Origin of the sequence: Pseudomonas sp., assembly GCF_049300855.1 — a bacterium.
GTDB lineage: Bacteria > Pseudomonadota > Gammaproteobacteria > Pseudomonadales > Pseudomonadaceae > Aquipseudomonas.
On sequence record NZ_JBAQKH010000007.1, the window covers coordinates 1 to 95,362 of the forward strand.

The 95,362-nt window shown below is 59.0% G+C and carries 65 protein-coding genes and 1 pseudogene; 37 read left to right on the top strand and 29 right to left on the bottom strand.

All coding sequences use genetic code 11. The features are described 5' to 3' along the window. Positions 1–326: 326 nt before the first annotated feature. On the bottom strand, positions 327–2,597 hold the full coding sequence (clpA, locus tag WA225_RS01745; protein ID WP_016987404.1) for an ATP-dependent Clp protease ATP-binding subunit ClpA: 2,271 nt from the start codon (positions 2,595–2,597) through the stop codon (positions 327–329). A 30-nt stretch (positions 2,598–2,627) separates the two neighbouring features. Then, positions 2,628–3,011 carry an ATP-dependent Clp protease adapter ClpS gene (gene clpS / locus WA225_RS01750; protein WP_016987405.1) on the bottom strand — a complete coding sequence of 128 codons (384 nt, stop codon included), beginning with the start codon at positions 3,009–3,011 and terminating at the stop codon, positions 2,628–2,630. Positions 3,012–3,235: 224 nt separating this feature from the next. Here clpS and WA225_RS01755 point away from each other — a divergent pair, with 224 nt between their 5' ends. Then, on the top strand, positions 3,236–3,517 hold the full coding sequence (locus WA225_RS01755) for a cold shock domain-containing protein (protein WP_422606637.1): 282 nt from the start codon (positions 3,236–3,238) through the stop codon (positions 3,515–3,517). Positions 3,518–3,593: 76 nt separating this feature from the next. On the opposite strand, the gene icd is transcribed toward WA225_RS01755, so the two are convergent. Continuing rightward, positions 3,594–4,850 (bottom strand): NADP-dependent isocitrate dehydrogenase, encoded by a 1,257-nt coding sequence (gene icd / locus WA225_RS01760; protein ID WP_042559856.1) that lies wholly within the window; start codon positions 4,848–4,850, stop codon positions 3,594–3,596. Between the two features lie 480 nt (positions 4,851–5,330). Here icd and WA225_RS01765 point away from each other — a divergent pair, with 480 nt between their 5' ends. The 23 genes and pseudogenes from WA225_RS01765 to nuoN all read left to right on the top strand — a co-directional run bounded on the left by WA225_RS01765 (position 5,331) and on the right by nuoN (position 31,553). Next, entirely contained in the window at positions 5,331–7,556 is a 2,226-nt protein-coding gene (locus WA225_RS01765) for an NADP-dependent isocitrate dehydrogenase (protein WP_422606638.1), read from the top strand. Between the two features lie 71 nt (positions 7,557–7,627). Then, positions 7,628–7,717, top strand: a pseudogene (locus WA225_RS01770) (metal ABC transporter ATP-binding protein); the annotation flags it as partial. A 38-nt stretch (positions 7,718–7,755) separates the two neighbouring features. Further along, positions 7,756–8,202, top strand: a complete 447-nt coding sequence (locus WA225_RS01775) for an NUDIX hydrolase (RefSeq protein WP_422606639.1) — start codon at positions 7,756–7,758, stop codon at positions 8,200–8,202. A 59-nt stretch (positions 8,203–8,261) separates the two neighbouring features. Then, the gene (gene mnmA, locus WA225_RS01780) at positions 8,262–9,386 is read left to right on the top strand and encodes a tRNA 2-thiouridine(34) synthase MnmA (protein ID WP_422606640.1); all 1,125 of its coding nucleotides are present in this window, start codon (positions 8,262–8,264) and stop codon (positions 9,384–9,386) included. Beyond that, positions 9,383–10,006, top strand: coding sequence for a high frequency lysogenization protein HflD (hflD, locus tag WA225_RS01785; protein WP_016987411.1), 624 nt, complete (start codon positions 9,383–9,385; stop codon positions 10,004–10,006). Before mnmA ends, hflD begins: the two co-directional genes overlap by 4 nt. Before the next feature lie 126 nt (positions 10,007–10,132). Continuing rightward, entirely contained in the window at positions 10,133–11,503 is a 1,371-nt protein-coding gene (purB, locus tag WA225_RS01790; RefSeq protein WP_422606641.1) for an adenylosuccinate lyase, read from the top strand. Between the two features lie 86 nt (positions 11,504–11,589). Next, a complete protein-coding gene (locus WA225_RS01795) occupies positions 11,590–12,759 on the top strand; it encodes a cupin domain-containing protein (protein WP_320337598.1) in 1,170 nt (389 codons plus the stop codon). Beyond that, positions 12,752–13,177 carry a GNAT family N-acetyltransferase gene (locus tag WA225_RS01800; protein WP_034155132.1) on the top strand — a complete coding sequence of 142 codons (426 nt, stop codon included), beginning with the start codon at positions 12,752–12,754 and terminating at the stop codon, positions 13,175–13,177. The genes WA225_RS01795 and WA225_RS01800 overlap by 8 nt, the downstream gene beginning before the upstream one ends. A gap of 233 nt (positions 13,178–13,410) precedes the next feature. Then, on the top strand, positions 13,411–14,172 hold the full coding sequence (locus WA225_RS01805; RefSeq protein ID WP_422606642.1) for a secretin N-terminal domain-containing protein: 762 nt from the start codon (positions 13,411–13,413) through the stop codon (positions 14,170–14,172). A gap of 474 nt (positions 14,173–14,646) precedes the next feature. Further along, positions 14,647–15,972, top strand: a complete 1,326-nt coding sequence (gene aceA / locus WA225_RS01810) for an isocitrate lyase (protein ID WP_007920195.1) — start codon at positions 14,647–14,649, stop codon at positions 15,970–15,972. Positions 15,973–16,617: 645 nt separating this feature from the next. Next, on the top strand, positions 16,618–17,031 hold the full coding sequence (locus WA225_RS01815) for an NADH-quinone oxidoreductase subunit A (RefSeq protein WP_003223812.1): 414 nt from the start codon (positions 16,618–16,620) through the stop codon (positions 17,029–17,031). Positions 17,032–17,041: 10 nt separating this feature from the next. Further along, entirely contained in the window at positions 17,042–17,716 is a 675-nt protein-coding gene (locus WA225_RS01820; RefSeq protein ID WP_007920192.1) for a NuoB/complex I 20 kDa subunit family protein, read from the top strand. Between the two features lie 73 nt (positions 17,717–17,789). Further along, complete coding sequence (gene nuoC / locus WA225_RS01825) at positions 17,790–19,574, top strand: NADH-quinone oxidoreductase subunit C/D (protein ID WP_007920189.1); 1,785 nt, start codon at positions 17,790–17,792, stop codon at positions 19,572–19,574. A 2-nt stretch (positions 19,575–19,576) separates the two neighbouring features. Next, positions 19,577–20,074: an NADH-quinone oxidoreductase subunit NuoE gene (gene nuoE, locus WA225_RS01830; protein ID WP_007920186.1), complete on the top strand. Its 498-nt coding sequence runs from the start codon at positions 19,577–19,579 to the stop codon at positions 20,072–20,074. Continuing rightward, on the top strand, positions 20,071–21,426 hold the full coding sequence (gene nuoF / locus WA225_RS01835; RefSeq protein WP_422606643.1) for an NADH-quinone oxidoreductase subunit NuoF: 1,356 nt from the start codon (positions 20,071–20,073) through the stop codon (positions 21,424–21,426). The genes nuoE and nuoF overlap by 4 nt, the downstream gene beginning before the upstream one ends. 133 nt (positions 21,427–21,559) lie before the next feature. Then, positions 21,560–24,274: an NADH-quinone oxidoreductase subunit NuoG gene (gene nuoG, locus WA225_RS01840; protein ID WP_422606644.1), complete on the top strand. Its 2,715-nt coding sequence runs from the start codon at positions 21,560–21,562 to the stop codon at positions 24,272–24,274. After that, on the top strand, positions 24,271–25,278 hold the full coding sequence (gene nuoH / locus WA225_RS01845) for an NADH-quinone oxidoreductase subunit NuoH (RefSeq protein WP_007920179.1): 1,008 nt from the start codon (positions 24,271–24,273) through the stop codon (positions 25,276–25,278). The genes nuoG and nuoH overlap by 4 nt, the downstream gene beginning before the upstream one ends. A gap of 11 nt (positions 25,279–25,289) precedes the next feature. Further along, the gene (gene nuoI, locus WA225_RS01850) at positions 25,290–25,838 is read left to right on the top strand and encodes an NADH-quinone oxidoreductase subunit NuoI (RefSeq protein WP_016987418.1); all 549 of its coding nucleotides are present in this window, start codon (positions 25,290–25,292) and stop codon (positions 25,836–25,838) included. A gap of 9 nt (positions 25,839–25,847) precedes the next feature. Then, a complete protein-coding gene (gene nuoJ, locus WA225_RS01855) occupies positions 25,848–26,348 on the top strand; it encodes an NADH-quinone oxidoreductase subunit J (protein WP_007920176.1) in 501 nt (166 codons plus the stop codon). A gap of 3 nt (positions 26,349–26,351) precedes the next feature. Further along, positions 26,352–26,660: an NADH-quinone oxidoreductase subunit NuoK gene (gene nuoK / locus WA225_RS01860; RefSeq protein WP_003223790.1), complete on the top strand. Its 309-nt coding sequence runs from the start codon at positions 26,352–26,354 to the stop codon at positions 26,658–26,660. Then, a complete protein-coding gene (gene nuoL, locus WA225_RS01865; protein WP_007920175.1) occupies positions 26,657–28,510 on the top strand; it encodes an NADH-quinone oxidoreductase subunit L in 1,854 nt (617 codons plus the stop codon). Before nuoK ends, nuoL begins: the two co-directional genes overlap by 4 nt. Before the next feature lie 39 nt (positions 28,511–28,549). Then, positions 28,550–30,082, top strand: a complete 1,533-nt coding sequence (gene nuoM / locus WA225_RS01870) for an NADH-quinone oxidoreductase subunit M (RefSeq protein WP_422606645.1) — start codon at positions 28,550–28,552, stop codon at positions 30,080–30,082. 7 nt (positions 30,083–30,089) lie between these two features. Next, positions 30,090–31,553 carry an NADH-quinone oxidoreductase subunit NuoN gene (gene nuoN / locus WA225_RS01875; protein ID WP_422606646.1) on the top strand — a complete coding sequence of 488 codons (1,464 nt, stop codon included), beginning with the start codon at positions 30,090–30,092 and terminating at the stop codon, positions 31,551–31,553. Positions 31,554–31,654: 101 nt separating this feature from the next. On the opposite strand, the gene WA225_RS01880 is transcribed toward nuoN, so the two are convergent. Beyond that, a complete protein-coding gene (locus tag WA225_RS01880) occupies positions 31,655–35,818 on the bottom strand; it encodes an MSCRAMM family protein (RefSeq protein ID WP_422606647.1) in 4,164 nt (1,387 codons plus the stop codon). Positions 35,819–36,320: 502 nt separating this feature from the next. On the opposite strand from WA225_RS01880, the gene WA225_RS01885 reads away from it, so the two are divergent. The 7 genes from WA225_RS01885 to WA225_RS01915 all read left to right on the top strand — a co-directional run bounded on the left by WA225_RS01885 (position 36,321) and on the right by WA225_RS01915 (position 55,132). After that, positions 36,321–39,935 carry a Tc toxin subunit A gene (locus tag WA225_RS01885; RefSeq protein WP_422606648.1) on the top strand — a complete coding sequence of 1,205 codons (3,615 nt, stop codon included), beginning with the start codon at positions 36,321–36,323 and terminating at the stop codon, positions 39,933–39,935. 9 nt (positions 39,936–39,944) lie between these two features. Further along, the gene (locus WA225_RS01890; RefSeq protein ID WP_422606649.1) at positions 39,945–44,192 is read left to right on the top strand and encodes a neuraminidase-like domain-containing protein; all 4,248 of its coding nucleotides are present in this window, start codon (positions 39,945–39,947) and stop codon (positions 44,190–44,192) included. Further along, positions 44,075–44,776 carry a hypothetical protein gene (locus WA225_RS01895; RefSeq protein ID WP_422606671.1) on the top strand — a complete coding sequence of 234 codons (702 nt, stop codon included), beginning with the start codon at positions 44,075–44,077 and terminating at the stop codon, positions 44,774–44,776. Before WA225_RS01890 ends, WA225_RS01895 begins: the two co-directional genes overlap by 118 nt. Further along, positions 44,773–49,392: a SpvB/TcaC N-terminal domain-containing protein gene (locus tag WA225_RS01900; RefSeq protein WP_422606650.1), complete on the top strand. Its 4,620-nt coding sequence runs from the start codon at positions 44,773–44,775 to the stop codon at positions 49,390–49,392. The genes WA225_RS01895 and WA225_RS01900 overlap by 4 nt, the downstream gene beginning before the upstream one ends. After that, a complete protein-coding gene (locus WA225_RS01905; protein WP_422606651.1) occupies positions 49,389–52,220 on the top strand; it encodes an RHS repeat domain-containing protein in 2,832 nt (943 codons plus the stop codon). Before WA225_RS01900 ends, WA225_RS01905 begins: the two co-directional genes overlap by 4 nt. Positions 52,221–52,439: 219 nt before the next feature. Next, positions 52,440–53,765, top strand: coding sequence for an OprD family porin (locus WA225_RS01910; RefSeq protein ID WP_422606652.1), 1,326 nt, complete (start codon positions 52,440–52,442; stop codon positions 53,763–53,765). A gap of 179 nt (positions 53,766–53,944) precedes the next feature. Further along, positions 53,945–55,132 (top strand): acyltransferase family protein, encoded by a 1,188-nt coding sequence (locus WA225_RS01915; RefSeq protein WP_422606653.1) that lies wholly within the window; start codon positions 53,945–53,947, stop codon positions 55,130–55,132. Between the two features lie 156 nt (positions 55,133–55,288). Here WA225_RS01915 and WA225_RS01920 read toward each other — a convergent pair whose 3' ends face one another. The 8 genes from WA225_RS01920 to WA225_RS01955 all read right to left on the bottom strand — a co-directional run bounded on the left by WA225_RS01920 (position 55,289) and on the right by WA225_RS01955 (position 63,567). Continuing rightward, positions 55,289–55,810, bottom strand: coding sequence for a hypothetical protein (locus tag WA225_RS01920; protein WP_127928949.1), 522 nt, complete (start codon positions 55,808–55,810; stop codon positions 55,289–55,291). Continuing rightward, positions 55,768–56,058 carry a DUF1778 domain-containing protein gene (locus WA225_RS01925; protein ID WP_127928950.1) on the bottom strand — a complete coding sequence of 97 codons (291 nt, stop codon included), beginning with the start codon at positions 56,056–56,058 and terminating at the stop codon, positions 55,768–55,770. The genes WA225_RS01920 and WA225_RS01925 overlap by 43 nt, the downstream gene beginning before the upstream one ends. A 289-nt stretch (positions 56,059–56,347) precedes the next feature. After that, positions 56,348–56,728 carry a DUF6124 family protein gene (locus tag WA225_RS01930; protein WP_175553845.1) on the bottom strand — a complete coding sequence of 127 codons (381 nt, stop codon included), beginning with the start codon at positions 56,726–56,728 and terminating at the stop codon, positions 56,348–56,350. 349 nt (positions 56,729–57,077) lie between these two features. Then, positions 57,078–57,410, bottom strand: a complete 333-nt coding sequence (locus WA225_RS01935; protein ID WP_422606654.1) for a DUF2790 domain-containing protein — start codon at positions 57,408–57,410, stop codon at positions 57,078–57,080. An 80-nt stretch (positions 57,411–57,490) separates the two neighbouring features. Further along, the gene (locus WA225_RS01940; protein WP_422606655.1) at positions 57,491–57,694 is read right to left on the bottom strand and encodes a co-regulatory protein PtrA N-terminal domain-containing protein; all 204 of its coding nucleotides are present in this window, start codon (positions 57,692–57,694) and stop codon (positions 57,491–57,493) included. Between the two features lie 224 nt (positions 57,695–57,918). Next, entirely contained in the window at positions 57,919–61,068 is a 3,150-nt protein-coding gene (locus WA225_RS01945) for a CusA/CzcA family heavy metal efflux RND transporter (protein WP_422606656.1), read from the bottom strand. A 14-nt stretch (positions 61,069–61,082) separates the two neighbouring features. Beyond that, positions 61,083–62,270 carry an efflux RND transporter periplasmic adaptor subunit gene (locus WA225_RS01950; protein ID WP_422606657.1) on the bottom strand — a complete coding sequence of 396 codons (1,188 nt, stop codon included), beginning with the start codon at positions 62,268–62,270 and terminating at the stop codon, positions 61,083–61,085. A gap of 49 nt (positions 62,271–62,319) precedes the next feature. After that, a complete protein-coding gene (locus WA225_RS01955) occupies positions 62,320–63,567 on the bottom strand; it encodes a TolC family protein (protein WP_422606672.1) in 1,248 nt (415 codons plus the stop codon). Between the two features lie 534 nt (positions 63,568–64,101). Between WA225_RS01955 and WA225_RS01960 the strand changes: the two genes are divergently transcribed. Both WA225_RS01960 and WA225_RS01965 read left to right on the top strand, forming a co-directional pair. After that, a complete protein-coding gene (locus tag WA225_RS01960; RefSeq protein ID WP_095048087.1) occupies positions 64,102–64,776 on the top strand; it encodes a heavy metal response regulator transcription factor in 675 nt (224 codons plus the stop codon). Continuing rightward, entirely contained in the window at positions 64,773–66,206 is a 1,434-nt protein-coding gene (locus tag WA225_RS01965) for a heavy metal sensor histidine kinase (protein ID WP_422606658.1), read from the top strand. Before WA225_RS01960 ends, WA225_RS01965 begins: the two co-directional genes overlap by 4 nt. Positions 66,207–66,599: 393 nt before the next feature. On the opposite strand, the gene WA225_RS01970 is transcribed toward WA225_RS01965, so the two are convergent. The 6 genes from WA225_RS01970 to WA225_RS01995 are packed head-to-tail and all read right to left on the bottom strand — an operon-like array spanning position 66,600 to position 72,549. Next, positions 66,600–68,342 (bottom strand): ABC transporter substrate-binding protein, encoded by a 1,743-nt coding sequence (locus tag WA225_RS01970; RefSeq protein WP_129392184.1) that lies wholly within the window; start codon positions 68,340–68,342, stop codon positions 66,600–66,602. Between the two features lie 47 nt (positions 68,343–68,389). Further along, positions 68,390–68,662 (bottom strand): DUF2160 domain-containing protein, encoded by a 273-nt coding sequence (locus WA225_RS01975; RefSeq protein ID WP_103305295.1) that lies wholly within the window; start codon positions 68,660–68,662, stop codon positions 68,390–68,392. A gap of 10 nt (positions 68,663–68,672) precedes the next feature. Beyond that, a complete protein-coding gene (locus WA225_RS01980) occupies positions 68,673–69,473 on the bottom strand; it encodes a carbohydrate ABC transporter permease (RefSeq protein WP_102357788.1) in 801 nt (266 codons plus the stop codon). A gap of 9 nt (positions 69,474–69,482) precedes the next feature. Further along, positions 69,483–70,349, bottom strand: coding sequence for a carbohydrate ABC transporter permease (locus tag WA225_RS01985; RefSeq protein WP_007961995.1), 867 nt, complete (start codon positions 70,347–70,349; stop codon positions 69,483–69,485). Then, a complete protein-coding gene (locus tag WA225_RS01990; RefSeq protein ID WP_064389296.1) occupies positions 70,346–71,455 on the bottom strand; it encodes an ABC transporter ATP-binding protein in 1,110 nt (369 codons plus the stop codon). The genes WA225_RS01985 and WA225_RS01990 overlap by 4 nt, the downstream gene beginning before the upstream one ends. After that, positions 71,455–72,549: an ABC transporter ATP-binding protein gene (locus WA225_RS01995; protein ID WP_422606659.1), complete on the bottom strand. Its 1,095-nt coding sequence runs from the start codon at positions 72,547–72,549 to the stop codon at positions 71,455–71,457. The genes WA225_RS01990 and WA225_RS01995 overlap by 1 nt, the downstream gene beginning before the upstream one ends. A gap of 372 nt (positions 72,550–72,921) precedes the next feature. Here WA225_RS01995 and WA225_RS02000 point away from each other — a divergent pair, with 372 nt between their 5' ends. Next, positions 72,922–74,760, top strand: a complete 1,839-nt coding sequence (locus tag WA225_RS02000; protein WP_422606660.1) for a sigma-54-dependent Fis family transcriptional regulator — start codon at positions 72,922–72,924, stop codon at positions 74,758–74,760. 175 nt (positions 74,761–74,935) lie between these two features. Here WA225_RS02000 and WA225_RS02005 read toward each other — a convergent pair whose 3' ends face one another. The 3 genes from WA225_RS02005 to WA225_RS02015 form a co-directional block, all read right to left on the bottom strand. Further along, on the bottom strand, positions 74,936–76,153 hold the full coding sequence (locus tag WA225_RS02005; RefSeq protein ID WP_422606661.1) for an MFS transporter: 1,218 nt from the start codon (positions 76,151–76,153) through the stop codon (positions 74,936–74,938). Between the two features lie 469 nt (positions 76,154–76,622). Next, on the bottom strand, positions 76,623–78,005 hold the full coding sequence (gene cysS / locus WA225_RS02010; RefSeq protein ID WP_008082133.1) for a cysteine--tRNA ligase: 1,383 nt from the start codon (positions 78,003–78,005) through the stop codon (positions 76,623–76,625). Between the two features lie 22 nt (positions 78,006–78,027). Then, positions 78,028–79,725 (bottom strand): glutamine--tRNA ligase/YqeY domain fusion protein, encoded by a 1,698-nt coding sequence (locus WA225_RS02015; RefSeq protein WP_422606662.1) that lies wholly within the window; start codon positions 79,723–79,725, stop codon positions 78,028–78,030. A gap of 249 nt (positions 79,726–79,974) precedes the next feature. Between WA225_RS02015 and WA225_RS02020 the strand changes: the two genes are divergently transcribed. Both WA225_RS02020 and lpxH read left to right on the top strand, forming a co-directional pair. Next, positions 79,975–80,481, top strand: a complete 507-nt coding sequence (locus WA225_RS02020; RefSeq protein ID WP_422606663.1) for a peptidylprolyl isomerase — start codon at positions 79,975–79,977, stop codon at positions 80,479–80,481. After that, positions 80,478–81,224, top strand: a complete 747-nt coding sequence (gene lpxH / locus WA225_RS02025; RefSeq protein WP_422606664.1) for a UDP-2,3-diacylglucosamine diphosphatase — start codon at positions 80,478–80,480, stop codon at positions 81,222–81,224. The genes WA225_RS02020 and lpxH overlap by 4 nt, the downstream gene beginning before the upstream one ends. Positions 81,225–81,529: 305 nt before the next feature. Here the strand turns inward: lpxH and WA225_RS02030 are convergent, their stop codons facing one another. From WA225_RS02030 to WA225_RS02065, 8 genes are all read right to left on the bottom strand, one after another. Beyond that, a complete protein-coding gene (locus WA225_RS02030; RefSeq protein ID WP_422606665.1) occupies positions 81,530–83,059 on the bottom strand; it encodes a DHA2 family efflux MFS transporter permease subunit in 1,530 nt (509 codons plus the stop codon). 141 nt (positions 83,060–83,200) lie between these two features. Then, positions 83,201–84,403: an efflux RND transporter periplasmic adaptor subunit gene (locus tag WA225_RS02035; RefSeq protein WP_008082123.1), complete on the bottom strand. Its 1,203-nt coding sequence runs from the start codon at positions 84,401–84,403 to the stop codon at positions 83,201–83,203. A 15-nt stretch (positions 84,404–84,418) separates the two neighbouring features. Beyond that, a complete protein-coding gene (locus WA225_RS02040) occupies positions 84,419–85,888 on the bottom strand; it encodes an efflux transporter outer membrane subunit (RefSeq protein WP_422606666.1) in 1,470 nt (489 codons plus the stop codon). Continuing rightward, complete coding sequence (locus WA225_RS02045) at positions 85,878–86,360, bottom strand: MarR family winged helix-turn-helix transcriptional regulator (protein ID WP_422606667.1); 483 nt, start codon at positions 86,358–86,360, stop codon at positions 85,878–85,880. The genes WA225_RS02040 and WA225_RS02045 overlap by 11 nt, the downstream gene beginning before the upstream one ends. 254 nt (positions 86,361–86,614) lie before the next feature. Beyond that, entirely contained in the window at positions 86,615–87,934 is a 1,320-nt protein-coding gene (locus WA225_RS02050; RefSeq protein WP_422606668.1) for a hypothetical protein, read from the bottom strand. A 118-nt stretch (positions 87,935–88,052) separates the two neighbouring features. Further along, the gene (locus WA225_RS02055) at positions 88,053–91,727 is read right to left on the bottom strand and encodes a translocation/assembly module TamB domain-containing protein (protein WP_422606669.1); all 3,675 of its coding nucleotides are present in this window, start codon (positions 91,725–91,727) and stop codon (positions 88,053–88,055) included. Beyond that, positions 91,724–93,451: an autotransporter assembly complex protein TamA gene (locus WA225_RS02060; protein WP_422606670.1), complete on the bottom strand. Its 1,728-nt coding sequence runs from the start codon at positions 93,449–93,451 to the stop codon at positions 91,724–91,726. The genes WA225_RS02055 and WA225_RS02060 overlap by 4 nt, the downstream gene beginning before the upstream one ends. A gap of 66 nt (positions 93,452–93,517) precedes the next feature. Next, complete coding sequence (locus tag WA225_RS02065) at positions 93,518–94,168, bottom strand: GNAT family N-acetyltransferase (RefSeq protein WP_141129139.1); 651 nt, start codon at positions 94,166–94,168, stop codon at positions 93,518–93,520. A 321-nt stretch (positions 94,169–94,489) separates the two neighbouring features. On the opposite strand from WA225_RS02065, the gene xthA reads away from it, so the two are divergent. Next, positions 94,490–95,302 (top strand): exodeoxyribonuclease III, encoded by an 813-nt coding sequence (xthA, locus tag WA225_RS02070; RefSeq protein WP_122607816.1) that lies wholly within the window; start codon positions 94,490–94,492, stop codon positions 95,300–95,302. Positions 95,303–95,362: the final 60 nt, after the last annotated feature.

A 95,362-nucleotide genomic window follows, 5' to 3' on the forward strand; every position in this document is an offset into this window, starting at 1 on the left:
ACATCGGAAGGCTTCGTTGCGGGATTGATCCGGGCGTGGGAGCGCAGCGACCGTTTGGCGCAGCCAAACACAGCGAGAGGAGGTGCAGCGCAGCAAACCGTAGGCGCTGCGCCCGGATCGATCCCGCAGCGAAGGGACCCCGAGCCCCAGCGAGCGGGCCGCACGTAGGAGCAAGCGTTTTTGGTTACTTTTTAGGCGTTTGTAAAAAGTGACCCGCCGTAAGGGCGGAACCCCAAGCAGCCGTTACCGCAACAACGGATATACACCCAAAAACCCCAGACAACAAAAAGGCGCCCGAAGGCGCCTTCCCAATCAACATCAAACCGTCAGGCCATCTCAGCCGTAGTCTCGAAGTCAAACGTCAACTCACCATCCTTGATGTCGATGTGCACCACACCGCCATGCTCGGCCAGCTCGCCAAACAGAATCTCCTCCGCCAACGGACGCTTGATCTTGTCCTGGATCAGACGTGCCATCGGACGCGCGCCCATCGCCGAGTCATAACCACCGGCCGCCAGCCAACTACGCGCGGCATCAGTGACCTCAAGCAGCACACGCTTGTCTTCCAGCTGCGCCTGAAGCTCGGTAAGGAACTTGTCCACCACACTTTTGATGACCTCATGACTGAGGCGACCAAACTGGATAATGGTGTCCAGACGGTTACGGAACTCCGGCGTGAAGCTCTTCTTGATCACTTCCATCGCATCAGACGAGTGGTCCTGATGGGTGAAACCGATCGAAGCACGCGCCGCTGTTTCGGCACCAGCGTTGGTGGTCATGATCACAATCACGTTGCGGAAATCCGCCTTGCGCCCGTTGTTGTCGGTCAGCGTACCGTGGTCCATCACCTGCAACAGCAGGTTGAAGACTTCCGGATGCGCCTTCTCGATTTCATCGAGGAGCAATACGCAGTGCGGCTGTTTGGTGATCGCTTCGGTCAACAGACCGCCCTGATCGAAACCGACATAGCCCGGAGGCGCACCGATCAGACGCGATACGGTATGACGCTCCATGTACTCGGACATGTCGAAGCGAACCAGCTCGATCCCCAACGCCTTGGCCAGTTGCCGCGCAGCCTCGGTTTTACCAACACCGGTCGGGCCTGCGAACAGGAACGAACCGACTGGCTTGTCAGGCGACTTGAGCCCGGCACGGGACAACTTGATCGCGGTCGACAGCGAATCGATCGCCGCGTCCTGACCAAACACCGTCAGCTTCAGGTCACGCTCAAGGTTACGCAGCAGTTCCTTGTCGGAGCTGGTGACGTGCTTCGGCGGAATCCGCGCGATTTTCGCGACGATGTCTTCGACCTGTGGCACTTCAATGCGCTTAACACGTTTTTCGACCGGTTGCAGACGCTGGTAGGCGCCCGCCTCGTCGATCACGTCGATGGCCTTGTCCGGCATGTGCCGGTCATTGATGTAGCGCGAGGCCAGTTCAGCAGCGGCGCGTAACGACTCATCGCTGTATTCGATGTTGTGGTGCTGCTCGAAACGCCCTTTCAGGCCGCGCAGGATGCCGATGGTGTCTTCCACCGACGGTTCGACGACATCGACCTTCTGGAAGCGACGCGCCAGGGCACGGTCCTTCTCGAAGATGCCGCGGAATTCCTGGAACGTGGTCGAACCGATGCAGCGAATGTCGCCAGACGACAGCAGCGGTTTGAGCAGATTCGAAGCGTCCATGACCCCGCCCGACGCAGCACCGGCACCAATGATGGTGTGGATCTCGTCGATGAACAGGATCGCCTGCGGACGTTTTTTCAGTTCATTGAGCAGCGCCTTGAAGCGCTTCTCGAAATCACCGCGATACTTGGTGCCCGCGAGCAGAGCACCGAGGTCAAGCGAGTAAACAACGCTGTTGGCCAGCAGGTCCGGCACCTGGTTGTCGACAATGCGCTTGGCCAGACCTTCGGCAATCGCGGTTTTACCCACGCCTGCTTCACCGACCAGCAGCGGATTGTTTTTGCGCCGACGCGCCAGAATCTGCGCGACACGCTCGACTTCCGATTCGCGGCCGACCAGCGGATCTATTCGACCCTGACGCGCGAGTTCGTTGAGGTTGCTGGCATAAGCATCCAGAGGATTGCCTGAAGAAGAAGACTCACCGCCCTCGTCGTCCTGCATATCTTGTTCACCTTCAGAGTGATCGCCATGCCCCGGCACTTTGGAAATGCCGTGAGCGATGTAGTTGACGACATCGATGCGCGCAACGCTCTGCTGTTTCAGCAGGAACACTGCCTGACTCTCTTGCTCACTGAAGATGGCAACCAGCACGTTGGCGCCGGTTACTTCGCGTTTGCCCGAGCTCTGTACGTGGAAAACAGCACGTTGCAGTACACGCTGGAAGCCCAGGGTTGGCTGGGTTTCACGATCTTCGTCATGAACTGGGATCAATGGCGTGGTGGAGTCGATGAACTCCTGCAGGTCATGCTTGAGTTTGTCGAGGTTTGCGCCGCAGGCGCGCAAAACGGTGGCGGCAGCCTCATTGTCCAATAGGGCCAGCAAAAGGTGTTCGACGGTCATGAATTCATGACGTTTCGAACGAGCCTCCTTGAAGGCTAGATTGAGGGTGACTTCGAGCTCGCGGTTTAACATAGCTTCACCTCATACCCAAGTGGTCGGCGATTAACCGTCCTTCTCGATTTCACAGAGTAGCGGATGCTGGCTTTCCCTGGCGTACTGGTTGACCTGCATGGCCTTTGTCTCGGCGATGTCGCGGGTAAACACTCCACATACTGCCCGTCCTTCTGTGTGGACGGCCAGCATGACCTTGGTCGCCAGCTCGCGATTCAGGTTAAAAAACACCTCGAGCACTTCGACGACGAAATCCATCGGTGTGTAGTCATCATTAAACAAAACCACCTTGTACATCGGCGGCGCCTGTAACGCAGGCTTTGCTTCCTGAACAGCAACGCCTGCCGAATCGTCGTCGTGCTCCTCTGGAAGATCCTTTTGGAGAAGCGGGCGATCCTGATTGAATGTTAGTCGAATCTGGCTGATTGCATGCATGGAAAGAAAGGTTCGTCAGTTGTGCAAATACAGTGGTGGGGGCGGTTGTCCACGTTTTCAACTCCGACTGCCCGGTCACCTTGACTATCGGGAAAACGGTGTTACAACCAATAGAGCCCACAGTGGGTAAAAAAGATCCGCGGAGTCAATTCTTTTAACGGATTAGATTGCGGATGAATTGGATGATACTCCAGCGATGGAGTCTGTTGCAGAGGGATTTGAGCATGGCTGTCGGCAAGGTGAAATGGTTCAACAATGCCAAGGGATTCGGCTTTATCAATACCGACGCCCGTGAAGGCCGCGATGAGGATGGCAAAGAGATTGATTTCTTTGCGCACTACTCCGCCATTGAGATGGAAGGGTACAAAACCCTGAAAGCGGGTCAGGCAGTGAAATTCGAGATCGTGCAAGGCCCCAAAGGCCTTCACGCAGTGAATATCTGCTCGGCAGACGTGGCCAAAGAAGCGCTCCCGGCTGCCACTCACGAAGAAAAAGTGACCAACTGACGCCACTGAATTTTCAGCCATAAAAAAACCGCCTGACTCAACTCATCGAGTCAGGCGGTTTTTATGTGCCCGCGATTTACATATGCGAAATCAGCGCATCGCCGAAGCCCGAAGACGAAACCAGTTTGGCCCCGTCCATCAGACGTTCGAAGTCATAGGTCACAGTCTTGGCCGAAATAGCGCCGTTGGTGCCCTTGATGATCAGATCCGCGGCTTCAGTCCAGCCCATGTGACGCAGCATCATCTCGGCAGAGAGAATCAGCGAGCCCGGGTTGACCTGATCCTTGCCGGCATACTTCGGCGCGGTACCGTGGGTCGCTTCGAACATCGCCACGGTGTCGGACAGGTTGGCGCCCGGCGCGATGCCGATACCGCCCACTTCTGCCGCCAGGGCATCGGAGAGATAGTCGCCGTTGAGGTTCAGGGTCGCGATCACATCGTATTCGGCCGGGCGCAGCAGGATCTGCTGGAGCATGGCGTCGGCGATGGCGTCTTTGACCACAACATTCTTGCCGGTTTTCGGGTTTTTGAACTGCATCCACGGGCCGCCGTCGAGCAGGGTCGCGCCGAATTCTTCGGCGGCCACTTCATAGGCCCACTCTTTGAAGGCACCTTCGGTGAACTTCATGATGTTGCCTTTGTGCACGATGGTCAGCGAATCGCGGTCGTTATCCACTACATATTGCAGGGCCTTGCGTGCCAGACGCTTGGTGCCTTCCAGCGAAACCGGCTTGACGCCGATGCCGCAGTTTTCGTCGAAACGGATCTTGGTGACGCCCATTTCTTCTTTAAGGAATTTGATGACCTTGGTGGCTTCCGGCGAACCGGCCTTCCACTCGATACCGGCATAGATGTCTTCGGAGTTCTCGCGGAAGATGGTCATGTCGACGTCGCCGGGCTTTTTCACCGGGCTTGGCACGCCTTCGAACCAGCGCACCGGGCGCAGGCAGACGTACAGATCGAGTTGCTGACGCAGGGCCACGTTCAGCGAACGGATCCCGCCACCGACTGGCGTGGTCAGCGGGCCTTTGATGGAAACCACGTAATCCTTGACTGCATCGAGGGTTTCCTGAGGCAGCCAGGTGTCCTGATCGTAAACCTGGGTGGCTTTTTCCCCGGCGTAGACTTCCATCCAGGAAATCTTGCGCTTACCGCCGTATGCCTTTTGAACTGCAGCATCGACAACCTTGATCATCACCGGACTGATGTCGACACCAATGCCGTCACCTTCGATGAAGGGGATGATCGGGTTATCAGGAACATTGAGAGAATGGTCTGCATTGACGGAGATTTTGTCGCCGACGGCTGGAACCTGAATCTTCTTGTAACCCATGCTGAACTCCATTGTTTGGATTGAACATCTGGCTTGGTTCGAGCGTAACCCAGTTAAATCAACACGCAAACCCTCAGTTCCCGGCATTCGCACAACTCGTTTCGTACAAGCCTGAAAGCAAAGGGAAAAGCGCCAAACTCAAGCATTCGCGACGACTCTACGCGCCACCCTGCCCTGCGACCTTTAGACCAATGGACGAGAATCGTTGCATATGAACCATCGGCAGATTGCCAGCTACCTATGTATAATGCCGCCCGCTGACCACAGGGTCACGACGGTTGGCCTCTCTAGAACGAGACTTTCCGCCTTATAGCCGGACTGTTACCGCAGCCCGACTGCTTGACGCTCTACTGATGCACCCAACATCACCGCGAAGAATCTCGACATTCGGTTCATGGATGACTTTGAACGAACGCGCTTACCCGGCGCCCCTCGAGTTTCTGCGCACGCTTTAGCAAAGAAGAGAGAGTTAATCCGAATATGCCCACCCGCTCGAAGATCATCTATACCTTCACCGACGAAGCTCCAGCCCTCGCCACCTATTCCCTGCTGCCGATCATCGAGGCTTACACCGCCTCGGCCGATATCGCCGTGGAAACCCGCGATATCTCTCTTGCAGCGCGCATTCTGGCCAGCTTCCCCGAGCAACTGGGCGACAAAGCCGTAGCCGACCACCTCGCCGAACTGGGCGACCTGGCCGTTACGCCTGAAGCCAACATCATCAAGCTGCCGAACATCAGCGCTTCGGTGCCACAGCTGCAAGCCGCGATCAAAGAGCTGCAAGCTCAGGGTTACAACCTGCCGGACTACCCGGAAACCGTGACCAGCGACGCCGACAAAGACGCCAAGGCGCGTTACGACAAGGTCAAGGGCAGCGCCGTGAACCCGGTTCTGCGTGAAGGCAACTCTGACCGCCGCGCGCCGCTGTCGGTGAAGAACTACGCTCGCAAGCACCCGCACAAAATGGGCGCCTGGGCCAAAGACTCCAAGTCCCACGTCGCTCACATGAGCACCGGCGATTTCTACGGCAGCGAAAAGGCTGCCCTGATCGACGCCGCTGACGCCGTGAAGATCGAGCTGATCGCCAAGGACGGTACCGCTACCGTCCTGAAAGAAAAAACCACCGTTCAGGCCGGCGAGATCCTCGACTGCGCCGTGATGAGCAAAAACGCCCTGCGCGCATTCATCGCTGCTGAAATCGAAAGCGCCAAGGCTCAAGGCGTGCTGCTCTCGGTGCACCTGAAAGCAACCATGATGAAGGTCTCCGACCCGATCATGTTCGGCCAGATCGTTGCCGAGTTCTATAAAGACGCGCTGACCAAGCACGCTGCCGTGCTGGCCGAGATCGGCTTCAACCTGAACAACGGCATCGGCGATCTGTACGCACGCATCAAGGCCCTGCCGGCCGAGCAGCAAGCGCAGATCGAAGCCGACATGGCTGCGGTCTACGCTGCTCGTCCATCGCTGGCGATGGTCAACTCCGACAAAGGCATCACCAACCTGCACGTGCCGAGCGACGTGATCGTCGACGCCTCGATGCCAGCGATGATCCGTGACTCCGGCAAGATGTGGGGCACTGACGGTCAGCTGCACGACACCAAGGCAGTAATCCCGGATCGTTGCTACGCAACCATCTACCAGGCTGTGATCGAAGATTGCAAAGCCAATGGCGCTTTCGATCCGACCACCATGGGCAGCGTGCCAAACGTTGGCCTGATGGCGAAGAAAGCCGAAGAGTACGGCTCGCACGACAAGACCTTCCAGATCAAGGCTGACGGCGTGGTTCGCGTCACCGACAGCAAGGGTACCCTGCTGATGGAACAGGCTGTTGAAGCCGGCGACATCTTCCGCATGTGCCAGACCAAAGACGCGCCGATCCAGGACTGGGTCAAACTGGCCGTCAACCGCGCTCGTGCAAGCGCAACCCCAGCGATTTTCTGGCTGGACCCGATGCGCGCTCACGATGGCGTAGTGATCGAGAAAGTTCAGGCTTACCTGAAGGATCACGACACGGCCGGTCTGGACATCCAGATCATGGCGCCGGTCGACGCAATGAAATTCACCCTGCAGCGCACCCGCGAAGGCAAGGACACCATTTCGGTGACTGGCAACGTACTGCGCGACTACCTGACCGACCTGTTCCCGATCATGGAACTGGGCACCAGCGCCAAGATGCTGTCGATCGTGCCGCTGATGAACGGCGGTGGCCTGTTCGAAACCGGCGCCGGCGGTTCGGCACCCAAGCACGTGCAGCAACTGGTTGAAGAGAACTTCCTGCGCTGGGATTCGCTGGGCGAGTTCCTCGCACTGGCAGCGTCCCTTGAGCATCTGGGTGTGAACTACAACAACCCGAAAGCACTGGTGCTGTCGAAAACTCTGGATCAGGCAACTGGCCAGTTCCTCGACAATAACAAGTCGCCATCACGCAAAGTCGGCAATATCGACAACCGTGGCAGCCACTTCTACCTGGCGATGTACTGGGCTCAGGCCCTGGCCGCCCAGACTGAAGACGCTGCACTGCAAGCGCAGTTCGCGACGCTGGCCAAGACTCTGACCGAGAACGAGGCGACCATCGTTTCCGAGCTCAACGCCGTTCAGGGCAAGCCAGTCGACATCGGCGGTTACTACCACGCCAATGCCGAGCTGATCAGCAAGGCCATGCGCCCAAGCGCAACCCTCAACGCGGCGATTGCTGCGCTGGTTTAAGGTTGTAAAGGGAACATCACAAACCCCGGCCTTGTGCCGGGGTTTGTGTTTCCAGAGTTCACACTTCCCCTGTGGGAGCGAGCTTGCTCGCGAAGGCGGCGAGCCAGTCAATGAAAATGTTGAATGATAAACCGCATTCGCGAGCAAGCTCGCTCCCACAATGGGAATGGGTTTCAACCAATAGATTGAGGAAGGTTTTATGGAATGGCTCCCCCACATCACCGTCGCCACCATCGTCGAGGACAACGGTCGCTTCCTGATGGTCGAAGAGCACAAGGCCGGGCGTAACGTGCTCAACCAGCCCGCCGGCCATCTCGATCCGGACGAAACCCTGATCGACGCCGCCATCCGCGAAACCCTTGAAGAAACCGGTTGGGACGTCGAGCCCACCGGCGTCATCGGCATTTACCTCTACACCGCCCCAAGCAACGGCGTGACCTACCAGCGCGTATGCTTCAGCGCCAAAGCCGTCGAACACCACCCGGATTATCAGCTCGACGACGGCATCGTCGGCGCCAAGTGGCTGACCCGTGACGAATTAATGACTCAACGCGACAACTGGCGCAGTGAGCTGATCATCCGCTGCATCGACGATTATCTGGCCGGTCATCACTTCAGCCTCGAACTGATCCGCCCTTCTCTTTAGCCTTGAGGCCGCGAGCCTGCTAGAATCGCGTCCTTTTTCAAGACACTCATTGAATCCCTATGCGTGATCCAGCCCCTTCTGACACATCCAAGAAGCGCGTCATTGTCGGCATGTCCGGCGGCGTGGACTCTTCCGTTTCCGCTCTCCTGCTGATCGAGCAGGGTTATGAAGTGGAAGGCCTGTTCATGAAGAACTGGGAAGAAGACGACGGAACGGAATACTGCACCGCCATGGACGACCTGGCGGATGCCCAGGCTGTCTGCGACAAGATCGGCATCAAACTGCACACCGCCAACTTCGCTGCGGAATACTGGGACAACGTGTTCGAGCATTTCCTCGCCGAATACAAGGCCGGTCGCACGCCGAACCCGGACATCCTCTGCAACCGCGAGATCAAGTTCAAGGCGTTCCTCGACTACGCCATGATGCTCGGTGCCGACCTGATCGCCACCGGTCACTACGTGCGCCGCCGCGATATCGATGGCCGCACCGAACTGCTCAAAGGCCTCGATCCGAACAAGGATCAGAGCTACTTCCTGCACGCCGTTGGCGGTGAACAGATCGCCAAGACGCTGTTCCCGGTCGGCGAACTGGAAAAGCCGGAAGTGCGCGCAATTGCCGAGAAATACGAGCTGGCCACCGCCAAGAAGAAGGATTCCACCGGGATCTGCTTCATCGGCGAGCGTCGTTTCAGCGATTTCCTCAAGCAATACCTGCCGGCACAACCGGGCGAGATCAAAACCACCGAAGGCGAAGTCATCGGCCGTCACCACGGCTTGATGTACCACACCATCGGTCAGCGTCAGGGCCTTGGCATCGGTGGTTTGAAAGACGCCGGCGATGAGCCGTGGTACGTGCTGCGCAAGGATCTCGACACCAACGAGCTGATCGTCGGCCAGGGCAATAACCATCCGTGGTTGTTCTCCGGCGCCCTGCTCGCTTCGGAAATCTATTGGGTCAATCCGATCGACCTGAGCCAGCCGGTGCGCCTGACCGCGAAAGTGCGTTATCGCCAGAGCGATCAAGCCTGCACCCTGGAACAAACCGCCAGCGGCTACCGCGCGGTGTTCGACGAACCGCAACGCGCAGTGACGCCGGGCCAGTCCGTGGTGTTTTACGACGGGGAAATCTGCCTCGGTGGCGGCGTGATCGAAATCGCCGAGCCGTGGAGCGGCCAGGCATGAGCCCGACTCAGGAGCAACTGACGGCGCTCGGCGGTGTGTTTCTCGCGGCCGTTTTGGTCGACCGGATCGCCAAGACCGGCCAGACCAGTGAAGCCGGCCTGAGCTGCATGCTCGGCAGCCTGCTGGTGCGCGATCCGAAGGACACGCTGGATGTGTACGGCGGCGACGACATCAATCTGCGCGAAGGTTACCGCGCGCTGATTGGCGCCCTTGAACGCGACCCGAGCACCCTGCAACGCGAGCCGCTGCGTTATGCCCTGTCGATGCTCGGCCTGGAGCGTCAACTGGCCAAGCGCAACGACATGCTCGACATCATCGGCAAGCGCTTGCCGCAGATCCAGTCGCAGGTCGAGCATTTCGGCCCGGCCCACGAAAACGTGGTCGCGGCTTGCGGCGCGCTGTATCAGGACACCCTGAGCACGCTGCGCCAACGCATTCAGGTGCACGGCGACATGCGCAACCTGCAGCAACCGAGCAACGCCTCGAAGATCCGCGCCCTGCTGCTTGCCGGCATTCGCTCGGCGCGCCTGTGGCGGCAGCTCGGCGGCCATCGCTGGCAGTTGGTGATCAGCCGGCGCAAGCTGCTCAAAGAGCTGTATCCGTTGATGCGCAGCGAGTAAACGCTGCGCAATAAAAGCTTTGTAGTCTGTAACGCGTAATACGCCGGTCAGTTGGCAACGGACCGGCGGATTTTTTCATGTATGATACGCGCCCCATTTCGTTGCCCGACTGTCCGAGAACACCCCATGCAGCTTTCTTCGCTCACTGCGGTTTCCCCTGTTGACGGCCGCTACGCCGGCAAAACCCAGGCCCTGCGCCCGATTTTCAGCGAGTACGGCCTGATCCGTGCCCGTGTTCTGGTTGAAGTGCGCTGGCTCCAGCGCCTGGCCGCCCACGCTGGTGTCCCTGAAGTGCCAGCCTTCTCCGCCGAGGCCAACGCCGTTCTCAATGAACTGGCTGAAAACTTCTCGCTGGAGCACGCCGAGCGCGTCAAAGAGATCGAGCGCACCACCAACCACGACGTCAAAGCGATTGAATACCTGCTCAAAGAGCAGGCGGCCAAGCTGCCGGAACTGGCCAAGGTCAGCGAGTTCATCCACTTTGCCTGCACCAGCGAAGACATCAACAACCTGTCCCACGCTCTGATGCTGCGCGAAGGCCGTGACGACGTGATGCTGCCGCTGATGCGCCAGACCGCCGATGCCATCCGCGAACTGGCCATCCGCTTCGCTGACGTGCCGATGCTGTCGCGCACCCACGGTCAACCGGCTTCGCCAACCACTCTGGGTAAAGAGCTGGCGAACGTGGTTTACCGTCTCGAGCGTCAGATCGCTCAGGTCGCTGCCGTACCGCTGCTGGGCAAGATCAACGGCGCTGTCGGCAACTACAACGCGCACCTGTCGGCCTACCCGCAGATCGACTGGGAAGCCAACGCCCGCGCCTTCATCGAAGACGAGCTGGGCCTGGGCTTCAACCCGTACACCACGCAGATCGAACCGCACGACTACATCGCCGAACTGTTCGACGCGATCGCGCGCTTCAACACCATCCTGATCGACTTCGACCGTGACATCTGGGGCTACATTTCCCTGGGTTACTTCAAGCAGCGCACCATCGCTGGCGAAATCGGTTCGTCGACCATGCCGCACAAGGTCAACCCGATCGACTTCGAAAACTCCGAAGGCAATCTGGGCATCGCCAACGCGCTGTTCCAGCACCTGGCGAGCAAACTGCCAATTTCCCGCTGGCAGCGCGACCTGACCGACTCCACCGTACTGCGCAACCTCGGTGTCGGCTTCGCCCACAGCGTGATCGCTTACGAAGCCAGCCTCAAAGGCATCAGCAAGCTCGAGCTGAACGCTCAGAAGATCGCTGCCGACCTCGACGCTTGCTGGGAAGTATTGGCTGAGCCGATCCAGACCGTGATGCGCCGTTACAATATCGAGAACCCGTACGAGAAGTTGAAAGAACTGACCCGCGGCAAGGGCATCAGCCCTGAAGCGTTGCAGACTTTCATCGACGGTCTGGACATGCCTGCGCAAGCGAAAGCCGAGCTCAAGCAACTGACCCCGGCCAACTACATCGGCAACGCTGTAGCGCAAGCCAAACGCATCTGATCGACCGCTTGATCCGTTTGAGACGCCCGGCCGCGCCGGGCGTTTTTATTCCCGTCTGAAAAGTGCTTTTTTTCAATAGGTTACATATGAATTCCGATATTCCTCTTCAACTTCTAGGCGGCCTCACTGCACGCGAATTCCTGCGCGACTACTGGCAGAAAAAGCCACTGCTGATCCGTCAGGCGATTCCTGACTTCGAAAGCCCGATCGACGCCGACGAACTGGCCGGCCTGGCCCTGGAAGAAGAAGTCGAATCGCGCCTGGTCATCGAGCACGGCGAGCGCCCATGGGAACTGCGTCGCGGCCCGTTCGCTGAAGACGAATTCAGCAAATTGCCGGAAAAAGAGTGGACCCTGCTGGTGCAAGCGGTCGACCAGTTCGTCCCGGAAGTCAGCGAGCTGCTGGAAAACTTCCGCTTCCTGCCGAGCTGGCGCGTCGACGATGTGATGATCAGCTTCGCCGCCCCGGGTGGCAGCGTCGGTCCACACTTCGACAACTACGACGTGTTCCTGCTGCAAGGCCACGGCAAGCGCAACTGGAAAATCGGCCAGATGTGCGATTCCGAGAGCCCGCTGCTGCAACACGCGGACCTGCGCATCCTCGCCGAATTCCACGAGACCGAAGAATGGGTTCTGGAACCGGGCGATATGCTCTACCTGCCGCCGCGTCTGGCTCACTGCGGTGTCGCGGTCGACAACTGCATGACCTACTCGGTCGGCTTCCGTGCGCCGAGCGCTTCCGAAGTACTGACCCACTTCACCGACTTCCTCAGCCAGTTCCTGACTGACGAAGAGCGTTACACCGACGCCGACGCGCAACCGGCAGCCGATCCGCACCAGATTCAACACGATGCACTGGATCGCCTGAAAGCCCTGCTCGCCGAGCACATGAGCGACGAGCGTCTGCTGCTGACCTGGTTCGGCCAGTACATGACCGAACCGCGCTACCCGGAACTGGTGGCCGGCCCGGAAGAAATCGAAGAAGAAGACTTCCTCGCCGCCCTGCAGGATGGCGCCATCCTGATCCGCAACCCGAGCGCGCGTCTGGCCTGGTCGGAAGTCGATGACGACCTGCTGCTGTTCGCCAGCGGCCAGAGCCGTTATCTGCCGGGCAAGCTGCGCGAACTGCTGAAGCTGATCTGCGCCGCTGACGCCCTGCACACCGACAACCTCGGTGAGTGGCTGAACGACGAAGACGCTTGCAGCCTGCTGTGCCAACTGGTCAAGCAAGGGAGCCTGGGGTTCGCCGATGAATAAGATTCGCGTACGTGTCGCAGACTGGCAGAAGGACATCGCCGAGATCCGGCGCATTCGTGAAACGGTGTTCATCGCCGAACAATCGGTGCCACCTGAGCTGGAATGGGACGCGGACGACGCGACCGCCGTGCATTTTCTGGCGTTTGAAGGCGACTTTCCGATTGGCACTGCGCGCTTGCTGCCTGATGGGCACATCGGCCGGGTTTCGGTGCTGAAAGACTGGCGCGGGATGAAGGTGGGTGATGCGCTGATGCAAGCGGTGATTGCTGAAGCCGAAGAACGTGGCTTGAAGCAGCAAATGCTCAGCGCTCAGGTGCAGGCCACGGCGTTCTATGAGCGCTTGGGTTTCAGCCTGGTCAGCGAGGAATTCCTCGAAGCCGGGATTCCGCATGTCGACATGGTTCGGCATTCGGCCTGAGCTCTGCCCTGATCGTTCCCACGCTCTGCGTGGGAATGCCTCTCGGGACGCTCCGCGTCCCTTGCGGCATGTGACGCAGAGCGTCACTGGCTGCATTCCCACGCAGAGCGTGGGAACGATCACGCCCCGACATCACCCGATGCCGGGGCGTTTTGCTGTCTACGATTCAACTTGCCCCACCCAAGGCCGACAAACTGGCAATATCAAGCCTTTCGAAAGCGGAGATAACGGACATGTCCCTACGCACCCTGCTCACCACCCTGCTGCTCGGCTGCAGTTTTTCGGTGATGGCAGCCACAGAAATCGTGCCTCTCAATTACCGCACCAGCACCGACATGCTACCGATGGCGCAAGACTTCCTCGGCAAGGACGGTCAGGTCAGCGCCTATGGCAACCAATTGATCATCAAGGCCGAGCCGGACAAGATTCAGGAACTCAAGGCGCTGATCACCCAACTCGACACGGCGCCGAAACGCCTGCTGATTACCGTCGACACCAATGAAAACAATGGCCGTGGCGACGAAGGTTATTCGGTCAACGGCGCCCAACCGAACCAGACCCGCATCATCAGCCGCAGCACCGCCAGCCGTGACGGCGGCGTGCAGCAAGTGCAGGCCACCGATGGCATGCCGGCGCTGATTCAAGTCGGGCAGAGCGTGCCGATCACCAGCAGCCAGAGCAATTCCTACGGCGACTACAGCAGCCAGACCCAATATCGCAACGTCACTCAAGGGTTCTACGTCACCGCCAGCGTCACCGGTGAAATCGTTCACCTGGCGATCAGTACCAACCGTGACCGCATGAGCCAGGAACGTCCCGATGTAGTGAACGTGCAAAGTACCGACACAACTGTCAGCGGACGCTTGGGTGAGTGGATCACCCTCGCCGGCGTCAATCGTCAGACACAGGCCGACAAACAGGGCCTGACCCGCAGCTACTCGACTCAAGGCCGGGATGACATGACCTTGCGAGTGAAAGTCGACGCCCTGGACTAAAGCACCGAAAACTGACTGATTAGTCGTATTAGACGAAAGATGTAGTGCCTGAAAAAAAGCACTACAAAACGTTTGACGAGGCAAAAAAGCGAAGGCATGATGGCCTCGCTCCCGCTAATCAGAGGCCCTGGCAAGGGCCTTCGAAGCGATGTTCGCACCTACCCCGCGAACCGCTTCGTGTCTGTACCGCCCACAAGGTGTGTTTGACGAGGTTGCCGACTGGAACGAAGTTGTCCCGAGGGACGGAAGCGTATTTAGGTAACCCGGCATCACACTGTAGACCGTATAGAGGCCCACGACGCCCGCATGCGCCCACAGTCCGCCACTACCTGCTCACTTCCCCTCGAGCCCATCGTTCATCCCGTCGCCTACCCCGCCGAATCCGACTTGACCACCTAAGCTTCTGGTCAGCGAGCGCAGGAATTTTCCACCGCAGAACAACTTTTCATAAAAGACGCGACGAGGTTTATCTCCATGGCACTGACACGCGAACAGCAAATTGCAGCCCTCGAAAAAGACTGGGCTGAAAACCCGCGCTGGAAAGGCGTGACACGCACTTACTCCGCTGCTGACGTTGTCCGTCTGCGTGGCTCGGTTCAACCTGAGCACACCTTTGCAAAAATGGGCGCCGACAAGCTGTGGAACCTGGTGACCCAGGGTGCCAAGCCGTCCTTCCGTCCTGAGAAAGATTTCGTCAACTGCATGGGCGCCCTGACCGGCGGCCAGGCTGTTCAACAGGTCAAAGCCGGTATCCAGGCGATCTACCTGTCGGGCTGGCAAGTGGCTGCGGACAACAACTCCGCAGAATCCATGTACCCGGACCAGTCGCTGTACCCGGTGGACTCGGTGCCAACCGTGGTCAAGCGCATCAACAACTCGTTCCGTCGTGCTGACCAGATCCAGTGGAAAGCCGGCAAGAACCCGGGCGACGATGGCTACATCGACTACTTCGCGCCAATCGTGGCTGACGCTGAAGCCGGTTTCGGCGGCGTACTCAACGCCTACGAACTGATGAAGAGCATGATCGAAGCAGGCGCCGCCGGCGTTCACTTCGAAGACCAACTGGCTTCCGTGAAAAAATGCGGTCACATGGGCGGCAAAGTACTGGTTCCAACTCAGGAAGCCGTACAGAAGCTGACCGCTGCGCGTCTGGCTGCTGACGTTGCCGGTACCCCGACCATCATTCTGGCCCGTACCGACGCCAACGCCGCTGACCTGCTGACCTCCGATTGCGACCCGTACGACCAACCGTTCGTGACTGGCGAGCGCACTCAGGAAGGTTTCTACAAGGTCCGTGCCGGTCTGGATCAAGCCATCGCTCGTGGTCTGGCTTACGCGCCCTACGCCGACCTGATCTGGTGCGAAACCGCCAAGCCGGATCTGGACGAGGCTCGTCGCTTCGCCGAAGCGATCAAAAAGGAATACCCGGACCAACTGCTGTCGTACAACTGCTCGCCTTCCTTCAACTGGAAGAAAAACCTCGACGACGCGACCATCGCCAAGTTCCAGCGCGAACTGTCCGCCATGGGTTACAAGCACCAGTTCATCACCCTGGCCGGCATTCACAACATGTGGCACAGCATGTTCAACCTGGCGCACGACTACGCCCGCAACGACATGACTGCCTACGTGAAGCTGCAAGAGCAGGAATTCGCTGACGCCGCCAAGGGTTACACCTTCGTGGCTCACCAGCAGGAAGTGGGCACCGGCTACTTCGACGACATGACCACCGTGATCCAGGGTGGCTCGTCTTCGGTGACCGCGCTGACCGGTTCGACCGAAGAAGAACAGTTCCACTGATTCGGCTTCGCTGAGCAAACGGCCTCTGCGGATCGTATAGAAAGTTAACCGCAGAGCCGCAAAACTGACGCCCCGACTGGTTCGGGGCGTTTTTTTTGCCCGAGACAATCTCCCAGACGCCACAACCCCCCTGTGGGAGCGAGCTTGCTCGCGAAGGCGTCATGTCAGTCACTATCCCTGTCGAATGATGAACCGCATTCGCGAGCAAGCTCGCTCCCACAGGGTCGGGGGTGATCGCGAATCAAAACATTGATCCAGCGCGGTACAACCGTCAGAAAAATCCGCTAAAACGGGCGCCGTCGCTACTTGCAGTAACGCGCAAGTAAGACAACTTCCCAACTGACATCCCGTTAAACAGTTAAAAAACCCCTGCAAACGATATTAATTATCATTTAGCCACAACTATGTTCGTTACATTCCCTACAAAACATTATTTGCATAAACCCGCCTAATGCCCGCAACGCATGGGCTGCAGGGCATTGGAGATGCGCTATGTCCTTATTCCAATAAATAATTTCGCTATAGGAATTTTACTTGCAGGGTGTTTAGCCATAAAATCAGCGCGATTGATTGCTGCGACATATCGTCACTGCCTATTTCTTTATCAAGCTCAGAGACCTTTGCTCTCTGTTAAGGATTACCAGCATGCCCGAAGCGACAGGACTCATGGCCCACAACTGGGGCTTTGCCATTTTCCTTCTGGGTGTCGTCGGCCTGTGTGCCTTCATGCTTGGCGTCTCCAGCCTCCTTGGGTCAAAAGCCTGGGGTCGCAGCAAAAACGAACCGTTCGAGTCCGGCATGCTACCTACCGGTGGCGCCCGCTTGCGGCTCTCAGCCAAATTCTATCTGGTCGCGATGCTCTTCGTGATCTTCGATATCGAAGCCCTCTTTCTCTTTGCATGGTCTGTGTCCGTCCGCGAAAGCGGCTGGACCGGATTCGTCGAAGCTCTCGTTTTCATAGCAATTCTGTTGGCAGGTCTTGTCTACCTGTTCCGAGTGGGCGCCCTTGACTGGGCTCCGGAAGCTCGTCGCAAGCGGCAGGCGAAGCTGAAACAATGAGGCTTTGGCAATGCAATACAATCTCACCAGGATCGACCCCGATGCTCCTAACGAGCAGTATCCGATTGGCGAACGGGAAACCGTTTCCGATCCGTTAGAAGATCAAGTCCACAAAAACATTTTCATGGGCAAGCTGGAAGACGTGCTGAGTGGCGCGGTCAACTGGGGGCGTAAAAACTCCCTGTGGCCGTACAACTTCGGCCTGTCGTGCTGCTACGTGGAAATGACCACCGCCTTCACGGCGCCCCACGACATCGCGCGCTTTGGCGCCGAAGTGATCCGGGCATCGCCGCGTCAGGCCGACTTCATGGTTATCGCCGGTACCTGCTTCATCAAGATGGCGCCGATCATCCAGCGTCTCTACGAGCAGATGCTCGAGCCGAAGTGGGTTATCTCCATGGGTTCGTGCGCTAACTCCGGTGGCATGTACGACATCTACTCTGTGGTTCAAGGGGTGGACAAGTTCCTGCCCGTGGACGTCTACGTACCTGGCTGCCCTCCTCGTCCGGAAGCATTTCTGCAAGGCTTGATGCTGCTGCAGGAATCGATCGGCAAGGAGCGTCGTCCGCTTTCCTGGGTCGTTGGCGATCAAGGCGTTTATCGCGCCGACATGCCTTCGCAGAAAGAAGAGCGCCGCGAACAGCGAATCGCAGTCACCAACCTGCGCAGCCCTGACGAAGTCTGATCCAGATCTGTTCTGACAAAGAAACGAGAAGCTGGCTTCATTCTTTACGTTGACCGAAAGCGAAAAAATAACCATGACTACAGGCAGCGCTCTGTACATCCCGCCTTATAAGGCAGACGACCAGGATGTGGTCGTTGAATTGAACAACCGTTTTGGCGCCGAAGCGTTCACCGCTCAGTCGACCCGCACCGGCATGCCGGTACTGTGGGTCGCGCGCGCCAGGCTCGTTGAAGTCCTGACTTTCCTGCGCAACCTGCCCAAGCCCTACGTCATGCTCTATGACCTGCACGGCGTGGACGAGCGTCTGCGCACCAAGCGTCAAGGGCTGCCGAGCGACGCCGAGTTCACCGTGTTCTATCACCTCATGTCGCTGGAGCGTAATAGTGACGTGATGATCAAGGTCGCCTTGTCCGAGAGCGACCTCAGCTTGCCGACCGTCACCAGCATCTGGCCGAACGCCAACTGGTACGAGCGTGAAGTCTGGGACATGTTCGGTATCGACTTCAAAGGTCACCCGCACCTGTCGCGCATCATGATGCCGCCGACCTGGGAAGGTCACCCGCTGCGCAAGGACTTCCCGGCGCGCGCCACCGAGTTCGATCCGTACAGCCTCAACCTCGCCAAGCAACAGCTTGAGGAAGAAGCCGCGCGCTTCCGTCCTGAAGACTGGGGCATGAAGCGTTCCGGCCCGAACGAGGACTACATGTTCCTCAACCTCGGCCCGAACCACCCTTCGGCGCACGGCGCGTTCCGCATCATCCTGCAACTGGACGGTGAAGAGATCGTCGACTGCGTGCCGGACATCGGTTACCACCACCGTGGTGCCGAGAAGATGGCCGAGCGTCAGTCGTGGCACAGCTTCATCCCGTACACCGACCGTATCGACTACCTCGGCGGCGTGATGAACAACCTGCCGTACGTGCTCTCGGTCGAGAAGCTGGCCGGCATCAAGGTGCCCGAGAAGGTCGACGTCATCCGCATCATGATGGCCGAGTTCTTCCGGATCACCAGCCACCTGCTGTTCCTCGGGACTTACATCCAGGACGTCGGCGCCATGACTCCGGTGTTCTTCACCTTCACCGACCGCCAGAAGGCGTACACGGTGATTGAAGCCATTACCGGTTTCCGTCTGCACCCGGCCTGGTACCGCATCGGTGGCGTCGCCCACGACCTGCCACGCGGCTGGGAAAAACTGGTGAAAGACTTCGTTGAATGGCTGCCAAAACGCCTCGACGAATACACCAAGGCTGCCCTGCAGAACAGCATCCTCAAGGGCCGTACCATCGGCGTCGCCCAGTACAACACCAAAGAAGCCCTGGAATGGGGTGTCACCGGTGCTGGCCTGCGTTCGACCGGTTGCGACTTCGACCTGCGTAAAGCGCGTCCGTACTCCGGCTACGAGAACTTCGAGTTCGAAGTACCGCTGGCCGCCAACGGCGATGCCTACGACCGCTGCATGGTTCGCGTCGAGGAGATGCGCCAGAGCATCAAGATCATTGACCAGTGCATGCGCAACATGCCGGAAGGCCCGTACAAGGCGGATCACCCGCTGACCACGCCGCCGCCCAAAGAGCGCACGCTGCAGCACATCGAAACCTTGATCACGCATTTCCTGCAAGTTTCGTGGGGCCCGGTGATGCCGGCCAACGAATCCTTCCAGATGATCGAAGCGACCAAGGGCATCAACAGTTATTACCTGACGAGCGACGGCGGCACCATGAGCTACCGTACCCGGATCCGCACTCCAAGCTTCCCGCATCTGCAACAGATCCCTTCGGTGATCAAAGGCAGCATGGTCGCGGACATGATTGCGTACCTGGGTAGTATCGATTTCGTTATGGCCGACGTGGACCGCTAAGCATGAACAGCACGCTTATCCAGACAGACCGTTTCACCCTCAGTGAAACCGAGCGCTCGGCCATCGAGCACGAGCTGCATCACTACGAAGACCCGCGCGCGGCGTCGATCGAAGCCCTGAAGATCGTTCAGAAGGAACGCGGCTGGGTGCCGGATGGCGCCTTGTACGCGATCGGCGAGATCCTCGGCATCCCGGCCAGCGACGTTGAAGGTGTGGCGACGTTCTATAGCCAGATCTTCCGTCAGCCGGTTGGCCGTCACATCATTCGCGTCTGCGACAGCATGGTCTGCTACATCGGTGGCCACGAGTCGGTGGTCAGCGAAATCCAGAACAATCTGGGCATCGGCCTGGGTCAGACCACCACCGACGGTCGTTTCACCCTGCTGCCTGTCTGCTGCCTCGGCAACTGCGACAAGGCACCGGCGCTGATGATCGACGACGACACCTTTGGTGATGTGCAGCCTGCTGGCGTCGCCAAACTGCTCGAGGGCTACGTATGACCCTGACATCTTTCGGTCCTGCCAACCGCATCCAGCGTTCGGCCGAGACTCACCCGCTGACCTGGCGTCTGCGTGACGACGGCGAAGCCGTGTGGTTCGACGAGTACCAGGCCAAGAACGGTTACGCCGCGGCGCGCAAAGCCTTCGCCGACATGGATCAGGACGCCATCGTCCAGACCGTGAAAGACGCAGGCTTGAAAGGTCGCGGCGGTGCAGGCTTCCCCACGGGCGTGAAGTGGGGCCTGATGCCCAAAGACGAATCCATCAACATCCGCTACCTGCTGTGCAATGCGGATGAAATGGAGCCGAACACCTGGAAAGACCGCATGCTGATGGAGCAACTGCCCCATCTGCTGATCGAAGGCATGCTGATCAGTGCTCGCGCGCTGAAAACCTACCGTGGCTACATCTTCCTGCGTGGCGAATACACCACCGCCGCCAAGCACCTCAACCGTGCCGTGGAAGAAGCCAAGGCTGCTGGCCTGCTGGGTAAAAACATTCTGGGCAGCGGTTTTGATTTCGAGCTGTTCGTCCACACCGGCGCCGGGCGTTACATCTGCGGTGAAGAAACCGCACTGATCAACTCCCTCGAAGGCCGCCGCGCCAACCCGCGCTCCAAGCCGCCCTTCCCTGCCGCCGTTGGCGTGTGGGGCAAGCCGACCTGCGTGAACAACGTCGAAACCCTGTGCAACGTGCCGGCGATCATTGCCGACGGCGTTGACTGGTACAAATCGTTGGCCCGCGAAGGCAGCGAAGACATGGGCACCAAGCTCATGGGCTTCTCCGGAAAAGTGAAAAACCCGGGCCTGTGGGAGCTGCCATTCGGCGTCACCGGTCGCGAGTTGTTCGAAGACTACGCCGGCGGCATGCGCGACGGCTTCAAGCTCAAGGCCTGGCAGCCAGGTGGCGCCGGTACCGGTTTCCTCCTGCCTGAGCACCTCGACGCGCAAATGTACGCCGGCGGCATCGCCAAAGTGGGCACCCGTATGGGTACCGGCCTGGCCATGGCGGTGGATGACAGCGTCAACATGGTCTCCTTGCTGCGCAACATGGAGCAGTTCTTCGCTCGCGAGTCGTGCGGTTTCTGCACCCCGTGCCGCGATGGTCTGCCATGGAGCGTCAAGCTCTTGATGGCCATCGAAGAAGGCCGCGGTCAGCCGGGCGACATCGAGACCCTGCTGGGTCTGGTCAACTTCCTCGGCCCGGGCAAGACCTTCTGTGCTCACGCACCGGGTGCCGTGGAGCCGTTGGGCAGTGCCATCAAATACTTCCGTCCAGAGTTCGAAGCCGGTATCGCGCCAGTCAGCGCCGCCGTCCCGCCTCTGGCAAGGCCGATCGTAATCGGCGCGTAAACGCTTAAAAGGTGAAGGGCCCGGGCCCTTCGCCTCCTGCGATGACGCCTTTCGAGGCTGGTTTGATTCGCACGGATAACAAGATTCCATTAGCCACGCCCGCTGACACCGGGCCAACGAAGACCTTTGAACCATGGCCACTATCCACGTAGACGGCAAAGCGCTCGAAGTCGACGGGGCAGACAACCTGTTACAGGCATGTCTGTCGCTGGGCCTCGACATTCCATATTTCTGCTGGCACCCCGCGCTCGGTAGCGTCGGGGCTTGCCGCCAGTGCGCGGTCAAGCAGTACACCGACGAGAACGACACCCGTGGTCGCATCGTCATGTCCTGCATGACGCCTGCCACCGACAACACCTGGATCTCCATCGAAGATGAAGAATCCAAGGCGTTCCGCGCCAGTGTTGTCGAATGGCTGATGACCAACCACCCGCACGACTGCCCTGTGTGCGAAGAAGGCGGTCATTGCCACCTGCAAGACATGACAGTGATGACCGGCCACAACGAGCGCCGTTATCGCTTCACCAAACGCACGCACCAGAACCAGCAACTGGGCCCGTTCATTTCCCACGAAATGAACCGCTGCATCGCTTGCTACCGCTGCGTGCGTTTCTACAAGGATTACGCTGGCGGCACCGACCTCGGTGTATTCGGCGCCCACGACAATGTGTACTTCGGTCGCGTTGAAGATGGCGTGCTGGAAAGCGAGTTCTCCGGCAACCTCACCGAGGTCTGCCCGACCGGTGTGTTCACCGACAAGACGCACTCCGAGCGCTACAACCGCAAGTGGGACATGCAGTTCGCACCGAGCATCTGCCATGGCTGCTCGAGCGGTTGCAACATCTCCCCGGGCGAGCGTTACGGTGAGCTGCGTCGCATCGAAAACCGTTTCAACGGTTCGGTGAACCAGTACTTCCTGTGCGACCGTGGCCGTTTCGGTTACGGCTACGTCAACCGCACCGACCGCCCACGTCAGCCGCTGCTGGCCGACGGCACCAAGCTCGGTCTGGATGCTGCACTGGATAAAGCCGCTGACTTGCTGCGCGGTCGCAACATCGTCGGCATCGGTTCCCCGCGTGCCAGCCTCGAAAGCAACTATGCGTTGCGCGAACTGGTTGGCGCCGAGCACTTCTACTCGGGTATCGAAGCGTCCGAACTGGAGCGCATCCGTCTGGTCCTGCAAGTGCTGAAAGACAGCCCGCTGCCAGTGCCGAACATGCGCGACATCGAAGACCACGATGCGATTTTCGTCCTCGGTGAAGACCTGACCCAGACCGCTGCCCGCGTGGCGCTGTCGCTGCGTCAGTCGGTCAAAGGTAAAGCTGAAGACATGGCCGAAGCCATGCGCGTTCAGCCTTGGCTCGACGCGGCGGTGAAGAACATCGGTCAGCACGCGCTGAACCCGCTGTTCATTGCCAGCCTGGCAGAAACCAAGCTCGACGACGTCGCTGAAGAATGCGTACACGCCGCTCCTGACGATCTGGCGCGCATCGGTTTCGCCGTGGCTCACGCTCTGGATGCCAGCGCCCCGGCCGTTGAAGGTCTGGACACCGAAGCACTGCAACTGGCCAAGCGCATTGCCGACGCCCTGCTCGCTGCAAAACGTCCGCTGATCATCGCCGGTACTTCGCTGGGCTCCAAAGCCTTGATCGAAGCCGCCGCCAACATCGCCAAGGCCCTGAAGCTGCGTGAGAAAAACGGCTCGATCAGCCTGATCGTCCCGGAAGCCAACAGCCTAGGTCTGGCCATGCTCGGTGGCGAATCGGTGGATGCTGCGCTGCAAGCCGTCATCGACGGCAAGGCTGACGCGATCGTTGTGCTGGAAAACGATCTGTACACCCGCACTGCCAAAGAAAAAGTCGATGCTGCACTGAACGCTGCGCAAGTGGTGATCGTTGCTGACCATCAGAAGACTGCCACCACCGATCGCGCGCACCTGGTTCTGCCAGCCGCAAGCTTCGCTGAAGGCGACGGTACGCTGGTCAGCCAGGAAGGTCGCGCCCAGCGCTTCTTCCAGGTTTTCGACCCGCAATACATGGATGCGAGCATCCTGGTTCACGAAGGCTGGCGCTGGCTGCACGCCCTGCGCGCGACCCTGTTGAACCAGCCGATCGACTGGACGCAACTCGACCACGTGACGGCTGCCGTTGCTTCGAGCACCGAGCAACTGGCGCGCATCGTCGACGCTGCACCATCGGCGGCGTTCCGCATCAAGGGTCTGAAACTGGCGCGTGAGCCGCTGCGTTATTCCGGTCGCACTGCGATGCGCGCCGACATCAGCGTTCACGAACCGCGCACCCCGCAAGACAAAGACACCGCGTTTGCCTTCTCCATGGAAGGTTACTCGGGCTCTGCCGAACCGCGTCAGCAGGTGCCGTTCGCCTGGTCGCCGGGCTGGAACTCGCCACAAGCGTGGAACAAGTTCCAGGACGAAGTCGGTGGTCATATCCGCGCTGGCGACCCGGGCACCCGCCTGATCGAAAGCACTGGCGATTCGCTGAATTGGTTCGCTGCAGCACCGCGCGCATTCAACCCGGCGCCGGGTACCTGGCAAGCCGTGCCGTTCTTCCACCTGTTCGGCAGCGAAGAAAACTCTTCGAAAGCCGCCCCGGTGCAAGAGCGCATTCCGGCTCCGTACGTTGCTCTGGCCAAGTCGGAAGCGGATCGTCTGGGCGTCAACGATGGTGCCCTGCTGAGCCTGAACGTGGCCGGTCAGACCCTGCGTCTGCCGCTGCGCATCAATGAAGAACTGGGCGCAGGTCTGGTGGCATTGCCTGCGGGCATCGCCGGCATTCCACCGGCATTCGCCGGCGTATCCGTCGACGGTCTGCAGGAGGCAGCGCAATGACCTGGTTCACCCCTGAAGTGATCGATGTGATCCTCTCGGTCGTCAAAGCCATCGTGATTCTGCTGGCCGTGGTGGTCGCGGGCGCGTTGCTCAGCTTTGTCGAACGTCGCCTGCTGGGCTGGTGGCAGGACCGTTACGGTCCGAACCGCGTTGGCCCGTTCGGCATGTTCCAGATCGCCGCCGACATGCTGAAGATGTTCTTCAAGGAAGACTGGACCCCGCCGTTTGCCGACAAGGTGATCTTCACCCTGGCACCGGTGGTGGCCATGTCCGCCTTGCTGATCGCCTTTGCGATCATCCCGATCACCCCGACCTGGGGCGTCGCGGATCTGAACATCGGCCTGCTGTTCTTCTTCGCCATGGCCGGTCTGTCGGTCTACGCGGTGTTGTTCGCCGGCTGGTCGAGTAACAACAAGTTCGCCCTGCTCGGCAGCTTGCGTGCGTCGGCGCAGACCGTGTCCTACGAAGTGTTCATGGGCCTGGCGCTGATGGGCATCGTGGTCCAGGTCGGCTCGTTCAACATGCGCGACATCGTCGAGTACCAGGCGCAGAACCTGTGGTTCATCATTCCGCAGTTCTTCGGCTTCTGTACCTTCTTCATCGCTGGCGTCGCCGTGACTCACCGTCACCCGTTCGACCAGCCGGAAGCGGAACAGGAACTGGCCGACGGTTACCACATTGAATACGCCGGTATGAAATGGGGCATGTTCTTCGTCGGTGAATACATCGGCATCATCCTGATCTCGGCGCTGCTGGTCACCCTGTTCTTCGGTGGCTGGCACGGTCCGTTCGGCATCCTGCCGCAACTGGCCTTCGTCTGGTTCGCACTGAAGACCGCGTTCTTCATCATGCTGTTCATCCTGCTGCGCGCTTCCATTCCGCGTCCGCGTTATGACCAGGTGATGGATTTCAGCTGGAAATTCTGCCTGCCACTGACCCTGATCAATTTGCTGGTGACCGCTGCAGTCGTGTTGTGGAACACGCCTGCAGTCGCGGTTCAGTGAGGATTTGACCCATGTTCAAATATATTGGCGACATCGTTAAGGGTACCGGTACCCAGTTGCGCAGCCTGGTCATGGTCTTCGGCCATGGCTTTCGCAAGCGCGACACCCTGCAATACCCGGAAGAAGCGGTCTACCTGCCACCACGCTACCGTGGTCGCATCGTCCTGACCCGCGACCCCGATGGCGAAGAACGTTGCGTTGCCTGCAACCTGTGCGCCGTGGCTTGCCCGGTGGGTTGCATCTCGCTGCAGAAAGCTGAAACCGAAGACGGTCGCTGGTACCCGGACTTCTTCCGTATCAACTTCTCGCGCTGCATTTTCTGCGGTCTCTGCGAGGAAGCCTGTCCGACCACCGCAATCCAGCTGACACCGGATTTCGAGATGGCCGAGTTCAAACGTCAGGACTTGGTGTACGAGAAGGAAGATCTGTTGATCTCCGGCCCCGGCAAAAACCCTGATTACAACTTCTATCGTGTTGCAGGTATGGCAATCGCTGGCAAGCCGAAAGGCGCCGCGCAGAACGAAGCCGAACCGATCAACGTGAAGAGCTTGCTGCCTTAAGGAAGAACGATGGAATTCGCTTTCTATTTCGCATCGGGTATCGCTGTTGTGTCCACGCTTCGCGTAGTCACCAACACCAACCCTGTGCACGCCCTGCTCTACCTGATCATCTCGTTGATCGCCGTGGCCATGACCTTCTTCGCACTCGGCGCACCGTTCGCCGGCGTGCTGGAAGTGATCGCTTACGCCGGCGCCATCATGGTGCTGTTCGTGTTCGTGGTGATGATGCTGAACCTGGGCCCCGCCTCGGTTCAGCAAGAACGCGTCTGGCTCAAGCCCGGCATCTGGGCCGGCCCGGTGATTCTCGCCGCGCTGCTGCTGGCCGAACTGCTGTATGTGCTGTTCGCTCACCAGAGCGGTCAGGCCATCGGCCACACCACCGTAGACGCGAAAGCCGTGGGCATCAGCCTGTTCGGCCCGTACCTGCTGGTGGTCGAACTCGCCTCGATGCTGCTGCTCGCCGCAGCCGTCACGGCGTTCCATTTGGGCCGTAACGAGGCGAAGGAGTAAGACATGCCTGCTATCCCTCTCGAACATGGTCTGGCGGTTGCCGGCATCCTGTTCTGCCTTGGTCTGGTCGGCCTGATGGTCCGCCGCAACATTTTGTTCGTGTTGATGAGTCTGGAAGTGATGATGAACGCCTCTGCACTGGCGTTCATTGTTGCTGGCGCCCGTTGGGGCCAGCCGGATGGACAGATCATGTTCATCCTGGTGATCAGCTTGGCAGCCGCCGAGGCCAGTATTGGTCTGGCGATCCTGTTGCAACTGTATCGCCGCTTCCACACGCTCGATATCGACGCTGCCAGTGAGATGCGCGGATGAACCTGATCTTTCTGACTTTCGTATTCCCTCTGATCGGTTTCCTGCTGCTGTCGTTCTCCCGTGGACGCTGGTCGGAAAACCTCTCGGCGCTGATCGGCGTGGGTTCCATTGGCTTGTCGGCGATTGTCGCCGCCTACGTCATCTGGCAATTCAACGTCGCACCACCCGAAGGCGGTCACTACACCCTGGTGCTGTGGAAGTGGATGGCGGTCGAAGGCTTCAAGCCTGACTTCGCCCTCTACGTCGACGGCCTGTCGATCACCATGCTTGGCGTGGTCGTTGGCGTCGGTTTCCTGATCCACCTGTTCGCGTCCTGGTACATGCGCGGTGAAGCGGGTTACTCGCGCTTCTTCTCGTACACCAACCTGTTTATCGCCAGCATGCTGTTCCTGGTGCTCGGCGATAACCTGTTGTTCCTGTACTTCGGCTGGGAAGGCGTGGGTCTGTGCTCGTACCTGTTGATCGGTTTCTACTACAGCAACCGCAACAACGGTAACGCCGCACTCAAGGCCTTCATCGTGACCCGGATCGGCGACGTGTTCATGGCCATCGGCCTGTTCATCCTGTTCCAGCAAGTGGGCACGCTGAACATCCAGGAACTGCTGGTGCTGGCACCGCAGAAATTCCAGGTCGGCGACTTCTGGATCACCCTGGCAACCCTGATGCTGTTGGGTGGCGCAGTCGGTAAATCGGCACAACTGCCGCTGCAAACCTGGCTGGCGGACGCAATGGCCGGCCCGACGCCGGTTTCGGCACTGATCCACGCCGCGACCATGGTAACTGCCGGTGTTTACCTGATCGCCCGTACCCACGGTCTGTTCACCCTGGCGCCGGAGATCCTGCACCTGGTCGGCATCGTCGGCGGTGTAACGCTGGTGCTGGCCGGTTTCGCCGCTCTGGTTCAGACCGACATCAAACGTATCCTCGCCTACTCGACCATGAGCCAGATCGGCTACATGTTCCTGGCGCTGGGCGTTGGTGCATGGGATGGCGCGATTTTCCACCTGATGACCCACGCCTTCTTCAAGGCCCTGCTGTTCCTTGCTTCCGGTGCGGTGATCGTTGCCTGCCACCACGAGCAGAACATCTTCAAAATGGGCGGTCTGTGGAAGAAATTGCCACTGGCCTACGCCAGCTTCATCGTTGGTGGTGCTGCGCTGGCCGCTCTGCCACTGGTCACTGCCGGCTTCTACTCCAAGGACGAAATCCTTTGGGAAGCGTTCGCCAGCGGCAACCACGGTCTGCTTTACGCAGGTCTGGTCGGCGCGTTCATGACCTCGCTGTACACCTTCCGCCTGATCTTCATCACGTTCCACGGTGAAGCCAAGACCGAAGCCCACGCTGGTCACGGCATCTCGCACTGGTTGCCACTGTCGGTGCTGATCGTGCTGTCGACGTTCGTCGGCGCCATGATCGTGCCACCGCTGCACGGCGTACTGCCGGAAAGCGTTGGCCATGCCGGTGGCGAAGCCAAGCACAGTCTGGAAATCGCCTCGGGCGCCATCGCCCTGGCCGGTATCCTGCTGGCAGCGCTACTGTTCCTCGGCAAGCGTCGCTTCGTCACGGCAATCGCCAACAGCGGCATCGGCCGTTTCCTTTCGGCCTGGTGGTTCGCCGCCTGGGGCTTCGACTGGATCTACGACAAACTGTTCGTCAAGCCTTACCTTGCGATCAGCCACGTACTGCGCAAAGACCCGCTCGACCAGACCATCGGTCTGATCCCGCGTATGGCCAAGGGTGGTCACACTGCCCTGAGCCGCACCGAGACCGGTCAACTGCGTTGGTATGCGGCTTCCATGGCTGCTGGTGCCGTGCTGGTGATTGGCGCCATCGTGCTGGTAGCGGTCTGATATGAACCTTGCGAATTTGCGAAAGGAAACGAGCCCGTCATGATTCTGCCTTGGCTAATCCTGATCCCCTTCATCGGCGGCCTGCTGTGCTGGATGGGTGAGCGCTTCGGCGCTACCCTCCCGCGCTGGATTGCGCTGTTGACCATGACCCTGGAACTCGCCCTCGGCCTCTGGCTGTGGGCCCACGGTGACTATTCATTTGCCCCGGCGCCTGGCGCCGATCCGACCTGGGCGCTTGAGTTCAAGCACATCTGGATCGCGCGTTTCGGCATCAGCGTGCACCTGGCCCTCGACGGCCTGTCGCTGTTGATGATCCTGCTGACCGGTCTGCTGGGTATCCTCTCGGTACTCTGCTCGTGGAAAGAGATTCAACGTCACGTTGGCTTCTTCCACCTGAACCTGATGTGGATCCTGGGCGGCGTTGTCGGCGTGTTCCTCGCCCTCGACCTGTTCATGTTCTTCTTCTTCTGGGAAATGATGCTGGTGCCGATGTACTTCCTCATCGCGCTCTGGGGTCACAGTTCTTCGGACGGCAAGAAAACCCGGATCTACGCGGCGACCAAGTTCTTCATCTTCACTCAGGCTTCCGGTCTGATCATGCTGGTGGCGATCCTCGGTCTGGTGCTGGTCAACTTCAACAACACTGGCGTGATTACGTTCAACTACGCCGACCTGTTGAAAACCAAGATGTCGATGACCACCGAGTACATCCTGATGCTCGGCTTCTTCATCGCCTTCGCGGTCAAGCTGCCCGTCGTACCGTTCCACTCGTGGTTGCCTGATGCCCACGCCCAGGCGCCGACTGCCGGTTCCGTCGACCTCGCCGGTATCTTGCTGAAAACCGCTGCCTACGGTCTGCTGCGTTTCGCCCTGCCGCTGTTCCCGAACGCTTCGGCCGAGTTTGCGCCGATCGCCATGACCCTCGGTCTGGTCGGGATCTTCTACGGTGCGTTCCTCGCTTTCGCGCAAACCGACATCAAGCGTCTGATTGCCTTCTCGTCCGTTTCCCACATGGGTTTCGTGTTGATCGGCATCTACTCCGGCAGCCAACTGGCGCTGCAAGGTGCAGTGATCCAGATGCTCGCGCACGGTGTCTCGGCGGCGGCACTGTTTATCCTCAGCGGTCAGTTGTACGAGCGTCTGCACACTCGGGACATGCGTGAGATGGGCGGTCTGTGGTCGCGTATCGCATACCTGCCGGCGATCAGCCTGTTCTTTGCGGCTGCGTCCCTGGGTCTGCCGGGTACCGGTAACTTTGTCGGTGAGTTCCTGATCCTGATCGGTACATTCGCCAGCGCGCCATGGATCACTGCGATTGCCACTTCCGGTCTGGTGTTCGGTTCGGTCTACTCGCTGATCATGATCCACCGTGCCTACTTCGGTCCGTCGAAATCGGATTCGATCCTGCACGGTATGGACGCTCGCGAACTGATCATGGTGCTGGGCCTTGCGGTGCTGCTGATTTACCTCGGCGTCTACCCGCAACCGTTCCTCGACACCTCTGCCGCCACGATGCATGGCGTGCAGCAGTGGCTCGGCACCGCCTTCACTCAACTCGCTTCGGCCCGGTAAGAGCGCTATGGAATTCACGATTCAACACTTTATTGCGCTTGCGCCACTGTTGATCACCAGCCTCACCATTATCGTGGTGATGCTGGCAATCGCCTGGCGCCGCAACCACTCGCAGACCTTCCTGATCTCGGTCGCCGGTCTGAACCTGGCCTTGCTGTCGATCCTGCCAGCGCTGAAAGTCGCGCCTCTGGCCGTGACCCCATTGCTGCAGATCGACTCGTTTGCCTGCCTGTACATGGCGCTGATCCTGATCGCCACCCTCGCCTGCGTCACCCTCGCCCACGCCTATTTGGGTGATGGCGGTTCGGGCTACCCGGGCAACCGTGAAGAACTCTACCTGCTGATCCTGATGGCCGCCGCCGGTGGTCTGGTTCTGGTCAGCGCGCAGCACCTCGCCGGTTTGTTCATCGGTCTGGAACTGCTCTCGGTACCGGTTTACGGTCTGGTGGCTTACGCCTTCTTCAACAAGCGTTCGCTGGAAGCCGGCATCAAGTACATGGTGCTCTCGGCTGCCGGTTCCGCGTTCCTGTTGTTCGGTATGGCGCTGCTGTACGCCGACTCGGGTTCGCTGAGCTTCGTCGGTATCGGTCAGGCTCTGGCTGCGACTGGCCTGCCTAGCTCGCTGGCTCAGTTGGGTCTGGGCATGATGCTGATCGGTCTGGCGTTCAAGCTGTCGCTGGTACCGTTCCACCTGTGGACGCCGGACGTTTACGAAGGTGCTCCGGCACCGGTGGCTGCGTTCCTTGCGACCGCGTCGAAGGTTGCGGTGTTTGCGGTGATGGTGCGTCTGTTTCAGATCTCCCCTGCTGCCAGCAGTGGCGTGCTGAGCGATGTACTGACCGTCATCGCCATCGCCTCGATCCTGTTCGGTAACCTGCTGGCACTGACCCAGAGCAACCTCAAGCGTCTGCTCGGTTACTCGTCCATCGCGCACTTCGGCTACCTGCTGATCGCGCTGGTGGCGAGCAAGGGTCTGGCAGTGGAAGCCATCGGCGTGTACCTGGTGACTTATGTGATCACCAGCCTCGGCGCCTTCGGCGTGATTACCCTGATGTCCTCGCCGTACAACGGCCGTGATGCGGACGCCCTGTACGAATACCGCGGCCTGTTCTGGCGCCGTCCGTACCTGACCGCCGTACTGACCGTGATGATGCTGTCGCTGGCGGGTATCCCGCTGACCGCGGGCTTCATCGGCAAGTTCTACATCATCGCGACCGGTGTTGAATCGCACCAATGGTGGCTGGTCGGTTCGCTGGTGCTGGGCAGCGCCATCGGCGTCTTCTACTACCTGCGCGTGATGGTCACCCTGTACCTGATCGAGCCAAACCTGCGTCGCCACGACGCCCAACTGCACTGGGAACAGAAGGCAGGCGGCGTGATGCTGCTGGCCATCGCCCTGGTCGCGTTCTTCCTGGGCGTGTACCCGCAGCCATTGCTGACCCTGGTTCAGCAGGCGGGTCTGGCGGGCTGATTGCTTGGCTGGCTAGAAATGAAAACGGCACCTTCGGGTGCCGTTTTTTATTGCCGGATCAGCTCAGCCACCCGCCACATGACCCGCATACAGCGGTTTAATCAGGGCTTCACAATGCTGCCGTCATAGCGGTTAACAATGGTCAACGTTGGAATGTCGCCATCGTATTGAACATACAACCAACCCTTTTCATCTGTTTTACGCGGCGTGGGCTGCCCGTGGGGGAACAGGACCGTCACCGAAACATCAACTGCGGGCCGGTCCGTGAACGTTGACGCCGCCCGAATGCCATACCTGCCAAGGCCGCCCGACTGTGTGGGTCCGTACTTTTCAATAATTTTGACTTTGTTATGCCCTAGCGACATGGGTAACGCCAGAGACTGGAAGTCCAGCGCCTGCCCCTTCAACCACACGGCAAAGTCACCTGCCTGGGTGCTGTTGGCGCAATTCAACGTCCAGTTCAAGCCGTTTTCGCCCAGAGTTTGTGGGGTACTCGGGCTCACCGTGACGCCAAGGGCTGCCGCTTGCGGGCTCAACGCCAAAACCATTTCCGCGCCCAGTAAAGGACTGTGTCGCATGGGACGTACGCCAATCACATGCGTCGCCCCCAGGCACGGATAGGCCGGATCGCCGCCGAGAATCTGCGCGAACCCATCAAAATCGACCTCCAGCGCTTCGGCAAAGTCTCCCGCTTCCACGCGTCCCGGCAGTTGCCAGTCGGGCAGCACCGGGCTGGTCAGGTTCAAACCGAAGAAGCCACTGCTGTCCTCGTTAGCAAAAATGTACCAATGCACCGATCGCGCATCGTCTATCACCTGCGGCGCGCCCAACGCTGGAGAAAAGCCAAGTTCACCTTTTGCAACGCCCCACGGATTGTGCAAGGTCACCGTGGAGCCAATCAAAACACTGCCGCCGTTGACCCTGAGTTCCAGCTTATAGGCCTTGTCCCCTCCCCCTAACAGCACAAGGTCGCCGTCGGCCAGGTCAACCGGCTTATCGTCCAGATACAGCCCGGCTTGCTGCGCCCACGCGTCGCGCGACAACGCTGTCACCTCGTAGAGGTGCGTCATGGCAATACCGTCGTTGGCATCGGTGATATCGGCCATCACTTGATGTGTTTCGACCGTGGCCGGCGTGTAGAGATATCGAGCCCAACCATCCCGACCGGTCGACGTCGTTGCCAGCAACGTCTGCTCGGGTTGGAGGCGCCATTCAACCTCCACCCCTTCGACCAGCACCCCCGTCTCGCCGGACGCCACTTGAACACGTAACAATACGCTTTGCCCGGAGCCCACCACCGGGTTACCCAGTACCGGGCCGGCATCGTTGATACTGTAACGAAGATCGTAAACGGTAAAGCTGCGGGGTGATGTCCACTCGGAGTACTCACCGTCGAGTTCCTGCTGCGCTTCAACGGTGTAAGTTGCCGTCCCCCATGGCTCCTTCGGACTCCAGGTCCAGTTTGACATGCCGTCGATGATGTCAATCATGGATTCATCCGTATGGCGCAGATGTATCGTTCCTCCGGTTGTGCCTGTGCCTGTGATCCTGAAACTTTGCGAGGTACCGCTACCCTCTGTCGGAGTCCGAATGACAGGTGTTTTCGGAACTTCAGCCGCCCTGACCGTGAATAGATGTGGCGCGCTCCAGTTGGACTCCAATCCACTGTGCAGCTGTTTTACCTCGAGGCTGGTCAGACCGGGCACCAACGATGTAGCGACCACAAACTGCAGAATTCCGTCGGCGTCCGCATGCGCCTCATGAAGTGTTTCAGCTTCTTCCAGGCGCACGGTAATCAATGCATCGGGGTGGCCGGTGACCTTGATGGTCGGACGTGAAGAGGTGATCGTACCGGTCACCGGCAGGTTGAACCGAGGCGCATCCGGTTGATCCTCCAAGACCACAAAAAACCTGCACTCATCACTCGGATCTGAGTCGATACCGCTGACCGTCTGCACCACCTTGACCGTATTATCGCCGGCAGCCCAATCAGCTTTCGGTGTGAAGGTGCGAGCAGTCCCGTCGCCGGAGAAACCGCCCTCCACCGGTTGGTTTTTTTCGTCGAGCATCTGCAGGGTGACGGTACCGGACCAGACGCCGCTGATTGTCAGCGCTTCTCTTGCAGCAGCCGGGACAGGCGGCGGCGCGATACTCGGTGCAGTGGGTTTCGCTGTAACACTGACCCATGCGCTTGCATCGGAGTCCACACCGTCCACCGTCTGCACGACCTTGACCTTTGTGATGCCCGGCGCCCAGTCAGCCTTCGGTGTGAAAATACGGGTCGTCGCGGTGCCTGAGAAACCGCCCTCCACCGGTTGGTTTTTTTCGTCGAGCATCCGCAGGGTGACGGTACCGGACGCTATGCCGCTGACTTTCAGCGCCTCTCTGGGCGCAGAGGGGATTGGCGGCGGCTCGATGACCGGTTGGAACGGTTTGATGAAAAACTCAACAACCGCAGTCGCATCGGAGGTTTGCCCATTCAGCGACTGCAACGCTTTGAGATTTTTTCGGCCAGGTGCCCAGGTATACTCGAATTGCCATACGTTGCCGCTGTAAGTCATTGTGCCGTTCAGCACGTTTCCGGCAGCGTCTTGCACTGTTACGGTCGCCTCACCGACACGGCTTCCTTCCACCATGACATTGGCGAGGTGAGTAGTATCCGGCAGAGGCTTTGTAATCATCGGTTTGGGGGGGTTGAGGATAAAATCCTTGTCCATCGCCCAGTCCGAGTAGTACCCGCCCACCTGCTGTTTTGCAGTAATCGTGTACTTACCGACCGGCAAAGCTGTGTTGTGGGTTATCGCCCAGTCACCATGGGCCATGAGCGTTTTACCTGTTAGATAACCTCCATTCGAGATCCAGATCTCAAGCGTTGCACCGACGTACCCACCGGTACCCACAATAGTGGTTTTCATATCGGCTGAGACGTCGACGGAAGTGATGCTCGGTTTGGGGGGCTTGACGATAAAATCCTTGTCCATCGCCCACTCCGAGTAGTACCCGCCCACCTGCTGTTTTGCAGTAATCGTGTACTTACCGACCGGCAAAGCTGTGTTGTGGGTTATCGCCCAGTCACCATGGGCCATGAGCGTTTTACCTGTTAGATAAGCTCCATTCGAGATCCAGATCTCAAGCGTTGCACCGACGTACCCACCGGTACCCACAATGGTGGCTTTCATATCGGCTGATACGTCGACGGAAGTGATGATCGGTTGGGGCGGCTTTACAATAAAATCTTTAACGATCGCCCAATCCGAGTAGTACCCGCCCACCTGCTGTCTCGCAGTGATGGTGTACTCACCGGGGTGCATGGCGATGTTGTGGGCTAGCGCCCAGTCACCATTGGCGATGAGCGTTTTACCTGTTAGATAAGCTCCATTCGAGATCCAGATCTCAAGGGTTGCACCGGCAAACCCGCCTGACCCGCTGAAAGTCGGCTTTCCATCGTTTGAGACTTCAACGGAAGCGATGACTGGCTCGAACAAGACAGTAAAACTTACGGGGTTCGCCCAATCGGAGATATAACCTCTCAAGGTTTGTTGCGCGGTCATCCGGAAAGGATTGGCCATCCACAAAGGCTCTGTCAGCGTAGTCGTCCAGTAACCGTTATTGGGAACTTTCTCCACTGTAGCGAAAACTATGTCGCCAACATCTTGTTGATAGAGCTTGACCGTCGCGCCAGGAGCGCCCGTTCCCGTTAATGTCGGTCTGGGTGTCTTTACCAATTGCGGATTGTCAATCGTCGGCGCTACAAGGGAAAAGGGGATTTCAACTCTAACGGAAGCCGAGGAATCGCCAATTCCAGGCTGATCAAATATATATTTGAAAAACACAAATGCCGTGTTTCGATTACCGCCAACTGACCCCCCCCCTTTCTGCAGATCATGCCACTGCCCATCTTGTATGGCGTCATCATTGGTGAGTTCCCTCACGCCCCAGGCCTCTGCCGAGCCGAAATCAATAAAAACATTCCCCTTGGTTCGCCCATTATTACCCGCTCGGTATCGCTTCGCAGAACAAAAAAAGGTGGAGCCGCTAGGACTAAAGGAGTATTCAACATCCAGCGAGGCCGACCACGGCCCCGGACCTGAGTAACGCACTTGCAACACCGCCCTGGCAAATACGCCTTCCTCTCTCTGTTCAAGTTCAACGATCTGAAAATCTTCTGCTGAAACCTCAATGAAGCATTCTTTCTCGACGTTGTGGGTCCCATCATCCGACATCTCAGTGACACTGTTTTTCATCACACAATCATATTTATTCATTTCTTTTTCTCGACACTTTGTGAGTTCCAAACAACTGATGCGCTTGCATCGCTCAACCACCCAGATATAAAAAATACTCACGACGGAGTTGCAGATCACGTTTGCCCATCGCAATTCGGAGCTGATCCAAAAGAAAAATCTTTACTGAAAGTCAAAAGCTTTTTTGAAAAATATGCCTGCACGAAATATCGGCAACTTGCCCCTTGATTCGAACTAAAAAAACACTAAATCCTGCGACAGCTCCCGACAACTGTCATTTCTGACAGTCAGCTAGATTAATAAGACGTTACCCAAGGAAACTTCCAGTCTTCTCGACATAAGTCCTCTCGAGAAAAACCAACATCCGAGCATAAAAAAAATAAAATCAGATCAATTAGTTCTAAAAAACCACCTCCCACCTGTCAGGTCTGACAGGTTACGCCGCGCCCGAATATCGCTAGTTTGATCCTGCCGGGCATTGCCTTCATCGATGCCCCCTTTTTCCGGCTGGAGAACTTCCGTCATGGTCGATGACAACCACTCGCTGATGAACGCGCTTATCAAAACCGATCAAGTGTTAAAAAAACGGCGGGGAGACTTTTCGACGGCCATGCAAAAGATGGGCTTGAGCTCCGTCTTCGATATCGTCCGTCTGCCCAAGTCAGCATTCGCGCGACAGCTCGCCAGATTCAGTGACGCCAACGCTGAACTGGCCTACGACAATGCCATGGGTTACGCGGCGCTGATTGCGCGTTTGTACAGGGAACACAAGACCTCCTCCGGTGGTTTCCAGGCACTTGGCCAACGCAGCGGCGTGCGCGCACTCGTTCCTGCCGGGCCCTCCTTTCCCAATCTGTTCGAGGAAAACTGGGACGAGTTCTGCAAGGTCGGCGCCATAGCCGCCATCGATTCACCCGTGGCCTACCTCAGTGCGCTCAGGGTGTTTATTCAGCAACTGGAAGCCACCGGGAGCGCCGACATTGCCCCGCAACGCGTCTTGATCGACAAGCGCCGCCCGGACCTCAAAAGCCTGCTGATCACCCAGGAAAGCACTTTCACTCCCCGACCAATGCTGGAAATCGTCAACGACGTATTGGGCAGTAATCTGCGCAACTATCTGGAAAATATCCCGGCAGATAGAAACAAGCCCACTCACCAAGTGTTGACGGAACGGCGCTACCCTTTCCAATTGCCGTACAACTTCTATCACCATCAATGCCAACTGGGCCTGGCAGACAAAAAACCGCGACTGGGCGAGCTGAACTACCGCGCCAGCCTGCTGCTGCCAATCGAACAGAAAGCAACCAACCGTTACGGCGTCGTGCAGCAACCCACGCTGCAGGCACAACGGCTATTGTCCGGGCTGAGCCCACAGCAACAGGCGTTGCTGATCGAACCTTCGGTATTCAGCAATTTTTATCTGAACCGTAATGACTTGATTAATGGCTGGAGGAGCGCCGGGAACACTTTTCTTCACCCACACTCACTGTTGAGCGAATGTTTTCTATTGCCTGAGGGGCAGGAAGGTATCGGCGTCGCGGTTCCCCAGGCGAATGCACCTGTCACCGGGGCGACAGGGACCAATAAAGTATCGGTGACGTTTACCGAGCACGGTACCCCCACCCACAATGCGAGCGTGGAGCTGTCACTGGCCTCTGCCACACCTGGAAACATTACGGGCCGGTGGTTACTGAACAGTAAACATAACGCTGGCGCACGGATCATCACCTCCTTCATTCAGGCCAGCGGCGCACTCCCCGACCCCACGAATACCGGTCTCACCGCTCACTTCAATCTGCTTGTTTGCGACGGCGCTGCCCCTGCGAAGAGCCTCGCTCGCCAGCGCGTCACCGTTACCCTTGATGATTCATACAACCTCACCGCAGCGGAACAAGCGTTTTTCAAACAATCCTACGGAGTCGTCGTTACGGACAATTCGCCGTTGTGGCAGATAACCCGACTCACCGACTTCATGCAGCACACAGGCCTCAATGCTGAACAGGTCGAAATGCTCCTGTGTCGCCGCACGCATGCGGTGCGATTGTCCGCCAACTGCCCCAGCTCCAACCCGCAACATGCCGGCGTGCCGATCGCCGACGATGCAATGGTATTGCCGTTTCCCCACCCGAATCACTACGGTGCCTGCTACATCAATGGCACCGGAACGGGCGGCGATCTGTACGACGGCCAGCACCCACCCAGCCCCGAATCAATCATCCGCGATCAGTTCGATAACGCCATGGACCTGGAGCAAGGGACGCCGGGCAGTACGAAGCAGTGGCACCTGACCAAAACGTCACTCGATCGTCTCGACCGCCTGCAGCGGATGGTCCGATTGCAACGCTGGTGCCAGATTCCCTTTGCCCAACTGGACACCCTCATCCTGAGCGCCATGCGCGCCGAAGGCGAAAGCAATCTCGGGATGGAGCTCAATGAAAATACCCTGCGCGCATTGGGGGTTTATCGCCACCTGAACCAGCGCTACGGGATTGCGCCAGAGGAATTCGCGGCACTGATGCACAATCTCACACCCTATGCCAGTGGCAAGGATGAGCTGCCGTTGTTCGATCAGGTGTTCAACCGCGTGCAATTATTCGACACGCCGCTGATCCTCGACCAAACGGCAATCAGCTTGACCGCCACTGATGCCGCCACGCAGAAAACCCTGTTGCAATGGTGTGCCGGCCTTGGGCTGCAACCGACCGAAGACTCGCTGCTGTTGATTGCCAAACGGACCCAAACTCACGTAGGTGCACTCAAGCGCGACCTGGCCACCGTCTCGTCGCTCTACCGTCAGGCGCGGATTGCCCGACTTTTCAATTACACAGTCGATGAGCTGCTGACGCTGGCGTTACTGCTCGGCGGCCACAACTACCAAAGTCTACTGGCCAGCGGCCGTCTGAGCCCGGTGGCAGACAAGCCGACGCCGGACATCCTCGATGTGCTGATGCAGCTGGACTGGGCCGTCGAGTGGCTCAAGGACAGTCAACAGACGGTTGCCCAATTGCAACAACGGCTGGGGCCATACATTCCTGTGCTGGCAGAGGCGCCGGATGGCGGCCCGCAAGTTACAGCAGCCGCAGCCGCGCCGCCCTCCGATGACCTACTCAATCGTCTGGCCATTTTGCATGACGACACGATTAGAAACTGTGTGACGGCGCAGGAGGTCGCGTTACTGGGGTTGCCGTTGTACGACGATCTCCCTGCCTCTGCGGGAGCACTCGAGTGGTTTGCCTTGTTGATCGGACACAAGCTGCTTAATGCGTCAGGCCTGTTAATGGAACTTGATCGTCCACTGAGTCCGGCTGATGAACCGACCACTTGGCCGGTGGCTGAAATTGACAAACTGGTCGACCCGCTACGGCTGAAAGAACCGGTCAAAGTCATCTGTAAAGCGAAGCTGGTCGAACTCTTGCTCAAGGCGCAGGTGCGACAAACACAACTGCTCGAAAGTTTGTTCCAGGACACCGCCAAACTTGCGCCGGAGCGCTGTGTAGCGGTCCTCTCCTGGGCCAACACCTCGGTCTACAGCCTGCTGATCGACGCGCTGAAGCAGCCGCCCGCCAGCGATCTGATCGAGCAGTTTCTGAACGTATCCTGCCATGCCGAAATTGCCGTCCACCTGCGCTTGAGCGACAGCGCATTACGCCTGTTTCTGGTCAATCGAGAATGGCTGAGCGGTGACGAATACGAGATTACCAATAGCCAGCCCTCGCTCTCGGATCTGTACCTGTTCGAACGTTTCAGTCACTGGTTCCACAACCAGAGCCAATCGGAAGACAGCGTGTTGAGCTACTTCAGCATGGCCAATCCCGCCCCGGCCAAACTGAAAAACAAGGCGTTGCGCGACACAGTCAACGACGCAGCCAACGGGGCCTTGGCACGGTTGCTGGGATGGTCGGCAACGGAGGTCACCGCCCTGACCGACACCCTCCCTGCCAAACGTGCCACCTCCATGGTGCACGTGGACTGGGTTCGCCGTTGCCAAGCCAGTTGCGTGGCCAGCGGACTCTCCGCCAAAGCGCTATTGCAGGCCACCCAATTGCATGCCGCAAGTTCGCTGGACAACTGGAAAGCCGTCGGGGAAGCGGTCATGGCCGCCAGCCATGCCGCTGATTCAACACTGGCCAATGGTTAAGGAACGATCATGACAACTGCCTTCGACGCCCCACTGAATGAGTCATTGCGTGATGCGATGCTCGCGCTATATCTGCACGAAGCCGTGCCCAACGATCCGGACCTGATCGAGCTCGGCCTTGCCGGGCAGATCAAGACCGCCAATGACCTTTATGAGTACTGGTTGCTGGATGTGCTGGTCAGCCAGAATGTACCCACCAGCCCCGTGGCGTGTGCCATTGCCAGCCACCAGCAACTGATCAACGGCATCATGTTGAACATGGAGCCCGGTTACAGCGATCACAGCCTCACTGCCGGTCAGATGAAGACCTGGCGCGACGGCCTGAATCGTTACCCGATCTGGGCCGCTACCCAGCAACTGCACTACTTTCCGGACATTTATCTCGATCCGACCCTGCGGCTGACCAAGACCGACAGTTTCGAGCAACTGGAGAGCGACCTCAACCAGGCACAGATTCAGCCCGATACCGTGCAGGCTGCGGTGCTCGCTTATCTGGGGCGCTTCGAAGAAATCGCCAACCTCAAAGTCTGCAACGGTTATATCGACGGCGAAGACTTTGCCAACAGCACTTATTACTTCATCGGCAAATCCCCTGCCGAAAACACCTACTACTGGCGCGCCCTGGACATGCGTCAGCGCCCGGCGAAAGCGCCCGCAGCAACCCCAGGCGTCAACTCGATAAAATACGACAAGCCCCTGCCCAATGCCTGGACCGACTGGCAACGCGCCAATGTGCCGATCTCGGAAAAAGCCATCGAGCACACGATCCGGCCGTGCTGGTTCAATAATCGCTTGTTCGTGATCTGGGCCGAACTGGAACTTCAGGATCAGACTGCGATGGCCCCCGAGACCATCGAGGGCAAAGCCGCAAACACTGTCAACATTTACCCGCGCTTGCGCCTGTACGCCAGTTACCAGAAATACGATGACAGCTGGAGTACGCCTCGGGTCTACATCGAAAGCTACTGTAAAACGCTCGACAGCACGAAAACGCCGGATCAGCTGTTGCGAGAAACACAGACCATCGCTGTCTATGATCACTCAACCTCCCCCGAGTCGATGTTTATTGCGCTGTACTCTAACTATGTTCCGGACAAAGCGGACGATAGCGGCAATAAAGACAGTTACGATTTCTTAAGAACCCTGCGTATCGACAAGAACTTCAAAGTATCGGAACTCTTTCCACTTTCCGGCGCTGTCATTCAGGCAGTCAAAAAGCAGAAAGTACAGAATACTGCCGAAGACGGCGACGGCATGGCACATGTGCAATCAATCGGCCGGTTATTTGCCAAGCTTAACGCGGGTTGCTTCCAGTACTGGTTGCCCACCGGCACACCGCAGTTCGGTAGTGTAGAAATACCCAACACTTATCCAGAAACCCCACTGTCACTGTGGAACTTCGACAACTTACAGTCAAATATCAAGGACAGCAGAAAAGACCAGGAACTGGTCTACGACCGCGACCATGCCAATATCAAATTGATCGTTAAACAAGAGAGAGAATTTCCAGCGACGCTGCGCACAGAAATCGTTTTCGTTATAAAAAACGATCCCATTATAAATTTGACATTGGTTTACCTGGAGGGCGATCTCGGGGGCAGTTACGTTACGTTGTTGGAGGGCTCCACTATAAAGGCCAGCAACACCGCTTTGCTTGATGTGGAAAATGGGACATTCGCGATTACGGTGAAATCCAATAGCCACAGCCTGATTGCCAACCCGGGTGACGGCACTAAGTTTTCTGTAGAGCGCACCGCCAAGGGCGAAAGTTCATCATTGGAAGGCAAGGCTCTTCTGATCCAGAGTCTTGAACATCTATATTTGCGAAAGCATACAGTTGAGCTGAAGCGGATATCACCCGGCGCTGCAGCCATAAAATTTGATGGCTATGACTACTACCGAGGCCGAGTGGGTTATCAACAAGTGGTCATGCACCCACGAGACGTCATAAGCGAAGCATTGCCAGAAACGTGGGAGGACGTGCAAGCGATCTACAGCTCTTCGATTGTTAATAGTCTGTCGAAGGACTCGACACTTCAGGTGACTTTTTCGATTGACCAAAACACATTCCGGCCAGATGGCTGGGAAGTCGTTGCCTGGCCTGATGAACCAAAGGACGTCACGATTCCATTGATCTATGGCGTATTGGTTTACCACTCAACCTTGGCCACCTGGAGTTTAAAGGGGGGGGCTCTTAAAGCGCTGAGGCTGACCTGGGGGCAACTCCTGATTACAACACACCGGACCGCTCCACAAATCAACACCGAATTCGACAGTCAATCGCTCGGCACCGCCCAATTTATCGATTTCTCCGGCTCTGATATTGAGCAGACCGATAGTATTGATAAGAAGAGGAACGCCCCGCGTGCCCCCATTCGCATGAATACAGTGTTTGCCAGAACATTGATCAATCTTGCCGAGAACGGCATGGGACCGCTGCTAAGTTGGGAAACTCAGACGAGTCGGATAGAACCACCGTTTTCCAAGGATTTCGGCCCGGAGTCCATGGATTTCTCCGGCGCGTTTTATTTGTATTTCCTTGAGTTGTTCCTGTATTTGCCCTGGCTGGTAGCTCACCGTTTGAACGAAGAACAACAATACGACGAGGCCAGACACTGGCTGTCGTATGTCTTCGACCCTTCACGTCAAAGCAGCGATCCCGGTCATCCCGGTTACTGGCAAGCGGTGCCACTGGAAAACCCTGTCTGGCCCGGTCCGGCCGACCCCAGTCAGGCCATTCTGTACCCCGATGACCCGCACCAGATTGCTCTGAGTTTTCCGGTGCATTTTCAGAAGGCCCTGTACGGCCTGTATATCGATATCGAGAGTAATCAGGCGGACCAGGCCTATCGCGAACTGACTCCCGATGGGCTGGCAGACGCCAAGTTGCGTTACGTGCACATCATGGACTTGCTGGGGCCTCGCGCGGATGTCCGCCAGGTTGACGATTGGACGCCCATCCAGCTCGATGCATTGAGTTCGACCGCGAATGCCGCACTGCGTGAGTTCGAAGCACGACTGGTCAGCACTCAACACGAACAGCGCGAACAGCCGCCGCTGCGCATCGGCAAAGCGCCGGACTCGGAGGTCGCACCGTTGCTGTGCCTGCGGCCTTACAGCGCTGACTCATCGCTTTCGACTGTCGACAATCAGTACCTGCGCCGCCCCTTCAACCCCGAACTGATCCAGCGCTGGGAACGGACCGAAAGCCGGCTGTACAACTTGCGGCATCATCTGGACATGGCGGGCAATCCACTGAACCTGCCCTTGTTCGCCGCACCACTGGACCCGCGTGCCCTGCTCGCCGCTTGGGGGCAGGGATTGTCGGGGGCGGCCCTCAGCCGCCTGTTGAGCCCGCAGATTGCACATTACCGTTTCACCTTCATGTTCGCGCTGGCGCAGAACGCGGTCGACAGCGTGATCCAGTTCGGCGCGACGCTGTTGTCGTTGATCGAACGCAAAGAACAGGCGCAATACCTTGAGCTGCAACAGCAACAGGCGTGGAATCTGGCGAAGGTGGCAGTTGATATACAGATTCAGGCCACGAAAATTGATGAAAAAAACCAGGCGGCTCTGCAAGCCAGCCAGGCAATCATCGAGGCACGCGTCAGCTATTACGAGAAATTGTTGAACGAAGGTGTGAGCGCCCTGGAAATTGAGGCTGGAGGGAATAACTTCCTGGGCGGCGCGATTCAAGCCGCGGCGTACGCGGTTGAGACATATGCCGAGTCGGCAAAAGGCGCTCCTAACATTATCGGCTTTGCGGTAGGTGGCCAGCGTATCGAAGCGCCAGCTGCCAGTGTCGTGTCCATGCTGAAGGGAGCGTCGTCAGTGTTGTCCACCCGCGGCCAGCTCATGGACCGTATCGAACAATACCGCCGCCGCGCTCAGGAATGGACCCAGGCCCACGAGCAGGCAAAACTTGAAGCCGAACAAATCCAGGCGCAACTCGCCGTTTACGAAGAACAACACAAAGCCACTCGACTGCAACTGCGCCAGGCACAAACCGCACTCAACCAGGCCCGGGCCAGCCACGACTTCCTGCTCAGCAGCAACCGCTTCAGCCGCTCCCAGACCTACGACTGGCTCAACAGCAAATTCGCCGGCTTCTACCACAGCGCCTCAGCACCGCTCAATCGCTGTGCCAGGCGGCTGAAGCCTGCTGGCAGTACGAGATGGGCGACTTCACTCAGACCTTCATTCGCCCCGGCGCATGGAACGCCACCTACCGTGGCCTTGGCGCCGGTGAAGAGCTGAAGATGAACCTGCAGCGGATGCACGCCGAGTATTTGAAAAACAACAAGCGCGAGCTGGAGATCCGCAAAACCGTCTCGCTCAAGGACCTGAAGGACAAGGATAAAGACTCCAACATCAACCGAAGCTGGGACGTCATCAAGGAAGGATTGCAGACCACCGGCACCTGCGAATTCGAACTGACGCAACAGATGTTCGACGATGACTACAAAGATCAAAAACACTACCTGCGCCGGATCAAGACCATCACCGTGACCCTGCCCGTCAGCCTCGGCCCCTACCAGGACATCTGCGCCGTGCTGACGCAGAGCTACAGCAAGGTTGAAATGGCCGCCACCGTCGGCACCGCCAAAGAGAATCTGCGCGCCAGCCAACAGATCGCCCTCTCCCACGGCACCGACGACAATGGCCAGTTCCAGCTCAACTTCCAGGATGAACGCTACCTGCCATTCGAATACACCGGGGCGATTTCACGCTGGAGCCTGACCTTCCCCAACCACGAAGCCCAGGCGGCGATGCTCAAATCCCTCAACGACGTCATCGTCCATGTGAGCTACACGGCCAGACGCGAGGGAGGTTCACTATGAACGAGCAGTCGCAACAATCGACGATGCCAATCAACACCCCGGCCCTGCCGAAAATGGGCGGTGCCATTCAAAGCATCGGCAAGGGCTGGGGCGGCGTTGGCACCAAAGGCTCCGCGTCGCTGGATCTGCCCCTGCCGATTTCTCCCGGTCGCGGCTTTGCCCCTGCACAAGGGGTGAGTTACAGCAGCGACACCGGCAACAGCGCATTCGGGATCGGCTGGCGGACGACAGACAATGCCATCACCGTGCGCACCACCAAAGGCGTACCGACTTACGACGGCACTGATCAGGTGGTGGGACCCGGCGGCGATGTCTGGATGCCCGAACGCAACGACAGTGACGGTGAACTGATCTTTCGCACGGCCAGCACCTACAACGGCGAGCCACTGGCGCGTAGCTACAGGGTGGTACGCCACTGGCCGCGAATCGAAGGTGAATTCGCCCTGATCGAGCATTGGTCGACTGACGCTGACCGTGCAGGTTTCTGGCTGATCCACGGCGCGGAAGGCTCTCTGCATGTGTACGGCACCACGCCGGAATCACGTCGGGTCGACCCGCTGCATCCGCAACACGTCGGCGTCTGGCTGCTCGACGAAAGCCTCAACACGCGCGGTGAGCACATTGTTTACCAATACAAGGCCGAAACGGACCTGCCCGCAGCGCCGCAGTGGCACGACTACCGTGCCCAGCGCTATCTCAAACGCATTTGCTACGGCAACGCCAAGGCCTGCCCGCACTTGTTCGCGTGGGAGACCGACAGCTGGAAAAAAGAGCAATGGCACTTTCATCTGATTTTTGACTATGGCGAACGCAGTAGCGATCTGGAACAGCTACCGACATTCGCCGAACAACAGCCATGGGCCGAACGCGATGACCCGTTCTGGATCTACGCCTATGGTTTCGCGCTGGGCACCCGACGCCTGTGTCGACAAGTGCTGATGTTTCATCACTTCCCCCTGGAGTTGGGGGAAACGCCAGTCCTGGTGCAACGCCTGTTGCTGCAACACCGGCAAAGTCCGCTGGGATACAACCACCTGACGGCAGCCCATCTGCAGGCTTACGATGCCCTGGGGCAAATCGAAAGTCGCCCGCCGATGGAGTTCAGCTACAACGCGTTCGAACTGGACCCGACGCATCAAGGCTGGACGGCCTTCCCGGACATGCCCGGGCTCAATGACGGCCAGCGCTATCAAATGGTCGACTTGTACGGCGAAGGCATGCCCGGCGTGTTGTCTCGTTACGACCAGGCCTGGTATTACCGCGAGCCGTTACGCGACGGCGAAACCGGTGGCGACGCCGTGTGCTACAGCGACTGGAAACGCCTGGAGCACATTCCGGTAGCCGACAGCAACAAACCGGTTCACCAGTCGCTTACCGACCTGACCGGTGACGGCAAGCTGGACTGGGTGTTCGCCATGCCGGGGATGCGCGGTTTTTTCACCCTCGACCCGGATCGCAACTGGTCCGGCTTCGTCCCCTTCGATGCGTTCCCCAATGAGTTTCTCCACCCGCAGGCGCAACTGACCGATCTGGTGGGTGGCGGCCTGAGCGATCTGGCACTGATCGGCACCCGCAGCGTGCGCCTGTACGCCAACCGTCGTGCCGCCGGGTTTGCCGACGGCATCGACGTACCGCATCTGGAAAAAAACGCCGAAGGTGATGACGACGAACTGCCGACCCTGAGCCATACCCAGACCGAACTGGTGGCGTTCGCGGACGTGCTCGGCAGCGGCCAGCAGCAATGGGTGCGCATCCGTCACAATGAAGTCAAATGCTGGCCTCACCTGGGCCGCGGGCGCTTTGGCAGGGGCTTTGTCCTGTGCACCTTGCCGTTCGCTGAAAGCGAATTCAATGCCGCCCGGGTGTTGCTCACAGACCTCGACGGCTCGGGAGCCGCCGACCTGATTTACCTGGAGCCTGATTGCCTGCGGGTGTTCATGAACCGCTGCGGCACCGTTTACGCGCAGACCGACGTCAAGCTGCCCTGGCCTGAAGGCGTGCGATACGACCGCCTCTGTCAGGTCAGCAGCGCCGACCTGCAAGGACTGGGTTGCGCCAGCCTGATCATCAGCGTGCCGCACATGAAAGCACGCCACTGGCGCTACGATTTCGTCAAGGCCAAGCCTTACTTGCTCAACCGTACCAGCAACAATATGGGCGCCAGTACGGGTGTGACCTATCGAAGCTCGGCACAGGAATGGCTGGATGAAAAACAGGAGCAGCACGCCCAGGGCATCGACAATCCTGTTTCCCGCCTGCCGTTTGCCCTGCACCTGGTCAGCCAGCAAACGCAGCTCGATGAAATCACCGGCAACCGACTGACCCAGCGCTTCACCTACCGTGGTGGCTATTACGACCGTTTCGAGCGTGAGTTCCAGGGTTTTCGCCTGCTCAAACAGACGGACACCGAAGCCACGGCGGCCGAGCGCGCAAGCGTCGGTTTCAGCGCGCCGATCCGCAGCATGACCTGGTTCCATACGGGCGACGCCATTGACCCTTCCCGGGACGGTTATTACGGCGGCGATTCATCAGCGGTCGACCTCAAACCCACGCTGCTGCACAACTACCACTTCAACGATCGCGCCGCACAGCCCTTGACGATGGCTGACGAAGACAGCACCCGCGAAATCGCCCGCGCGCTGAGTGGCAGAATGCTGCGCTCGGAAATCTACGCCGCCGATGACGACCCGACCGTTGCCGTTCCCTACACCGTTCAAGAAAACCGCGCACTGGTGCGGGTGCTACGTCCCAAAGGCCAGCACCAGCCCTATGCGGTACTTCAGCCTGTGGATCTGGAGTCGATCAGCTACCAGTATGAGCCAGCCATTGCCGACGACCCGTTATGCCAGCACCACATCAACCTTGAGTGGGACGAATACGGTGCCTGCGTGCATGCATTCGACATTCATTACGCACGTCGCAAAACCGTCACCGATCCGCCGCCGTTCAGTGATGAGTATCAGCAGAACTGGTGGAAAGATGCCCACGATGACGCACAGCAGCAGTGGTACCTGACGCAAACCAAATCACAGTCTATTCACCTCCCGGATCCAGAGGCATGGCGCCTGGGCCTGCCCTGGCAAAATCGCGGCAATGCCCTGGTGCTGGAAAAAGCCGCGCTGACCCCGGCCATGATTGACCATGACCAGGTCTTGGCGCTGAGCCAGGATGAGGGCGAATGGGCCAGACAATCGGTGCTGTCGGGTTTGTCCCGGCAGTACTACATGGCCCCTGAAAGCGGGGAGCCCCTTGAGCCGGGCCAGGCAACCTTCGAAGGCTTGCCCGCCCATATCGAAACAGCGGAGCTGGACGCTACGGCCCTGAGCGCTTACGACAAACTCAAGGACGATCAGGGCAACATGCCCTTCAACCTGAAGGAGAAACTCGAATCGCCTGAAGTCGGCTACCACATCATGCCGCTGTTCCTGCCCGAGGTGACGCAAGCACCGCCTGCAGACCCGGACGACGCCAAAAACTACCTGTGGTCAGTGCATCGAGGCTTCCCCACCTACCATCCTCTGAACAATTTCTACGCCATGCAGAAGTACCGTGAGACCCGAAGCCACGGTGAAACCCTGATCACCTACGACGCCAACGGTTTTTTGGTCACCGCCGTGACCTTGCCGGACGGTTGTACCACCCGCGCCCTCGACATTGATTACCGAACCCTACTGCCCGCCGTGATCGAGGATGCCAATCGCAATATTCAGGAGGCCCGGTACAACGCGTTCGGCGAACCGCTGGTCACCAGCTTTCACGGTACTGAACTGGGCGAACCGGCAGGCTTCGATTCGCTGCAAACCTACGTCCCGCCGCAGGACCGCGACCCGGCCATCGCCATCGCCGATCCGAAAACGGCAATCGGCAATTTCGCCTGCGCCGGGTTCTGGGACACCTTCAGCTGGATGGGGCGCATCTCGCGTACCTCGCCTCCCCCTGCCGAATGGCTGGCATGGGCCACAGCCGAAGGTTTCATTCTCCCCAGCGGGCACCTTTGCCAACGCGCCAGGCAGCATGTGGCCGGTCTGCAAAACCCCGCGCCGAACGAAACTTTACTCCTGCAGCAAATCGACGCGGCACAACGCGAACCGGTGCATTCCGTTGTTTTACTGGCCGACCGTTATCCCGGTGATCCCGAGATGCAGGTGCGAGTCAGCATTGCCTGCCTGGACGGTTTTGGTCGCACGCTGCAAACCAAACAGGAAGTCGAGCCGGGCAAGGCCTGGCGGGTAGATGAACACGGTGAGTTGATCCTCGACCCTGAGGGCAAACCGCAAGAGGCCGAAGTACCGCGCCGCTGGCGGGTCAGCGAACCCGTGGAGTACAACAACAAAGGCGAAAAAGTGCGGATCTATCGGCCCTACTTCGCCGATCAACCGCGCTACGTCAACGACCGCTCGATGCGTCGGCATGCCTTTTTCGATCAGCAGTTTTACGACGCGGCGGGCCGGCCGACTGAAACGGTGCTGGCCAAGAAAATGCTCCAGGGCAACCCGCCGGAACCGAAGCCGTTGCGCCGGCAGATCTGGTACTGGATCTGGTGCAACGTGACGTTTGATGAAAACGACCTGTTTGAACCGCCCCCGGAACAGCGGCCAAGAAATTGGTGGACATGAATCCGCACATCCATGTCCATACGCCACAACTGACCGCCATCGACAGCCGTGGTTTGCCGGTACGCCAAATAGACTATTGGCGAGTGGATGAACGGCAGCCCGAGGCGCGCATCACGGCTCAGCAGCATGCGGTTGCCGGACGCTGGGTGGCGCAGCGCGACCCCCGTTTGTTCATCGACGTTGCTGCACCCGCCAACCTCATCACCCGCTACTCTTTGTCGGGCCAGGTGCTGAGCAACGTCAGTGTCGATGCAGGGTGGCGCGTCAGTTTGTTGGGCGAAGCGAACCAGCCTTTGCACAGTTGGGATGGACGGGGCAGCCAACACACCACCGAGTACGACCAACAACTAAGACCACAGGCCTTGTTCGAACAGGCCCGCGATGGTCGGGCGCTGTGCGCGCAGCGTTATGCCTATGGCGGCAGCGATCCGCTCTTCGCCGCACATAACCAATGCGGGCAACTGATTCGCCACGATGACCCGGCGGGCACTCAGGTATTTAGCGAGTTCGGATTGAGCGGTGGGACGTTGGAGCAGACCCGGCATTTTCTGCGTGCATTGGACGGCCCCGACTGGCCCGCACTTGAAAGCGAGCGCGACGCGTTGCGCGAAACCGGCGCCGGCGCCACGAGCCGTTCGGTTTTCAATGCCCTGAGCGAAACCATTGAGCAGAGCGACGCCAAAGGTCACCGTCAGTTCTTCGCGCAAAACCTCGGCGGTCAATTACGTGAGGTGCGCCTGCAACTGGCGAACGACACCGTGCCGCGATCCCTGGTCAGCGCCATCCAGTACAACGCCCACGGCCAGACCGAACAGGAAACCGCCGGCAACGGCGTCATCACCGCGCTGGACTTCGCCCCCGAAGACGGCCGCCTGACCCGCCTGCAAGCCCGACGCGGCAACGACGTCCTGCAAGACTTGCGCTATGCCTATGACGCGGTGGGCAATGTGCTCAGCATTGAAGACGCCGCGCTGCCGATCCGTTACTTCGCCAACCAGCGCATCGAGCCGATCAACCGCTATGGGTATGACAGCCTTTATCAACTGATCAGGGCAACCGGATGGGAGGCTGGCGGTGCCAGTCAAGGTCCAATGTTTTCACCGTTTGACGATCCCGCCGCGATCGCGCAATACACCCAGACCTACCGCTATGACCGCGGCGGCAACCTGCTGGAGCTGACCCACAACGGCGCGCAACAGCACGGCCATCGCCTGCTCGCCGCCGCCCAAAGCAACCGCTGTCTGCCCGTGTTGAATGGCGTGGCGCCGGACGAAGACGATTTTCGCAACGGCTTCGATGCCAACGGCAATCTGCTCGCCCTGCAACCGGGGCAGTCTTTGCATTGGGATCTGCGCAACCAGTTGCGCGAAGTTCAACCGGTCGAACGTGACGGCGCGACTGACGACAACGAGCGCTACGTTTACGGCGCCGACGGCATGCGCCTGCGCAAAGTCCGGCAGACGCAAACCAACGCCCGGACGCTGATCGCGCAAGGGCGTTATCTGCCCAATCTGCAAATTCGCACCCACAGCGGCACGGGCGAAACGTTGCAGGTCATCAGTGTTCAGGCCGCACGCAGCAGCGTGCAGGTGTTGCACTGGGAATCCGAACCGCCCAAAGGCCTCGACAATGATCAACCGCGTTACAGCCTCAAAGACCATTTGGGGTCCTGCACGCTGGAACTCGACAGCGCCGGTCAAGTAATCAGTCATGAGCGTTATCACCCATTTGGCACCACCGCGTGGTTTGCCGGGCGTGGAGAAATCGAGGCGAGTTATAAAACCCTGCGCTATTCGGGTAAAGAGCGCGATGCGACGGGGCTTTATTACTATGGGTTCAGGTATTACGTGGCGTGGTTGCAGCGCTGGTTGAATCCGGATCCGGCGGATGATGTTGATGGGCTTAATCTGTACAAGTTCGTGAAGAACAATCCATCCAGCGGATACGACGTCCTAGGGTTGTTACATCAAGGGGCGAACGACGAGAACGAAGAAAAGGCCACAAAAGGAGAATATGACTACGCCGTAAAGTATCGAGGAAATACCGAAGCTTTAGCTGCCGGCGAAATTGAATTCTCCAAAACCAATGATGCGGCTTGGAAATTAAGCGCAACATTAATCAAAGACACCATCAAGTATCTGGAATCAGCAAGTCCGGATGGACTTGATGCATTTTTGGGAGGCAGCCGTACCGCTAAACTGGATTCAGGACTGACAGTTGCTAAATCCATGCTGCGGAGCTACAAGGCCATTTACGCAGAAATACCCAGATACCAGAAGGGCGGGGATCTTCGCGATCAGATCGTGTATGTGGAAAGCAGAGCCGACGTATTACTTGAAGAAAACGCCTTTGTCATTCGAGAGGACACGTATCGACGCATTTTCGTAACGGAGCTATTCAGGTCAAACAACGTCATTGGCAGAGCCAGAATTCTGATTCACGAACTGTCTCATCTCGCTGCGGACACGGAAGATCCGTTCGGGTATCCCGAAAGTCATTTTCACTATGGCACTTCTGAGAGGAAAACTGCCTCACAACTCCAGGAGTTACCAATCCACATCTCTAAAATTCATACTGAGTTAAGGAAGCATAACCCTTCCCCTGGTGAGTCGGAGCACCATCTGGCATCGAATGCCGATACGCTGGCCCTGTTTTCGCTCTTGATGTTGAGAGATAAGGACATGGTCAAAGGCCTAGCACGGTCTGTGGATCCCCACATAGAGGGGGCTCGTAAATCGACATCAGGAAATAGATTAGTGAATTTTCTGGGTTCACTCATGCTTGGCAAAAATCGCTGGCCATCGCTGGCCAACCGACCCGCACACTGACTCCGGGCCTCTCTGCGCGCACCGCTGCAACCTGTGGGAGCCTGCTCGCCCCCAAAGAGCTTCCCGCACATGACGAAATTGTAATTCCCTCATCACCTTGGCGTTATCCGCAGCTTGCAACGATGTGACCCGGCGACCATGCCGGCGGGCCCTGCTCCGCCGAATAATAAAACCCACGCCGACGCACGTTCCCGTTCTGCCGAACCCTAGGAGTGTTTGATGGTTAACAATTCAAAAATATCGCTGGTCGCTTTAGCGGTAGTGGTCGGCTCAGGGCCGTCCGTGGTGTTTGCAGAAGACAAGCCCGAAGGCTTTGTCGAAGGCAGCAGCCTGATGGTGCTCAACCGCAACTTCTACTTCAATCGTGATCATCGCAACGGCCAGTCCAGCCCGACCGGCAACGGTTATTCCGAAGCCTGGGCGCACGCGGTGATCAGCAAGTTCGAATCCGGTTTCACTCAAGGCACCGTCGGGATCGGTGTCGATGCATTTGCGATGATCGGGCTGAAACTCGACACCGGAGACGGGCGCAACGGTGGGCGCAGTTCGTTTGATGTGTTGCCGGTCAACAGCGACGGCGAGGCGCGGGACGAATACACCAAGGTCGGCGGCGCCGCGAAAATTCGGGCGTTCGATACGGTGGTCAAGGTCGGTGATGTGTTCCCGGCCAACCCGGTGGTCGCGGCAGGTGATTCGCGTTTGCTGCCGGAAAGCTTTCGCGGGGTGACGGCGAGCAACACCAGCATCGAAGGTCTGTCGGTGCAGGGTGGTCGATTGCATGCAATGAGCCAACCGGTGTCGAGCGACATGCGCGAGAACTTCGCGACGTTCTACGCAGGCCCGGTCAACTCGCCGTGGATCGCTTACGGCGGTGGCGATTATGTGCTGAACAAAAACCTCAGTTTCAGTCTGTACTCCAGTCGTCTCAAGGATGCGTGGAATCAGTATTACGCCGGCACGGCCTGGACCTATCCACTGTCCGATGATCTGTCGCTGTTCGGTGGGCTGAACTATTACAAGGCCGTCGATGAAGGCAAACAACTGCTCGGCGAGTTCGACAACAACATCTGGAGTGGCCGCGTCGGCGTCAAACTTGGTGCCCACTCGGTCGCCCTCTCCCACCAGCGCAACAACGGCAATGACGACTTCGATTACCTGCGCCAGTCCGACTCGATCTTCCTCGACAACTCCATCCAGTACAGCGACTTCAACTCACCGAAAGAGCGTTCGTGGATGGTCCGTTATGACCTCGACATGAACAGCTATGGCGTACCCGGTTTGTCGTTCATGACCCGCTACGCGCGCGGCACTGATGCCGACTATTCCAACGCCAATGCGGTGTACATGCGCCGCGATGCCGAAGGCGATCCGCTGACCGACCAGAAGCGCTGGGAACGCGATATCGAAGTCAAATACGTGGTGCAAAGCGGTTCGATGAAAGACCTCTCGCTACGTCTGCGCCAGGCCACCACTCGCGCCACGGCGTTCGAGTCGGACCTGGATGAAGTTCGGGTGATTATCGAGTATCCGCTGGCCATTCTCTGACTGATTGGTCGATACCCATTCACCTTTAGAAGCTCCTTGCTCCTTTGGTAAGAGGTGAATCTTTTGGCGTCCTTCGGGGCGCCTTTTTTTGCGTTGGAAAAAGCCATCGTTGCCTTGACCGAACCGCAGGCCACCTGCCATCTTCGCCTGCGCGGACAAACAACAATAATGAGGGACCGATGAGTAGCGGTAAAAACCTGGAAATCGAGTACTTGCGCGGGGCTGCTGTCGGCCTGACCTTCTTCAGCCATGTCACCATGATGCTGCCGTTCCATGCCGATACGCTGCTGAGGATGTTCTCGATTTTCATGCCGTGGACCGGAGTGGACCTGTTCTTCTGCATTTCCGGTTTCGTGGTGAGCAAGGCTTATCTGGACTACTTCGACAAGCACCGCGCGCAGGGTCAGTTTGGTCTGGCCGCCGCGTGTTTCTGGTTACGGCGCGCCTACCGTTTATTGCCTACAGCCTGGCTGTGGATCCTCATACCGCTGTGTTTCTCTCTCGTTTTCAACCAGTCGAACGCTTTCGGTTCGTGGTTCGACAACCTGCGCAGCTTCACCGCTGTGGCGACCTTCAGCGCTAACCTGGCACATGGTTACGGCTCACTATTGGCTTCCAGCCCGCACTACTGGAGCCTGGCGCTTGAGGAGCAGTTCTACTTCGTCTTGCCGTTTTTTCTGTTGTTTATCACGGCGCCGCGCTGGCGGGTCATTGCCCTGTTCGCGCTGATTGCCTTGCAGTTCGGTCTGGACCGCAACCCGTTCGGCACTCCGGCCAGCACCATGCTCACCAACTTCCGCCTCGACGCCATGCTCTGGGGAATTCTCCTGTGCCTGTTCAGCCGTAGCCGCCTCTATCAGCAGATAGAACCGCTCGGATTGGCTCAGGGGCAATTAAAACCGCTGCTGTGCACGCTGTTTCTGCTCTACATGCTCGGCGCCGTGGCCATCCAACTGATTGCCCTGCCGATTGCCGTGGGCATGGTCGCGATCGTCGCGGTCGTGATTGTCTGGCTGGCGAGTTACCAGAAAGGCTACATCTATTGCCCGCTGTTCATGCGCGGTTTCATGCAGTGGCTCGGCTCACGGTCGTATGGCCTGTACGTGATCCACGTGTTTACCAATCACCTGAGCACCGAAATCTGGACGCGGGTGGCAGCGAGTCAGGGCGTGCCGCTGGATGGGCGTTTTACCCTTGAGTTGATCGTCACGTCGGTGGTTGTGCTGGTGATCTTGAGTGAACTCAATTACCGCTTTATCGAAACGCCGCTGCGTCTGCGCGGCGCAGAGATTGCCCGACGCAAACTGAACCATGAGTCCGCGTCAGTGCCGGCCGTTGTGGATGCGGCGCCGTTGCCAGCCAAATAGCGCTCAGGCAGAAACGCGGCCCCTGCACAGGGCCGCGCTCCTTTGGTAAGAGGTGAATCTTTTGGCGTCCTTCAGGGCGCCTTTTTTTGCTCTGCGGTCGCGACATAATCAACCCGCTATCGAGACAACCTAGCGGGTAGTTGATTAAACCAGGCTTTAGCGTAAAGGCAGCATCAGGGTTATAGGGGAAATATCGGGGCACGGAATGAACCCTGCGTACTTGATATAAAAGCTCGACAGCCGATCATTCAAGGGATGAACAATTATTGCGCTGGATCCGATCGACTGAGACGCGTTGAGAGCTCTTTCAATCGCATCTTGCAGTAAATCGATGGCGAAGCCCTGGCCCTGAGCTTCCCGTGTCACGCCCATACGCCCCAATAGAGTTACCGGATGGACACTGGGCGAATTGCGTTGACTGCTTTTCGGCATGACGCTGGCACGGGCGACTGATCCGCTGGAGAGCGTGTAATAGGCCATCACATTCGACGTACCTTTGAGGCAACTGACGTAAACAACAGCCTGCTTGGTGGATTGGGCTTTTCGCGCCTTCCTCAGCAGGTATTGGTCAATGGTCACCTCACCAGAATCGAAGGCATCGAGTTCGTGTCGGTCGTTCAGCTTCTCGGGGGCGGTCAACTCCAACGTTTTGGACGTGCGAGCAGTTGGTGCAGGCATTCGTTACCTCGAGCCGGATTGGCTTCAATAGCCTGTTCGAATGCGTCAAATGCGCCGTCGTCGAGAAGGAACAGTCGTTTATCCAGAATCACCTCTTCAGCTTTTTGGCAGGCAGCTTCCAGGATAAAACTTGTGCGATCACGACCAGACATGGCAGCCGCCAGATCGATCAGATTACGTTTCTTTTCGTCCGCTCTCATGTTGATTGGAACGGGTTTGGATTTTTCAACACTTTCAGTTGTGGACATTGTTCTGTTTCCCATCTGGGTAGGTGATGCTGGAACTGGAGCCTCCTTATGGCGTTAGCACATCAGATTTTGTTTATTTTTCATTTTCTGACTCCTTGAGTGGCCCGGAGAGGTTTAGGCCATGCTCTTAACGTGAGATCTAACGTTTGAGGTGCGAAACCATGAGAGCGGCTTCGGAGTCGATTCTATACCGACCGTGTAGCCAATGCATATACGCGTATAGCTTTCAGATACACGGTCGTTTTGTTTACCTATTACGAGAAAAAGATCCTCGCCAAAGGACCTTCGCCTACGTCGTGACCTCCACGTTATCCAGCGCTTTGTTCACCGCCAGCTCGCCAAGCATGACGACCTGCGCAATCCCCAACAGCGTCTTGCGGTGGGTGCCTTCCAGCATCGCCGCGAAGTCGCCGAGCATCACTGTGGCCGACGACAGCGATTCGCTGGCGTTGGCCAGTAATGATTCGGTGTCGGCTTTGGGATTGACCAGGAACATCTGGTTGGGGATGTATGGCGCGGACATGATGGCGGCTGAGGGTTTGAGGTAGAAATCGAGGGCGCGGTCGGCGGCTTCGTGGAGTTTTCTAGTCTCAATGGAAACGTAGGGGGATGTTGAGTTGGCGTCGGGGATGGCGTCTGTTTCGGGGGGATTAGGGGTTGGCTTTTTCATGGTGTATCTCCAGTCTTGCGGTGGAGCTGGCCCTTTCGGTTCCACGCGAGGGGTGGCAGCTGTACGCAGGTTGGAACCCGGGGACCAGAGAAAACCCGGCAGACTCGAAGTCTCCCGCGCACAGCCGCCATAACAGAGTGCACACCATGAAGGTGCGCAAGCATACGTCATGAAAGCCACTTTTGCGCTTCTTGGGTCCCGGGGTTCCAAACCCGATCGCTGAATTGGCAGCGACCCACACACACTAGAGAGCCAACGTCCGACGGACAACCTGAAAACATTGTGGGAAGGTTCTGCTTTTCCCACATAAACTTTAAACATCACGAATTGAAATACACAACGTGCGCCATCAGCTGCCGCCGTTTCGACACACTCCCATCACGCTGTACTTGATGGTGTTGAGCTGACCGTTGGAGTCCTCATAAGTCATGGCCGTCGGCACCACTTTGCACGCAGACTGCGGCTTCACCACGCTCACCACCTTGACCACGTCCAGCTTCATTCCGTATTCGTAATCCTTCACCACCGGCGGCGCCTTGCCCTGGTTGGCGGCGTACTGTTCCATGGCTTTGCCGTTGGCGCTGAGCGCGCGTTCAAAGGTACGGTCACCACCGCCCTCGGCCAGCACATTCACCGACATCGCCATGGTCGCGGCGAATGCAATCAACTTGAGTACTTTCATATCCATTTCCTTCCCGTCCGGGCTTGAAAAAAAAGCCCGGCATCGATGCGCGATGAAGGGCTTGTTCAGGTGCAGCAGGCTTACAGGTCGCGGGTCTTGTCGTCTTTCTTGTCATTGACGACAACCGGGTTGTCGGCGGCTTTTTCCTTGGCGACGAACAGCTCCATGGAACGGTCGTTGCTGGTCACCATGCGCTCGAATGTGCGGTCGCCGCCGCCTTCGGCCAGGGCCACGGAAGAGATCGCCAGAGCGGCAGCGAAGGCCGTGAGTCGGGTAAGTTTCATCTTTGATTCCTCGTTTAAGTAACTGACGGGATCAAAGTAACAAGGCGCACCTTTCGTGACGGTGGCGGGGAAATTACATATCCGTTATGTGCCTGCCCAATCGTCTGGATGGCCGCAAAACTACTGTGGGAGCGAGCTTGCTCGCGAAGAGGCCGTATCAGTCGACTGATTAGTCGAATGACACAACGCCTTCGCGAGCAAGCTCGCTCCCACAGGGGGATTAACTATTGAATTGGAACAGCGTCCTCATCCCGGCGATGGGCGAGTTGATAGAGCGCCGGCAAGATCAGCAGCGTCAGGATCGTCGAAGACAGAATCCCGCCGATCACCACGGTCGCCAGTGGCCGCTGCACCTCCGCACCGGTGCCGGTCGCCAGCGCCATCGGAATAAAGCCCAGCGACGCGACCAGTGCCGTCATCAACACCGGCCGCAAACGCGTCAGCGCGCCTTCGTTAATGGCATCGGTCAGCGAACGTCCCTCTTCCCGCAAATTCCGGATAAACGCAATCATCACCAACCCGTTCAACACCGCCACCCCGGACAACGCGATAAACCCGACACCCGCCGAAATCGACAGCGGAATATCGCGCAACCACAGCGCCATGACCCCGCCAGTCAAGGCAAACGGAATCCCGGTAAACACCAGCAAACCGTCCTTAAGGTTGTTGAACATCATGAACAACAAACCGAATACCAGCAGCAGCGCCACCGGTACCACGATCTGCAAGCGCTTGGCCGCTGATTGCAGTTGCTCGAACTGTCCACCCCAACTGGTCCAGTAACCCGCCGGAACCTGCACGTCACGTTCGATCACCTCACCGGCCTCGCTGACGAACGAGCCGATATCCCGCCCGCGCACGTTGGCGCTGACGATCACCAGACGCTTGCCGTTCTCGCGGCTGACCTGATTCGGCCCGAGCACCAGATCCAGACTGGCGACTTCTTGCAGCGCAATGAAACCGATCTGATTCGCCGTACCATTGACCGCAGGCACCGGAATCAGCAACGCCGACAGCCCATCGATGTCCTTGCGCATGGCATCGGACAAACGCACAACCATGTCGAAACGCCGATCCCCTTCATACAACGTCCCGGCCTGCCGCCCGCCGACCGCAACGGCAATGGTGTCCTGCACATCACCGACGTTGAGCCCATAACGCGCGGCCTTGTCGCGATCGATGTTGATGGTCAGCACCGGCAACCCGGTGGTTTGTTCGACCTTCACCTCGGAGGCGCCATTAACCTTTTGCATCGCCGTCGCAATCTTCGCCGCCGTGGCATTGAGCACGTTCATGTCATCGCCGAACACCTTCACCGCGACATCGCTGCGCACGCCCGAGATCAATTCGTTGAAGCGCAGTTGAATCGGCTGCGACAGTTCATAGTTGCTGCCCGGCAACGTCGCGGCGGCGGTTTGCAGTTCGGCCATCAGGGTTTCGCGGGACTTGCCCGGGTCCGGCCACTGCTCTTTCGGCTTGAGCATCACGTAGCTGTCGGAGATATTCGGCGGCATCGGGTCGGAGGCGATTTCGGCGGTGCCGGTGCGGGCAAACACGCGCTCGACTTCCGGCACTTTCGCCAAAATCAAAGTTTCCAGACGCTGCTGCATGTCCACCGATTGCGTCAGGCTGGTGCCCGGCACGCGCAGCGCTTGCAGGGCAAAATCGCCCTCACTGAGGCTTGGCACAAACTCGCTGCCCATACGACTGGTGAGCACACCGCTGAGCACGATCACGCTCAACGCCGCGCCCACTGCGATTGCGCGATGCGACATGACCCAGGCCAGCGCCGGTGCATACACACGACGCGCACCGCGCATCACCGCGCCCTCTTCTTCCTTGACCTTGCCGGTCACGAACAGCGCAATCGCCGCCGGCACAAAGGTCACGGAAAGCAGCATCGCCCCAAGCAACGCGATGACCACGGTAAACGCCATCGGGTGGAACATTTTCCCTTCGACGCCGCTGAGCGCGAAGATCGGCAGGTACACGACCATGATGATCAACTGACCGAAAATCAGCGGTCGCCGCGCTTCCTTCGCCGCCGCGAACACCTCCTTGAAACGCTCGGCACGGGTCAACAAACGACCTTGATGCTGCTGCGCGTGAGCCAATCGGCGCAGGGTGTTTTCGACAACCACCACCGCGCCATCGACGATGATGCCGAAGTCCAGCGCGCCGAGGCTCATCAGGTTGGCGCTGACCTTGTTGCTGAACATCCCGGTAAAGGTGAATAGCATCGACAGCGGAATCACCATCGCGGTAATCAGCGCCGCGCGGATGTTGCCGAGGAACAGGAACAGAATCGCGATCACCAGAATCGCGCCTTCGATGAGGTTCTTTTTCACCGTGGCGATGGCTTTGTCGACCAGATGCGTACGGTCGTAAACCGGCACCGCGATCACGCCTTGCGGCAGTGATTTATTGATCTGTTCAAGCTTGCTGGCGACGGCTTGCGAAACGGTGCGGCTGTTCTCGCCGATCAACATGAACACCGTGCCGAGCACCACTTCACGACCGTTTTCCGTGGCCGCGCCGCTGCGCAATTCGCGGCCGATTTCCACCGTCGCGACGTTCTTCACGCGGATCGGCGTGCCGTCGACATTGGCCATGACGATGTTGGCAATGTCCTCGGTACTCGCCACTTGCCCCGGCGCGCGGATCAGCAACTGCTCGCCGCTGCGCTCGATGTAACCGGCGCCGACGTTGGCGTTGTTGCGCTCAAGCGCCGTGACCAGATCAGTAAGGGTCAGCTTGTATGCGGCCAGGCGTTTCGGGTCCGGCGCGATCTGATATTCCTTGGCGAAACCGCCGATGGTGTTGATCTCGGCGACACCCGGCACGTTGCGTAATTGCGGCTTGATGATCCAGTCCTGAATCACCCGCAGATCGGTCGGTGTGTAGGCTGTGCCGTCGTCCTTGAGCGCCCCCTCCTTCGCCTCGACCGTCCACAAAAAGATCTCGCCGAGGCCGGTGGAAATCGGCCCCATCAGCGCTTCGGCGCCTTCGGGCAATTGCTCCTTGGCGATCTGCAGACGCTCGTTGACCAATTGGCGGGCGAAGAACAGGTCAGTGCCGTCCTTGAAGATCACCGTGACTTGCGAGAGGCCCGAGCGCGACAGTGAACGGGTTTGTTCGAGTGCCGGCAGACCGGCCATCGCGGTTTCAATCGGGAAGGTGATGCGCTGCTCGGTTTCCAGCGGCGAGAACCCGACGGCACCGGTGTTGATCTGCACCTGGACGTTGGTGATGTCGGGCACGGCGTCGATCGGCAGTTTTTGATAACTGGCGATGCCGAGGCCGGCCATGAGCAGAACGGCGAGCAGGACGATGATGCGCTGCTCGATGGCAAACTGGATCAGGCGTTCGAACATGGGAGTCTTCCGGATCAGTGGCTGTGCTCGGCTGAGGCTTTGCCCAGTTCCGATTTGAGGACGAAGCTACCGGCGCTGGCGACTTGCACGCCCGGTTCCAGGCCTTGGGTGATTTCCACGTGGCCGGCGGCGCGGCTGCCCAGCTCTACCGCGCGGGCTTCGAAACCGTCGTCGGTGCGCACGAACACTGTGGGTTTGTCCTCTACGGTCTGGATCGCGGTTTCCGGCACGGCGACTTTCGCTTCGCGGCTGTCGGTGGCGACCAGCGCGGTGACGAACAGACCGGGGCGCCATGAGCCTTGCGGGTTTTCCAGCGTCACGCGTACGGTTGCCGTGCGGGTTTGTTCGCCGAGCAAGCTGCCGACGTAAGCCACGCTACCGTTGACTTCCGCGTTCAGTTCCGGGGCGCTGACGGTGACCGCTTTGCCCACTTGCACCTTGTTCAGATCCTTCGGTGAAACGCCGAACGTCACCCACACTCGCGACAGATCCGAGAGGGTGAACGCCGCTGTACTTTCATCAACGACCTCGCCCGGCGTCAGGTGTTTTTCCACCACCACGCCGTCGAACGGTGCGCGCAACTCGTAGCGATTGCCGCCAGTGGCGACCACGCTGCCGCTGAGCACGCTGATCTTCTGCTGCGCATTGCTCAGGGCAATTTCAGCTTCCTGCAACGCCTGGCGCGCCTGGAGGAAATCCTGCTCGGCGGAGATCTTGTCCTGCCAGAGTTTCTTCTCGCGCTCATAGGTGGTGCGCGCCAGGGCCAGACGACGTTGCGCGGCGGCTTGCTCGCTGCGCTGATCAGAGATCTGCTGACTGGCGATCACCGCCAGCAACTGGCCCTTTTTCACCGTTTGCCCGAGGTTGACCGCCACCGACTCGACCACACCCGGGACGCGCGGCACCACGTGAGCGGTGCGGTCTTCGTCAAAGCGCACTTCGCCGGGGAACGGCAGGCCGCGGCTGATGGTTTGCGCCTTCGCTTCGGTGAGTTGAATGCCGGCAGCGGTGATCTGCTCAGCGCTTAACTCAATGTGCCCCTCTTCGGCATGCTCGGCCGCTGCACCTTCTTGCGCATGATCGGCGTGTTCAGACGCCTCATCGGCATGCGCGTCGATGCTGGAGTTACCCGCCCACTGCGAGCCGATGCCAATGCCCAGCGCCAACGTCGCCACCGTGACCACCATCAGTTTTTTATCCATGGAAACTCCTCTGCGCCGTGCCTGCGCGCAGTTGTCTGAAAAGTGAAATTCAAGGGCGGACGTTGAGGTCGCCGAAGATCCGTTCGAGGCGTACGCGGGCGTCGGTCGCTTCGCTGACGGCCTGGATGTATTGGCTTCGCGCGGCGATCAAGGTGCGTTGCGCATCGAGCACATCGAGAAAGCCGAACTTGCCCATTTCGAAACCGCGCGTGGCGCTGTCGACCGCACGTTGCGCGGCGGGCAGGATGGTCTGGTTGAACGCGGTGACTTCGCCGTTGGCGGTCTGCCATTGCTCGAGACTGGTCTGGATTTCCGTGCGCAAGCGCAGCTCGGTGGCGTTGCGCAGGTCGCGTGCCTGGTCGGTTCTGCGTGCGGCCGCGAGGACGTTGCCCTGATTGCGGTTGAACAGCGGAATCGGCATCGACAGGCCGACCACGTTGACGCGTTCGCGCTCGGTTTCGCTGTATTGGCTGCCGATGCTCACGGTGAGATCGGGAATGCGCTGGGACTTTTCCAGGCCCAATGAGGCTTCGCGCTGATCGATCTGCAACTTGGCCAGACGCAGTTCGGCAGTCTCGTTCAGACGCTCGAGCAATCTTGTCGGTGGAGGAACGGCCGGCATGCTTGGCGTGGGCGCCTGTACCTGGGTCGACGTCGGCAACGGGGCGCCCATGACTTGCGCCAACTGCTGATATGCATTGGCCTGATCGCGTTCGGCGCGGCTCAGCTCCAGGCGCACTTGCGAGAGCTGCACCTGTGCGCGCGTGCCCTCGACCGGCGACGATTTGCCCGCCTCGATCCGTCCTTGCGCCACGCGCAAACCGTGCTCGGCCAGTTGCAGGGATTGCCGGGACAGCTGCAAACGTTGCTGCGCGGTTTGCGCACTGTTGAACGCCTGAATCACATCGGCGCGCAGGGCATTGCGCTTGCGTTCCAGTTCGATGCCGGCAGCGTCCTGTGCACGGCTGGCGACGTCGATGCGCGCGCCGCGCTTGCCGCCCAGTTCGATCGGCTGACTGAGCATCACCGTGGTCGTGCGCGAATCGCGCCGAGTGTCTTCGGCTTCCCACGACACTTCGGGGTTGGGGATCAGCCCCGCCTGTTGGCGGTCACCTTCGGCAATGCCGATTTCCCATTGCGCGGCGGCTAAATCCGGGTTGCTGGCGAAGGCGCTCTTCAGGGCTTGATCCAGCGTCAGGGTCGTTGCGTTTGCAAGGCTGGTACAGGCCAGCAACAGGATGACGCTGGCGGTTTTTTTCAGGCGTGATCGCGCCGTCAGTTCTATTAAACCGGGCAATGGCAGACTTCCTTTATTCAAGATTCTTCAATGCCGCCACGGTAGGGTTTTGAACTTATCGACAAGGTGACTGGAACATTACAAATCCGTTATCCACGGTTTGCCGAAGTTGTTTTGTTCTAGGATGTGAAGTGCAAATAGGGTTGCCGCAATACATGGAAACAAATGCGCACTAGTTATCTGCTGAACAGCACTTGCCGGAATCAAAGTGATGGGGATTTTTGGGTTTGTGCTGCGACCGACTGTCGCAGAATACTGATCTAAAGCGTTTGGGCGTTGACCCTGTAGCCACTACAACCTTTATTGTCCGGACTTGCCCTCACCCCAGCCCTCTCCCGGAGGGAGAGGGAGCCGACCGAGGTGTCTGACACTTTCCATCGACCTGTTACATCAAGTCAATTATGGATTCAGTAAATTTGGTTCACGTCGGCGTAGTTGTGAAATATCCCGCATTCAGTCCCCTCTCCTATGGGAGAGGGTTAGGGTGAGGATCTTTTAAATTAAATACCCATTAATTAAAAGTGGTGAAAGATCATGCGAATCCTTGTCGTCGAGGACGAGCTTAAAGCTGCCGAATACTTGCATCAGGGTTTGACCGAAAGTGGTTATGTCGTTGACCACGCCGCCACCGGTGCCGATGGTTTGCATCTGGCGCAACAACAGGCCTATGACCTGATTATTCTCGATGTAAATCTGCCGGAACTCGATGGCTGGGGTGTGCTGGAACAGTTGCGCCGCACGCATTCGACGCGGGTGATGATGCTCACCGCGCGCGGGCGCCTGGCCGACAAGATCCGTGGCCTCGATCTGGGCGCCGACGATTATCTGGTCAAGCCGTTCGAGTTTCCCGAACTGCTGGCGCGGGTGCGCACCTTGATGCGTCGTAGCGAAAACATCCCGGTGCCACAGGTACTGAAAGTGGCCGATCTGGAGCTTGATCCGGGCCGCCATCGCGCGTTTCGCGGGCAACAGCGCATCGACCTGACCACCAAGGAATTCGCCCTGCTGCATCTGTTGATGCGCCAGTCCGGCGAAGTGCTGACGCGCACACAAATCATCTCGTTGGTGTGGGACATGAATTTCGATTGCGACACCAATGTCGTTGAGGTGTCGATCCGCCGCTTGCGGGCGAAGATCGACGATCCCTTCGACAGCAAGTTGATCCATACCCTGCGCGGTGTCGGCTACGTGCTGGAGGCACGGGAATGAAGCCGGCCAGCCTGTCGATGCGTCTCGGTTTGACGGTGAGTATTCTCGGCGCACTGTTGGTGGTGTTTCTGGCGATCCTTGCCTATTTCGCGTTGACCCATGAGCTCAATGCGCTGTCTCGCGACAGCCTGGAAAAGAAGATGGCGCAGGTCGAACACAGCCTGTCGCTGTACGTCGACGCCAATGAAATCGGCGGCAAGCCGCATATTCTTCTGGATCAGGTGATGGGCCACGACAACCTCACGCTGACGATTTATGACCGCTTGAACCAGCGTTCGCCGTTGCTCAAATCCGGGAGCGGCTTGAGTGACCCACGGGTTGAATTGAAGGCGGTGCGGGCGACCACCGATCAACTGGCCTACTCCGACAGCATCGATGCCGAAGGGGCGAAGTTCCTCACGGTGTCCAAGCTGATTCGTCTCAAGGACGGCAACAGCGTGCCGGTGCTTTTGTCGATGGACAACGCCCATGATCAGGCTTTGCTCAGCGCCTATCTGCGTTCGACGCTGATTGCCTTGCCGTTGTTGCTGGTGTTTATCGGCCTGACCGCTTGGGGCGCGGTGCAGCGTGGTTTGGCGCCGCTGCGCGAGTTTCGCAAAGTCGCGGCGATGGTCTCGACCCAGGATCTGGAACATCGATTGTCCGTGGTGAACATGCCGCAGGAGTTGAGCGAACTGGCGCAAGGCATCAACTTCATGCTGCATCGACTCGATGCCGGGGTGCAGCAGTTGTCGCAGTTCTCTGATGACCTGGCGCATGAGCTGCGCACGCCGATCAATAACCTGATGGGCAAGGCGCAGGTGACCTTGTCTCGCGAGCGCACGACCGAGGAATACAAGGACGTGCTGGTGTCGTGCACCGAGGAACTGGAGCGCGTGGCGCGGATTGTCTCGGACATGCTTTTTCTCGCGCAGGTCAGTCATCCGTCGGCACTGGCACCGTTTGAAGCGGTGGCGCTGGAGGTTGAAGTGGCTAAGGTGGCCGAGATGTTTTCGTTGTCGGCGCAGGACAAGGATATTCATTTGAATGTCGTTGGCAGTGCGACAGTGATGGGCGATCGGTTGATGATTCAGCGGGCTATTTCCAATCTGCTGTCCAACGCGCTGCGTCATTGCCCGAACGGGAAAACCGTGACGCTGCTGATTGAACAGAGTGCAACGCAAGCCTCCCTGCTGGTCAGCAACCCCGGCGCCGGGATTGAGGCTCAGCATTTGCCGTACCTGTTCGACCGCTTCTACCGCGTCGACAGCAGCCGCTCGCGTTCGCAGGGCAGCACCGGGTTGGGCCTGGCGATCGTGCGCTCGATCATGAGCCTGCATCAGGGTGTGGCGGAGGTGAAGAGTTTGCCGGGGGCGATGACCGTGTTCAGGCTTGGGTTTCCGGCGGTGACGCCAATGGCCCCTTCGCTTGCAGGCAAGCTCCCACAGTGATTTGCGGGGTACCCGAATCTTGTGAACACTAAAAAAACCTGTGGGAGCTGGCTTGCCAGCGATGACGGCGGGTCGGTCGATATCAATGGTGAATGTCAGATCGAATCGCTGGCAAGCCAGCTCCCACAGTGATCTGCGGCGTGCCCGGAGTTTGTGAACATCACAGAAAACTGTGGGAGCTTGGCTTGCCAACGATGGCGGCGGGTCGGTCGATATCAATGTTGAATGTCAAATCGAATCGCTGGCAAGCCAGCTCCCACAGTGATATGCGGCGTGCCCGGAGTTTGTGAACATCACAGAAAACTGTGGAAGCTTGCCTGCAAGCGATGGCGGTAGATCAGGCGCAAAAAAAACGGCACCTTGCAGTGCCGTTCGCCTTTCACATTTCAGCTGTTACTTGCGCGCATCCGCCCACGATTTCAGCAGTTCGTTGTAGCTCACGGTCTCGCCTTTCGGCTTCTCGTTGGCCAGTTTCGGTTTCGGTGCGCCCGGTTGGTCAAACCAGTATTGCGCGTCGCGTTCCGGGTTCATTTTCGGTGCGCACACCGCTTGGGCCTTGGAGCGTTCCAGGCGCGTCATGATCGCGTCCTGATCCTTGGCCAAACCATCGAGTGCCTGTTGCGGGGTTTTCTCGCCACTGGCCGCTTCGGCGATGTGGCTCCACCACAGTTGCGCCAGACGCGGATAGTCCGGCACGTTGGTGCCGGTCGGGGTCCATTGCACGCGGGCCGGGCTGCGGTAGAACTCGACCAGGCCGCCGAGTTTCGGCGCCAGGTCGGTCATCGCTTGCGAGTTGATGTCCGACTCGCGAATCGGCGTCAGGCCGACGATGGTTTTCTTCAGCGACACGGTTTTCGAGGTGACGAACTGCGCATACAACCACGCCGCCAGTTTCTGTTTCTCAGGCGTGGATTTCATGAACGTCCACGAACCCACGTCCTGATACCCAAGCTTCATGCCCTCCTCCCAATACGGCCCACGCGGCGATGGCGCCATCCGCCATTTCGGCGTGCCGTCGGCGTTGACCACCGGCAGGCCCGGTTTGGTCATGTCGGCGGTGAACGCGGTGTACCAGAAGATCTGCTGAGCGATGTTGCCCTGCGACGGCACCGGACCGGACTCGGAGAAGGTCATGCCCGCCGCTTCCGGTGGGGCATAAGCCTTGAGCCAGTCGACGTATTTCTGCGTGGCGAATACCGCCGCCGGGCCGTTGGTGTCGCCGCCGCGGGTCACGCTGGAACCCACCGGGTGGCAATCCTCGACGCGAATCCCCCACTCGTCCACTGGCAAACCGTTGGGCAGGCCCTTGTCGCCGCCACCGGCCATGGAGAACCAGGCATCGGTGAAGCGCCAGCCCAGCGACGGGTCTTTCTTGCCGTAGTCCATGTGCCCGTAAACGCGCTTGCCGTCGATTTCCTTGACGTCTTCGCTGAAGAATTTGGCGATGTCTTCATAGGCCGACCAGTTCACCGGCACGCCCAATTCATAGCCGTACTTTTCCTTGAACTTGGCTTTCAGATCGGCACGCTCAAACCAGTCAGCACGGAACCAGTAGAGGTTGGCGAATTGCTGGTCGGGCAGTTGATAGATCTTGCCGTCCGGCGCGGTGGTGAACGAGATGCCAATGAAGTCCTTGATGTCGAGGGTCGGCGAGGTGAAGTTCTTGCCTTCGTTGGCCATCAGGTCGGTGATCGATTCGGTCTTGCCGTAGCGAAAGTGCGTACCGATCAGGTCCGAGTCGTTGACCCAGCCGTCATAAATATTCTTGTCCGACTGCATCACCGTCTGCATTTTCTCGACCACGTCGCCTTCTTGCAGCAGGTCGTGGGTGAGCTTGATCCCGGTGATTTCGGTGAAGGCCTTGGCCAGCACTTTCGACTCGTATTCGTGGGTGGTCAGGGTCTCGGAAACGACCTTGATTTCCATACCGCGAAACGGCTCGGCGGCCTTGATGAACCACTTCAATTCTTCGAGCTGCTGTTCAGCCGTCAGGGTCGACGGTTTGAATTCACTGCCGATCCATTTTTTCGCCGCGTCTTCGTAGGCATCAGCCCAAGCGACTGCGCTCAAACCGCTGAGTGCCAGCATGGCTGCCAATGAAATGCTATGTCGCAGCTTATTGTTTTTGTCGAACATAGAGACCTCCTGTTTAAGTTGTGGAGCCGCGTTGCCGAACGACTCGACTAGCCCCAACGCATCACAGCCAACAGCCACACCAGGGACAACGCGGACGCCACCCAGATGCTCCAGTCGGTGGCGCCGATCACCAGCAAATGCAGGTAGGCGCTGCCGAGAAGACCGATAAACAAACGATCGCCACGGGTGGTGGCAATCGGCAGAAAACCTCGCCGCAGGATGCTCGGCGAGCGCAATTCCCAGGTGGTCATGCCCACCAGCAGCAGACCAATGGCGATGAAGAACCCCGCGGTCGGGGTGGTCCAGCTCATCCATTCCATCATCAGCTCCTCAGACCCGGCCGAGGGCAAAGCCCTTGGCCACGTGGTTGCGAACAAACCAGATCACTAGCATGCCCGGCAGAATGGTCAACACCCCCGCCGCCGCCAGCACGCCCCAATCGATACCCGATGCTGAAACCGTGCGCGTCATCACCGCCGCAATCGGCTTGGCGTTTACCGAGGTCAACGTGCGCGCGAGCAGCAGTTCGACCCAGGAAAACATGAAGCAGAAAAACGCAGTGACACCAATGCCGGAGCCGATCAGCGGGATGAAAATCTTCACGAAGAACTTGGGGAAACTGTAGCCGTCGATGTAAGCGGTTTCGTCGATTTCCTTGGGCACGCCAGACATGAAGCCTTCGAGAATCCACACCGCCAACGGCACGTTGAACAGGCAGTGCGCCAAGGCCACGGCGATGTGCGTGTCGAACAGGCCAATCGATGAATACAACTGAAAGAACGGCAGCAAAAACACCGCCGGCGGCGCCATGCGGTTGGTCAGCAGCCAGAAGAACAGATGCTTGTCACCAAGGAAGCGATAACGCGAAAACGCATAGGCCGCCGGCAACGCCACGCTCAGCGAAATCACCGTGTTCAGGCTGACGTAGTACAGCGAGTTGAGATAACCGTTGTACCAACTCGGATCAGTAAAGATCACCTTGTAGTTGTGCCAGGTGAAATCCTGCGGAAACAACGTCAACCCACCGAGGATTTCGGTGTTGCTCTTGAACGACATGTTCAACAGCCAGTAGATCGGCACCAGCAGGAACAGGATGTACACCAGCAACGGAATAAGCTTTCTTTTGCTCATGGCCGGGCCTCAGCGGTTGGCGTCGGAGTGCGTCATGGCGGTGTAGAACAGCCAGGACACCAACAGGATGATCAGGAAGTACACCAGCGAAAACGCCGCTGCCGGACCGAGGTCGAATTGCCCTACCGCCATTTGCGTCAACGTCTGACTCAAGAAGGTCGTGGCGTTGCCCGGCCCGCCGCCGGTGAGCACGAACGGCTCGGTGTAAATCATGAAACTGTCCATGAAGCGCAGCATCACCGCGATCAGCAGCACGCTCTTCAGCTTGGGCAACTGAATGTGTCGGAACACGGCCCAGGCCGAGGCGCGGTCAATGCGCGCGGCCTGGTAATAAACGTCGGGAATCGCGCGCAAACCGGAGAAACACAGCAGCGCCACCAGTGAAGTCCAGTGCCAGACGTCCATCACCAGCACCGTCACCCAGGCGTCCATGGTGTTGGCCGCGTAGTTGTAACTGATGCCCAGCGCATTGAGGCTGGAACCGAGCAAACCAATGTCGGCACGGCCGAAGATCTGCCAGATCGTGCCAACCACGTTCCACGGGATCAGCAGCGGAATCGCCAGAATGATCAGCACCACCGATGACCAGCGGCCCTTGGTCGGCATGGTCAGGGCAACGGCAATGCCCAGCGGAATTTCAATCAACAACACGCACGCCGAGTAGATGAACTGACGCAGCAACGAGTCATGCAAACGCGGATCAAGCAACACCTGCTTGTACCAGTCGGCACCGACGAAGTAGCGACTGGACTGGTCGAAGATGTCCTGCACCGAATAGTTGACCACGGTCATCATCGGGATCACCGCACTGAACGCCACCAGCAGGAACACCGGCAACACCAGCCACCAGGCCTTGTTGTTCTGCACCTTGTTCATGGCTGCACCTCTTCGTCGGCTTCCAGCAGAAACTCATCGGCATAAACCATTAGCCACTGCGCCGGAAAACTGATGTACGCGGTGCCCTGCGGTACCGGTTTGTCTTCGGCCAGGCGCACCTTCAGCGGCGCACCGTCGAGGTCGAGGGTCATGATCTTGTAGGTGCCGAGGTCTTCGACGTGTACAACCCTGGCCTGCATCGCGTCATCAAACGGCTCGTCCCACACGTGAATGAACTCGGGGCGGATGCCGACCTTCAGATTTTTCCACTGACCGTGCTCGATATGTCGCTGCATGGCGTCGGACAAAGGCAAGTGCGTCGAGGCGAAACCAACACCGCCGGGTTGCGGCTGCACTTCGATCAGGTTCATCCCCGGGCTGCCGATGAAGTAGCCGACAAAGGTGTGGCTCGGCCGCTCGAACAATTCCCGTGGCGTGCCGAACTGCACAATCTGGCCGCCGTACATCACCGCAATCTTGTCGGCGAAGGTCGAAGCCTCCAGTTGATCGTGGGTGACGTAGACCATGGTGATGTTGAACTGCTCGTGGATCTGCTTGAGCTTGCGCCGCAGTTTCCACTTCAGGTGCGGGTCGATCACCGTCAGCGGTTCGTCGAAGAGGATCGCCGAAACGTCGTCACGGACCAGACCACGGCCCATCGAGACTTTCTGTTTTTCGTCAGCGGTGAGGTTGCGCGCCTTCTTGCTCAGCAGGTTTTGCAGGTCGAGGACTTCGGCGATTTCCTGCACCTTGCTGTGCACTTTCGCCTCGGCCATGCCCTGATTGCGCAGGGGGAAGGCGAGGTTATCGAACACGGTCATGGTGTCGTAGACCACCGGAAACTGGAAAACCTGAGCGATGTTGCGCTTCTCCGGGGTCAGGTCGTTGACCGCTTTGCCGTCGAACAAGACGTGACCCTGCGAGGGGCTGAGCAGGCCGGAAATGATGTTGAGCAAGGTTGATTTGCCGCAACCCGACGGCCCGAGCAAGGCGTAGGCACCGCCCTGCTCCCAGACGTGATCCATCTCGCGGATCGCGTAATCCTCCGCACCACTCGGGGTTTTGCTATAGCTGTGGGCGAGGTGCTGCAAACGGATTTCGGCCATCAGGCAACCCTCGCGACACGCCGGCCCGGTGCTTGCACCAGCCGGCCTTGCGCATCGAAAACAAACAGTTTGTGGGTCGGGATGTAAATGCGGATCGGCGCATCGACGTCGTATTCGTGAACGCCGGGCAGGTGCAGCACCAGCAGGAAATGCTCGTTGCGCACGTGCAGGAAGGTTTCCGAACCGCTGATCTCGGCGACTTCGACGGTGACCGCCAGTTCGAGATCGTCATCGTTGCTCGGCACCAGCGAGATGTGGCTGGGGCGCACGCCGAAACGGAACTCGCCCTCGCCCACCGGGCGCAGATCGACGTTCAACGGGAAGTGTACGAAGTTGGCAAAACTCACTTCGTTGCCGGCGATGCGCCCGGGCATCAGGTTGATCGGCGGCTCGGAGAACAATTCGGCAGCGAGCACGGTTTGCGGCTGGTGGTACACCGAGGTCGACGGGCCGCTCTGAATCACCCGCCCTTCGTGAAGAATCGTCGTGGTGCCGCCGAGGGCCAGCGCTTCATTGGGCTCGGTGGTGGCGTAAATGGCGATGGTGTGGCGCGCCTTGAACAGCTCGCGCATTTCCTGACGCAGCTCTTCGCGGAGTTTGTAGTCGAGGTTGACCAGCGGCTCATCAAAGAGGATCAGCTCGGCGTCCTTGACCAGCGCACGGGCCATGGCGGTGCGTTGCTGTTGACCACCGGAGAGTTCCAGCGGATAGCGTTGCAGAAACTTCTCGATGCGCAGCATCTTCGCGGTTTCCTGCACTTTGCTATGGATGACTTCTTTGGACACACCGGCCTGACGCAACGGCGAGGCGATGTTCTCGAACACGGTCATGGTCGGGTAATTGATGAACTGCTGATAGACCATCGACACGTTGCGCAAGCGCACCGGGCGTTGAGTGACGTCGACGCCGTTCATCAGGATGCGGCCGCTGTCGGGCTTGTCTAAACCTGCCATTAAACGCATGAGGCTGGTTTTGCCGGACAGCGTGCGGCCGAGCAAAACGTTGAACGAACCGGGTTCGAATTTCAGGCACGCATCGTCGATCCAGGTCTGGCCCTCGACGGTACGGCTGACGTGCTCCAGGGTGAGTGACATGGCTCGGCCTTTTTATTATTGGAGTCAAGCGACCTGTGCACGGGAGCGAGTTTCGTGCCAGAAATGGCAAGTGGTTGATTTGTCGTGAAAATCGTTGAAAGCGCGGGAATTGGGCGTTCATTGCTGAACACATTTGAACAGTTGGGCGATTGACAATGAACAATAGTGAACAACACTCTATGAACTCATTTCGGTGAACACCGGAGATCCTGTGGGAGCGAGCTTGCTCGCGAATGCAGTGTGTCATTCAACCGATTCGGTGACTGATACGACGCTTTCGCGAGCAAGCTCGCTCCCACAGTTGATCTGTGTTGTTCTCAGGATTTGGGTTCATAACAACAATAAAAATCGCTGCATCAGAGGCCCACTGCCATGGCCGCACCTGCCCCGCCACTGTCCCACGATGCGATCGTCCAGACGTCCTGGCAACGTTGTCGCGCGTTCGGGCTCGACCACCAGAGCACGCCCGCCTTCGATCAATTGCCCGCCGCCGGCATCGCGCAGTTGCTCGACAGCCATCACTCACTGGTGCAGACCACGCACCAGGAAGTCCTGCCCTATTACGAAAACATCCTCAGCAACTCCAACTGCCTGATCATGCTCGCCGACAATCAGGGCCAGGTGCTGACCTCGTGGGGCACGCAGCGCTTTATCGAGCCGACCCTGGCCCGAGGTTTTCAGGCCGGGGCGAGTTGGGTCGAGCGCACCAGCGGCACCAATGCGATCGGCACGGCGCTGGCGTGCGAACAAGCGGTACACATCGAACACGATGAACACTTTCTCAAGGCCAACCGTTTCATGACCGGTTCCGCCGCGCCGATTTTCGATGCCGAGCGCAAGGTCATCGCGGTGCTCGATGTCTCCAGCGACAGCTACCTGCCGCCCTCGCACACCTTGGGCATGGTCAAGATGATGAGCCAGACCGTGGAGAACCGGTTGATCCTCAACCTGTTCCATGGCCAGCATTTTCAACTGACCTTCAATACCGGGTTGAACAACCTCGACAGTCAGTGGGCCGGGTTGTTGATCTTTGATGAGAGCGGTCAGGTGTTGTCGGCCAATCGTCGGGCCGACAATCTGCTCGGCGTGCGCTTGTCACGGGTCAGTGTCGAGAGCCTGTTCAACGTGTCGTTGTTGGAGCTGATCAATCAGCCGGATGGCTTGCCGTTTGCCTTGCAGACCTCCGGGCGTAATCGTTTTCAGTGTTTGTTGAAGCGGCCGAAGCAGGCGTCGATTCAGCCGCGCGTGTTTGCTGCTGAACCGAAAACCGCCACGCCCACCGCCATCAGTCTCAACACCCTGCACTTCGGCGACAGCCGCGTGGAAAAAGCCGTGCGGCAGGCTGAGCGTTTACTGGAGAAAGACATTCCGCTGCTGATTCACGGCGAAACCGGGGTCGGCAAAGAGGTCTTCGTCAAAGCCCTGCATCAGGCCAGTTCGCGCAGCAAACAGGCATTTATCGCCGTCAACTGCGCGGCGATCCCCGCCGAACTGGTCGAGTCCGAGTTATTCGGTTACGAGAAAGGCGCGTTCACCGGCGCAAACCAGAAAGGCAGCATCGGCCTGATTCGCAAGGCGGACAAAGGCACGCTGTTCCTTGATGAAATCGGCGATATGCCGCTGCCGACGCAGGCGCGGTTGTTGCGGGTGTTGCAGGAGCGTTGTGTGCAGCCGGTGGGCAGTAGCGAGTTGTTTCCGGTGGATCTGCGGATTATCTCGGCGACTAACCGCTCTTTGCGTGAACAAGTGCAGTTGGGCCGGTTTCGTGAGGATTTGTATTACCGCATTGGTGGATTGACGCTGGAGTTGCCGCCGCTGCGGGAGCGCAGTGATAAGGAGGCGTTGTTTAAACGACTGTGGGAGCAGCATCGCGAGCCGACGCAGTGGGCGGGGTTGAGCCCGGAGGTGCTGGAACTGTTCAGCCGTCATCCGTGGCCGGGGAATTTGCGGCAAGTCAGCAGTGTGATGCAGGTGGCGTTGGCGATGGCTGAGGAGCAGCCGGTGAGGCTGGAGCATTTGCCGGATGATTTTTTTGTTGATCTGGAGATGGAACCGGTGGGGAGCGCGGCGCCGTTGGGACTGGATCTGAATGATGTTGAAGCCTTGAACCGGGAGTTGAAGGCTTCCGGAGGTAATATTTCGCACCTGGCGCGACGTTTGGGTGTTAGCCGCAATACGCTCTATAAGCGGTTGCGGCAGATTGAAGGTTGAGTGAATCCCGGTCCCCTCACCCCAGCCCTCTCCCCCAGGAGAGGGAGCCGACCGAGGTGTCTGGCGCTGGACATCGACCTGAACGACTGTGTTGATTATGGATTCGGCACAGCACGTTCAGGTCGGTGTATCTCTCGAACATCCCCCAATCAGTCCCCTCTCCTGGGGGAGAGGGCTAGGGTGAGGGCGAAAATTCCGGCTCAACATGCGCAACCGAAGCCGCCGCCAATGTGCGCAACCCGATCAGCACAACCACCACCATCATTACCCCTGCCCCAATCGCCACGCCGAACCCGGCCCGTGCGCCCCAGGCATCAATAACCAGCCCCGCCAGCATGCCGCCCAGCGCAACGCCAATGCTGATGCCGGTGGTCATCCACGTCAGCCCTTCAGTAATCCTCGATGGCGGGATGATGATCGTCCCCAGCTTCATCACCACGACCATCGTCGGCGCAAACGAAATCCCGGCAATAAACAGCGTGACTGACAAGACATAAACGTCCGCTGCAAAAATCGGCAACACGCCGGTGAACGCCGTGACCAGAATCCCGATCAGGAACTGTTTTTCGATCGCCAGCGAAACCCTCATCGCCCCGAAGGTCAGGCCCGCCACCAGTGAACCGAACGCATAGGCGGCGAGGATGAAGGTTGCGGATGCTGGCCAACCCTGCGCATTGGCGAACGCCACGACGGCGACATCGATGGCTCCGCCAATGACTCCCATCGCCAACAGCGCCAGCACAATGGTGCGTACACCGGAAATCAGCAGGGTTGAGCCGCCATGGCTGGCGTGGCCGACGACAACCTTCGGCTCAGTCTGGCGTTGTAGCAGAAACGCCGTGACCCCGACGGCCAGCAGCCCGACCGCAACCAGCGGCCCGGCCTCGGCAAAAAAACTCACGCTCAAACCGATCGCCAATGGCGGGCCGACGATGTAGGCCATTTCGGTGAGGACCGTGTCCAGCGAGAACGCCGTGTGCAACTGCGGTTTGCCCCGGAACAACTGCGTCCATCGCGCGCGGATCATCGACGGCATGCTCGGCATCGTCCCCGCCAATGCCGCCAGCACAAACAGCAGTGCGACAGGCGCGCGCAAGTAGACGGCGGTGATCAGCGCCAGCAGCATGGCAATGCTGAACGCGGTGACGACGGGCAGCACGCGACTCTGGCCATGTTGGTCGACCAGTCTGGAGATGTGCGGGCCGAGCAGTGCATTGGCCAACGTGAACGTACCGGCCACGGCGCCGGCCAGCCAGTAAACCCCGGTTTGCTCAACCAGCATGGTGATGATGCCGATGCCGATCATTGCCTGCGGCAATCGGGCGATGGAGCTCGCGAGCACTAACCCGGTGGCACCGGGGGTCGTCAGCAGCTCGCGGTAGTGATTGGCCATGATGTTTCCCTTACATGATCGTCGCCGCTCAGCATCCGGCCGAACGCGTTGCCGACATCAAGACCTACGCGAACGTCAAAAGCAACCCTCACCCCAGCCCTCCCGAAACGTCGGACCGCCCGGAGGGAGAGGGAGCCGACCGAGGTGTCTGGCGTAATGCAGCGACCTGTAAGAACCAGTTGATTATGGATTCGGCAAAAATCGCTCAGGTCGGCGTATTTCTTGAGCATTCCCCAATCGGTTCCATCTCCCTCTGGGCGGTCCGACGTTTCGGGAGGGTTAGGGTGAGGGGCTTTTCTCGCGGCCAAACAAAAACCCGCACTAGGCGGGTTTTGTTGATCGTTCCCACGCTCCGCGTGGGAATGCAGCCCGGGACGCTCTGCGTCCCTGCAAAGCCGAACGCGGAGCGTCCGAGGAGGCGTTCCCACGCAGAGCGTGGGAACGATCATCACGCTCCGCGTCCCTGATCTCAGTCAGCCAGACGCCAGGTAGTCCCACCCTTGCCGTCTTCCAGCACAACACCCATCGCCGTCAGCTGATCACGAATCCGATCCGACTCAGCCCAATCCTTACCCGCCCGCGCCGCCAGACGCGCGGCAATCAGCGCATCAACCTCAGCCGCATCGACACGCCCTTCAGCGCCCGCCTGCAAGAAGTCATCGGCCTCCAACTGCAACACACCCAACACGCTCGCCAGCTCTTTCAGACGTGCCGCCAGACCCGCCGCCGCATCAAGATCGCTCTCACGCAGACGGTTGATCTCACGCACCATCTCAAACAGCACCGCGCACGCTTCCGGCGTGCCGAAGTCGTCGTTCATCACCGTGGTGAAACGCTCGACAAACGCTTCGCCGCCAGCCGGCGCCACAGTCGGCAAACCTTTCAACGCGTGGTAGAAACGCTCAAGCGCGCCCTTGGCGTCCTTGAGGTTGTCTTCCGAGTAGTTGATCGCGCTGCGGTAGTGGCTCGACACCAGCAGGTAACGCACGACTTCCGGGTGGTACTTTTCCAGCACGTCGCGAATGGTGAAGAAGTTGTTCAAGGACTTGGACATCTTCTCGCCATTGATGCGAATCATGCCGCAATGCATCCACGCGTTGGCGTAGGTCTTGCCGGTGGCCGCTTCGCTCTGGGCGATTTCGTTTTCGTGGTGCGGGAACTCGAGGTCGCTGCCGCCGCCATGAATGTCGAAGGTCTCACCGAGGCAGCAGGTGGACATCACCGAGCACTCGATGTGCCAGCCCGGACGCCCGGCGCCCCACGGCGATTCCCAGCTCGGCTCGCCCGGTTTGGTGGCTTTCCACAGGACGAAGTCCAGCGGATCCTGCTTGGCTTCGTCGACTTCGATGCGCGCGCCGATGCGCAGGTCTTCGATCTTCTTGCGCGACAGTTTGCCGTAACCCATGAACTTGGCGACGCGGTAGTACACGTCGCCATTGCCCGGGGCGTAGGCGTAACCCTTGTCGATCAAGGTCTGGATCATGCTCAGCATGCCCGGAATGTGATCGGTGGCACGCGGTTCCATGTCCGGCTTGAGGATGTTGAGGCGCGCCTCGTCCTCGTGCATCGCGGTGATCATGCGCTCGGTCAGCGCGTCGTACGGCTCGCCGTTTTCGCGGGCACGATTGATGATCTTGTCTTCGATGTCGGTGATGTTGCGCACGTACGTCAGGTTATAACCGCTGAACCGCAACCAGCGGGTCACCAGGTCGAACGCGACCATGCTGCGGCCGTGGCCAATGTGGCAGTAGTCGTACACGGTCATCCCGCAGACGTACATGCGCACATTGTTGCCATCGAGCGGTTTGAAGACTTCTTTGCTCTTGGTGAGCGTGTTGTAAATCGTCAGCACTTTTAATTTCCTTGACGCTGAATCACTGGCCCCACGAATCACGCAGGGTCACGGTACGGTTGAATACCGGCTGACCTGGTTTCGAGTCCTTCAAATCGGCAACGAAGTAGCCTTCGCGCTCGAACTGGAAACGGTCTTCCGGCTGTGCATTGCCTAGCGATGGCTCAGCACGACAACCGGTGAGTACCTGCAGCGAATCAGGGTTGATGTTGTCGAGGAAACTCGCGCTGTCTTCAGCCTTCTCAGGGTTGGCCGAACGAAACAGACGATCGTACAGACGCACTTCGCACTCGACGCTGGCCGCAGCCGGCACCCAGTGGATCACGCCTTTGACCTTGCGGCCTTCAGGGTTCTTGCCCAGGGTTTCCGGGTCGTAGGAGCAACGCAGCTCGACGATGTTGCCGTCGGCGTCCTTGATCGCTTCGTCGGCACGGATCACGTAGCTGCCGCGCAGACGCACTTCACCGGCCGGCTCCAGGCGCTTGTAACCTTTTGGCGGCTCTTCCATGAAGTCGTCACGGTCGATGTAGATTTCCCGAGCGAACGGCAGCGCGCGCACGCCCATGTCTTCTTTCGGGTGGCGCGGCAGTTCGAGGTTTTCGACCTGGCCTTCCGGGTAGTTGGTGATCACCACTTTCAGCGGACGCAGCACGCACATGGCGCGCGGCGCGGTGTGGTCGAGGTCATCACGGATGCTGAATTCGAGCATGCCGAAGTCAACCACGCCGTCGGAGCGGTTGGTACCGACCATTTCGCAGAAGTTGCGGATCGATTTCGGCGTGTAGCCACGGCGGCGGAAGCCCGACAGCGTGGACATGCGCGGGTCGTCCCAGCCATGCACGTGCTTTTCATCGACCAGTTGCTTGAGCTTGCGCTTGCTGGTGATGGTGTAGTTGAGGTTCAGACGGCTGAACTCGTACTGACGCGGGTGCGCCGGCACTGGCAGTGCGTCGAGGAACCACTCGTACAGCGGACGATGGCTTTCGAACTCCAGGGTGCAGATCGAGTGGGTGATGCCTTCGATGGCATCCGACTGACCGTGGGTGAAGTCGTAGTTCGGGTAGATGCACCACTTGTCACCGGTCTGGTGGTGATGCGCGTGACGGATGCGATACATGATCGGATCGCGCAGGTTCATGTTCGGCGAGGCCATGTCGATCTTCGCGCGCAGCACGCGGGCGCCATCGGCGAACTCACCGGCACGCATGCGCGCAAACCAGTCGAGGTTTTCTTCCACCGAACGGTCGCGGAACGGGCTGTTTTTGCCCGGCTCGGTCAGGCTGCCACGGTATTCCTTGGCCTGCTCCGGAGTCAGGTCGTCAACGTAGGCTTTGCCGGCCTTGATCAGCTCGACCGCCCAGTCGTGCAACTGGTCGAAATACTGCGAGGCGTAGCGCACTTCGCCGGACCACTCGAAGCCCAGCCATTTGACGTCGCTTTCGATCGCGTCGATGTATTCCTGGTCTTCCTTGGCCGGGTTGGTGTCGTCGAAACGCAGGTGCGTGACGCCGCCGAACTCCTGGGCCAGGCCGAAGTTCACGCAGATCGACTTGGCGTGGCCGATGTGCAGGTAGCCGTTGGGCTCAGGCGGGAAACGGGTGACGATCTGCGTGTGCTTGCCCGAGTCCAGGTCTGCCTGGATGATCGGCCGCAGGAAATTGACCGGCACGGCAGGGCCGGACTTGGCATTCGAGGTAGGGTCGACAGTGGGCTTGCTCATAGGATCCTTGACTTACAGGTGCGCGGCCGCAGAGGGGCCAGACAAAACAAAGCCGCTATCATAGCCGATGCTGTCAAGGGGCTGACAGAGCACGGCCTATAAAGGGTTGCATTTAATCGCCGGGAATTGAAAAACAGCCTCGAAATTCGCGCCTGTCACGCTAAACTGCGCACCTTGGCCCGGATGGGCTGAACCGGTTGCGGGGCGGAAGGTCCCACAACCACGAATTCCTATTAAAGAGTAGCGATCATGACTCAAGTTAAATTGACCACCAATCATGGCGACATCGTCATCGAACTGAACGCTGAAAAGGCGCCGATCACCGTCGCCAACTTCATCGAGTACGTCAAAGCCGGTCACTACGAAAACACCGTTTTCCACCGCGTCATCGGTAACTTCATGATCCAGGGCGGTGGTTTCGAGCCAGGCATGAAAGAAAAGAAAGACAAGCGCCCAAGCATCCAGAACGAAGCTGACAACGGTCTTTCCAACGAGAAATACACCGTTGCCATGGCCCGCACCATGGAACCGCATTCGGCTTCCGCGCAGTTCTTCATCAACGTTGCCGACAACACCTTCCTCAACCACAGCGGCAAGAACACTCAGGGCTGGGGCTACGCGGTATTCGGTAAAGTGACCGCCGGCACCGACGTTGTCGACAAGATCAAAGGTGTGTCGACCACTTCCAAGTCCGGCCACCAGGACGTACCAGCAGACGACGTGATCATCGAGAAAGCCGAGATCATCGAAGCGTGATATTGCTGATTTCAGACTTGCATCTGGAAGAGGAACGCCCGGACATCACCCGGGCGTTTCTGGATTTGCTCGCCGGACGCGCCCGCTCGGCGAGTGCGTTGTACATTCTTGGCGACTTCTTCGAAGCGTGGATTGGCGACGACGCCATGACGCCCTTCCAGCGTTCCATCTGCCAGGCCCTGCGCGAATTGAGCGACAGCGGCACGGCCATCTTTCTGATGCACGGCAATCGCGACTTCATGCTCGGCAAGGCCTTCTGCAAGCAGGCCGGCTGTACGTTGTTGAAGGATCCGAGTGTCGTGCAGTTTTACGGCGAGCCGGTGCTGTTGATGCACGGCGACAGTCTCTGCACCCGCGACGTTGGCTATATGAAGCTGCGGCGTTATCTGCGTAACCCGATCACGCTGTTTATCCTGCGCAATCTGCCGCTGAGCAGCCGCCACAAACTGGCGCGCAAACTGCGCAGTGAAAGCCGTGCGCAGACGCGGATGAAGGCCAATGACATTGTCGATGTCACGCCTGAGGAAATTCCGCGGATCATGCAGACGTTTGGCGTGAAGACCCTGATTCATGGGCACACTCATCGCCCGGCGATCCACAAGTTGCAGCTCGGTGAGCAGGCGGCGAAGCGGATTGTGCTGGGGGATTGGGATCGTCAGGGTTGGGCGTTGCAGGTGGATGAGAGCGGGTATGCCTTGGCGCCGTTCGATTTCGCCCCGCCGCTGGCTTTGCCGCACGGCTAAAAGCTTTACCCCCTCACCCCAGCCCTCCCGAAACGTCGGACCGCCCCCAAGGGGGCGAGGGGGAAAGGGAGCCGACCGCATGCAGTTCAAAACCTGAGTTCGACTGAAGACTGTCAGGTCGATGTATCCCGAACATCCACCACAGTCAGTCCCCCCTCCCCCACGTGCGAGGGGGAAAGGGAGCAGATCTTCATGCTGTTCAAACCTGAGTTCGACTCGGTATCGCAAGTCGGTGTACCTCAAACAATCAACTCGGTCAGTCCCCTCTCCCTCTGGGAGAGGGCTAGGGTGAGGGGCTTTTGACCTTAGTGCCCGGAAGCCGCCGGCCCTGCCTTGGCAGCAAACGGCGGCTTCGCCAGCCACACAATCAGAATCAACCCCATGAACCCCCAGCCCAACAACGTGAAGTAATCCACGGTGGAGAGCATGTACGCCTGACTGGTCAGCACATGATCGAGTTGGGCATACGCCGGGTTGCTCGCCCCGCCCAACTGATTCAGCGCTTCCCGCGTGGCCGGTTCATAAGTGCTGATGCTCTCACTCATATACGCATGATGCTGATCAGCCCGGCGAATCCAGATCCACGTGGTCAGCGAAGCCGCAAAGCTACCGCCCAGCGTCCGCAGGAATGTCGCAAGACCGGCACCATCGGCAATCTGGCTCGGCGGCAAGTCCGACATCAGAATGCTCAAGGTCGGCATGAAGAACAGCGCCACGCCAATGCCCATGAACAACTGCACCAGGGCAATGTGCTGGAAGTCCACTTCGCTAGTGAATTCAGCGCGCATGAAGCAGCTCAGACCAATCGCCAGAAACGCCAGCCCGGCCAGCAAACGCAGGTCGAACTTGTGTGCGTACTTGCCGACAAACGGCGACAGCAGCACCGGCAGAATGCCGATCGGCGCCACGGCCAGACCAGCCCAGGTCGCGGTGTAGCCCATCTGCGTCTGCAACCACTGCGGCAGGATCAGGTTGATGCCGAAGAACCCGGCGTAACCCAGCACTAACACCAGCGTGCCGATGCGGAAGTTGCGGTACGCGAACAACCGTAGATTGACCACCGGGTGCTGGTCGGTCATTTCCCAGATGATGAACACCGCCAGCGCAATCACCGAAATCGCAGCGCCGATGATGATGAAGTTGGATTCGAACCAGTCCAGGTCATTGCCCTTGTCGAGGATCACCTGCAAGGCGCCAACGCCGATGATCAGGGTGATCAGCCCGACGTAATCCATCGGCTGACGGCTGGTTTCCACCGGACGTTTGGCCAGTTGCGAGCGCACCACCATCACCGCAAAAATGCCGATCGGCACGTTGATGAAGAAGATCCATGGCCAGCTGTAACTGTCAGTAATCCAGCCACCGAGAATGGGCCCGGCAATCGGCGCGACCACCGTGACCATCGCCAATAACGCCAGGGCCATGCCGCGCTTCGCCGGCGGATAGACCGCGATCAACAGGGTTTGCGTCATCGGATACAGCGGCCCGGCGACCAACCCTTGCAGGACGCGGAAGCCGATCAACTCCGGCATCGACGTCGAGATACCGCAGAGAAACGAGGCCAGCACGAACAGGATGGTGGCCCACAAAAACAGCTTCACCTCACCGAAACGGCGGCTGAGCCAGCCGGTCAGCGGCAGCGCAATCGCGTTGCTCACGGCAAACGAGGTAATCACCCAGGTGCCCTGCTCCGAACTCACCCCCAGGTTGCCGGAGATGGTCGGCAGCGCCACGTTGGCGATGGTGGTGTCGAGCACTTGCATGAACGTCGCCAGCGACAGACCGATGGTGCTGAGCAACAGGCTGGGCGGCGTGAAAGAGGCGTTATTGCTCATTGTGAATCCTATGAAACCAGGTTGACGCCTTGCCTCCTGTGGGAGCGAGCTTGCTCGCGAAGGCGCTCAGTCAGACACAGTAGTGCTGAATGACACACCGCTTTCGCGAGCAGGCTCGCTCCCACAGGGTCAGGTGTGATCTCAGCGTTGCGCGGTTTTGCTCACCGCGGCGCTGTTGTCGTGGATCAGCTGCGCAATCATCGCGTCGGCTTCGGCCAGTTGGCGGTCGTAGACGTTGGTGCTGAACGAAGCCTTTTGTGGAGGCTGCTGAGCCAATACCGGGCCGCTCTGGTCGTGCAGGTTCACTTCAACGTTGGTCGACAGACCGACGCGCAGCGGGTGCTTGGCCAGTTCTTCGGCGTTGATGTGAATGCGCACTGGCACACGCTGAACGATCTTGATCCAGTTACCGGTGGCGTTCTGCGCCGGTAGCAGAGCAAACGCGCTACCGGTGCCGGCGCCGAGGCTGTCGACGGTGCCGCTGTATTTCACGTCGCTGCCGTAGATGTCGGATTCGATATCGACTGGCTGACCGATGCGCATGTCACGCAATTGGGTTTCCTTGAAGTTGGCGTCGATCCACAGTTGATCCAGCGGAATCACCGCCATCAACGCCGTGCCCGGCTGCACACGCTGACCGAGTTGCACGGTGCGTTTGGCCACGTAACCGGTGACCGGCGCGATCAAGGTGCTGCGGGCATTGGTCAGGTACGCCTGACGCAGATCGGCAGCGGCCGACATCACGTCCGGGTGCGACGACACCACGGTGTCATCGACCAGCGCGCTGGTGGTTTTCAATTGCTGTTTGGCGTTGGCCAGGGCGTTTTGCGCCGAGGTCAGGTCGTCACGAGCGTGGGACAGTTCTTCCTGGGAAATCGCCCCGCCCTGCGCCAGGTTTTTCCGGCGGTTGTAGTTGTCCTGGGCTTTCTGCACTTCGGCTTGCTGCGCGTTGACCTGGGCTTTCATGCCATCAACATTGCTATACAAGCCGCGCACCTGACGCACGGTGCGCGCCAGTTTCGCTTGGGCACTTTGCAGACCGACTTCAGCGTCGTTCGGGTCGAAGTTGATCAGCACCTGGCCTTCGTGAACCAGATCGCCATCGTCCGCACCGATGCTGACCACGGTGCCGGTCACCAGCGGCGTGATTTCGACGACGTTACCGTTGACGTAGGCGTCGTCGGTGCTTTCGTTAAAGCGCCCGATGAACTCGTGATACGCCCAGACGCCGGCGCAGGCGAGTGCAACCACAACGGCGAGCACCAGCAGCATGACTTTGCGTTTGCGCGGGTTGCCGGTGTCCGGGGTGTTGCCTTGAGCTTGGGTATTTTCGGCAGTGGCCATGACAATTACCTTGAATTAGTTGTGCGGCGTGGCTGGGCTGGCGTTGGCTGCGGTCAGGGTGTCACCCTGGAAGCCGCCGCCCAGCGCTTGCATCAGTTGAATCGACAGGTCGATCTGCTCGGCATTGAGGCTGGCCAACTGACGCTGGGCCTGCAGCAATTGCTGCTCGATGCTGAGCACGTCCAGGTAGTTGCCGATGCCGGAACCGTAACGCTGGACGACGGTGTTGTAAGAGTCCTGGGCAATCTCGGTGGCGTGTTGCTGCGCACCGATCTGCCGGCCGATGTCACGCAACTGGTTGATCGTGTCGCTGACATCGCCCAGTGCTTTCACCAGACTTTTGTTGTACTGCGCCACCGCCAGGTCGTAATCGGCGTCGCGCGCATCGAGGTTGGCGCGCAGGCGTCCGCCGTCGAAGATCGGCACGGAAATGGTCGGGGCAATGTTGAAGAAGCGACTGGCCGAACCGAACATCGCGTCACCCAACAAAGATTCGGCACCGGCCGAGGCCGTGAGGTTCAAGTTGGGATAGAACTGGGTTTTCGCCGAGTCGATGTCTTTGCTCGCGGCTTCGACGCGCCAGCGCGCGGCGACCAGATCCGGGCGACGACCGAGCAGTTCCGCCGGCAACACCGATGGCACGGCGACAGCGCTGGCTTGCAGCACTTTTGGTCGGGCAATTTCGTTACCGCGATCCGGGCCTTTGCCGAGCAACACGGCCAAGGCGATTTTGGCGCTGTTCAGGCGCTTTTCTGCGTCGATCAGGCTGGCTTCGGAACTGGCTTCCAGACTTTGCGTTTGCTGGAACTGGTACTGACTGTCGATCCCGGAACTGAGGCGACGCTGGCTCAGGTCGAGCATTTGCTTGGTGCGCTTGAGGTCGTCGTTGGCCAGGTCATAAACGATGTGCGCCTGACCGAGATCGCTGTAGGCGCGAGCGACGTCGGCGGCCAGCGTCAACTGCGCAGCCTGACGGTCGACTTCAGCGGCGCGGGCCTGACCGAGTGCGGCTTCCCAGGCATCGCGCTGGCCGCCCCAAAGGTCGAAGTTGTAATTGAAACCGGCGCTGACGTTCCGCACGGTGGCGTAGGCATCGCCCTGCCCTCGCGGATCCTGATCCTTGGCCAGACGCGAACGGCTGATGCCGGCGCTGGCGTCGAGGGTCGGATAGCGCGCGGCATCGGCGGCATACGCGGCGGCGCTGGCCTGATGGGCGCGCGCTTCGGCGATCTGCATGTCCGGGCTGTCGTGCAGGGCTTCGCGGATCAAGCCGTCGAGTTGCGGATCGCCAAGGCTGGTCCACCAGTCGCTTTTCGGCCACGCGGCCGGCGACAGGGTCACGCCATTGAGGGATTGACCGACTTTCAGGCTTTTCGCGTCAAGGTTCTGGCCATGGGTGTCGAGGCCGCTGTAGTTGGCGCAACCGGCGAGGATCATCGCCGACAGCACCAGCGTCAGGCTGCTGCGCAAGGTTTTACCGCTCATTGTGTTCACCTAACCGCTGGATAGTGATCGGGTCACCGGCTGCCAGCAGGATTTTCTTGAGGATGTATTCCAGGGTCTTTAACTCGTCCGGGGTGACGGCGCCGGCCAGTTCATTCATCGCGTCGGCGCCGATGTGCGGCAGGCGATCGGCCAGTTGCTGGCCTTGCTCGGTCAGCTTGAGTTGCACCTGACGGCGATCGCCTTCGCTGCGGTGGCGAGCCAAAAAGCCTTTCTGCTCCAGACGATCGAGCATGCGCGTCATCGAACCGCTGTCCAGCGATAGATGCCGGCACAGCTCGGCCGGGGTATCGACGCCGTACTGGGCCATGATGATCAACACCTTGAACTGCGCGGCGGTGATGCCGTGGGGTTCCATGTGCGTGTCGATGATCCGGTCCTTGAGCAGCGCGGCGCGGCCAAGCAACAGGCCGAGATGGCAGTGTTTGAATTCGTCCGGGGTGAAATGCTTCATTTGCTCACCTAATAACTGCCTAGGCAGTGAATGTATGTCGAGATGTTACTGCCTAGGCAGCGAATGTCAACGAAATAGTTAGGAGGCTTGGTAATTAGTTGACCAATGGAGTTGGTTTTGTGTCGCCCGCGCTGACGCTTTCGCGAGCAAGCTCGCTCCCACAGGGTCATGCGTCAGCCAAACAATATTGGCAACGACACAAAACCTGTGGGAGCGAGCTTGCTCGCGAAGGGCGCGACTCGGTGTAGGGTCAGTCAGGACTCGTCGGAAGGATGCACAGGCGGCGGCTGAACGGGATGCACCTCACGCCCACGCAAGGCAGTCGCCACATACCCAAAGGCACGTTTGCTCACCGCATACATGCTGTGCCAGCCCGGCGGTGCCGGCTCGATGGCAGCATGCAACGCTCGCGCATAGTCGAGCACCAGCCCGGGCGTCCAGGCCATCACTTCGGCGCGTTTGCGCACTTGCGCGGCGACCCAGAACTCGGGGCTGAAAATGATCCGGGCGAAATCCAGCATGCTCGAATGGCCCCGGTTCATCGCTCCTTCAAGGGCCGCTTCGAGGCTATGGGCGACGGCGCTGGAACAGTTGCGACTGGTGAGGTTGTACGTGCTGTTCTGCCGATATTCCGCCCAGAACGCACTGAGCCGCCGAGCGTTGTAGTGGGCAAAAATGACCTGCATCGAAGACGGGCACCAGTCCGCCACCTCGCCGGCATAGTCCGGCAAAAACCTGCCGGCGACATCGTTGTTCGGCGTCGCCCGCAGCAATCGCACAAAATCCCCCGCCGAACGATCGATGTCGTCCTGCGGGTAATGGCTGATGTAAATGTCCGGCCCGCATTCCAGCGCCGCATGGCCGGCGGAAATCACGCCGTTGATATCGACCGCCGCGATGTAGCGGTTGAGCAGGCGGTTGCGCACCAGCGTGTCGTCGACGGTGCCACTGGGGGTCCAGACGTGAATCACCAACGCGTCGCTGCTGGCCGGCGCACTGACCGACAAAGGGCTTGTCAGCGGCGGCTGGTTTTTGAAGCGCACCGCTTGGCGCAACAAGGCACAGCCTGAGAGAAACAGACTCATGCCAATGCAGAACGGCACCGTGCCCTTATATAGCGTCGGATACGGCTCAAGGATAAACACGCCAAAGCCGATTTCGAACAATCCCGCCAGCAGCGACACTTGCCAACCGACAAAGCGCACCACCAGCGCCGCCGCCAGCCTAAAACCGCCATCGAGCAAAAAAGCCCCGCCAAACAGCACCGCCAGAATCAGCCCGGCGGCGTGTTGCCGGTCGACGATCAGCAGCCCCAGCAAGAGAAACGCCAACCCTCGCGCTTTGCGCAGGGCCGCAGCGGTCCCGGCTTGCGGTGCCGGCACCAGCAGCAGGATCAGCGCTTCGAGCAACAACAGATAGCCGAAGAGATGCAGCGGGAAATACAAAACCCCGTCCAGCGCATCAATGAAGATGCCCACACCGGCCGCGCCCCAGACAATGCCCGTCAGCGCCAGCGCAGACCAGCGTTTGCGGACAAAGTCGTGACCGAGCAAGACCATACTCAAGCGGACCATAGGCGTCTCTGTTGTTTTCGGACAGCCGCCAACCGCGCAGCATTCAAGTAGCGCTGAGTCTAATGCATTCAGCGAAAGCCGGATCGCAGCGATGCGACCCGGCCAGGGGAAACGCGCGTCAGAAATCGCGCTTGTAAAAGATATCCAGCGAACTGGCGACGCCACTCGCCGCCTCGACATAGACCTTCTTGCTCAACTTGTAGCGCAGCGCAATGGTGCTGGCTGGTTCGAACACGCCCACGCCATAACGCAAACTGAGCTTCTCGGTAATATTGCCGCTGGCCACAACACTGGTGGCATCGCCGCTGCCTGCAGTGTCGAGCTGGAAATCCTGAATCCCCAGATCCTTGGCCAGACTGCTGGTGACCCCGGAGCTGCCCATCAAGCCCAGTCCCAACGCCGCTTGCGCGAGCATGTTGTTGTCTTCACCGTTGGTGCTCAGCGGTCGACCGAGGACCAGATAGGACAGCGCCTGCTCCTGACTCATCGCCGGTTCCGAGAAGATCTGCGTGGTCGGCTGCTCGGCACTGCCACTGAGGCGAATACCGGCGATCACGTCGTCGGTCTGGCGGATCGCTTCGATGTCCAGATACGGCTGATCGAGGGGGCCGGCGAACAACAGACGCGCACGGCGCACTTGCAGGCGCTGGCCGTAGGCACTGTAGCGGCCGTCGTTGAGCCACAGCTCGCCACGGGTGTCCATGTTGTCGCCGATGTGCACATGACCTTGCACGTTGGCGGTCAGACCGAAACCGGCGAAGGCCAGTTTGTCTTCGCCGACCACCACGTCGATGTCCATTTTCATGGCCAGCGGCGGTTTGCCCTCTTCGGTCTGCGCACCGACGATGATCGTGTCATCGGAGACTTTCACCGTGGATGGCGGCAGCTCTCGCACGGTGATTTCGCCTTTGGGCACCTGCACTTTGCCGGCGATTTTCAGCTCGTCGCCGGCCATGGAAATCTTCAAGTCCGGCGCCACTTCGAGCTTGGCGTACGGCTCGACGGTGACCGGCAATTGCGTGCCTTTCAACGCCAGATCGACCATCAGTGCCTGGCCCCAGGCGACGTTCCCCGTCAAGCTGCCCTGCCCGCTCTTGCCACTTTTCCAGCCGCCGTCGAGGCGCACCGATTCGCCGGCAATCAGGGCGGTAAGTTGCAGATTCTGCAGCTCCATCGGCAACTCGGCGCCAGACACTTCGCCGTCGCTGAGTTGCACGGTGCCGTTGACCAGCGGCGCCAGCAGTCCGCCGGAAATCGTCCCGCTGCCGTTGAGGCGCCCGGTAAGTTTTTCGACCATCGGCACAAACGGCCGCGCCACCGACAGATCCAGTCCACTGAGACGGAACGAGCCGCTCAACGGTTTGTTTTTCGGCAACGGGTTGAGCTGCGCCTGCACCATCAGTTCGCCGAGTTTGCCGCCGACGAAATTGAGTTCGGTGTCGACACGTTTTGGCGTCAGTTTGCTGGTCAGCTTGAGTGTCTGGTACGGGAAGTCCAGCCACTGATCCTTTTCCTTCATGCGCAAGGTGCCGCCGCTGGCGTCGATGCTGACCACGCCATTCGGGCCGCTCGCTGGCAGATCCAGTTGCAGATCGGCGTTGAGCCTACCCTTCCAGGCAAAGTCTTTCGGCAACCATTGCGCCAGGCTTTCGATCGGGAACTGCTTGAGGTGGTAGCGCAGTTTCGGTTCCGGCATCAGCCGCTGATCTTCACCGCACAGGCTGGCGTCGCCGGACATCCAGCAATGCGCGCCGAAGTTGATCTTGCCATCAGCCAGACGTTCGAGTTTGGCCGGATTCTGCAGTTTCCAGTCCTGGCCGCCGGCCTGAATATCGCCACTGGCCAAGCGTCCACGCCAGTTGCCTTTATCCAGATTGCCGTCCAGACCGAGGGCCAGTTTCAGTTGCGGCCCGATCAGGTCGAGATCGAGTTTCTGCTTTTTGATGTCGCCTTGAGCGCTGGCGGTCAAAACGCCCAAGTTAGTGTCACCGGCCTGAATGCCGCTGCCTTTCAGATCGATTTTCGCCCGCTGTGCGCTGTCGAGAGTGGCATCGAGGTTGAGGCTTTGCAGGCGATTGTCCTGGAACGCCAGTTGCGAACCTTGCAGATCGAGTTTGCCCTGCGGCGCCTTCAACGTACCGGCGACGTTGACCTGACCGTTGACTTGCCCGCGCAGTTGCGGCCAGAGCTGGGCCAGACGCGACAGCTTGATATCGATCTGCCCGGTGAGTTTCTGTTGCAGGCTGCCCTTGCCGTTGATGCTGTTGTCGCCGAGGCGGATTTGCAGGGCGTTCAGATTCCACTGCTCGCCGGCGCCGTCAGCCTTGGCCTGGAGGATCGCCGGTTGCCCGCGCAACTTGCCTTTCAAGTCGAGATCCGCAGTGAGGCTCAGGCGCTCGTTCTTCATTTCGCCCGTGCTTTTCAGCGGCCCGGCCAAAGTGCCCGGCAGCTCGGCAACCCAGTACGCCGGGTTGAGCGCAGACAGCTCCAGCGCTGTGTCCCAGGCGATGCCGTCGGCGAACTGCACATTCACATGGCCTTCAGCCTTGCCCTGCCCGGCTTGCATTTTCAGTTGCGGCAAAGCGATCTGTTTAAGACTGCCGCTGAACGGACTGCTCAGGGTAAACGCGCCCGCCGGGCCATCCAGTGCGGCGTCGAAGTTACCGAGGTATTGCCCATCGGTGTAGGAGACTTCGCCACTGAAAGTACGCAGGGCGACTTGCGGCTCGTCGATTTCGTTATAGAGCCGGTGCCACGGGAAATCCTGCCAGTTGATATTGGCTTGGGCGCTGAGGCCTTTGCTCCAGTCAACGCTGCCAGTGAGTTTCAGGCTTTGTTTGTCGTTGGCCGTCAGGTCGAGGCCGGCAAACTGCGCGCCGCTGGCGTCGACTTTGCCTTTGAGCAACAGCGCCACCGGACCTTTATCGGCGGGCAGCGTGGCGTTGCCGTTGAGCTGATAACCGTTTTTCAGGTCGCCTTCGCCGGTCAGCAGCAGTTGATTCAGTTGCAGCGTGTCCGGCAGGTCAGCGCTCGGTTTGAACGCATCGCTGGTGATACGCACCTTGGCCGGCAGGTTCTCCGCCAGCGGTTGCAGTTCGCCGCTCAACTGGCCGTCAAGGTAACCACGGCTGTCGGCATGCAGGTTGAGGGTTTTCAACAGGTCGCCGTCGATCTTCAACGCCAGTGTCCACGGCTCCGTACCCGGCGACGGCAACGTCAGGTCGCCGCTGATGTTCAGCGGCCAGTTGCCGGTCGGCGCGAGTGTGCCGGACAGGTTCAGGCTGAGGTCGTCGCGCTGCAATTTGATGCCGTCGATCTGCATGCCCTGGGCGGTCCAGTGCGCCGCCAGTTGCAGGCCCTTGAGCTGTTCGCTGCCGTTGAACAACAGGCTGCCGACCTGTACGTCGCCCAGCTCGATGGCCACCGGCAATTGCAGATCCGGCAGTTTGATCGGGCCGCTTTCGGTGGTTTCTTCGCTCGGCGGGAATTGCAGAATGACCTGATCAGCCTTGAGCTGTTCGATGCACAGGGTCATGCGCGTCAGGCACAGCGGCGACCAGGCGAAGATCGCCTTGTTCAGCTCGACGCGGCTGCTGTCCTGCTGCCACACCAGATGATCGGCGCTCCACTGCCCGCCGAGACGACCCTGGAAATTCTCCACGCTCAAGCCCGGCACGAGGCCCAGCACCCAGCGGCTGCCGGCCGCCGTGCCGAGCACAGCGGTGACACTCAATACAATCAGCAAAAGCAGCGCCAACACCGCCAGCGCCGTAATTTTCAAACCACGCTTCACAGCTCAGGCCCCATGGAAAAGTGCAGCCGGATGCCGCCATCGTCGTCGAGTGCATGGGCCAGGTCGAGGCGGATCGGCCCGACCGGCGAAACCCAGCGCACACCAATACCGACCCCGGTCTTGAGGTTCGGCAGTTCGAGTTTATTGAAAGAGTTGCCTTGGTCGACGAAGGTCGCCACGCGCCATTTCTCGGCAATCGAATATTGATACTCGACGCTGCCGGCGACCATGTAGCGGCCACCGATGCGATCGCCTTTGGAGTTTTCCGGGGACAGACTCTGGTAGTCGTAACCGCGCACACTTTGATCGCCACCGGCAAAGAAGCGCAGCGACGGCGGCACCGAGTTGTAGCCGTTGGTGGCGCTGCCGCCGACCTGCACGCGCCCAAGGAAGCGGTGTTTGTCGAATACTGTGGTCAGGCCTTTGACCAGCGCCGTGCCATATAAAAGGTTGTTATCGGAACCGAGGCCTTCCTTCGCCACTTTGCTTTCGAAGCTCAGGCGATAGCCGTTGTGTGGGTCGATGCGGTTGTCGCTTTTCAGGTACGAGTAACTGATGCCGGGCATCAGCAAGGTACTCAGGCCGGAGTCGTCGCCGAGTTCATATTCTTCGCGCTGCCATTTCAGCGAGATCACTCGCTGCCAGCCGCTCGGTAACTTGCTGTGCCATTCCGGGCCGAAGGTCAGCAGTTTGCTGAGTGTGTCGGAACCGTCGATGTCTTCGAATTGGTAGCCGCCGGCCCAACGCAGTTTGTCGGTCAGCGGCGGGTCGAGCGGAATGTCGTAGAACAGCCCGACGTTTTGTCGCGGCGCCGACAGTTCGGCTTCCCAGCCGTAGCTGTCGCCCTGCGGGTTGACCCAGTGGCGCGTCCAGTTGGCTTTGATGCGCGGGCCGACGTCGGTCGAATAACCGAGGCCCAGGCCCATGGTCCGCGGCTTGCGCGTGTCGAGTTTGACGTCCACCGGGATCACGTCGTTTTTCGCCGCGGTCGGTGCGGCATCGACGCGTATGCCTTCAAAATAACCGCTCGATTGCAAGTCGCGATTGAGCTCGGCGATCAGCTCGGAGTCGTACGGCTCGCCTTCCTTGAACGGCACCATGCGTTGCAGCAAGTCTTCGTCGAACGGCGTGTCGCCTTCGAATTTGACTTTGCCCAGCGCATAACGCGGGCCGCTTTCGTAGATCAGTTCGACATCGGCGACACCGGCTCGCGGGTCGACCAAAAGTTTCTGGCTGGTGAAATGGCCACTGAAAAAACCGAAGCGTGAAGCCTGATTCTGAATAAGTCTTTTGGCGTCTTTGTAACGCCCATGGTTGAGCACCGCGCCGGATTTGAGCACGTCGCTTTTCGGTACACGAAAGGATTTGAGGGAGGCCGCCGGGCCGTCGACACGAATGGTGACGTTGCGCAGGCGAATCGGCTCGCCGGGATCGATGTTCAGCACCAGGCGCGGTTTGTTGCCGCCCTTCACATCACTTTCAATCTGCGGCTGGTAGTAGCCCAACGCCTGGGCCGCCTTGCGCGCCTGCTCTTCGGCACCGCGACTGAAGCGTTGCAAGGCTTCTTCGTCACGATCGCCGAGGCTGCCGATATAGCCTTCTATATTGGCCTTGAGTTCATCGTTGGACGGTTTGATCCGCACATCCAATTCACTTTGCGCCAGTGCCGCGCAGCTGGTTAACAGCATGAGCACGCCACTGGTAAATCTTCCTGGAAACTTCATAGGCGCGGATGCTATCACGGGCTTGGGAGCGTGATAGAACAGGAAATTTCCCAAGAAGTTCGATTGTCATGCTGTTGCAGTTTGTAACACCTGCGGATTGGCGTGAAAAAATACGTGTTCGCGCACCGGCCCGACAGCAACTTCGCCGATCTCCTGGTAACCCTGCCTTTTATAGAATTCCAGATAGCGCGGGTTGCCAGTGTCGAGCACCACGCCTTGCGAGGTTTCATCGACGGCGCACCAATTGTGTACGGCGGTCAGCAGTTGCTCGCCGAAGTGTTTGCCCTGGAACTGCGGGTGAATCCCCAACAGCGGCAGCATGTGCACCGAATCGGTCGGCACGCAGGCAGAAACCGCATCATGGTATTCGAGATAGCGGCGGGTACAGCGAAAACCGGTGCTGAGCACCATGCGCAAGCGCCACGCCCAACTTTCGGTAATCCCCAGACGGCGTTGTGGCGGCGCGATCAACGCGATGCCGATCAGGCGATCGTTGACCAACAGGCCGATGGCCGGCAAGTCCTGCAGAAAGTGTTGCTTGACCAGTTCACGCACCGTCGCCCGCACCCGTTGCTCGTAGCCAGGGCGTTCGGCTTCGAACAGGTAGCCGAAGGTCGGCTCGTGGCGATAGGCCTGATAAAGCAGCGAGCGGGCTTCACGGGAATAGCCGCGGTCGAGCATATGAATGTCGGCGATGGCGGTCTGGGTTTCAGGCATGACGGTGATTCTCTCCGGGGCGCGTGCAGATGGCGGCGCTCTTGTTGGTACGAACCTTGTGGCGGTGGGACAGTTCCCCACAGGTATAGACCAACTGGGGATCTTCATCGACTGGAAGGGCCTCATCGCTGGCAAGCCAGCTCCCACAGTGTCTGTGTTGTACACAACATTCATATGCACCACAGAAACCTGTGGGAGCTGGCTTGCCAGCGATGGGGCCGGGACAGACAACATAAATCCCACAGGCCAAAATGATTTCTCCCACACTGGCCCATTTCCCCCCTGTCAGCTAGCATCGCCCTTTTGCTAGGACTGCCGACCATGAAGATCGTTTCCTTCAACATCAACGGACTGCGCGCCCGTCCGCATCAGCTGGCAGCGCTGATCGAAAAACACCAGCCGGACGTCATCGGCTTGCAGGAAACCAAGGTTCACGACGACCAGTTCCCGCTCGAAGAAGTGCGCGCCCTCGGCTATCACGTGTACTTCCACGGCCAGAAAGGCCATTACGGCGTGGCGATGCTCTCGCGCCAGGAACCGATCGCCATTCACAAAGGTTTCGCCACCGACGAAGAAGACGCCCAGCGCCGCTTTATCTGGGGCACCTTCGCCGACGCCAATGGCGTGCCGGTGACGATCATGAACGGCTATTTCCCACAGGGCGAAAGCCGCGACCATCCGACCAAATTCCCCGCCAAGCAGCGTTTCTACAGTGATCTGCAAGCGCTGCTGGAAAGCCAGTTCCACAACGAGCAGCCGCTGGTGGTGATGGGCGATGTGAACATTTCCCCGGAAGACTGCGACATCGGCATCGGCCCGGACAACATGAAGCGCTGGCTGAAAACCGGTAAATGCAGCTTCCTGCCGGAAGAGCGCGAGTGGATGGCACGCCTGAAAAACTGGGGCCTGACCGACAGCTATCGTCACCTGAACCCGGACGTGACCGACATGTTCAGCTGGTTCGACTACCGCAGCCGTGGGTTTGAGGATGAACCGAAGCGCGGGCTGCGGATTGATGTGATTCTGGCGTCGCATGGTTTGCTGCCGCGAGTGAAGGCCGCCGGTGTCGACTATGAATTGCGCGGGATGGAAAAGCCTTCCGACCATGCGCCGATCTGGCTGGAACTGGCCTGATGTTTTAATCGCCTGAAATCCCCTGTGGGAGCGAGCTTGCTCGCGAAGGCGGAGTGTCAG

What these genes read in the sequence shown, in the direction of transcription:
- WA225_RS01910 (WP_422606652.1), top strand. Translation starts at nt 52,440, where the DNA reads ATGGTTAACAATTCAAAAATATCGCTGGTCGCTTTAGCGGTAGTGGTC.
- WA225_RS01880 (WP_422606647.1), bottom strand. Translation starts at nt 35,818, where the DNA reads ATGAATAAATATGATTGTGTGATGAAAAACAGTGTCACTGAGATGTCG.
- WA225_RS01890 (WP_422606649.1), top strand. Translation starts at nt 39,945, where the DNA reads ATGACAACTGCCTTCGACGCCCCACTGAATGAGTCATTGCGTGATGCG.
- WA225_RS01945 (WP_422606656.1), bottom strand. Translation starts at nt 61,068, where the DNA reads ATGTTCGAACGCCTGATCCAGTTTGCCATCGAGCAGCGCATCATCGTC.
- WA225_RS02050 (WP_422606668.1), bottom strand. Translation starts at nt 87,934, where the DNA reads ATGGTCCGCTTGAGTATGGTCTTGCTCGGTCACGACTTTGTCCGCAAA.
- WA225_RS01935 (WP_422606654.1), bottom strand. Translation starts at nt 57,410, where the DNA reads ATGAAAGTACTCAAGTTGATTGCATTCGCCGCGACCATGGCGATGTCG.
- WA225_RS01930 (WP_175553845.1), bottom strand. Translation starts at nt 56,728, where the DNA reads ATGAAAAAGCCAACCCCTAATCCCCCCGAAACAGACGCCATCCCCGAC.
- WA225_RS01755 (WP_422606637.1), top strand. Translation starts at nt 3,236, where the DNA reads ATGGCTGTCGGCAAGGTGAAATGGTTCAACAATGCCAAGGGATTCGGC.
- icd (WP_042559856.1), bottom strand. Translation starts at nt 4,850, where the DNA reads ATGGGTTACAAGAAGATTCAGGTTCCAGCCGTCGGCGACAAAATCTCC.
- nuoL (WP_007920175.1), top strand. Translation starts at nt 26,657, where the DNA reads ATGAACCTGATCTTTCTGACTTTCGTATTCCCTCTGATCGGTTTCCTG.
- WA225_RS01815 (WP_003223812.1), top strand. Translation starts at nt 16,618, where the DNA reads ATGCCCGAAGCGACAGGACTCATGGCCCACAACTGGGGCTTTGCCATT.
- WA225_RS01985 (WP_007961995.1), bottom strand. Translation starts at nt 70,349, where the DNA reads ATGAACAAGGTGCAGAACAACAAGGCCTGGTGGCTGGTGTTGCCGGTG.
- WA225_RS01795 (WP_320337598.1), top strand. Translation starts at nt 11,590, where the DNA reads ATGAATTCCGATATTCCTCTTCAACTTCTAGGCGGCCTCACTGCACGC.
- WA225_RS02015 (WP_422606662.1), bottom strand. Translation starts at nt 79,725, where the DNA reads ATGAGCAAGCCCACTGTCGACCCTACCTCGAATGCCAAGTCCGGCCCT.
- nuoG (WP_422606644.1), top strand. Translation starts at nt 21,560, where the DNA reads ATGGCCACTATCCACGTAGACGGCAAAGCGCTCGAAGTCGACGGGGCA.
- hflD (WP_016987411.1), top strand. Translation starts at nt 9,383, where the DNA reads ATGAGCCCGACTCAGGAGCAACTGACGGCGCTCGGCGGTGTGTTTCTC.
- nuoC (WP_007920189.1), top strand. Translation starts at nt 17,790, where the DNA reads ATGACTACAGGCAGCGCTCTGTACATCCCGCCTTATAAGGCAGACGAC.
- WA225_RS01775 (WP_422606639.1), top strand. Translation starts at nt 7,756, where the DNA reads ATGGAATGGCTCCCCCACATCACCGTCGCCACCATCGTCGAGGACAAC.
- xthA (WP_122607816.1), top strand. Translation starts at nt 94,490, where the DNA reads ATGAAGATCGTTTCCTTCAACATCAACGGACTGCGCGCCCGTCCGCAT.
- WA225_RS01920 (WP_127928949.1), bottom strand. Translation starts at nt 55,810, where the DNA reads ATGCCTGCACCAACTGCTCGCACGTCCAAAACGTTGGAGTTGACCGCC.
- WA225_RS02000 (WP_422606660.1), top strand. Translation starts at nt 72,922, where the DNA reads ATGGCCGCACCTGCCCCGCCACTGTCCCACGATGCGATCGTCCAGACG.
- WA225_RS01905 (WP_422606651.1), top strand. Translation starts at nt 49,389, where the DNA reads ATGAATCCGCACATCCATGTCCATACGCCACAACTGACCGCCATCGAC.
- WA225_RS01915 (WP_422606653.1), top strand. Translation starts at nt 53,945, where the DNA reads ATGAGTAGCGGTAAAAACCTGGAAATCGAGTACTTGCGCGGGGCTGCT.
- WA225_RS02040 (WP_422606666.1), bottom strand. Translation starts at nt 85,888, where the DNA reads ATGAGCGGTAAAACCTTGCGCAGCAGCCTGACGCTGGTGCTGTCGGCG.
- WA225_RS02060 (WP_422606670.1), bottom strand. Translation starts at nt 93,451, where the DNA reads ATGAAGTTTCCAGGAAGATTTACCAGTGGCGTGCTCATGCTGTTAACC.
- WA225_RS01800 (WP_034155132.1), top strand. Translation starts at nt 12,752, where the DNA reads ATGAATAAGATTCGCGTACGTGTCGCAGACTGGCAGAAGGACATCGCC.
- WA225_RS02035 (WP_008082123.1), bottom strand. Translation starts at nt 84,403, where the DNA reads ATGGCCACTGCCGAAAATACCCAAGCTCAAGGCAACACCCCGGACACC.
- nuoJ (WP_007920176.1), top strand. Translation starts at nt 25,848, where the DNA reads ATGGAATTCGCTTTCTATTTCGCATCGGGTATCGCTGTTGTGTCCACG.
- clpA (WP_016987404.1), bottom strand. Translation starts at nt 2,597, where the DNA reads ATGTTAAACCGCGAGCTCGAAGTCACCCTCAATCTAGCCTTCAAGGAG.
- WA225_RS02030 (WP_422606665.1), bottom strand. Translation starts at nt 83,059, where the DNA reads ATGAGCAATAACGCCTCTTTCACGCCGCCCAGCCTGTTGCTCAGCACC.
- nuoI (WP_016987418.1), top strand. Translation starts at nt 25,290, where the DNA reads ATGTTCAAATATATTGGCGACATCGTTAAGGGTACCGGTACCCAGTTG.
- WA225_RS01995 (WP_422606659.1), bottom strand. Translation starts at nt 72,549, where the DNA reads ATGTCACTCACCCTGGAGCACGTCAGCCGTACCGTCGAGGGCCAGACC.
- WA225_RS01975 (WP_103305295.1), bottom strand. Translation starts at nt 68,662, where the DNA reads ATGGAATGGATGAGCTGGACCACCCCGACCGCGGGGTTCTTCATCGCC.
- WA225_RS01950 (WP_422606657.1), bottom strand. Translation starts at nt 62,270, where the DNA reads ATGGATAAAAAACTGATGGTGGTCACGGTGGCGACGTTGGCGCTGGGC.
- WA225_RS01965 (WP_422606658.1), top strand. Translation starts at nt 64,773, where the DNA reads ATGAAGCCGGCCAGCCTGTCGATGCGTCTCGGTTTGACGGTGAGTATT.
- WA225_RS01925 (WP_127928950.1), bottom strand. Translation starts at nt 56,058, where the DNA reads ATGTCCACAACTGAAAGTGTTGAAAAATCCAAACCCGTTCCAATCAAC.
- WA225_RS01805 (WP_422606642.1), top strand. Translation starts at nt 13,411, where the DNA reads ATGTCCCTACGCACCCTGCTCACCACCCTGCTGCTCGGCTGCAGTTTT.
- WA225_RS01990 (WP_064389296.1), bottom strand. Translation starts at nt 71,455, where the DNA reads ATGGCCGAAATCCGTTTGCAGCACCTCGCCCACAGCTATAGCAAAACC.
- WA225_RS02020 (WP_422606663.1), top strand. Translation starts at nt 79,975, where the DNA reads ATGACTCAAGTTAAATTGACCACCAATCATGGCGACATCGTCATCGAA.
- nuoH (WP_007920179.1), top strand. Translation starts at nt 24,271, where the DNA reads ATGACCTGGTTCACCCCTGAAGTGATCGATGTGATCCTCTCGGTCGTC.
- WA225_RS02045 (WP_422606667.1), bottom strand. Translation starts at nt 86,360, where the DNA reads ATGAAGCATTTCACCCCGGACGAATTCAAACACTGCCATCTCGGCCTG.
- clpS (WP_016987405.1), bottom strand. Translation starts at nt 3,011, where the DNA reads ATGCATGCAATCAGCCAGATTCGACTAACATTCAATCAGGATCGCCCG.
- WA225_RS01940 (WP_422606655.1), bottom strand. Translation starts at nt 57,694, where the DNA reads ATGAAACTTACCCGACTCACGGCCTTCGCTGCCGCTCTGGCGATCTCT.
- WA225_RS01900 (WP_422606650.1), top strand. Translation starts at nt 44,773, where the DNA reads ATGAACGAGCAGTCGCAACAATCGACGATGCCAATCAACACCCCGGCC.
- nuoN (WP_422606646.1), top strand. Translation starts at nt 30,090, where the DNA reads ATGGAATTCACGATTCAACACTTTATTGCGCTTGCGCCACTGTTGATC.
- aceA (WP_007920195.1), top strand. Translation starts at nt 14,647, where the DNA reads ATGGCACTGACACGCGAACAGCAAATTGCAGCCCTCGAAAAAGACTGG.
- WA225_RS01980 (WP_102357788.1), bottom strand. Translation starts at nt 69,473, where the DNA reads ATGAGCAAAAGAAAGCTTATTCCGTTGCTGGTGTACATCCTGTTCCTG.
- nuoE (WP_007920186.1), top strand. Translation starts at nt 19,577, where the DNA reads ATGAACAGCACGCTTATCCAGACAGACCGTTTCACCCTCAGTGAAACC.
- WA225_RS01885 (WP_422606648.1), top strand. Translation starts at nt 36,321, where the DNA reads ATGGTCGATGACAACCACTCGCTGATGAACGCGCTTATCAAAACCGAT.
- nuoM (WP_422606645.1), top strand. Translation starts at nt 28,550, where the DNA reads ATGATTCTGCCTTGGCTAATCCTGATCCCCTTCATCGGCGGCCTGCTG.
- nuoF (WP_422606643.1), top strand. Translation starts at nt 20,071, where the DNA reads ATGACCCTGACATCTTTCGGTCCTGCCAACCGCATCCAGCGTTCGGCC.
- WA225_RS01970 (WP_129392184.1), bottom strand. Translation starts at nt 68,342, where the DNA reads ATGTTCGACAAAAACAATAAGCTGCGACATAGCATTTCATTGGCAGCC.
- WA225_RS01820 (WP_007920192.1), top strand. Translation starts at nt 17,042, where the DNA reads ATGCAATACAATCTCACCAGGATCGACCCCGATGCTCCTAACGAGCAG.
- WA225_RS02065 (WP_141129139.1), bottom strand. Translation starts at nt 94,168, where the DNA reads ATGCCTGAAACCCAGACCGCCATCGCCGACATTCATATGCTCGACCGC.
- WA225_RS01765 (WP_422606638.1), top strand. Translation starts at nt 5,331, where the DNA reads ATGCCCACCCGCTCGAAGATCATCTATACCTTCACCGACGAAGCTCCA.
- mnmA (WP_422606640.1), top strand. Translation starts at nt 8,262, where the DNA reads ATGCGTGATCCAGCCCCTTCTGACACATCCAAGAAGCGCGTCATTGTC.
- purB (WP_422606641.1), top strand. Translation starts at nt 10,133, where the DNA reads ATGCAGCTTTCTTCGCTCACTGCGGTTTCCCCTGTTGACGGCCGCTAC.
- WA225_RS02005 (WP_422606661.1), bottom strand. Translation starts at nt 76,153, where the DNA reads ATGGCCAATCACTACCGCGAGCTGCTGACGACCCCCGGTGCCACCGGG.
- nuoK (WP_003223790.1), top strand. Translation starts at nt 26,352, where the DNA reads ATGCCTGCTATCCCTCTCGAACATGGTCTGGCGGTTGCCGGCATCCTG.
- WA225_RS01960 (WP_095048087.1), top strand. Translation starts at nt 64,102, where the DNA reads ATGCGAATCCTTGTCGTCGAGGACGAGCTTAAAGCTGCCGAATACTTG.